This window comes from Polaromonas sp. Polasp52, from assembly GCF_059491565.1.
The window spans coordinates 3,958,066-4,067,908 of record NZ_CP168513.1; the positions used below are offsets into that span (position 1 = coordinate 3,958,066).

110 protein-coding genes and 2 riboswitches (2 of these 112 running past the window's edge) are annotated in these 109,843 nt (G+C 65.2%); of the genes, 60 read left to right on the forward strand and 50 right to left on the reverse strand.

Features of this window, described 5'->3' with window-relative positions:
• Positions 1-147: the 3' end of a pseudouridine synthase gene (locus ACEN9P_RS18535; protein ID WP_495620092.1), read on the forward strand. The gene continues 594 nt to the left of window position 1, outside the view; the window shows 147 of its 741 coding nt (coding positions 595-741); its start codon lies off the left edge, out of view; the stop codon is at positions 145-147.
• 28 nt (positions 148-175) lie between these two features.
• On the opposite strand, the gene ACEN9P_RS18540 is transcribed toward ACEN9P_RS18535, so the two are convergent.
• Entirely contained in the window at positions 176-853 is a 678-nt protein-coding gene (locus tag ACEN9P_RS18540; protein ID WP_495620093.1) for a hypothetical protein, read from the reverse strand.
• A 165-nt stretch (positions 854-1,018) separates the two neighbouring features.
• Between ACEN9P_RS18540 and ACEN9P_RS18545 the strand changes: the two genes are divergently transcribed.
• Positions 1,019-1,609 (forward strand): putative pterin-binding protein, encoded by a 591-nt coding sequence (locus tag ACEN9P_RS18545; protein ID WP_495620094.1) that lies wholly within the window; start codon positions 1,019-1,021, stop codon positions 1,607-1,609.
• A gap of 3 nt (positions 1,610-1,612) precedes the next feature.
• On the opposite strand, the gene ACEN9P_RS18550 is transcribed toward ACEN9P_RS18545, so the two are convergent.
• Positions 1,613-2,401, reverse strand: a complete 789-nt coding sequence (locus ACEN9P_RS18550; RefSeq protein WP_495620095.1) for an alpha/beta fold hydrolase — start codon at positions 2,399-2,401, stop codon at positions 1,613-1,615.
• Positions 2,402-2,531: 130 nt separating this feature from the next.
• Here ACEN9P_RS18550 and ACEN9P_RS18555 point away from each other — a divergent pair, with 130 nt between their 5' ends.
• The 9 genes from ACEN9P_RS18555 (at position 2,532) to ntrC (ending at position 12,228) form a co-directional block, all read left to right on the forward strand.
• Positions 2,532-3,545 (forward strand): YVTN family beta-propeller repeat protein, encoded by a 1,014-nt coding sequence (locus tag ACEN9P_RS18555; RefSeq protein ID WP_495620096.1) that lies wholly within the window; start codon positions 2,532-2,534, stop codon positions 3,543-3,545.
• A complete protein-coding gene (locus ACEN9P_RS18560; protein WP_495620097.1) occupies positions 3,511-4,371 on the forward strand; it encodes a polysaccharide deacetylase family protein in 861 nt (286 codons plus the stop codon). Before ACEN9P_RS18555 ends, ACEN9P_RS18560 begins: the two co-directional genes overlap by 35 nt.
• A 5-nt stretch (positions 4,372-4,376) precedes the next feature.
• A complete protein-coding gene (locus ACEN9P_RS18565) occupies positions 4,377-5,339 on the forward strand; it encodes a sterol desaturase family protein (protein ID WP_495620098.1) in 963 nt (320 codons plus the stop codon).
• A gap of 43 nt (positions 5,340-5,382) precedes the next feature.
• Complete coding sequence (locus ACEN9P_RS18570) at positions 5,383-6,312, forward strand: EI24 domain-containing protein (protein ID WP_495620099.1); 930 nt, start codon at positions 5,383-5,385, stop codon at positions 6,310-6,312.
• Between the two features lie 12 nt (positions 6,313-6,324).
• Positions 6,325-7,149: a competence/damage-inducible protein A gene (locus ACEN9P_RS18575; protein ID WP_495620100.1), complete on the forward strand. Its 825-nt coding sequence runs from the start codon at positions 6,325-6,327 to the stop codon at positions 7,147-7,149.
• A gap of 227 nt (positions 7,150-7,376) precedes the next feature.
• Positions 7,377-8,792 carry a type I glutamate--ammonia ligase gene (gene glnA, locus ACEN9P_RS18580; protein ID WP_007869429.1) on the forward strand — a complete coding sequence of 472 codons (1,416 nt, stop codon included), beginning with the start codon at positions 7,377-7,379 and terminating at the stop codon, positions 8,790-8,792.
• A gap of 169 nt (positions 8,793-8,961) precedes the next feature.
• The gene (locus tag ACEN9P_RS18585; protein ID WP_477660808.1) at positions 8,962-9,489 is read left to right on the forward strand and encodes a hypothetical protein; all 528 of its coding nucleotides are present in this window, start codon (positions 8,962-8,964) and stop codon (positions 9,487-9,489) included.
• A gap of 27 nt (positions 9,490-9,516) precedes the next feature.
• Entirely contained in the window at positions 9,517-10,623 is a 1,107-nt protein-coding gene (glnL, locus tag ACEN9P_RS18590) for a nitrogen regulation protein NR(II) (protein WP_074575549.1), read from the forward strand.
• A gap of 93 nt (positions 10,624-10,716) precedes the next feature.
• Positions 10,717-12,228: a nitrogen regulation protein NR(I) gene (gene ntrC / locus ACEN9P_RS18595; protein ID WP_477660809.1), complete on the forward strand. Its 1,512-nt coding sequence runs from the start codon at positions 10,717-10,719 to the stop codon at positions 12,226-12,228.
• Between the two features lie 357 nt (positions 12,229-12,585).
• Here the strand turns inward: ntrC and xth are convergent, their stop codons facing one another.
• The 7 genes from xth to ACEN9P_RS18630 all read right to left on the reverse strand — a co-directional run bounded on the left by xth (position 12,586) and on the right by ACEN9P_RS18630 (position 20,380).
• Entirely contained in the window at positions 12,586-13,362 is a 777-nt protein-coding gene (xth, locus tag ACEN9P_RS18600; RefSeq protein WP_495620101.1) for an exodeoxyribonuclease III, read from the reverse strand.
• 43 nt (positions 13,363-13,405) lie between these two features.
• Positions 13,406-13,999, reverse strand: a complete 594-nt coding sequence (locus tag ACEN9P_RS18605; RefSeq protein WP_477660811.1) for a DUF4337 domain-containing protein — start codon at positions 13,997-13,999, stop codon at positions 13,406-13,408.
• A 38-nt stretch (positions 14,000-14,037) separates the two neighbouring features.
• Positions 14,038-14,523 (reverse strand): dihydrofolate reductase, encoded by a 486-nt coding sequence (locus ACEN9P_RS18610; protein WP_477660812.1) that lies wholly within the window; start codon positions 14,521-14,523, stop codon positions 14,038-14,040.
• A gap of 14 nt (positions 14,524-14,537) precedes the next feature.
• Positions 14,538-15,374 carry a thymidylate synthase gene (locus ACEN9P_RS18615; RefSeq protein ID WP_477660813.1) on the reverse strand — a complete coding sequence of 279 codons (837 nt, stop codon included), beginning with the start codon at positions 15,372-15,374 and terminating at the stop codon, positions 14,538-14,540.
• A gap of 42 nt (positions 15,375-15,416) precedes the next feature.
• Positions 15,417-18,425, reverse strand: coding sequence for a hypothetical protein (locus tag ACEN9P_RS18620; protein ID WP_477660814.1), 3,009 nt, complete (start codon positions 18,423-18,425; stop codon positions 15,417-15,419).
• A gap of 140 nt (positions 18,426-18,565) precedes the next feature.
• Positions 18,566-19,990 (reverse strand): FAD-binding oxidoreductase, encoded by a 1,425-nt coding sequence (locus ACEN9P_RS18625; RefSeq protein ID WP_477660815.1) that lies wholly within the window; start codon positions 19,988-19,990, stop codon positions 18,566-18,568.
• A 15-nt stretch (positions 19,991-20,005) separates the two neighbouring features.
• On the reverse strand, positions 20,006-20,380 hold the full coding sequence (locus tag ACEN9P_RS18630; RefSeq protein WP_477660816.1) for a DUF2069 domain-containing protein: 375 nt from the start codon (positions 20,378-20,380) through the stop codon (positions 20,006-20,008).
• A gap of 33 nt (positions 20,381-20,413) precedes the next feature.
• On the opposite strand from ACEN9P_RS18630, the gene ACEN9P_RS18635 reads away from it, so the two are divergent.
• The 4 genes from ACEN9P_RS18635 to ACEN9P_RS18650 all read left to right on the forward strand — a co-directional run bounded on the left by ACEN9P_RS18635 (position 20,414) and on the right by ACEN9P_RS18650 (position 22,633).
• Positions 20,414-21,628: a YihY family inner membrane protein gene (locus ACEN9P_RS18635; protein ID WP_495620102.1), complete on the forward strand. Its 1,215-nt coding sequence runs from the start codon at positions 20,414-20,416 to the stop codon at positions 21,626-21,628.
• 106 nt (positions 21,629-21,734) lie between these two features.
• Complete coding sequence (locus ACEN9P_RS18640) at positions 21,735-21,974, forward strand: hypothetical protein (RefSeq protein ID WP_495620103.1); 240 nt, start codon at positions 21,735-21,737, stop codon at positions 21,972-21,974.
• 231 nt (positions 21,975-22,205) lie between these two features.
• Positions 22,206-22,394 carry a DUF3606 domain-containing protein gene (locus tag ACEN9P_RS18645; protein WP_477660819.1) on the forward strand — a complete coding sequence of 63 codons (189 nt, stop codon included), beginning with the start codon at positions 22,206-22,208 and terminating at the stop codon, positions 22,392-22,394.
• Positions 22,391-22,633: a hypothetical protein gene (locus ACEN9P_RS18650; RefSeq protein WP_477660820.1), complete on the forward strand. Its 243-nt coding sequence runs from the start codon at positions 22,391-22,393 to the stop codon at positions 22,631-22,633. Before ACEN9P_RS18645 ends, ACEN9P_RS18650 begins: the two co-directional genes overlap by 4 nt.
• 36 nt (positions 22,634-22,669) lie before the next feature.
• Here ACEN9P_RS18650 and ACEN9P_RS18655 read toward each other — a convergent pair whose 3' ends face one another.
• Positions 22,670-23,053 carry an Mpo1-like protein gene (locus tag ACEN9P_RS18655; protein ID WP_477660821.1) on the reverse strand — a complete coding sequence of 128 codons (384 nt, stop codon included), beginning with the start codon at positions 23,051-23,053 and terminating at the stop codon, positions 22,670-22,672.
• 101 nt (positions 23,054-23,154) lie between these two features.
• Here ACEN9P_RS18655 and ACEN9P_RS18660 point away from each other — a divergent pair, with 101 nt between their 5' ends.
• Positions 23,155-23,562: a thioredoxin family protein gene (locus ACEN9P_RS18660; RefSeq protein WP_495620104.1), complete on the forward strand. Its 408-nt coding sequence runs from the start codon at positions 23,155-23,157 to the stop codon at positions 23,560-23,562.
• Here the strand turns inward: ACEN9P_RS18660 and ACEN9P_RS18665 are convergent.
• Genes ACEN9P_RS18665 through ACEN9P_RS18680 form a run of 4 tightly spaced genes read right to left on the reverse strand, consistent with a single transcriptional unit; the run spans position 23,559 to position 29,156 of the window.
• Positions 23,559-24,854 (reverse strand): cytochrome P450, encoded by a 1,296-nt coding sequence (locus tag ACEN9P_RS18665; protein ID WP_495620105.1) that lies wholly within the window; start codon positions 24,852-24,854, stop codon positions 23,559-23,561. The two genes, ACEN9P_RS18660 and ACEN9P_RS18665, sit on opposite strands and share 4 nt — an antisense overlap.
• A gap of 11 nt (positions 24,855-24,865) precedes the next feature.
• The gene (locus ACEN9P_RS18670) at positions 24,866-27,016 is read right to left on the reverse strand and encodes an acetyl-CoA hydrolase/transferase C-terminal domain-containing protein (protein WP_495620106.1); all 2,151 of its coding nucleotides are present in this window, start codon (positions 27,014-27,016) and stop codon (positions 24,866-24,868) included.
• Between the two features lie 8 nt (positions 27,017-27,024).
• Positions 27,025-27,840: an alpha/beta fold hydrolase gene (locus ACEN9P_RS18675; RefSeq protein WP_495620107.1), complete on the reverse strand. Its 816-nt coding sequence runs from the start codon at positions 27,838-27,840 to the stop codon at positions 27,025-27,027.
• 2 nt (positions 27,841-27,842) lie between these two features.
• The gene (locus tag ACEN9P_RS18680) at positions 27,843-29,156 is read right to left on the reverse strand and encodes an O-acetylhomoserine aminocarboxypropyltransferase (protein WP_495620108.1); all 1,314 of its coding nucleotides are present in this window, start codon (positions 29,154-29,156) and stop codon (positions 27,843-27,845) included.
• A 154-nt stretch (positions 29,157-29,310) separates the two neighbouring features.
• On the opposite strand from ACEN9P_RS18680, the gene ACEN9P_RS18685 reads away from it, so the two are divergent.
• The 3 genes from ACEN9P_RS18685 (at position 29,311) to ACEN9P_RS18695 (ending at position 32,034) form a co-directional block, all read left to right on the forward strand.
• Positions 29,311-29,766 carry a CBS domain-containing protein gene (locus ACEN9P_RS18685; RefSeq protein WP_477660827.1) on the forward strand — a complete coding sequence of 152 codons (456 nt, stop codon included), beginning with the start codon at positions 29,311-29,313 and terminating at the stop codon, positions 29,764-29,766.
• 92 nt (positions 29,767-29,858) lie between these two features.
• Positions 29,859-31,046: an MFS transporter gene (locus tag ACEN9P_RS18690; protein ID WP_495620109.1), complete on the forward strand. Its 1,188-nt coding sequence runs from the start codon at positions 29,859-29,861 to the stop codon at positions 31,044-31,046.
• Positions 31,047-31,149: 103 nt separating this feature from the next.
• Positions 31,150-32,034, forward strand: a complete 885-nt coding sequence (locus ACEN9P_RS18695) for a DMT family transporter (protein WP_477660829.1) — start codon at positions 31,150-31,152, stop codon at positions 32,032-32,034.
• Between the two features lie 6 nt (positions 32,035-32,040).
• On the opposite strand, the gene aroC is transcribed toward ACEN9P_RS18695, so the two are convergent.
• From aroC to ACEN9P_RS18710, 3 genes are all read right to left on the reverse strand, one after another.
• Positions 32,041-33,141: a chorismate synthase gene (gene aroC / locus ACEN9P_RS18700; protein ID WP_477713104.1), complete on the reverse strand. Its 1,101-nt coding sequence runs from the start codon at positions 33,139-33,141 to the stop codon at positions 32,041-32,043.
• A 164-nt stretch (positions 33,142-33,305) separates the two neighbouring features.
• On the reverse strand, positions 33,306-34,082 hold the full coding sequence (locus ACEN9P_RS18705) for an FRG domain-containing protein (protein WP_495620110.1): 777 nt from the start codon (positions 34,080-34,082) through the stop codon (positions 33,306-33,308).
• A gap of 102 nt (positions 34,083-34,184) precedes the next feature.
• Complete coding sequence (locus ACEN9P_RS18710; protein ID WP_495620111.1) at positions 34,185-34,910, reverse strand: hypothetical protein; 726 nt, start codon at positions 34,908-34,910, stop codon at positions 34,185-34,187.
• Between the two features lie 364 nt (positions 34,911-35,274).
• Here ACEN9P_RS18710 and ACEN9P_RS18715 point away from each other — a divergent pair, with 364 nt between their 5' ends.
• Entirely contained in the window at positions 35,275-35,697 is a 423-nt protein-coding gene (locus ACEN9P_RS18715; protein WP_495620112.1) for a cupin domain-containing protein, read from the forward strand.
• A gap of 262 nt (positions 35,698-35,959) precedes the next feature.
• Here ACEN9P_RS18715 and ACEN9P_RS18720 read toward each other — a convergent pair whose 3' ends face one another.
• Positions 35,960-36,616 carry a glutathione S-transferase gene (locus ACEN9P_RS18720; protein ID WP_477660836.1) on the reverse strand — a complete coding sequence of 219 codons (657 nt, stop codon included), beginning with the start codon at positions 36,614-36,616 and terminating at the stop codon, positions 35,960-35,962.
• A gap of 160 nt (positions 36,617-36,776) precedes the next feature.
• On the opposite strand from ACEN9P_RS18720, the gene ACEN9P_RS18725 reads away from it, so the two are divergent.
• Complete coding sequence (locus ACEN9P_RS18725) at positions 36,777-37,997, forward strand: polyhydroxyalkanoate depolymerase (protein WP_495620113.1); 1,221 nt, start codon at positions 36,777-36,779, stop codon at positions 37,995-37,997.
• Between the two features lie 43 nt (positions 37,998-38,040).
• On the opposite strand, the gene ACEN9P_RS18730 is transcribed toward ACEN9P_RS18725, so the two are convergent.
• Entirely contained in the window at positions 38,041-38,853 is an 813-nt protein-coding gene (locus tag ACEN9P_RS18730; RefSeq protein WP_495620114.1) for an IclR family transcriptional regulator domain-containing protein, read from the reverse strand.
• Positions 38,854-39,020: 167 nt separating this feature from the next.
• Here ACEN9P_RS18730 and ACEN9P_RS18735 point away from each other — a divergent pair, with 167 nt between their 5' ends.
• From ACEN9P_RS18735 to arfB, 14 genes are all read left to right on the forward strand, one after another.
• Positions 39,021-39,983, forward strand: a complete 963-nt coding sequence (locus ACEN9P_RS18735; protein ID WP_495620115.1) for a shikimate dehydrogenase family protein — start codon at positions 39,021-39,023, stop codon at positions 39,981-39,983.
• Positions 39,984-40,028: 45 nt separating this feature from the next.
• Positions 40,029-41,261, forward strand: a complete 1,233-nt coding sequence (locus ACEN9P_RS18740) for an ABC transporter substrate-binding protein (protein ID WP_495620116.1) — start codon at positions 40,029-40,031, stop codon at positions 41,259-41,261.
• 113 nt (positions 41,262-41,374) lie between these two features.
• Entirely contained in the window at positions 41,375-42,250 is an 876-nt protein-coding gene (locus tag ACEN9P_RS18745; RefSeq protein WP_074575524.1) for a branched-chain amino acid ABC transporter permease, read from the forward strand.
• On the forward strand, positions 42,247-43,254 hold the full coding sequence (locus tag ACEN9P_RS18750; RefSeq protein ID WP_007870925.1) for a branched-chain amino acid ABC transporter permease: 1,008 nt from the start codon (positions 42,247-42,249) through the stop codon (positions 43,252-43,254). Before ACEN9P_RS18745 ends, ACEN9P_RS18750 begins: the two co-directional genes overlap by 4 nt.
• The gene (locus ACEN9P_RS18755; RefSeq protein ID WP_477660842.1) at positions 43,251-44,009 is read left to right on the forward strand and encodes an ABC transporter ATP-binding protein; all 759 of its coding nucleotides are present in this window, start codon (positions 43,251-43,253) and stop codon (positions 44,007-44,009) included. The genes ACEN9P_RS18750 and ACEN9P_RS18755 overlap by 4 nt, the downstream gene beginning before the upstream one ends.
• A gap of 131 nt (positions 44,010-44,140) precedes the next feature.
• The gene (locus tag ACEN9P_RS18760) at positions 44,141-44,890 is read left to right on the forward strand and encodes an ABC transporter ATP-binding protein (protein ID WP_477660843.1); all 750 of its coding nucleotides are present in this window, start codon (positions 44,141-44,143) and stop codon (positions 44,888-44,890) included.
• Positions 44,891-44,921: 31 nt separating this feature from the next.
• Positions 44,922-45,821 carry a 4-hydroxyphenylpyruvate dioxygenase gene (locus ACEN9P_RS18765; RefSeq protein ID WP_477660844.1) on the forward strand — a complete coding sequence of 300 codons (900 nt, stop codon included), beginning with the start codon at positions 44,922-44,924 and terminating at the stop codon, positions 45,819-45,821.
• Positions 45,822-45,837: 16 nt separating this feature from the next.
• Positions 45,838-46,731 carry a sugar phosphate isomerase/epimerase family protein gene (locus tag ACEN9P_RS18770; protein WP_477715641.1) on the forward strand — a complete coding sequence of 298 codons (894 nt, stop codon included), beginning with the start codon at positions 45,838-45,840 and terminating at the stop codon, positions 46,729-46,731.
• Positions 46,732-46,785: 54 nt separating this feature from the next.
• Positions 46,786-48,018, forward strand: a complete 1,233-nt coding sequence (gene pcaB / locus ACEN9P_RS18775; protein WP_495620117.1) for a 3-carboxy-cis,cis-muconate cycloisomerase — start codon at positions 46,786-46,788, stop codon at positions 48,016-48,018.
• Positions 48,015-48,428, forward strand: a complete 414-nt coding sequence (locus ACEN9P_RS18780; protein WP_495620118.1) for a carboxymuconolactone decarboxylase family protein — start codon at positions 48,015-48,017, stop codon at positions 48,426-48,428. The genes pcaB and ACEN9P_RS18780 overlap by 4 nt, the downstream gene beginning before the upstream one ends.
• On the forward strand, positions 48,425-49,207 hold the full coding sequence (locus ACEN9P_RS18785; protein WP_495620119.1) for an alpha/beta fold hydrolase: 783 nt from the start codon (positions 48,425-48,427) through the stop codon (positions 49,205-49,207). Before ACEN9P_RS18780 ends, ACEN9P_RS18785 begins: the two co-directional genes overlap by 4 nt.
• 1 nt (position 49,208) lies before the next feature.
• Entirely contained in the window at positions 49,209-50,312 is a 1,104-nt protein-coding gene (locus ACEN9P_RS18790) for a Gfo/Idh/MocA family protein (protein ID WP_477660849.1), read from the forward strand.
• A 21-nt stretch (positions 50,313-50,333) separates the two neighbouring features.
• Positions 50,334-50,783, forward strand: coding sequence for a type II 3-dehydroquinate dehydratase (gene aroQ, locus ACEN9P_RS18795; RefSeq protein ID WP_413329618.1), 450 nt, complete (start codon positions 50,334-50,336; stop codon positions 50,781-50,783).
• 22 nt (positions 50,784-50,805) lie between these two features.
• The gene (gene arfB / locus ACEN9P_RS18800; protein ID WP_477660850.1) at positions 50,806-51,222 is read left to right on the forward strand and encodes an alternative ribosome rescue aminoacyl-tRNA hydrolase ArfB; all 417 of its coding nucleotides are present in this window, start codon (positions 50,806-50,808) and stop codon (positions 51,220-51,222) included.
• Positions 51,223-51,227: 5 nt separating this feature from the next.
• Here the strand turns inward: arfB and ACEN9P_RS18805 are convergent, their stop codons facing one another.
• Together ACEN9P_RS18805 and ACEN9P_RS18810 are read right to left on the reverse strand one after the other, a co-directional pair.
• Positions 51,228-51,839, reverse strand: a complete 612-nt coding sequence (locus ACEN9P_RS18805; RefSeq protein WP_477660851.1) for a DUF6198 family protein — start codon at positions 51,837-51,839, stop codon at positions 51,228-51,230.
• 201 nt (positions 51,840-52,040) lie between these two features.
• Complete coding sequence (locus tag ACEN9P_RS18810; protein WP_477660852.1) at positions 52,041-53,030, reverse strand: LLM class flavin-dependent oxidoreductase; 990 nt, start codon at positions 53,028-53,030, stop codon at positions 52,041-52,043.
• Between the two features lie 95 nt (positions 53,031-53,125).
• Between ACEN9P_RS18810 and ACEN9P_RS18815 the strand changes: the two genes are divergently transcribed.
• The gene (locus ACEN9P_RS18815) at positions 53,126-53,995 is read left to right on the forward strand and encodes an alpha/beta fold hydrolase (protein ID WP_495620120.1); all 870 of its coding nucleotides are present in this window, start codon (positions 53,126-53,128) and stop codon (positions 53,993-53,995) included.
• 3 nt (positions 53,996-53,998) lie between these two features.
• Here the strand turns inward: ACEN9P_RS18815 and ACEN9P_RS18820 are convergent, their stop codons facing one another.
• On the reverse strand, positions 53,999-54,409 hold the full coding sequence (locus ACEN9P_RS18820; RefSeq protein WP_036839335.1) for an FKBP-type peptidyl-prolyl cis-trans isomerase: 411 nt from the start codon (positions 54,407-54,409) through the stop codon (positions 53,999-54,001).
• Between the two features lie 147 nt (positions 54,410-54,556).
• Between ACEN9P_RS18820 and sorA the strand changes: the two genes are divergently transcribed.
• The 11 genes from sorA (at position 54,557) to ACEN9P_RS18875 (ending at position 65,534) form a co-directional block, all read left to right on the forward strand.
• Positions 54,557-55,783 (forward strand): SorA family sulfite dehydrogenase catalytic subunit, encoded by a 1,227-nt coding sequence (sorA, locus tag ACEN9P_RS18825; RefSeq protein ID WP_495620121.1) that lies wholly within the window; start codon positions 54,557-54,559, stop codon positions 55,781-55,783.
• 9 nt (positions 55,784-55,792) lie between these two features.
• Positions 55,793-56,446 (forward strand): SorB family sulfite dehydrogenase c-type cytochrome subunit, encoded by a 654-nt coding sequence (sorB, locus tag ACEN9P_RS18830; protein ID WP_495620122.1) that lies wholly within the window; start codon positions 55,793-55,795, stop codon positions 56,444-56,446.
• Positions 56,447-56,576: 130 nt separating this feature from the next.
• A complete protein-coding gene (locus tag ACEN9P_RS18835; RefSeq protein ID WP_495620123.1) occupies positions 56,577-57,284 on the forward strand; it encodes a FadR/GntR family transcriptional regulator in 708 nt (235 codons plus the stop codon).
• A 225-nt stretch (positions 57,285-57,509) separates the two neighbouring features.
• Complete coding sequence (locus ACEN9P_RS18840) at positions 57,510-59,069, forward strand: sugar ABC transporter ATP-binding protein (protein ID WP_495620124.1); 1,560 nt, start codon at positions 57,510-57,512, stop codon at positions 59,067-59,069.
• A 39-nt stretch (positions 59,070-59,108) separates the two neighbouring features.
• Positions 59,109-60,092, forward strand: a complete 984-nt coding sequence (locus tag ACEN9P_RS18845; RefSeq protein WP_477660858.1) for an ABC transporter permease — start codon at positions 59,109-59,111, stop codon at positions 60,090-60,092.
• 65 nt (positions 60,093-60,157) lie between these two features.
• Positions 60,158-61,102, forward strand: a complete 945-nt coding sequence (locus ACEN9P_RS18850; RefSeq protein WP_495620125.1) for an ABC transporter substrate-binding protein — start codon at positions 60,158-60,160, stop codon at positions 61,100-61,102.
• Positions 61,103-61,204: 102 nt separating this feature from the next.
• Entirely contained in the window at positions 61,205-62,041 is an 837-nt protein-coding gene (locus ACEN9P_RS18855) for an amidohydrolase family protein (protein ID WP_495620126.1), read from the forward strand.
• A gap of 18 nt (positions 62,042-62,059) precedes the next feature.
• The gene (locus ACEN9P_RS18860) at positions 62,060-62,389 is read left to right on the forward strand and encodes an L-rhamnose mutarotase (RefSeq protein WP_495620127.1); all 330 of its coding nucleotides are present in this window, start codon (positions 62,060-62,062) and stop codon (positions 62,387-62,389) included.
• A 22-nt stretch (positions 62,390-62,411) separates the two neighbouring features.
• The gene (locus ACEN9P_RS18865) at positions 62,412-63,422 is read left to right on the forward strand and encodes a zinc-binding alcohol dehydrogenase family protein (protein WP_495620128.1); all 1,011 of its coding nucleotides are present in this window, start codon (positions 62,412-62,414) and stop codon (positions 63,420-63,422) included.
• Between the two features lie 13 nt (positions 63,423-63,435).
• Positions 63,436-64,575 (forward strand): mannitol dehydrogenase family protein, encoded by a 1,140-nt coding sequence (locus ACEN9P_RS18870; RefSeq protein ID WP_495620129.1) that lies wholly within the window; start codon positions 63,436-63,438, stop codon positions 64,573-64,575.
• A 161-nt stretch (positions 64,576-64,736) separates the two neighbouring features.
• The gene (locus ACEN9P_RS18875; RefSeq protein ID WP_495620130.1) at positions 64,737-65,534 is read left to right on the forward strand and encodes a transglutaminase-like domain-containing protein; all 798 of its coding nucleotides are present in this window, start codon (positions 64,737-64,739) and stop codon (positions 65,532-65,534) included.
• A gap of 18 nt (positions 65,535-65,552) precedes the next feature.
• Here ACEN9P_RS18875 and ACEN9P_RS18880 read toward each other — a convergent pair whose 3' ends face one another.
• The 10 genes from ACEN9P_RS18880 to ACEN9P_RS18925 all read right to left on the reverse strand — a co-directional run bounded on the left by ACEN9P_RS18880 (position 65,553) and on the right by ACEN9P_RS18925 (position 76,288).
• Positions 65,553-66,308: a sulfite exporter TauE/SafE family protein gene (locus tag ACEN9P_RS18880; protein WP_495620131.1), complete on the reverse strand. Its 756-nt coding sequence runs from the start codon at positions 66,306-66,308 to the stop codon at positions 65,553-65,555.
• A gap of 1 nt (position 66,309) precedes the next feature.
• Positions 66,310-69,204, reverse strand: a complete 2,895-nt coding sequence (gene gcvP / locus ACEN9P_RS18885; protein WP_495620132.1) for an aminomethyl-transferring glycine dehydrogenase — start codon at positions 69,202-69,204, stop codon at positions 66,310-66,312.
• 56 nt (positions 69,205-69,260) lie between these two features.
• Complete coding sequence (gene gcvH / locus ACEN9P_RS18890; protein ID WP_007868705.1) at positions 69,261-69,626, reverse strand: glycine cleavage system protein GcvH; 366 nt, start codon at positions 69,624-69,626, stop codon at positions 69,261-69,263.
• A gap of 59 nt (positions 69,627-69,685) precedes the next feature.
• Complete coding sequence (gene gcvT / locus ACEN9P_RS18895) at positions 69,686-70,759, reverse strand: glycine cleavage system aminomethyltransferase GcvT (RefSeq protein WP_495622196.1); 1,074 nt, start codon at positions 70,757-70,759, stop codon at positions 69,686-69,688.
• A gap of 128 nt (positions 70,760-70,887) precedes the next feature.
• Positions 70,888-70,989, reverse strand: a riboswitch (glycine riboswitch).
• A 19-nt stretch (positions 70,990-71,008) separates the two neighbouring features.
• Positions 71,009-71,114: riboswitch (glycine riboswitch) on the reverse strand.
• A gap of 35 nt (positions 71,115-71,149) precedes the next feature.
• A complete protein-coding gene (locus tag ACEN9P_RS18900; RefSeq protein WP_495620133.1) occupies positions 71,150-71,713 on the reverse strand; it encodes a hypothetical protein in 564 nt (187 codons plus the stop codon).
• A 75-nt stretch (positions 71,714-71,788) separates the two neighbouring features.
• A complete protein-coding gene (locus tag ACEN9P_RS18905) occupies positions 71,789-73,066 on the reverse strand; it encodes a TRAP transporter large permease (protein ID WP_495620134.1) in 1,278 nt (425 codons plus the stop codon).
• A complete protein-coding gene (locus tag ACEN9P_RS18910) occupies positions 73,063-73,557 on the reverse strand; it encodes a TRAP transporter small permease (RefSeq protein WP_477660870.1) in 495 nt (164 codons plus the stop codon). Before ACEN9P_RS18910 ends, ACEN9P_RS18905 begins: the two co-directional genes overlap by 4 nt.
• 118 nt (positions 73,558-73,675) lie before the next feature.
• A complete protein-coding gene (locus tag ACEN9P_RS18915; protein WP_477660871.1) occupies positions 73,676-74,647 on the reverse strand; it encodes a TRAP transporter substrate-binding protein in 972 nt (323 codons plus the stop codon).
• 73 nt (positions 74,648-74,720) lie between these two features.
• Positions 74,721-75,740, reverse strand: a complete 1,020-nt coding sequence (gene denD / locus ACEN9P_RS18920; RefSeq protein ID WP_477660872.1) for a D-erythronate dehydrogenase — start codon at positions 75,738-75,740, stop codon at positions 74,721-74,723.
• A gap of 50 nt (positions 75,741-75,790) precedes the next feature.
• The gene (locus ACEN9P_RS18925) at positions 75,791-76,288 is read right to left on the reverse strand and encodes a hypothetical protein (protein WP_495620135.1); all 498 of its coding nucleotides are present in this window, start codon (positions 76,286-76,288) and stop codon (positions 75,791-75,793) included.
• Positions 76,289-76,698: 410 nt separating this feature from the next.
• Here ACEN9P_RS18925 and ACEN9P_RS18930 point away from each other — a divergent pair, with 410 nt between their 5' ends.
• Positions 76,699-77,187 (forward strand): hypothetical protein, encoded by a 489-nt coding sequence (locus tag ACEN9P_RS18930; RefSeq protein WP_495620136.1) that lies wholly within the window; start codon positions 76,699-76,701, stop codon positions 77,185-77,187.
• Between the two features lie 191 nt (positions 77,188-77,378).
• Here ACEN9P_RS18930 and ACEN9P_RS18935 read toward each other — a convergent pair whose 3' ends face one another.
• The 3 genes from ACEN9P_RS18935 to ACEN9P_RS18945 all read right to left on the reverse strand — a co-directional run bounded on the left by ACEN9P_RS18935 (position 77,379) and on the right by ACEN9P_RS18945 (position 81,087).
• Complete coding sequence (locus ACEN9P_RS18935) at positions 77,379-78,677, reverse strand: TAXI family TRAP transporter solute-binding subunit (protein ID WP_495620137.1); 1,299 nt, start codon at positions 78,675-78,677, stop codon at positions 77,379-77,381.
• A gap of 5 nt (positions 78,678-78,682) precedes the next feature.
• Positions 78,683-79,990, reverse strand: a complete 1,308-nt coding sequence (locus ACEN9P_RS18940; RefSeq protein ID WP_495620138.1) for a TAXI family TRAP transporter solute-binding subunit — start codon at positions 79,988-79,990, stop codon at positions 78,683-78,685.
• 101 nt (positions 79,991-80,091) lie between these two features.
• Positions 80,092-81,087 (reverse strand): acyltransferase family protein, encoded by a 996-nt coding sequence (locus tag ACEN9P_RS18945; RefSeq protein WP_495620139.1) that lies wholly within the window; start codon positions 81,085-81,087, stop codon positions 80,092-80,094.
• A 435-nt stretch (positions 81,088-81,522) separates the two neighbouring features.
• On the opposite strand from ACEN9P_RS18945, the gene epsA reads away from it, so the two are divergent.
• The 6 genes from epsA (at position 81,523) to epsG (ending at position 88,360) form a co-directional block, all read left to right on the forward strand.
• A complete protein-coding gene (gene epsA, locus ACEN9P_RS18950; RefSeq protein WP_495620140.1) occupies positions 81,523-82,305 on the forward strand; it encodes an XrtB/PEP-CTERM-associated transcriptional regulator EpsA in 783 nt (260 codons plus the stop codon).
• Complete coding sequence (locus tag ACEN9P_RS18955; RefSeq protein WP_477660879.1) at positions 82,298-83,725, forward strand: undecaprenyl-phosphate glucose phosphotransferase; 1,428 nt, start codon at positions 82,298-82,300, stop codon at positions 83,723-83,725. The genes epsA and ACEN9P_RS18955 overlap by 8 nt, the downstream gene beginning before the upstream one ends.
• A gap of 129 nt (positions 83,726-83,854) precedes the next feature.
• A complete protein-coding gene (gene epsL, locus ACEN9P_RS18960) occupies positions 83,855-85,057 on the forward strand; it encodes an XrtB/PEP-CTERM-associated polysaccharide biosynthesis outer membrane protein EpsL (protein WP_477660880.1) in 1,203 nt (400 codons plus the stop codon).
• Between the two features lie 66 nt (positions 85,058-85,123).
• Positions 85,124-86,026 (forward strand): polysaccharide export protein EpsE, encoded by a 903-nt coding sequence (gene epsE / locus ACEN9P_RS18965; protein WP_495620141.1) that lies wholly within the window; start codon positions 85,124-85,126, stop codon positions 86,024-86,026.
• A gap of 19 nt (positions 86,027-86,045) precedes the next feature.
• A complete protein-coding gene (gene epsF / locus ACEN9P_RS18970) occupies positions 86,046-87,443 on the forward strand; it encodes a chain length determinant protein EpsF (RefSeq protein WP_495620142.1) in 1,398 nt (465 codons plus the stop codon).
• A gap of 2 nt (positions 87,444-87,445) precedes the next feature.
• The gene (gene epsG, locus ACEN9P_RS18975) at positions 87,446-88,360 is read left to right on the forward strand and encodes a chain length determinant protein tyrosine kinase EpsG (protein WP_477660883.1); all 915 of its coding nucleotides are present in this window, start codon (positions 87,446-87,448) and stop codon (positions 88,358-88,360) included.
• On the opposite strand, the gene ACEN9P_RS18980 is transcribed toward epsG, so the two are convergent.
• Positions 88,347-88,760, reverse strand: a complete 414-nt coding sequence (locus ACEN9P_RS18980) for a VanZ family protein (protein WP_495620143.1) — start codon at positions 88,758-88,760, stop codon at positions 88,347-88,349. The two genes, epsG and ACEN9P_RS18980, sit on opposite strands and share 14 nt — an antisense overlap.
• 44 nt (positions 88,761-88,804) lie before the next feature.
• On the opposite strand from ACEN9P_RS18980, the gene ACEN9P_RS18985 reads away from it, so the two are divergent.
• Positions 88,805-89,572: a WecB/TagA/CpsF family glycosyltransferase gene (locus tag ACEN9P_RS18985; protein WP_477660885.1), complete on the forward strand. Its 768-nt coding sequence runs from the start codon at positions 88,805-88,807 to the stop codon at positions 89,570-89,572.
• Here the strand turns inward: ACEN9P_RS18985 and ACEN9P_RS18990 are convergent.
• From ACEN9P_RS18990 to ACEN9P_RS19045, 12 genes are all read right to left on the reverse strand, one after another.
• Positions 89,559-90,203 carry a serine O-acetyltransferase gene (locus ACEN9P_RS18990; protein ID WP_477660886.1) on the reverse strand — a complete coding sequence of 215 codons (645 nt, stop codon included), beginning with the start codon at positions 90,201-90,203 and terminating at the stop codon, positions 89,559-89,561. The genes ACEN9P_RS18985 and ACEN9P_RS18990 overlap by 14 nt on opposite strands.
• Positions 90,191-91,198, reverse strand: a complete 1,008-nt coding sequence (locus tag ACEN9P_RS18995; protein WP_477660887.1) for an NAD-dependent epimerase/dehydratase family protein — start codon at positions 91,196-91,198, stop codon at positions 90,191-90,193. Before ACEN9P_RS18995 ends, ACEN9P_RS18990 begins: the two co-directional genes overlap by 13 nt.
• Positions 91,195-92,886 (reverse strand): FAD-dependent oxidoreductase, encoded by a 1,692-nt coding sequence (locus ACEN9P_RS19000; protein ID WP_477660888.1) that lies wholly within the window; start codon positions 92,884-92,886, stop codon positions 91,195-91,197. The genes ACEN9P_RS18995 and ACEN9P_RS19000 overlap by 4 nt, the downstream gene beginning before the upstream one ends.
• The gene (locus ACEN9P_RS19005) at positions 92,883-94,067 is read right to left on the reverse strand and encodes a glycosyltransferase family 4 protein (RefSeq protein ID WP_495620144.1); all 1,185 of its coding nucleotides are present in this window, start codon (positions 94,065-94,067) and stop codon (positions 92,883-92,885) included. Before ACEN9P_RS19005 ends, ACEN9P_RS19000 begins: the two co-directional genes overlap by 4 nt.
• A gap of 7 nt (positions 94,068-94,074) precedes the next feature.
• Positions 94,075-95,151, reverse strand: a complete 1,077-nt coding sequence (locus ACEN9P_RS19010) for an acyltransferase family protein (RefSeq protein WP_495620145.1) — start codon at positions 95,149-95,151, stop codon at positions 94,075-94,077.
• Complete coding sequence (locus ACEN9P_RS19015) at positions 95,148-96,236, reverse strand: glycosyltransferase family 2 protein (protein WP_495620146.1); 1,089 nt, start codon at positions 96,234-96,236, stop codon at positions 95,148-95,150. The genes ACEN9P_RS19010 and ACEN9P_RS19015 overlap by 4 nt, the downstream gene beginning before the upstream one ends.
• Before the next feature lie 3 nt (positions 96,237-96,239).
• A complete protein-coding gene (locus ACEN9P_RS19020; RefSeq protein ID WP_495620147.1) occupies positions 96,240-97,211 on the reverse strand; it encodes a glycosyltransferase family 2 protein in 972 nt (323 codons plus the stop codon).
• Between the two features lie 4 nt (positions 97,212-97,215).
• Positions 97,216-98,727 (reverse strand): O-antigen ligase family protein, encoded by a 1,512-nt coding sequence (locus ACEN9P_RS19025; RefSeq protein ID WP_495620148.1) that lies wholly within the window; start codon positions 98,725-98,727, stop codon positions 97,216-97,218.
• 17 nt (positions 98,728-98,744) lie between these two features.
• Positions 98,745-100,271 (reverse strand): lipopolysaccharide biosynthesis protein, encoded by a 1,527-nt coding sequence (locus ACEN9P_RS19030; RefSeq protein ID WP_495620149.1) that lies wholly within the window; start codon positions 100,269-100,271, stop codon positions 98,745-98,747.
• 2 nt (positions 100,272-100,273) lie between these two features.
• Positions 100,274-100,606: a hypothetical protein gene (locus ACEN9P_RS19035; protein ID WP_495620150.1), complete on the reverse strand. Its 333-nt coding sequence runs from the start codon at positions 100,604-100,606 to the stop codon at positions 100,274-100,276.
• 158 nt (positions 100,607-100,764) lie between these two features.
• Positions 100,765-101,880, reverse strand: a complete 1,116-nt coding sequence (galE, locus tag ACEN9P_RS19040) for a UDP-glucose 4-epimerase GalE (RefSeq protein ID WP_477660896.1) — start codon at positions 101,878-101,880, stop codon at positions 100,765-100,767.
• Between the two features lie 447 nt (positions 101,881-102,327).
• On the reverse strand, positions 102,328-104,013 hold the full coding sequence (locus tag ACEN9P_RS19045; RefSeq protein ID WP_495620151.1) for an electron transfer flavoprotein-ubiquinone oxidoreductase: 1,686 nt from the start codon (positions 104,011-104,013) through the stop codon (positions 102,328-102,330).
• A gap of 126 nt (positions 104,014-104,139) precedes the next feature.
• Here ACEN9P_RS19045 and ACEN9P_RS19050 point away from each other — a divergent pair, with 126 nt between their 5' ends.
• From ACEN9P_RS19050 to ACEN9P_RS19065, 4 genes are all read left to right on the forward strand, one after another.
• On the forward strand, positions 104,140-104,922 hold the full coding sequence (locus ACEN9P_RS19050; RefSeq protein ID WP_007868767.1) for an SDR family oxidoreductase: 783 nt from the start codon (positions 104,140-104,142) through the stop codon (positions 104,920-104,922).
• 177 nt (positions 104,923-105,099) lie between these two features.
• A complete protein-coding gene (locus ACEN9P_RS19055) occupies positions 105,100-105,750 on the forward strand; it encodes a LysE family translocator (protein WP_477660898.1) in 651 nt (216 codons plus the stop codon).
• Between the two features lie 3 nt (positions 105,751-105,753).
• The gene (locus ACEN9P_RS19060; RefSeq protein WP_495620152.1) at positions 105,754-106,656 is read left to right on the forward strand and encodes a DMT family transporter; all 903 of its coding nucleotides are present in this window, start codon (positions 105,754-105,756) and stop codon (positions 106,654-106,656) included.
• Between the two features lie 14 nt (positions 106,657-106,670).
• Positions 106,671-107,093 carry an acyl-CoA thioesterase gene (locus tag ACEN9P_RS19065; RefSeq protein ID WP_477660900.1) on the forward strand — a complete coding sequence of 141 codons (423 nt, stop codon included), beginning with the start codon at positions 106,671-106,673 and terminating at the stop codon, positions 107,091-107,093.
• 113 nt (positions 107,094-107,206) lie between these two features.
• On the opposite strand, the gene ACEN9P_RS19070 is transcribed toward ACEN9P_RS19065, so the two are convergent.
• Both ACEN9P_RS19070 and ACEN9P_RS19075 read right to left on the reverse strand, forming a co-directional pair.
• Positions 107,207-108,112, reverse strand: a complete 906-nt coding sequence (locus ACEN9P_RS19070) for a metal-dependent hydrolase (RefSeq protein ID WP_495620153.1) — start codon at positions 108,110-108,112, stop codon at positions 107,207-107,209.
• Positions 108,113-108,197: 85 nt separating this feature from the next.
• A complete protein-coding gene (locus ACEN9P_RS19075; protein ID WP_477660902.1) occupies positions 108,198-108,821 on the reverse strand; it encodes a peroxidase-related enzyme in 624 nt (207 codons plus the stop codon).
• Positions 108,822-109,016: 195 nt separating this feature from the next.
• Between ACEN9P_RS19075 and katG the strand changes: the two genes are divergently transcribed.
• Positions 109,017-109,843 carry the start of a catalase/peroxidase HPI gene (gene katG / locus ACEN9P_RS19080; RefSeq protein ID WP_495620154.1) on the forward strand. Its footprint extends 1,384 nt past the window's final position, so the window shows 827 of its 2,211 coding nt (coding positions 1-827); it begins with the start codon at positions 109,017-109,019; its stop codon lies beyond the right edge, outside the window.

Sequence of the window (109,843 nt, forward strand, 5' to 3'; positions counted from 1 at the left end):
CGCATGATTGCCGCCGTGGGCAACCGCGTGGAAGAGGTGGGCGGCCTGCACCGTTCGCGCATAGGCTCGCTGGACTTGCCGGCCGACCTCAAGGCGGGCGAATGGCGCTGGCTGACGGCGCAGGACCTGGCGCGCATCGCGGGCTGAGCATGGCCGGGCGCCTCGCCGGTCCCACTTATCGCAATTCGGCCGGGCGGGTGTTGGACTGTATGAGGAAGGAGTCGTGCCAGTGGCCGGGCATGCTGCTGGTGTGTTCCTGGTCCATGAGCGTGCGTATCTGGCGTTGTTGTGCCAGCGTGTGTTTCAGGCTGAGCCGTGCGGTTTCGAGGGCCGCCTCTTCACGTTTGAGGTGCCGGTTTTTGGTGGCTTCTTCGCCGAGGAATTCGTTGCGGAGTGCGTCTTGGTCCGGCAGCATGGAAGGGTTGAGCACCACATAACAAATGCCGCACTGGGCCAACAAATTGCTTTTCAGGTTTCTGGCTTTGCGGGACAGGCCGAAGGACTTGGGCACGTCGACGCAGCCGACCACATGGCCGTCGCTGGCGCAGACCGAAAACGTGCAGGTGGTGTTCTGAAGCATTTCATACCAGTACAGGCTGTTTTCATTGGCGTTGGGCCGGGTGAAGCGGGTCACCGGCATCTTGACCAGCACATGGTGGTCGTCAAAGGTGTTGATCATCCAGTGCCAGACCCGCAACTCTTCGCTGTTCATCAGAACCCGCGCATGCAGGGGCCAGTGTTGAGGAATGCGGCGTTTCCCCCGGTTTACCCAGCGTGACCACAGGCTGTACCATTCGGCGACGTGCTCCATGTGGGGCTGCTCCGCCGGCGACCATTCCGAGTTTCTGTACATGACGAACTCCTGGTTGTTACGGGTACTTACAATATGCGACTATTTGCCTACTTTGTCTTGAGGTTTATCACGGTGATTTGCTTTATTAGTGACTAAGTGTGAATTTTTAGACGAAAACTCCGTCGCCGGCAGTGTGTAGAACTTGCAAAAAAGGGAGAGAAATCCATGGACAAACGCAGATTTATGGGTGTGGCGGCCTTGGGCGCCGCCGCCCTGCCTGGAATGGCACAGGCCCAGCTGGCGCCCAAGGCGCAAAAAGGCCCGACGGTGCTGACCGTCAGCGGGCTGATAGGCGCGGGCAACCGCGGCGCCCTCGATCCGGCGCTGGACCAGATGATGGCCAAGCAGAAGATCAAATTCGACAAGGCGCAGGCCTTTGATTTCGCCACCCTGGCCGCGCTGCCGGCCGTCACCATCAAGCCCACGCTGGAATACGACAACAAGCCGCACACGCTCAAAGGCCCGCTGCTGGCTGATGTGCTCAAGGCCAGCGGCGTGAAGCTCACCGACAAGACCACGGTGTTTGTGCGCGCGGTGGACGGCTATGCGGCCCAGGTGACGGCCGCCGAGCTCGGCAAATACCGCTTTATCGTCGCCACCCACATGGACGGCCAGCCTTTGTCACTGGGCGGGCTGGGGCCGCTGTGGGCCGTGTATGACGCGGACCGTTTCCCCGAGATGGCGGCCAAGCCGATCTCCGCGCGTTTTGCCTGGTGCCCCTGGGCGACCTATCACATCGAGGTCAAAGAGGCCTGAGTTTCAGCGCGCGGCCTTCAGGAAGTCGGTGATCGCTTCCACGGTCTGGCCGGGCTGGTCGCGCTGGGGCGAATGCCCGCAGGCCGCCAGCCGCAGCTGCCGGGCATGGGGCGCCACCTGTGCGATTTCATCGAGCTGGCGCATCGTGCCGTACTCGTCGTCCAGGCCCTGGATCAGCAACAGCGGCGCCGTGATGCGGCTGCAGTCCTCGCGGATGTCGAAGCGGCGAAAGGCTTCGGACAGCCAGATGTCGTTCCATTGCCAGAAGGCCGTGTCGACATCGGCGTGGTAGCGTGCCAGGCGATCGCGCAATCCCCCTGACTCAAACGCCGTACGGGCTTGGGTGATGGCCTGCACGGCAATGTCTTCCACCAGCACATGCGGCGCCATGGCGATGCAGGCCGAGACCGGATGGCGGCTGGCGTGGAGCAGGGCGATGGTGGCGCCGTCGGAATGGCCCAGCAGCACAGGCCGGCTGATATCCAGGGCCCGCAGCAGGGCGGGCAGCACCTCCCAGGCTTCAGCGTGCATGTAGTCGGGCTGCAAGCGGCCGCTGCCGCGCACGTCGGGCACGGGCGCGGAATGACCGTAGCCGCGCCGCGAATACACGATGCCGGCCCGGCCTGTCGCCGCGCAGACGGCCTGCGGCCAGTCCAGCCCGCGCTGCGTCCACAAGGCGACCGAGCCCAGGCCTTCGTGCAGGAAAACAATCGGGGCCAGGTCGGGCTGACCGGTGATGCGCCTCAATTCCAGGCGCATACCGTTGATCTCCAGCATCTGCGTCATATCCATCGCCGCATCGTAAGGGATGGCGGCGATTCGGGAATGCCGGGTATTTAGCCACGCCGAGGCGGGCCTTTTAGGATGGGAACCTCGCCGGCGCCCGGTACACTAACCGGTTGCACCTAGAAAGACCGTTTTTGTGAATGTTCCCGCCCGTTTTGCAGCCGCCTGGCTGTGCGCCCTTGCCGCCCTGACGAGTTTCCCTGCCGCCGCCCAGACCGCGGCGCCGCCGGCGGCTTCCGGGATCACCACACCCGTCTTTGTGCTCAACTCGCTGGACGACAGCGTCAGCGTGATCAACCCGGCCACCTGGACCGAGACCCGGCGCATCGCCACCGGCAAGCAGCCGCACCACCTTTACCTCACGCCCGACGAAAAATCGGTGATCGTGGCCAATGCGCTGTCGGATTCGTTGACCTTTATCGACCCGAAAACCGCCGAAGTGCAGCGCACGGTGCGCGGCATCCTGGACCCCTACCAGCTGCGTTTTTCGCCTGACATGAAATGGTTCGTCACGGCGGCCAACCGCCTGAACCACATCGACATTTACAAATGGGACGGCAAGGACATCACGCTGGCCAAGCGCGTGCCCACCGGCAAGACGCCCAGCCATTTGTGGATAGACAGCAAAAGCACCACGATTTATTCGACGATGCAGGACAGCGACGAGCTGATCGCCATCGACCTGGCGACGCAGGCCGTCAAATGGCGCACCAAGACCGGCTCCATCCCGGCCGACGTCTACGGCACGGCCGACGACAAATTCATGCTGGTCGGTTTGACGGGCGGCGACGCGGTCGAGGTCTATGACGTGAGCGGTGCCCAGCCGCAGCGCACCAAATCCATCAAGACCGGCGCCGGTGCCCATGCCTTTCGGGCCTTCGGCGACAAGCGCCACATATTGGTCAGCAACCGCGTGGCCAACACCATCAGCCGTATCGACCTGCAAACCCTGGAAGTGGTCGACAGCTATCCCGCGCCGGGCGGCCCCGATTGCATCGACGTGAGCCGCGACGGCAAGCAGATCCTGGTGACTTCGCGCTGGGCGCGCAAGCTCACCGTGATCGATGTGGCGACCCGCAAGGTGGTGCGCCAGGTCAATGTTGGAAAGAGCCCGCATGGCGTCTGGACGCTTGATCACTCACCAAGGTAGGCCGGCCCTGGCGGCCGCGCTGCTTGCCGCTGCCCTGGCGGCGGTCGGCATGCAGCCCGCCCAGGCGGCCGCGCCCTGCAAACCCGTCTACCTGACGCTGGACACCGGCCACATGGCCGTCGCGCCGATGATGGCCGAGGTGCTGAACAAACACCAGGTCAAGGTCACGTTTTTTGCCGCCAACGAGCGCACGCAGACCGGCGACGGCAGCCTGGGCGCGGAGTGGGCTCCGTGGTGGAAGGCGCGGGCCGCCGAAGGCCATGAGTTCGCTTCCCACACCTGGGACCATGTGTACTGGCGCGGCGACCTGCCGGTGGCGGGCGCTGAGCCGCCCCGCTTCAAGATGCGGCCCTCGGCGGGCCCGTCGGAAGGCAAGGATTTGAACTGGACGGCCGCGCAGTACTGCGAGGAAATCGGCAAGTCGGCCAAACGCCTGGAAGCCGTCACCGGCAAAAAAACGCTGCCGCTTTTCAGGGCGCCGGGCGGCAAGACCTCGCCCGCGCTGCTGGCCGCCGCCAAGTCCTGCGGCTACGAGCATGTGGGCTGGTCGCCCGCGGGTTTTCTGGGCGACGAACTGGCCAGCGAAAAATACCCCAACGACTTTTTGCTGAAGAAAGCGCTGCGCGACGTGCGCTCCGGCGACATCCTGCTGGCGCACCTGGGCATCTGGTCGCGCAAGGACCCGTGGGCGCCCAAGGTGCTGGAGCCCTTGATCACCGGCCTGCAGTCGCGCGGCTTTTGTTTCAAGACCTTGCGCGAGCATCCCCAGTACAAGGACTGGATTGAGGCGCAGTCCGGCCCGGCCCCGGCCAAGCCTGCAAAATAAACCGCATGGACGGGTTCAGCGATCTTTTTTCGGCGGCGCAGCAGTGGCTGTTCGAGGCCGCCGTGCAGCCGGCCATGTTCGCGCTGGGTATGGGCAACGTGCTGGAAGACGGCTACGACGCCACCGCCTGGTTCATGGTGGGCGTGATCCAGGTGCTGATCCTGCTGGCCCTTGTCGGCCCGCTGCAGCGCTGGCGGCCGGTGGAGCCGGTCACTGACCGCGCCACCATACGCACCGACGTGCTGTACACGCTGATCCACCGGCTGGGCTTGTTCCGTATCGCGTTGTTCTTCACGCTGGACCCCTGGTTCGACGAAGCCTTCGGTGCGCTGCGCACGGCCGGCTACGGCACCTTCCACCTCGACCAGCTTTGGCCCGGCGTGACCGACCACGCGGTGGTCAGCCTGCTGATTTACCTGGTGGTGTTCGACTTCGTGGCTTACTGGACGCACCGCGGCCAGCACCAGGTCGAGTGGTGGTGGCGCCTGCATTCGCTGCACCATGCGCAGCGCCAGATGACCATGTGGAGCGACAACCGCAACCACCTGCTCGACGACATCCTGGTCGACTCCATCGTGGTGGTGGTGGCCCAGCTCATAGGCGTGCCGCCCGGCCAGTTCATCGCCATCGTGGCCTTCACCCAGCTCAGCGAAAGCTTCCAGCATGCCAATGTGCGCATCTGGTTCGGCCGCATCGGCGAGCGCCTGTGGGTGAGCCCGCGCTTTCACCGGCTGCACCACAGCATAGGCATAGGGCATGAGACCGTGAAGGCCCAGCGCACCGTCCTGGGCGGGCATAACTTCGGCGTGCTGCTGCCGTGGTGGGACGTGCTGTTCGGTACCGCCAATTTTGAGCAGCGTTACGACCCCACGGGTGTTCGCGACCAGGTCGAGGCCAACCGCGATTACGGCAAGGGTTTCTGGTCGCAGCAGTGGATGGGCCTGAAGCGCCTTTTCGGTAAAGCCTGAGCCTGCAATCTGCCCGACGCCTAGTCGGGGTATCCTTGCTTTTATGAGCAAACTTCTTGATGCTTTCTGGCGTGCCGCGATGTACTGCCTGCATCCGCGGGTCATTGCGCTGTCGATCCTGCCGCTGGTGATCATGGGCGTGCTTTCCCTGGCCTTGGCCCACTTCTTCTGGGACAGTGCGGCTGAAGCCATCCGCGTGCAACTCGGAAGTTTCGAGCTGGTGGGCATCATGACTCGCTGGCTGGAGGGCTTGGGCTTGAGCCAAATGCAGACCGTGCTGCCAAAGGTGCTGCTGCTGCTGTTGATTATTCCCGTCATCATCATTGTCTCGCTGCTGTTTGTGGCCATGCTGATGACGCCGGCCATGGTGTCGCTGGTGGCCGCGCGGCGCTTTCCGCAGCTCGAGCGCAAACTGGGCGGCTCCATGCTGGCCAGCCTGTTCTGGTCGCTGGGCTCGACACTGCTGGCGGTGGTTGCGCTGGTCGTGTCGATTCCGCTGTGGCTGATCCCGCCCCTGATCCTGGTGCTGCCGCCGCTGATCTGGGGCTGGCTGACCTACCGCGTGATGTCCTACGACGCCATGGTCGACCATGCGAGCAGCGAGGAGCGGCGGCAGATTTTCAAGGAACACCGCATGCCGCTGCTGGCCATAGGCGTGCTCAGCGGCTACCTGGGCGCCGCGCCCAGCCTGATCTGGGCTTCCGGCGCCATGTTCGTCGCCATGGCGCCCATCCTGGTGCCGGTGGCCATCTGGATCTACACCCTGGTGTTCGCCTTTTCCTCGCTCTGGTTTGCCCACTACACCTTGGCCGCGCTGGAGCAGCTTCGCAAACGAAACAATGCGCTGGCTCCCGACCCGCTGGTGCAGGCCGAGGTCGCAACAACGGCAGCTGAGCTGGCGCCCGAGGCCCTGCCCGGGCCGGCGCCCCGCTTCGGCTCGCTGGGCGGAAAGCCCGATTTACCCCTGCCTTGAACCCTTTACAACATGACCCCTCACTTCGGCCTGATCATCGTCGGCGATGAAATCCTCTCGGGCAAACGCGCCGACAAACACCTGCCCAAAACCATAGAGCTGCTGGGCGCGCGAGGCCTGCAACTGGCCTATGCGGACTATGTGGGTGACGACCCGGCGCGCATCACCGCCACGCTGGCGCGCGCTTTCGCGGCGGCCCGCGAAAGCGGCGACGTGGTGTTTTCCTGCGGCGGCATAGGCGCCACGCCCGACGACCACACCCGGCAGTGCGCGGCGAAGGCGCTGGGGGCCGAACTGGCCCTGCATTCCACGGCCAAAACCCTGATCCTCGAGCGCATGGCCGACGTGGCCAAAGAGCAGGGCACGCCCTATGAACCCGATCGCGACGACAACATCCATCGCCTGAACATGGGGGTGTTTCCGGTCGGCGCGGAGATCATTCCCAACCCCTACAACAAGATCCCCGGCTTTACCTGCCGCGCGGGGCAGGGGGCGGTCCACTTCGTGCCCGGGTTTCCGGTCATGGCCTGGCCGATGATCGAATGGGCGCTCGACACGCTGTATGCCCACCTGCACCAAAAGTCGCCTTACACCGAAAAATCGGTGATCATTTTTGGGTCCATGGAAGCCATGCTCACGCCGCTGATGCTCGCCATTGAGGCGGCGCATGCCGGCGTCAAAGTCTTCAGCCTGCCCAGCGTGGACCACCCCGAATACGGCCGCCATATCGAGCTGGGCGTCAAAGGCGCACCAGAAGCCGTCAACCTGGCCTACCCGGCCATGCTGGCCGGGCTGCACAAATTCGACCTCAAATTCGGCCCTGAATTGGTGCGCTGAGTTTTTGCACTAAATCAGTGCATTTATGATGATGCACTTAAATGGTGCTGGTGTTACCAGGCAGTGTTTTTTCTCTTTTCGGCTTCTGCGGGGCTGGAACCGAGGCCAGATGACGGCACAATCCGAGGCTTGGCAGGAAAGCGAACGGCCAATGGCTTTGGCACAAAAAGTGCATTCAATAGCCCGAAGACAATTTTTCAACCACCCATCCAGCACAGGAGATTTTGATGGCAAAGACCGTCGCAGACGTCATGAAAATGGTCAAGGAAAACGAAGTCAAGTTCGTTGACTTCCGTTTCACCGACACCCGGGGCAAAGAGCAGCACGTGACCGTGCCCGTGTCCCATTTTGACGAAGACAAATTCACGTCGGGCCACGCTTTCGACGGATCGTCCATCGCCGGTTGGAAGGGCATCGAGGCTTCGGACATGCAGCTCATGCCCGACCCGAACACCGCCAACATCGACCCCTTCTTCGAAGAAACCACGCTGTTCCTGCAGTGCGTCGTGGTCGAGCCCAGCGACGGCAAGGCCTATGACCGCGACCCGCGCTCCATCGCGCAGCGCGCCGAAGCCTACCTCAAGGCCTCCGGCCTGGGCGACACCGCCTACTTCGGTCCCGAACCCGAATTCTTCATCTTCGACGGCGTGCGCTGGAGCAACGAGCCCGGCAACGTCATGTTCGCCATCGACGAGTACGAAGCACCCTGGAACAGCGGCAAGCAGCTCGAAGGCGGCAACCGCGGCCACCGTCCCACCGTCAAGGGCGGCTACTTCCCCGTGCCCCCGGTCGACAGCACGCAGGACATGCGCGCCGAGATGGCCCTGATCCTCGAATCGCTGGGCATCCCGGTCGAAGTGTTCCACCACGAAGTGGCGGGCGCAGGCCAGAACGAAATCGGCACCAAGTTCAGCACGCTGGTCCAGCGCGCCGACTGGACGCAGGTCCTGAAGTACGTGGTCTGGAACGTGGCCAACGCCTACGGCAAGACCGCCACCTTCATGCCCAAGCCCTACGCCGGCGACAACGGCTCGGGCATGCACGTGCACCAGTCGATCTGGAAAGACGGCAAGAACCTGTTCGCCGGCGACGGCTACGCAGGCCTGTCCGACTTCGCGCTGCACTACATCGGCGGCATCATCAAGCACGCCCGCGCCCTGAACGCCATCACCAACCCCGGCACCAACAGCTACAAGCGCCTGGTGCCCGGCTTCGAAGCCCCGGTGAAGCTGGCTTACAGCTCGCGCAACCGCTCGGCCTCGATCCGCATTCCGTTCGTGGCGAACCCCAAGGGCCGCCGCATCGAGGCGCGTTTCCCCGATCCATCGGCCAACCCTTACCTGGCCTTCTCGGCCCTGATGATGGCCGGCCTGGACGGCGTGGAAAACAAGATCCATCCGGGCGAAGCCGCCACCAAGGACCTGTACCACCTGCCGCCGGAAGAGGACGCAAAAGTCCCAACCGTCTGCCACAGCCTGGACCAGGCGCTGGACTACCTGGACAAGGACCGCGGTTTCCTGACCAAGGGCGGTGTGTTCACCGACTCCATGCTCGACGCCTACATCGAGCTGAAGATGGGCGAAGTCACGCGTTTCCGCATGGCACCGCACCCGGTCGAGTACGACATGTACTACTCGCTGTAAGCAGCCAAGCCGCCTACTGTTTTTATTTACAGTCTGTGGCCAAAAAAGGACGGCATATGCCGTCCTTTTTTATTGCCCCCGGCACTTGTGGGTGTGCTGGCTTTGTGTTTTCCCCCCTTTGCCGCATACTGATAGACCGTCCTTGCCCTACCGGCATTGGGAGTTCTCCATGAAAAACACCTTTTTGCTTTCTGCCTTGTCCCTGCTGCTGGCCGGCGCGGGGAACCTCGCATGGGCGCAGCAGGTTTACCGCTGCGCCGGTGTCGGGGGCTCCACACCTGAATACATCAACAACGCCAAAGAGGCGCAGACGCGCAGCTGCAAGCTGGTCTCGGGCGGCAATGTCACGGTCGTGGCAAGCACGCCGGTGAGCACCACGCCCAAGCCCGCGGTCCGCGTGGCGGCTGCGGGCGGACCTCGCACCGATGGCAGTCCCGAGCAGCGTGCCCGCGACAGCGATTCGCGGGCCATCCTGGAAGCCGAGCTCAAGAAAGCCGAAGCCAAACTGGCCGAGCAGCAAAAAGAGTACAACAACGGCGAGCCCGAGAAGCAGGGCATTGAGGGCCGCAACTACCAGCGCTACCTGGACCGCGTGGCCGAACTCAAGGACAGCATTGCCCGTAACCAGAGCGACATTGCCGGCCTCAAGCGCGAGATATCCCGGCTCCCTTCGACCGCCGCTCCCGCCCTTAATTAAGCGCGCAAGGCCGGCTTCTGGGTGAAAATGGATGGCTTGAACAAGCCATCCATCCGCACCCCATCCTCCTCGGCCCCGGTTTCGGGGCTGCCCCGTTTCCAGGCTTTCGACCTGCTGGCCACGCTGGTGGCCGTCGTACGCACCGACGGCACCGTGGTGTTCGCCAATGCCGCGCTCGAAGACGCGCTGGGCACTTCCCGGCGAACCATCGAGGGCTCGCAGCTGCCCGACTGTTTCACCGAGCCGCTGATCCTGCAAAACGCGCTCGAAGGCGCCGGCAGCAATGAATTCGCCGCCCTGCGCTACGACGCCTGGCTAAGGCGCCTGAACCATGAGCCGCTGCCGGTCCACGTGGTGGTGGCGCAGACCGACACCCCGGGCGAGGCCATCGTGGAGCTGCTGCCGCTGGAGCAGCAGGCCAAGCAGGAGCGGGAAGAGCGCCTGATCGACCAGGCGCAGGCCAACAAGGAGCTGATACGCAACCTGGCCCATGAAATCAAGAACCCGCTGGGCGGGATTCGCGGCGCGGCCCAGCTGCTGCAGATGGAGATCGGCAAGGACCTGACCGAATACACCCAGGTCATCATCCATGAGGCGGACCGGCTGCAGACCCTGGTCGACCGCCTGCTGGCGCCGCACCGCCGCCCGCACTTGGTGGGCGACGTGAATATCCACGAGGTGTGTGAGCGCGTGCGCTCGCTGATTCTGGCGGAGTTTCCCAAAGGCCTGAAGGTCACGCGGGATTACGACATCTCCATCCCCGACTTCCGCGGCGACCGCGAGCAGCTGATCCAGGCGGTGCTGAACATCGCCCACAACGCCGCGCAGGCGCTCGCCGAGCTCATCGCGGCGGGCAAGGCGCAGATCACTTTCAGGACCAGAATCGCCAGGCAGGTAACTTTTGGCAAGCAGCGCTATCGCTTGGCACTGGAATTGCATGTTATCGACAATGGACCGGGCGTGCCGGACTCCATCAAAGACCGCATCTTCTATCCCCTGGTCTCGGGGCGCGAGGGCGGTTCGGGGCTGGGGCTGACATTGGCGCAAACCTTTGTGCAGCAACACCACGGTTTGATCGAGTGCGACAGTGTGCCGGGCCGTACGGATTTCAAGCTGCTCATACCGCTTCCTTGAAATCCGTCCGCCGTGATTGATACATAACGCGATCGGCGCGGAGGCTCCCCAGAAGGGCCACGCGCTGAAAGCACGACAAAAGGGACTGCATACATGAAACCGATCTGGATCGTTGATGATGACCAGTCCATCCGGTTTGTTCTGGAAAAGGCCCTGCTTCGCGAGGACCTTCCTACGCGCAGTTTCACCAGCCCCCGCGAAGTGCTTGCCGCGCTGGAGAACGCAACCGAAGAAGACGGCCCGCAAATCCTGGTGAGCGACATCCGCATGCCGGGCGGCTCCGGCCTGGACTTGCTGGAGAAGGTCAAGGAAAAGCTGCCCGGCCTGCCGGTCATCATCATGACGGCGTTTTCTGACCTGGACAGCGCGGTCTCGGCCTTCCAGGGCGGGGCCTTTGAATACCTGCCCAAGCCGTTTGACCTGCCCAAGGCGGTCGAGCTGATTCGCCGCGCGGTGGAGGAAAGCCAGCGCGAGGAGGTGGCCGAGGAGCGCATGGCCTCCGCGCCCGAAATGCTGGGCCAGGCGCCGGCCATGCAGGACGTGTTCCGCGCCATCGGGCGCCTGAGCCAGAGCATGGTGACGGTGATGATCACCGGCGAGTCGGGCTCGGGCAAAGAGCTGGTGGCGCGCGCGCTGCACAAACATTCGCCGCGCGCCAGCGGGCCTTTTGTCGCGATCAACACCGCGGCGATCCCGAAGGATCTGCTCGAGAGCGAACTTTTCGGCCATGAGCGCGGCGCCTTCACCGGTGCGCAGACCATGCGGCGCGGCCGCTTCGAGCAGGCCGAGGGCGGCACGCTGTTCCTCGATGAAATCGGCGACATGCCTTTTGACCTGCAGACGCGCCTGCTGCGCGTGCTCAGCGACGGCCATTTCTACCGCGTCGGCGGGCACAACGCCGTCAAGGCCAATGTGCGCGTCATCGCCGCCACCCACCAGGACCTGGAGCAGCGCGTCAAGGAAGGCGGTTTCCGCGAGGACTTGTTCCACCGCCTCAACGTGATCCGTTTGCGCCTGCCCGCGCTGCGCGAGCGGCGCGAAGACGTCTTCATGCTGACGCGCCACTTCCTGCAGCAAAGCGCCAAGCAGCTGGGCGTCGAGCCCAAGCGGATTTCCGACACCGCCTTGCAGCTGCTGAGCAATTTCGGTTTTCCCGGCAACGTGCGCCAGCTCGAGAACATCTGCCACTGGCTGACCGTCATGGCGCCGGCCCAGGTGATAGAGCCCAAGGACCTGCCGCCCGAAGTGCTGGGCATGATTCCCGAGCCGGGAAAATCCCCCGCCCCGGCTGAAAAATTGGATCCTGTCCGCACCGAATGGGCGGCAAGCAGCGACAAGGCTTTGCCGGGGCCCGCGCCCGAAGCGGTTTTACCGGCTGTGGCCGGCGTGGGGCAGAACTGGGAAAGCGGCCTTGAAGCCGAGGCCCTGGCCCTGCTGGCCACCGGGCGCAGCGATGTCTGGGACGTGCTCACGCGCCGCTTCGAATCCAAGCTGATCCAGACCGCGCTGGCCAATACCCGCGGGCGCCGCATCGAGGCCGCCCAGAAACTGGGCATAGGCCGCAATACCATCACGCGGAAGATTCAGGAGCTCCACCTGGAGTAGATGGCCCCCACGGTCGCTCACTGCGTGTAGCTCCCTGCCCCCCGAGGGGGCCGCCCGCCTGCGGCCCGGCAAAGCCGGTTCCACGGCTCATGCTGGCTTGAAGATTCAGGGCGTATGCAGAGGGGGTATTTCACCAGTGGGTGCCGCGGAACCGGCTTTGCCGGGCCGCAGGCACCGTCCCCTGCAAGGGGAAAAGGGCTACACGAAGTGAGCCCGATAGGGGTGTGCCAATTTTTCGGCTTCGCCGGCCCCAGGCGCCGCCCCCTTGAGGGGGGAACAAGCTACACGCAGTGAGCTTGGACAGGGGTGTGCCAATTTTTGGGGGAACAGGCTACACGAAGTGAGCCTGGACGGGGGTCAGCCGATTTCCACGGTCACCGGCGCATGGTCGCTCGGCTTTTCCCATTTGCGCGGCACGCGGTCTATGGTGCAGCCCAGGACCTGCGGCTTGAGCGCCTCGCTGACCAGGATGTGGTCTATGCGCAGGCCCCGGTTCTTCTGGTAGCCCAGCATGCGGTAGTCCCACCATGAATAGCTTTTGGGCGCCTGCTCGAACATGCGAAAGCTGTCGGTCAGGCCCAGCGCCAGCAGCTGGCGGAAGTGCTCGCGCTCTTCCCTGGTGTGGTGGATGGTGTCCCTGAGTCCTTCCGGGTCGTAGGAGTCCTGGTCTTCCGGCGCGATGTTGAAGTCGCCCAGCAGCACCAGTTGCGGGTGGGCCGCCATCTCGGCGCGCACATAGGCTTGCAGGCCGTCCAGCCAGCGCATCTTGTAGGCGAACTTTTCGCTGCCGGGCTCCTGGCCGTTGACGAAGTAGCCGTTCAGCACGCGGATGGGCCCCGCGGGGCCGTCCACCGTGGCGGCGATGACCCGCGAATGTTCGTCTTCAAAGCCGACGATGTTTTTCACCACCTCGCGCAGCGGCGTGCGCGACAGGATGGCCACGCCGTTATAGGTCTTCTGGCCGAAGGCGGCGGCTTCGTAACCCGCGGCCTTGAGCGCCTCCAGCGGGAACTTGTCGTCCGTCATCTTGAGTTCCTGCAGGCACAGCACGTCGACGGGATTGGCGGCCAGCCAGTCCAGCACGTGCTGCAGGCGAGCGGTGAGTGAGTTGACGTTCCAGGTTGAGATCTTCATGGTTTCATGCTCCAGCCCCGGAAAAGTGGGGGAATGCCCGCGGTCAGATATGCAGTACGGCCAGCACACCCACCACCAGGCCCACGCCGGCCACGGCGAACATGCCGTATTCCAGCCATTTTTTGCGTGTCAGCAGCGCGATGGCCGCCAGGGCAATCGCCACCTGCAGCACCGTGGTGGCCTGGGCCCAGCGGTGGTGCTGGTGGATTTGCTCGTCCGAGGACTTGTCCCAGACGGCGGATTCGGCTTCGAGCTTCTCGGCGATCACCTTGATCTCGTTCTTTTCTTTTTCGTAGCGGTCCACCTTGCCCTGGTAGCCGGCTTTTTTGTCTTCGGGCGCCAGGTCGCGGGCCAGCTCGGCCAGCGACTGCTTGGTGCTCTTGGCCTGGAAGTAATTCCACTGGTTGGAGGCCTCGGTCTTCTTGATGGCCGCGTTGTTTTTGTAGAGGCCCGCATTGGCCTGCGTGGCGCCGCCCATGTAGGCAAAGATGGCGCCTATGGTCGCGATGATGGCGGTGATCACCGCGATCTGCGCGATCATGCCGCCGCCGTTTTCATGGCCGCCGTGGCCGCCCTGGGCCGCGTGCTCAAGCTCATGGTCGTGGGGTCCGTGCACGTGAAATCCGCCTCCTGACATATCAATTCCCTCTCGTGTTGTTGTGGGTTGTGGGTGGTTTATTTTTCGTAGGTGATAAAGCTGAACTTCATCCCCGTGGCCGATACATGGTCCTCGCGCGCCGTCTGGCGCCATTCGGGGCCCAGCGTCGGCGCGAAGGCGTCGCCCTCGATATTCTCCGCAATCTCCGTGACTTCGATGCGGTGTGCCAGCGGCATCGCCTGCGCGTAAATTTGCGCGCCGCCCAGGATCCACACCTCTTCGGAAGCCGCGCACAGCGCCAGCGCATCGGGCAGGCTTGCCGCGGTCTCGGCGCCGGCGTCCTTCCAGCCGGCCTGGCGCGTGATGACGATGTTGGCCCGGCCCGGCAGGGGGCGGAATTTGGGCGGCAGCGAATCCCAGGTCTTGCGGCCCATGATGACCGGCCAGCCGGTGGTCAGGCGCTTGAGGCGCGCCATGTCTTCCGGCAGGCGCCAGGGGATGGTGTTGTCGCGGCCTATCACGCCGTTGGCGGCGCGGGCGAAGATCATGTGGATGCGTGTCATGCCTGGATCCCGAGCTAAACAGCCACCGGCGCTTTGATCGCCTCGTGGTGCTGATAGTCCAGGAACTCGAAGTCTTCAAACTGGTAGTCGAAGATCGATTCGGGCTTGCGCTTGATCTGCAGCGTCGGGTAGGGGAAGGGCTGGCGGCTCAGCTGCAGCGCGACCTGCTCATGGTGGTTGCTGTAGATGTGGCAGTCGCCGCCGGTCCAGATGAAGTCGCCCACGCCCAGGTCGCACTGCTGCGCCACCATGTGGGTCAGCAGGGCGTAGCTGGCGATGTTGAAGGGCACGCCCAGGAAGATGTCGGCGCTGCGCTGGTAGAGCTGGCAGCTCAGCTTGCCGGGCTGGCCCTGCACCTCGGAGGGCGCCACGTAGAACTGGAAAAACGCGTGGCAGGGCATCAGCGCCATCTTGGACAGGTCGGCCACATTCCAGGCGCTCACGATGATGCGGCGCGAATCGGGGTTGGTCTTGAGCGTCTTGATGACTTCGCTGATCTGGTCGATGTGGCCGCCGTCGGGTGTGGGCCAGCTGCGCCACTGCACGCCGTAGACCGGGCCCAGGTCGCCGTCAGGCCGCGCCCATTCGTCCCAGATGGTGACGCCGCGTTCCTTGAGCCAGTTGTTGTCGCTGGAGCCCTGCAAAAACCACAGCAGCTCGTGGACGATGGATTTCAGGTGCACCTTCTTGGTGGTCACCAGCGGAAAGCCCTCGTTCAGGTCAAAGCGCATCTGGTGGCCGAACACGCTTTTGGTGCCGGTGCCGGTGCGGTCGGCCTTGAAGACGCCGTGCGTGTCCACATGGCGCATGAAATCTTCGTATTGGGAGCGTATGGGGCGGGAGACGATCATGGGGAGTCCGGTGAGGCGTTACGGCGATTTTATTCGCTGCGCTCAGGGTCGGCCGCGCAGAGGCCAGTCCACTAGCAGTTCGCCCTTCAAGGCTTCATGGAAAGCGATCGCCAAGTTTATCAGCGTGCCGGTGTCGCCGCGGTCTAAAATGCCGGCGGTTTCTGTCGCGCGTCGCCGCAGATCGACCATCAGCAAGTTCTCTGCGGCGCGCGCTTGTTCCACTTGCCCTGCCTCACGCAGCCAATACGCGCATGCGCCGTACGGTTGGGGATCAAGCGGAAATGTCACCGGCCGCGGAGCGCGCATAGCTCGCGATGCTTCGTCGAACAATGCGGTGCTTCCGGCGTCACTTAAAGCGGTAGCGGCACTGCCTGCATCGCACAAGGCGCGTGCGCGCCAGGCAGAAGCTTCCAGGGACCTCGCCAGCGTCGTCAATTGCGCCAGCGCATCGGGGGCCCAAGGTGCGGCACGATGGGACCGCACCAGATGTGCAGCGTGCCCCAGCAGGGCGCGCCGCTCGGCACTTGTGGCTGCCGTCAGGAAGTATTGCTCCAGCAGCAGAAAGTCGGCAGCGGCAAGCTGTGTCACAGCCGACTTTTCTGCGGCGATATCGCCGATAGCGCGATCCAGTTCCGCCAGCGCCGCGAAACGAGCCGGGGATGGTCGCAGCGTTTTGATCTTCTGCAGCGCTTCTGTCGCGTTGCCCGCCCGAGCGTCGTGAAGCGCGATCTCCAGTTCAATCGCATCTATGTCGTTCGCCGATTGTGCTGGCCATGAGACCGCGAACGGCGCGCTGAGGATGGATAACGTTGCCTGAGCTTCCTCGGGGCTGCCGCACTGCGCGTAGCTCACCGCCAACTCGCCCAGCAGGTGATAGTGGGCGTTGCGTTCTATCGGAGCCAACTTGCCGGCGAGAGCTTGTACGAGTGTGGATCGTCCCAGTCCGAAAACGAAAAGTGCGTCCGTACACGCGTTGCGATTGGCATGCACACGGCCCAAGGCCATCAATGCCTCGGCTCTCGAGGTGCTTCGATCCAGACCGGTTGCCGTTCTCAACGCATCACGACTCGCTGTGGCAATGGCCTCGGTGCGGCCGCGCGCGACGGCGATTTCGAGTAGGGCCGTGGCCAGAGCAGCTGCAGGAGCTCCGTCGATGCCGCGTATGGCATCCAGGCTTGCCTGTGCTTGTTCCGGCTTTCCTTGGCGCGCTAGCCCGCCAGCGTAGGCAATTTTCGCCGATGTGGACAGTCCTGCAACGCTTCCGTCCTCAAGCAACTGAAGCTGACGGGCTTCGATCACCTTCAGCACTACCTCCTGCCGGGCTTTGCCCGGGAAGCCCCAGCACATGTCACCGCGGCAGACGGGCTCGGCGTCCGCGAGGCGCAGGGCCTCGCGCACGAGGGTGATCGCTCCCGCCGTGTCGTCACACTGCGCAAGACGGACACCGGCATCCGCCGCCGTGGAGAAGGTCAAAACCGTGGCGTCGCCCTCTCGCAACCGTTGTGCGCTTTCACGAGCCGCCGCGCACGCTGCAGCAGCAGGCTTTGCGTTGGGGCCAGCGCCAATGCGCACTATGGCGTCGTCGTAACTCCGTTTGCGTGCTGCAAACTCAAATTCCATTTCATCAGGCTGCTGCGTGAGGGGCGTGGTAGCCGTTGCGGGTGCGACCTGGGCGTGTCGACGCTGCTCGCCCGCCAAGGCGCGCGCTGGCGCAGAGGCGCCAGCACGCGCATACGCCAGGGCGACCGGCAGCAGTAGCGCCTCGGCGTGGCGCGCGTTACGTGCAAGCAATTGCAGACGGATGCGGTTGGCGTGTTCCACAAAGCCGTTTTCTGCCAGAACCTGGGCGGCCGATACCGTGCCGCGCAACAGATTCTCGCTTCGATACCCGGCTGGCGTTCCCCCGGCCTGCCATACGGCTTGCTCCGCAGATTGGAGCGCATCGGCTTCGCGACCCGACTGGCGTGCCGCGGCAGCGTTCAAGGCGGCCCACGGCGCCAGGTAGGGGTTGGGTTCCGAATAGTTTCCGGCAGTCGAACGCAGGTCTGCGAGGGCTTCCGATGCCCAATGGGGTTGCTTCATCGCGAGCGATGCGACCGCTAGTCCCACCAAGAAGGTGCCGCGATTCGAGTCTGCTTCGCGCGCCCGTTCCATCGCGAAGTCGAGCAAGCATTCGGCACTGGGCGATTCCAGGCAGCGCAGGTACGTCGTGCGCCGACTTGCGACGCGATCGGGGCCAGGACTAGACGGCACTGACGGAAAGGCGAAGCGAGAGTCGGTGGAGGCAAGCGACATCGCCTGAGAGATCCAGGGACATTGCAACACTTCACGCGTGTACGCGGGTACTGGTTCAGGCGCGGGTACTCCGTTCGCCTTGCGCACATAGAGTTCCCAGAATGGCTGGTATTCGAACGGTACGTTGACGAGTTCCGCAGTCGTTTGGGGGCGATTGGGATCCCGGACAGTGCCCTGCGGCCCCGGCGCAGTCCACGTACGAACGGCAGTGGCGGGATCAAGCAATCTCCAATGCTGGCCGAAGATGGTGTTGCCCCCGAACTCCACGCGTTGCCTGCCGGTCGTGGCCACGGTGAAGACCTCACGGAACTGTACAAACTGCTGCCACTGCTCCGTCTGCCGGTCTCGCGTCACGCGGTGACCTCCAGAGGGTTGAGTTTCGTGGCGGTAGTCGCTGTTCGTGTGGTCGGCTACGCCTGCCAGCTTTCCCGTGGCGTCGTAGTAGCTGTGGAAGCCCACGGCGAAACCGAAGCAGTGGTACTCGGTGAACAGCTTCTGGCCACGCGGCCCGAAAGCCTGCACCTCGCCGTGCTTGCGCAGGCTCCCTATGTTGTAGTGTTTTCCATAGGTCACCTCCGCGTGCAGTTTCCCTGTCTTCCGGTGGCGGGACTGCACGCGAATCTCGTCCTTTGACACCGCTACGCCTTCGTAGCGGAAGCTGGCCGATTCACACGAGAACGACGGTTCGCGGCTCTGCAGCAGGTGAGCCGCCAGCGCGCGGTGCACGGGCAGCGTGTCGGCAGCAAGGTGTTTCACGTCAGGCGCCGGTGTATCGATGCATTCACGTGGGCCTGGGGGCGGGGGCTGTGGTGGCGCCGGCGACGTGGCGCCCGCCATCCCGGCCAAGCTGCCGAGTGCGAGCAGGGCAAGGAGCGATCTATGCATCGGCGCGTGCCTTATTCTGTCTGCAGCACCCGTCCGGGGTTCATCAGGTTATGGGGATCCAGGCCCTGTTTGATGGCGCGCATCATGTCCAGCGCCACGGCTGATTTGTGCTTGGGCAGGGTGTCCACCTTGAGGCTGCCGACACCGTGTTCGGCCGAGATCGAGCCCCGGTAGCGGTCCACGGCTTCGTAGACCAGGGCATTCATGGGGCTCTCTTTTTCGTTGAGGAAGCGCGCCTGGTCTTCATTCTCCGGCGCCTGCACGTTGTAGTGCAGGTTGCCGTCGCCCAGGTGGCCGTAGACGACCATGCGCGCACCCGGAAAACGCTCCAGCAGCAGCGCATTGGTTTCAGCCACGAACTCCGGGATGCGCGACACATTGATCGAGATGTCGTGCTTGATGTTCAGGCCCTCTTCGGCCTGCGCCATCGGGATGCTTTCACGGATGTGCCACAGCGCGTGGGCCTGCGCCATGCTTTCGGCGACCACGGCGTCGGCCACGCAGCCGGCCTCCATGGCGGCCTCGAGCAGGCGCTCGAAACATTCACGCGCATGGGTTTCCGATTCGTTGTCCGAGTTCTCCAGCACCACGCACCAGGCGTGCTCCTGCCAGAAGGGCACGCGCTGCTGCGGGAAATGTTTGGCCACCAGGCCGAGCGCGAACTGGCCCATGACCTCAAAACCGGTCAGGCCCGAGCCCAGGTGTTCATGCGCCAGGCCCAGCAACTGCACGGCGGCCTCCAGCGAAGGCACGGCGGCAAAGGCGGTGAGCTGGGACTTGGGCATGGGGTACAGCTTCATGGTCGCGCCGGTGATCACGCCCAGCGTGCCTTCGCTGCCTATGAACAGGTGGCGCAGGTCGTAGCCGGTGTTGTCTTTGCGCAGGCCCGTGAGGCCGTCCCAGATCTCACCCTGCGCATTCACGACTTCCAGCCCCAGGCAGAGGTCACGCGTGTTGCCGTAGCGCACGACCTGGGTGCCGCCGGCGTTGGTACCCAGATTGCCGCCTATGGTGCAACTGCCCTCCGAGGCCAGGCTCAGGGGAAACAGGAAACCGGCTTTTTCACAGGCTTCCTGCAGGTTTTGCAGCACGCAGCCGGCATCGACCGTGATGGTCAGGTTGCCGGCGTCCAGCGTGCGCACCTTGTTCATGCGCGTCAGGCTCAGCACGACCTGCGTGCCGCTGGCGTCCGGTGTCGATCCCACCACCATGCCGGTATTGCCGCCTTGCGGCACGATGCTCACGCGGGCCGCGGCGCAGGCTTTCACCACGGCCGCGACTTCCTGCGTGGAGCCAGGACGCACCACGGCCAGGGCTTTGCCGGTTTCGCGCTTGCGCCAGTCCTGCACCCAGGGCGTCAGGTCGCCGTCGGTCAGGACATTGGCCACGCCTACGATCTGGCGCAGGGATTCAATCAGGGGGTTGTGCGTGCTCACGGTGTTGGTTTCAGGTTAGGGGGTTGAGGGGACCGGGGTATTTTTCAGGCGCACGCGCACATGCAGCGCGCAGGCGGCAAACAGCGTCAGGCACAGCAGGACTTCAATGAGGCCCAGGTAGTTGCCCGGCGCGCGGTCGCTCCAGGCTCGCACCACGCCCTCGGTGAAATACAGCCACACCAGCAGGCTGAGCCAGCGGTAGGTGTACATGCGGTTTTTCAGGATGCCGGCCAGGGGTATGCACAGCGGCAGCACCTTGAGCGCCAGCAGCGAGCCGCCCGGCCGCAGGGGCGCCAGCCACATTTCCCAGGCCAGGCCCAGCACGATGAGGCCCAGCAGGCTGGCCAGCGCCAGGCGGCGGGTAAGGTCTATTTGCTCTGTTTTGTTCATCTTCGTCCAAATCTCAATGGCATGATACCGGGGATGAAATTCCAGCAATACCTGCAGGACCTCCTGGCCGACCTGTCGCGCTTTCCGTGGCGCGGCACGGCGCTGACCCTGCGCGACCGTTTCCGCGAAGACCACATGGGCCTGACGGCCAGCAGCCTGACCTTTACCACCTCGATCGCGCTCGTGCCTTTTTTCACCGTGGCGCTGGCGATTTTTACGGCCTTCCCGATGTTTTCGAAGCTGCAGGGCGCGCTGCAGGCCTGGCTGGTGCAGAGCCTGATCCCCGACAACATCGCGCGCCAGGTGCTGGGCTACCTCACGCAGTTCAGCCGCCAGGCCAACAAGCTGGGCATTGCCGGCCTGGCCGTGCTGCTGGTCACGGCCATCGCGCTGATCCTCACCATAGACCGCACCCTGAACGGCATCTGGCGCGTCAAGAAGGCGCGCTCGCTGGCCCAGCGGGTACTGATCTATTGGGCCGCCATCACCTTGGGGCCGCTCTTGCTGGCGGCCAGCCTGGCGGTCACCTCCTATGTGCTGTCGGCCTCGGGCGGCCTGGTGGGCGCCTTGCCGGTCAGCCTGCGTTTCCTGCTCAGCGTCCTGCAGTTTTTCCTGGTGGCCGGCGGCATGGCGGCGATGTACCGCTATGTGCCCAACACCTTTGTGAAATGGTCGCACGCCTGGGCGGGGGGGCTGTTCGTCGCTGCCGGCATCGAGGTGGCCAAGCGCGCGCTCAGCCTTTACCTGGGCGCGGTGCCCACTTATTCGCTGGTCTATGGCGCCTTCGCGACTCTGCCTATCCTGCTGGTGTGGATTTACGTCTCCTGGGTCATCGTGCTGATGGGCGCGGTGATCGCCGCCTACCTGCCCAGCCTGCTGGCCGGCGTGGCGCGCCGCGGCAGCGCGCACGGCTGGTACTTCCAGCTCGCCATCGAAGTGCTGCAGCAACTGCACCAGGCGCTGTCGACGCCGCGAAAAGGCCTGAGCGCCTCGCAGCTGGCCGAGCGGCTCCAGGTGGACGGGCTGCAACTCGAGCCGGTGCTGGAAACCCTGGTGGCGTTGGACTGGGTGGGCCAGCTCAACGAGTCGGAAGGCGAGGACGAGGCCCGCTTCCTGCTGCTGGCCGACGCCGATGCCACGCCCCTGGAGCCGCTGATGCAGGAGCTGCTGCTCGACAAGGCCGAGGCGGTGCAGGGCCTGTGGCGAAAAGCCCGCTGGCCCGAGCTGCGGCTGCGCGACGCGCTGTAAGGCGCCGCTTCACCCCGGAAAAACCGATAAACCGCCAGGGGAATTCTTGTTCGCGACAAGGCGCCGTAACAAAATCAAACCCCCTTGTTTTTCAATGCACAGAAAGATGCCAGCAAAAACCAATGCCCGGGAAAAGCTTGACGGCGCCATCGCCCAGGAGCGGCAGGCGCAGCGCGATGCCAAGCAGATTTATGAAGAGCTGACCGCCAAGATGTGGGCCTACCAGACCGGCAGCGGCCCCGCGCCCACCAACGAAGACTTCGAGCAGTGGAGCCACGCCGTGGAGCAGCGCGTCAAGATCAAGCAGCTTGGCATACGTGTGGAAGGCGAGCCTGGCGGCGCGTAAGGTGGTGCAAAACTGCTTGAGGCTGTTCGCCCTGGTTCGGGCAGAAGCTCATAAGCTCAGGTTTTAAAAGCGTCAAGCTTTTGTCAAGGTTGTTAAGCCTTCGTCACCTCCGCCACGTTTCGTTGCTTTTGTTCGGCCGTGACTTCAAGCGGGCGGGTCGGATTCTTACAAGGCGCAGGCGCGGCACGGGCCAAGATTCTCCGCATCCCTCAACCCCAGCCGGAGAAAACCGTGACACCACCTGCTTATCTGATCGCCGATGCGTCCCTGAAAAACGAGCCTATCGACATCAACCAGGAAGCCTCCCTGAACTACTGGGTCGCTGCGCTGGCCTGCAGTGAACTGGAATTGCGCGTGGCCGTGGCCGAGGTCGGCCCCGCCGCCAAGGACGTGAGCAATGAGCTGGGGAGGACTTTATGAGCGCCATGCCCCCCATGCTTCCCCTGCAGCCCGGGCCGCTCGCGGTCCGTGTCAAGGAACCCTCGGCCGGCCTGTTTTATTGGGTGGTCACCCAGCTGTCCACCGATGAGCGCGGCGCCGATGTCCGTATCGAAGGCTCAGACCATCCCTATCCCACCCATGAAGCCGCGCTGCACGCCGGCGCGGCCTGCCTGAAGGCGCTCAAGGCCAGCATCTTCCAGCCCCAGGGCCCGCATTAGCCGCCGCCTTCACCCACGCCGCCTTTAAGTGCCTTTTTACGTGTTCTTCAGGCGCTTGAAGGCCTGTACCCACATATCGCGGTACATGACCCAGTCGCCCATAAAACTGTAAAGCGGCCGCTTGAAGGACGCGGGTTTGTTCTTTTCAAAGCCGAAGTGGCCTATCCAGGCGAAGCCGTAACCGCACAGCAGCCCGGCCAATAGCCACCACGGGTTGCGCGTGGCCACCAAGGCCGCCAGGCACAGCAGCGTGAGGCTGGAGCCCACAAAATGCAGGCGCCGGCAAATCGGGTTGCGGTGCTCGCCCAGGTAGAACGGGTAAAAGCTCGCGAAGGAGTCGAAGCTGCGCGGGTCGACGGGCGGGCTGAGGGATGTCGTGGACTGGCCGCCTTGCACGGCGTCGCTGGGCGTGGCATTCATGGTGGTGTGTCTCCTGCACCGGGCCACCGTCGTGATAGCCCCGTGCCGCTCACCATTTTGCGGGCCTGGCCATAATAGTCAATCCTTGCTTTCTCCCCCGCATGACCCTCCCTACAACGCCGCCAGCGGCGCCCTCCAGCTCGCCGGAGCTTCCCGTGAACTGGGTGGTCTGCCTGTGCGCTGACTGGTGCGGCCTGTGCCGCGACTACGCTGAAGTTTTCGCGCAGGTGGCGGCGCGGTATCCGGGCAGCCGCTTTGCCTGGCTGGACATCGAGGACGAGGCCGAACTGGTCGGCGACATCGACGTGGAGACCTTTCCCACACTGCTGGTCGCCGATGCGGGCGGCACGCGTTTTCTGGGGCCGCTGATGCCGCAAGCGCAAACCCTCGCGCGCCTGCTCGATTCACTGGCGCAGCCGGGCCAGCCCGCCACGCCCCATTCGCTTTCTACCCAGGCCTTGCTGCGGGGCCTGGCGGCGGCGCCCCGGCACTGGGTCAGGGCCGGCTAGGCGACGGAAAACGGCGCCTTGAGGAAGCCCCTGAAACGCGCACGGCCGCCGCGCGTGGGGCTGGCGCTTAACCGGTAATCCGGAAAACGCTGGAGAAAACGGCCAATCGCGATGCGGCCCTCGAGCCGCGCCAGGCTGAGCCCGGCGCACTGGTGAATGCCGAAGCCAAAGGCCAGGTGGCGGTTGTCCCGGCGCGCCAGGTCCAGCTCATCGGGCCGCGCAAACTGGGCCGGGTCGCGGTTCGCCGCGCCTATGCACAGCGTCAGCAGGCTGCCGGCAGGTAGCTCAACGCCGCCAATGGTCGCATCGGCCAGCGCGCGCCGGTTGCTGAACTGGTTGGACGACTCAAAACGCAGGAACTCATCGACGGCCGGCGCCAGCAGCGCCTCAAGCCCCTGCGCGTCATGCGCCAGTGCCTGCACGCGGGGCAGCAGGCCGGCCAGCGCCGCCGGCCGCTCCTGCAGCGCCACCAGCGCATTGCCTATCAGGTTGGTGGTGGTCTCGTGGCCGGCGTTGAGGATGAACACGCAGTTCTGCAGCAGCTCGGTTTCGCTGAGTTTGTCCGTGGCCGTCTCGCCGCCTATCAGCCGCGTCAGCACGTCGTGCTCGGGGTCGCCCGGGCGGCGGCGCCTGTCGGCCATCAGGTCCCGCAGGTAGGCCGTGAACTCGCGCACGCTGCGGTTGCCCAGGGCCTCCTGCTCCGGCGTGAGCCTGGGCTCCAGCGCGCCCAGTATCGCCAGCGACCAGCCGCGCAGCGGTGCGCGGTCGGCATGCGGCACGCCCAGCAGGTTGCCGATAATCTCCACCGGAATGGCCGAGGCGAAGTCTTCCACCAGGTCGCCGCCGCCCTTGGCCGCGATGCCATCGAGCAGGCCATCGACCAGCGTCACCAGGCCGGGCTCCATGTCGGCAATCGCACGCCGCGTCAGCGCGCCCATGATGAGCTTGCGCACGCGGGTGTGCAGCGGCGGGTCGTTGAATACCAGGCTGGTGGTGTGGTGCTCAAACAGCGCCGAGGCCGCGCCGTACTTGGGCTCGAACTCTACTTTTTTGTCGGAGCTGAAAATCTGCGCATCGCGGTAGACGGCCACCAGGTCGGCGTGGCGGGTCAGGAAGAAGGAGCCGTCGGGCATGCGGCGTATCGGCTCGTGTTCTCTCAGCGCTGCGTACACCGGGTAGGGGTTGGCATAGAAGTCCGCGGGCAGGGCGCGCAGGTCCAAGCCGGCCGCGATCTCCATCGCGCGGGCGGCTGGCATGGCCGGGGTGATGGCAAAGGGCAATGCGTCAGTCATGGTGAAACCCGTTAAAGGTTCCCGGCAAACAGTTTCCGCATCAGCATCTTGCGCAAGCTCGTGGCCTCGTCCAGGCCCAGCCGCTGCAGGTAGGCGGGCGGCGCTTCGCGGTCCGCCCACAGGCTTTTGGCCAGCATGGCCAGCAGCTCGGCCGGGTGCTGGCTGGCGTGCTGCATTTGCCTGAGCGCGCCGACGATGCGCAACTCGTCGGCCGTCAGGTCGGTGCCGAAGGGGAAGTCGGGCAGCAGCGCCGAACCGCTCCAGGGCTGCATCCGGGCGCGCAGCACCTCGGGCAGGTTCTGGCGATGCTGCGCTGGCACTTCGTAATCGGCGTCCAGCTTGCCGGCGGCCTTGGCCTGCGCGACAAGACCCTCCTGAAAGCGCGAGTCGGCAATCGCGATCAGCCGTTTGATGACTTCGCCGTCGGGCTGGGCGCGCAGGTCGGCCACGCCGTATTCGGTGATGACCACGTCGCGCAGGTGGCGCGGGATGGTTTCGTACGCATAGTTCCACACCAGGGTGCTGCGCACGCCGTCTTTGTGCTCGTAGGTGGCGCGCAGCATCAGGATGGAGCGCGCATCGGGCAGCGCGTGCGCCATGGCCACAAAGTTGTATTGCCCGCCCACGCCCGAGACAACCTGGCCCGACTCCAGTCCATCGGACACCGCCGCGCCCAGCAGCGTGACCATCATGGTGGTGTTCATGAAGCGGCCCTGGGTGCGCTGGGCCTGCTTGAGGCGGCTTTGGCCCTGGAGCTGGTTGATGAAAGCGATGCGCGTCATGTCGATCTTGGCCAGCGCCTCGGTGGGCATGGCGCGCAAGTGCTCGTAAAAATCGGTGGGGCCGAGGAAGAAGCCGCCATGCAGGACCACACCGCCCGCCAGGCGCGTGCCCAGCCCGCCGGCGTCTTGCAAGGCGATGCGCACGGCGGGGTCCCCGAGCCGGTTGTCTATGCGCGTGCCGGCCACGTCGAGCGCGCCGTCCTGGGCAAAGCGAATCTGCCCGTTGAGGACGCCAAAGCGCTGCAGGAATGCCAGGTCGTCGGCGCTCAGCGCGGAACCGATCCGCCCGGCATCGACCAAGGCGGCCAGCAGGTCGGTGCTGACCGCCAGGCCCGGCGCCCGGCCTTGGTTGACCAGGTTCTGCAAGGCCACGTCGTCAAACACCTCGCGCCGCACAATGCCGGCTTCAATCAGCCTGAGCAGCCCGTTGACGAACATCTCCGAGCAGGCATACAGGCCTTGCTCAAACCCGCCCAGCTCGCGGCCCTGCAGGCCGTCCGGGCACAAGGCCGCCATGATGCGGCGGTAGCCGTCGTTGTGGCGGTCCCGAACGATCAGCGCCTGGGCGATGGCGTCGCCCAGCGCGCCTATGCCGATCTGCAGCGTGCCGCCATCGGCCACCAGGCTGGCGGCATGCAGGCCGATGGCGTAGTCGGCCGTGCCGACCTTGTTGTTGGGCGGCGCAAACAGGGTGTGCGTGGCCTCCGCATCCGTCACCAGCACGTCAAAAAAGCCGGGCGGCGCCACCGCATGCTTGGGCATAAAGGGCATCTGGCGGTTGACCACACCGACCTTGAGCAGCGGCTTGCCTTGCGCGGCCTGGCGCTCGGCGAGCTCAAAAGTCACGTCGGGGTTGCTGCCCAGGGACAGCGCGGGTTCACCGTTGCTTTCGCCGTTGTTTTCATGTGCGGCGACAGCCTGCGCGATCACGTTCACGCCCAGCACCCCCATGTCGCGGGCGACAAAGGTGTAGTTGGTGGCGATGTAGGCCTGCTGCGCGCGGCCGTTGCCGAGGTAGTCGCCGGTCTTGAAGAAGAACTCGCAGACTTCGATGTGCGGCGGCAGCAAGCCCGCGCGCAGGTCTTTCACATAATCAAGATCGGGATAGTCCTTGAACACGCGCTCGACCAGCGGCGCGAGAAAGTTCTGCTCCAGCTCGCTTTTGCCTTCGGGTTTTTCCAGCGACAGCGCGGTGATGATCTTCAGGCGCCGGGGATTCGGCTCGCCGCCCATGGCCTTGATGCGGCGGTAGAGCAGGTTCACAAAGGGATTGGGCTTGCCTATGCCCAGCGGCAGCCCGAGCACGATGTCACCCTCCACCGTGGCGAGCACATGCTCCACCGCCTGCGCGAGTGTGGGGATGAGGAGGGGGCTTGCCATCCGTTGCGTCAGGCCGAAGGGGCCTGGAGGAAATCGCGGATCGCGAACAGCACCTCTTCGGGTGCCTCGGTCATCATCTGGTGGCCGGCTTGCAGCAGCACGGTTTTGCCATTTTTCGCCATGGCCTGCAGCGGTGCCGCCATTTTGGGCAAGGTCATGGAATCGCCTTTGCCGAGGATGAACAGCACCGGGCACTGCACCTTGTCCATGGCGGCTTCACCGGCCGTGTAGTCGTCGCAGGCTTTGAAGCCGCGGTGAAACAGGTTGACCTGGGTGTTGCTGGCCAGCACCCGCCGCATCAGGGCTTTGGAGCCTCCGTACAGCCAGGTGCCCGGGCCCAGCGCCGAGGGCGGCGGCGCCAGCATGGAATGCGAGAAGGTGTTCACCATATCGATGGCCTTCATCGGCTGGTTCAGCGCGCTGTCCAGCAACGCGGGTGAAACCTTCATCGGGGCGGCGGTGCCCAGCAAGGCCAGGCGCGCCACCCGCTGAGGCGCGATGGATGCCGCATGCAGGGCCGTGAGCGAGCCAAAGCTGTGGCCTGCCAGCGTGGCGGTTTTCACGCCGGCCGCGTCGAGCAGGCCGATGATGAAGGCAGCCGCTTCCTCCACCGACCGGGGCGGTTCGCCTTCGCTTTTGCAGTGGCCGGGCAGGTCCGGTGCCAGCACGTTGAACCCATGGTGCGCGAAATAGCGCGTTTGCAGAATCCAGATGCTGTGGTCATTGAGCACGCCGTGGATAAACACCACGGTCGGCTTGGCGGCCTCAAAAGGCTTGCCGCCGGTGTAGCAATAGGTTTTATGGCCCATGACGTCGAGGTACATGCTCAGGCCTCCGCTTTCGCTGCCGCTTTTTCGGCGGCCTTGAGGGCGCGCTTGAGGTCGTCGATCAGGTCGTCCGGGTCTTCCAGGCCTATGGACAGGCGTATCGTGCCCTGCGTGATGCCGCCGGCCGCCAGCGCCTCGTCGGTCATGCGAAAGTGGGTGGTGCTGGCCGGGTGGATGACCAGGCTGCGGCAGTCGCCGACATTGGCCAGGTGGCTGAAGACCTTGAGCGCCTCGATAAAGGCCTTGCCCTGGGCGCGGTTGCCCTTGATGTCGAAGCTGAACACCGAGCCCGCGCCGCGCGGCAGCAGTTTTTTGGCCAGCGCGTGGCTGGGATGGGTGTCGAGCAGGGGATGGCCTACACGCGACACCAGCGGGTGGCTGGCCAGGAATTCGACCACTTTTTCGGTATTGCCCATGTGCCGCGCCATGCGCAGCGGCAGGGTTTCTATGCCCTGCAGGATCAGCCAGGCCGTGTGCGGGCTCATGCAGGCGCCGAAGTCGCGCAGGCCTTCGCGCCGCGCGCGCAGCAAAAAGGCGCCCACCGTGCTTTCCTCGCTGAACACCATGTTGTGAAAGCCGTCGTAGGCTTCGGTCAGTTCGGCGAATTTTCCGGATTTTTCCCAGTCGAAGCTGCCGCCGTCCACCACGACGCCGCCTATGACGGTGCCGTGGCCGCTCAGGAACTTGGTGGCCGAGTGGTAGACCAGGTCGGCGCCGTGCTCAAAAGGCTTGACCAGCCAGGGCGAGGTCAGGGTGGAATCCACCAGCAGCGGCACGCCCGCCTCATGGGCCAGGGCCGACACTGCCGGGATGTCCAGCACGTCCAGCCCCGGGTTACCCACGGTTTCGCCGAAAAACAGCTTGGTGTTGGGCCGCACGGCCGCGCGCCAGCCGTCGATGTCGCCGGGCTTGACGAAGGTGGTGTCGATCCCGAAGCGGCGCATGGTGTAGTGCAGCAGGTTCTGGCTGCCGCCGTAGAGCGCCGTCGAGGCCACGATGTGGGAGCCGGCCCCCATCAGCGTGGCGATGGACAGGTGCAGCGCGGCCTGGCCGCTGGCGGTGGCGATCGCGCCTATGCCGCCTTCCAGCGCCGACACGCGCTGCTCCAGCACAGCGTTGGTCGGGTTGCTGATGCGCGAATAGACGTGGCCCGCGCGCTCCAGGTTAAACAGGCTGGCCGCGTGGTCGCTGGATTCGAAGACGAAGGAGGTGGTCAGGTGAATCGGCACGGCGCGCGCGCCGGTGGTCGGGTCGGGCGCGGCGCCCGCATGCAGCGCGAGGGTGTCGAAGCCGGGATCGGAATAACCGGGCATGGTTTGTCTCCAGTCAGAAAAAAAGGGGCGGTGCGCGGGGAAATTGTTGCAACCAGCCGTTTGATTGTGGGCTATATTTAAACTGAATTCCTCCTCCCGTCGCGCTGCGGTGGGACAATGAGGGCATGTTGGCAGCACAACCGAGGAGATCGCCATGAAGGTTCTAGACATACTGCGTGTCAAAGGCAACACGCTTTACACCGTCCAGCCCGACGAACCCCTGGCCAAGGCGGCGCAGGTCATGGCCGACAAAGACATAGGCTCGCTGGTGGTCATGGAGCACGGCGACCTGGTCGGCATGCTGACCTTTCGCGAGGTCATCGTCTACATCGTCAAGAACGGCGGCGAGATCGGTGCCACGCTGGTGCGCACCGCCATGGACGACCATCCGCTCACCTGCACCTCTGAAACCGAACTCGACGAAGTCCGCCGCATGATGCTGGAGCGCCACGCGCGCTACATGCCCGTGATGAACCAGAAAGTGCTGATGGGCGTGATCAGCCTTTACGACGTGGCCAAGGCCGTGGTCGACAGCCAGAATTTTGAAAACAAGATGCTCAAGGCCTATATCCGCGACTGGCCGGCCGAGGACGCCGCCGACCACAATTAAAAAGCCGGCACCCGGCAGCGTGCCGGGCCGCCAATTCCTGAAACAACAACGGCCCGGTGCGCAAGGCACGCAGGGCGCAAGCGAGGGCAGGGGTGAGCGACAAGCGTGACGCCGGCGGGCTGCTGTTTTATGCCTCGCTGTTTTTCTCCCGGCTGGCCGACCAGATCCTGCTGTTCCTCGTGCCCCTGGTGGTGTTCGAGACCACCGGCAGTGTCGCCTGGTCGGGCATCGCTTTCACCCTTGAGACCCTTCCGCGCTTTCTGGCCTTCCCGGTCTGCGGCGCGCTGTGCGACCGCGTCTCGCCGCTCAAGCTGCTGCGCATCAGCCAGCTGTACCGCGCGCTGGTGTGTATTGCTGGCGTCATCGCCTTCCAGTGGGCCGGCGGCGTCGGCTGGCTGATCGCGCTGTCGGCCGTCTGCGGCGTGCTGACCACCCAGGGCCTGATGGCCCGTGAGGTCATGCTGCCGCAAATCTTTCGCCAGCAGCGTTTTGAAAAAGTGCTGGCCCATGCGCAGCTCGCCGACCAGCTCGGCATGGTGCTGGGTCCTTTGCTGGCTTCGCTGCTGCTGCGCTGGATGCCCTGGCCCATGGTGGTCGGGGCGACCGCGGTATTTTTCCTCATCGCCGACGGCGCCGTGACCTGGTGGCAGCGCCAAAGCGCCGTCACCCTGGCCGCGCCCGAGCCGGCCCCCGGCCACTGGACCGCGCCCATACGCATCGCCCTGTCGCAGGTGCTGCATCTGCCGGGCTTGAAGCAGGTGATTGCCCTGGCGGCGGGCGTCAACCTGGTGATAGGCGTCACCCTCGCCACCTCGGCCGCCATGGTGACCGGCCTGCTGCAGCGCTCGGCCGGCGATTATGCCGTGCTGCAAACCGCAGGCGCCGTGGCCACCGTGATCATCCTGCTGGTGATTGCCCGCACCGTGCTGCCGCTGCGCACTCTGGGCCTGGTGTCCTACACCGTGATGCTGGCCGGCGGGCTGCTGACGGGGCTGGCCGGCAACTTCTGGGTTTACACCGCCGGGTTTTTGCTGGTGATCGGCTTTGACAAGATGTTCAACGTCTACATCCGCAGCCTGCGGCAAAAGCTCATCCCGCCCAAGGACCTGGGCAAGACCACCGGCGTGATCGTGATGTTCAACAACCTGTCGCAGCCCTTGGCCGGGATGCTGGTGGGAGTGTTTGCCGGGGTAATGGAGGGACGGGGGGTGATTTTGGGCTTGGTGTTGGTGATGGGGGTGATTGGGGGATTGGTGGCGTGGAGCAGGAAGGGACGGTAAGCCGGAGCAACATCCGGCCCCATCTGCAATTTCCACCCGAATCTTGCACAATTAACCAAACCCCTCCACAACGCCGCCTCCATTGCCGCCCGTGCGGCGTTTCATGCAAACCCGACACTTTCTCCAGCTCATCGCGATGTCCGCCCTCTGGGGCGCATCATTTCCCCTTCTTCGTATTGCGAGCCCGGCCCTGGGCCCCTGGGTGGTGGCGGCCACCCGCTGCACTTTGGCGGCCATTGTGCTCAGCCTGCTGATGAGCACGCTGCGCGACCGCTGGCCGCCGCGCAGTGCCTGGCCGCAGCTGACGCTGGTGGGCCTGTTGTCGGTGGTGATTCCGTTTGTGCTGTTCAACTGGGCGGCGCTGATCATTCCTTCGGGTTACTCGGCGGTGCTCAATGCCACGGCGCCGCTTTTCGGCGTGATGGCGGCTGCGCTGGCTGGGGAAGAGAAGCTCACGCGGGTGCGCCTCCTGGGTTGCGCTGTCGGTTTTGCGGGCGTGGCGCTGCTGGTGCAGCTGGGGCCTGTGGCGGTGACACCCACGGTGATTCTGGCGGCACTGGCTTGTGTAGTGGCTTCGGCCAGCTACGGTTTTGGCGCCATCCAGATGAAACGCGCGACCATGGCCTATTCGCCGCTGCCTTCGTCGGCGGTGGTACATGTCACCGGGGCGCTGATCCTGATCGTGCCGGGCGGCATTGCCGCGCCTGCGGCCGTCCTGACGCCCGGCGCGGTGGCGGCGGTCACGGTGCTGGGTACGCTGACCTCGGGCTTTATGTACTGGATCAGCATGCGGCTGATGCGCGAAATCCCGGCGAGCGCCACCACTTCGGCGGCCTTCATGATCCCGCTGTTCGGCGTGACCTGGGGCGGGCTGTTCCTCGGGGAGCCGGTCACGGCCAGCATGCTGCCCGGCTGCATTCTTGTGCTGTCGGCCACCGCGCTGATCACGGGCTTTAACCCGTTCCGCTCGGCGCCGCCTGAGCCTTAAAAAAGGCTAGCTCGGTTTTGCCCGGCTGATGTTGGGCGTCGTGACAACAACATCGGCGTTTTGCGCCCGCTGGCGCAGCGCATGTTCCATCACCACCAGCGCCAGCAGCGCTTCGGCAATCGGCGTGGCGCGTATGCCCACGCAGGGGTCGTGGCGGCCCTTGGTCACCACCTCGGCCGGGTTGCCGGCCGTGTCGATTGACTGGCGCGGCGTGATGATGGAGCTGGTGGGCTTGATCGCGATCGACACTTCCAGGTCCTGGCCGGTGCTGATGCCGCCCAGCACGCCGCCGGCGTTGTTGGACAGAAAGCCTTCGGGCGTCAGCGAATCGCCGTGCGTGGTGCCGCGCTGCGTGACGCTCGCGAAACCCGCGCCGATTTCCACGCCCTTGACCGCATTGATTCCCATCATGGCAAAGGCGATGTCGGCGTCCAGCTTGTCATACAGCGGCTCGCCCAGGCCCACCGGCACACCCGAGGCCGTCACGCGTATGCGCGCGCCGCAGGAGTCGCCGGCCTTGCGCAAGGCGTCCATATAGTCTTCCAGTTTCGAGACGTCGGCCACAGGCGCAAAGAAAGGGTTGTTGGGCACATGCTCCCAGGATTCAAAGGGGATAACCTCATCACCGACCTGCGTCATGCAGCCGCGAAACACCGTGCCGTACTTTTCGGCCAGCCATTTTTTGGCGACGGCGCCGGCCGCCACCGTGGGCGCCGTCAGCCGGGCCGACGAGCGGCCGCCGCCGCGCGGGTCGCGCAGGCCGTATTTGTGCAGGTAGCTGTAGTCGGCATGGCCGGGGCGGAAGGTTTCCAGGATGTTGCTGTAGTCCTTGCTGCGCTGGTCGGTGTTGCGTATCAGCAGGCAGATCGGCGTGCCGGTGGTTTTGCCCTGGTAGACGCCGGAGAGGATCTCGACGGCATCGGGCTCGTTGCGCTGCGTCACGTGGCGGCTGGTGCCGGGGCGGCGGCGATCCAGGTCGGCCTGGATGTCGGCCTCGCTCAATTCCATGCCCGGCGGGCAGCCGTCAATCACGCAGCCAATGGCCGGGCCGTGGGATTCACCGAAATTGGTGACTGCGAATAGGGTTCCTAGGGTATTTCCGCTCATGGGGGGATTATCCCAGAGGGGGCTGAGGGGTTGCCAATAGATTAAGCCGGCTCGTGACTGAGCAAAGTTCTGGCATAGCCGAGGATATGGAGATACTGGGTTTCTAACGTTCGACTTAAGCGGACCGCCGTTGGCAGGTCCACTTGAAAGGAGGGTTAGGCCTGTCACCATCGGTCGTTGTAGAACTCATTCTTCTCGTGACTATTTGCCAGTCCGAAGCCGTCGAAATCTGGAAATAGTGTCAGGTGTCTTATGTCAAAAGCCTCCTGCAATATCCTCAAGAAACTCTCCTTTAGCTCGGGCGTGATGGCAAAGAAAGTGGTCACGTCCGGTTCAGTGGGCAAGGACAAACTACCCCACTTGTCATCTTTGACTTCGCTGTATAAAAATTGAGAGTGCTGGGCTGCGATACGAGCCGTGATTGAAGGTGGTTCCCATGTCATGGGGTAGGACATGCCCTCCAAGCCTTTCACTACCTCTTTGTAAGAACGGTCTTCAGTCTCTCCTTCGTAGCCACCAAGGTGGTTGGTGTGTACCCCGATGAGTACGCCGGTTTCCCTTGGCTCAGAGACGCAGCAAAACCAAAGCGCGACAAGGGCGTTTCTACTGGCGTCAATCAGCCTGGTTGCAGCGCCATGGTGTTGCAATCTGGCAAGTAGCTCCATATCGGTTAGCTCACGCCCGTTCAGGAATCGATAGCCCTTGTGGGTGGCTTGCTTCAGTAAGCGGTCCTCATATGCGGCCAGTGCTCGATCATTTTTAGGTAGGACTCTCCTATAGCCCGAACTATGCACCTGCCAGTTGATATTTCCCTGACCTCGCCACATCCTGGTTATGAAACTGCTGTTGGCAAGAGATCCCTGGCTTATGGCTTTAACCAGATCATCAAAACTATTCGGTTGTCTAACCGTACCAAAGACAGCTGAGGCTACAAGTTTCATTATTGGTGCGAGAAGTCTTCCTGCCTAACGTTCGACACAAGCGGCACGTGGAGGCAAGTGAAGCTTGCTGAAAGGCATTCACTCGATGAAAAGGTTAGGTTCTCAGTCCCCGTCAAAGTAAATTCCTTCAATCTCCGGGGACTCGCGGTTACCTGCGGTCTTAAACCATCCAGCCAGCCCGAAGTTTGTTTTGATGAGTAGCCAGTCCTCATCACTAATAACTACCGTGAGGCGCTCACCCTTCGGGACTGAGGCAACAACGTCGGAGCCCCCCTTAGAGCTGGTGAGCACAATTGAAGCATTGGCTTTTGATTCAAGCCCCACGTAGAGGAATGGCTGCTTGACCTCGACAACCTTGGCGTCTCGTATAGCGAACTTGCGGCGCTCGATATGCAGTTTGTTCGTACGCCCCATTGCGTAGATGAAGCCGTTGCCAGGCAGCAGCAGGTGATCGGCGTCTACAACACCGAGCGGCTTGCTTGTCGTGTTATCGACAATGACAAACGTCGGATCATTGCTTGCTCCAGGGTCAAAGCAAACTATGTACCTCGTCTGGGAGGTCCTATCGAGGCGTACGCTAAGCAGCCGAGAGATGTCGATGCCACCGATGCCCTGCGTGTTGTATTTGAAATCGCAAGATCCCGTGAGCAATTGCGCGAGCGCTGGGTCGTACGAGATCTGTTGAGTTGCTTGGCCTGTGTTCTCTTGAATGACTTGGGTGCGTAAGCCGGGAAACGGATTGGGTAACTGCTTCGAGGGCTCAGTTGCCGTGACTGGGGCCGCATAGAGACTGATAGCGACGAGGGCGAAGAAGAGGCGGAGTTTCATCCTGGACCTAACTTAATACATGCCGCAAAACCCGCGGCATAACTCGGCAACCGCAATCTAATCTGGCCATCAAAAAATTCCTGTAAGTCGCTTGCATGTTGGGTTTCAAGGCAATGAGCTGCAAATTCATACAGTGATAAAACTCTGCGATCCCGCACCTGACTTTGCGGTCCCCCTGCTTTTTGAGTCGAACGGGTACAGGGTTTAGCCTTGTTGGACTATAGCTTCACACCAAGCCATCATCTTTACGAGCCTGCCTTTTCAGCCAGGGTTGTGGCGCCTGCCGCACACAGTCTGGAACACTTCCTGCTTGCTGCATTGCACCAATCCCGAGTTGGATGTCTTGGTGGAACAGGAGCACCCCATGCTTGACCGCAGCGCGACCAAGTTTTCCCATGTCAAGCCCGGCGACACGCAGTTTGTCTCCGGCGGTTTGCGCGACTTCTTTCTGTACCGCGACCTCGGCATTGCCGACGCCACCGACGGCCGGGTGATCGCGCACCTTGTCAAGGCGAACATGGCACCGGAAACGGGCACGGGCTGGCACCGTCATGAGGCGGATTTCCAGATCGTCATCATGGTCAAGGGCTGGGCGCGCTTTATGTACGAAGACAAGGAAACCCTGGTCGAGGCCGGTGACGTGGTGCACCAGCGCCCGGGCATCAAACACTTCCTGTTCGACTATTCACCCGACATGGAATACCTGGAAATCGTCGGGCCGGCGGATTTCAAGTCGATTGATGTCGACCCAGTCTGCGAAATCCCGCCCCCCACTCCATGGAAATAAAGGCCCCCACGGTCGCTCACTGCGTGTAGCTCCCTGCCCCCCGAGGGGGCCGCCCGCCTGTGGCCCGGCAAAGCCGGTTCCACGGCTCATGCTGGGTTTAAGAGTTCAGTTCGCAGAATCCGAGGGAGATATTTCACGAGCAGGGGCCGCGGGACTGGCTTTGCCAGACCGCAGGCGCCGCCCCCTTGAGGGGGGAACAAGCTACACGCAGTGAGCTTGGACGGGGGGAGCTTAACTAAGCAGTGAGCCTGGACGGGGGTGTTCAAAACTCCGCATCGAGTTCATCAATGTCGTCAGGCTCCTTCTTCGCCTCGGCCACCCACTCCTTCATCGCCGGCAGCTCCATGATGCGCTTGCAATAGGCCGTGCAGGCCTTGTCCAGCGCCACGTCATAAGTCAAAAACCGCGTGACCACCGGCGCGTACATGGCGTCAGCCACCGACAGTTGCTTGCCGAACAGGTAGGGGCCGCCATAGGAGCCCAGGCATTCCTTCCAGATCTCCAGCACGCGGTCTATGTCGGCCTGTGCGCGGGACCAGACCTTGAAGTTCGGGAAATGGGCCTTGAGGTTCATGGGCAGCGCGGCGCGCAGCGAGGCAAAGCCCGAATGCATTTCGCCGCAGACCGCCCGGCAGTGCGCGCGCAGCTTGATGTCCGCCGGCAGCAGCTGCGCCTTGGGCTTGATTTCATTGAGGTATTCGGCAATCGCCAGCGTGTCCCAGACCTTGACGCCGTTGTGCTGCAGCGAGGGCACCAGCATGCTGGACGAGAGCAGCAGCATCTCGGCCTTCATGGCCGGATCGTCAGGCGGGATCACTTTTTCGGTAAATTCCAGCCCGGCAAATTTCGCCAGCAGCCAGCCGCGCAGCGCCCAGGCGCCGTAGTTTTTGCTGCTGATCGTCAGGACGGCCTTGGCCATGAGATTGCTCCTTGAACCGCAAAGTTGGCCCCCACTGCCCGGGGCCGGCAACACTCCGCAAGCCCTGTGCCAGCGCGCGGGGCCTGCGGCGGCGACTGGCCCGTAACTTGCCTGCATGCCGGCTACCTGGGCCACAAGCCCGAACCCCGCCAGGAAACCCATGCTTTACCAGGCCTACCAGCTCCAGTCCGACCTGCTGTCCCCGCTTCGCCTGCTGGCGCAGGGTGGCAGCGCGGCCCTCTGGCTGGGCAAAACCGAAGGCAGCCTGCTGCGCAAGCTGTCGGCGTCCATGGAGGTGTTTTCGCGGCTGCGCCTGACGCATTCACGCCCGGCTTACGGCATCAGCTCGGTGAAGGTGGGTGAGCGCGAACTTGCCGTCACCGAGGAGGCCGTGCTCAGCATGCCTTTCGGCACCCTGCTGCGCTTTAAAAAAGAGGCGCCGGCCGATTTGCCTTACCAGCCGCCGGTGCTGCTGGTGGCCCCGCTGTCGGGCCACTTCGCGACGCTGCTGCGCGAGACCGTGCGCACGCTGCTGCAGGACCACGACGTCTACATCACCGACTGGCACAACGCGCGCGACGTCGCCCTACGCCACGGGCCCTTCGCGCTGGACGACTACATCGACCACATGATCCGCTTCACCCAGGCCATAGGCCCCGGCACCCACGTGGTGGCGGTGTGCCAGCCCTGCGTGGCGGCGCTGGCGGCCGCGGCCATCATGGCCGAAGACGACGACCCGGCCCAGCCGCGCAGCCTGACCCTGATGGCCGGGCCGGTGGATTGCCGCGTGAACCCGACCGGCGTCAACACGCTCGCCACCAGCAAGCCGATTGAGTGGTTCGAGAAAAATCTGATCAGCCACGTGCCGCTGCCGCACGCCGGCTATATGCGGCGCGTCTACCCGGGCTTTGTGCAGCTCAGCGCCTTCCTGAGCATGAACCTGGACCGCCACAAAAAATCTTTCCAGGACATGTACCAGCACCTGCTGGACGGCGACGTGGAAAAAGCCAACATCATCCGCGTGTTCTACGACGAATACCTGGCCGTCAACGACCTGCCCGCCGAGTTCTACCTGGAGACCGTCGAGAAGGTGTTCCAGACCTACGACCTGCCGCTGGGCAAGCTCAGCTACCGCGGCCGCCTCGTCAAACCCGCCGCGATCCGGCGCACCGCGCTGATGACGGTCGAAGGCGAGCGCGACGACATCTGCTCAGTCGGGCAGACGGTGGCGGCGCAGGACCTTTGCACCGGCATACGGCCTTATATGAAGACGCACCATGTGCAGACGGGCGTGGGGCATTACGGCGTGTTCAGCGGCCGCAAATGGAACCAGCAGATTTATCCCAGGGTCAGGGAGATGATTCATTCGAGTCTGGGATAGGACCCGACCAAAGACAATCCCATCCCGACCAGCGACCGGAAAGCTAAATCAGATTCCTCATGGCCTGCGCCGTCTCGCGCAAGACAGACAAAACCCTCCCCACCGCCTCCTCACTCGACTCATGCCCCATGGGCATGGTCACGCTGAGCGCGCCCGCCACGTCGCCGTGCCGGTCGCGCAGCGGCACCGCGATACCGCGGTAATTCAACTCCAGCTGCTGCTCGGAAATCGCCCAGCCCTGGGCGCGCACGCGGGCCAGTTCTATGCGCAGGCGGTCCTTGCTGGCGATGGTGTAGGAGGTGTAGGCCTTGAGTTCGTGGCTGTCCAGCCATTTTTCCAGCCAGGCGGGCTCGCGCATGGACAGCATCAGCAAACCCGCCGCCGTGACCTGGGCCTGCACGCGCGAGCCCAGCACATAGCCGGTGTTCATCGCGCGGCTGGAGCCGTTGCGCGCGATGTAGACGATGTCGTCGCCGTCCATCACGCTGACATACGCGCTTTCCTGGGTGCCGGCGGTCACGCGCTGCAAAAAGGGCTGGACGATGCGCGGCAGCCGGGCTGATTCGAGGTAGGACTGGCCCAGCCTGAGCACGCGCGGCGTGAGCCAGAACAGCTTGCCGTCGCCGGCCACATAACCCAGGTGTTCCAGCGTCAGCAGGTAGCGGCGCGCCGCGGTGCGTGTCATGCCGCAGCGCACGCCGGCCTGGCTGGCCGTCAGGCGGGGGTTGGCATCGTCGAAACATTCAATAATGCCCAGGCCTTTTTCCAGGCCGGCGATCCAGTCGCGCTTGTCGAGCGCGGGTGGGTTGGGCGCCTGCAGGGCTTCGGACTGCGGGGAGGCATTGGGGGTGGTCATAGGTCAAACCCTTGTTTCGGTCGATTGTCGATCATTATTGATCGATGATCGCTCAAATATCAAGGATATTCCTTTGAAGTAGCCCTATCGGTCTATAAAGTTCAGGCCATCAAGCGCTGATTAATCGATCATCGAACAATCGGCGAATTAACAAGGCGAACTTCGACATGCTTCCAACCGTCCAGGGCAATACCGATGTCTACCTGATTCCCGGCGATCCGGTGGAGCAGGTCCGGGCACCGGATGTCTTCAACCTGATCTTCAGAACCCTGGGCATCAATGCCGTGCTGGTGCCCGTGCATGTGGCGGCCGGCGACATCGAGACTTTTGTGCGCTCGGCCTTTCTGGCAAAGAACATCAAGGGCATGTTCCTGGCCATTCCCCACAAGTCGCTGGTCATGGGCCTGCTGTCGCACTGCAATGACTACGGCCGCGTGGCCGGCGCCGTCAACGGCATACGCCGCAACCCGGACGGCAAACTCGAAGGCGGGCTGTTCGACGGCAAGGGTTTTGTCTCTTCGCTCGACTACTTCGGCGTGGCCTACACCGGCAAGCGCGTGCTGGTGCTGGGCGCCGGCGGCGGCGCTTCGGCGATTGCCGCCTCGCTGGCGATTGCCGGCAGCCGCGCCCCGGCCGAGATCGCGCTCTACGACCCGGTGCCGGGCAAGGCCCTGGCGATCGCGTCGCGCATCGCCTCGGCGCCACAGGCCGCGGGCACGCTGATGCTGGCTGCCGCCGGCAGCGATCCTTCGGGCTACGACCTGGTCGTCAATGCTTCGCCGCTGGGCCTGCAGGCCGCCGACCCGCTGCCCTGCGATGTGTCGCGCCTGGCGCCGCATGCGGCCGTGGTCGACATCCTCATGAAAAACCAGCCCACACCGCTGGTGCGCGCGGTGCGCGGCCGCGGGCTGGTGGCCCAGCCCGGCTTTGAAATGCTGATCCAGCAGGCGCCGGACTACCTGGAGTTTTTCGGCTATGCCGAGGCCGCCGAGGCGGTGCGACGCGACGCGACTTTTATCCGCGAGCATTTGTACCCGGCCGCGCTGGCGGGTGAAATCCGGCGTATCCCGGCGGGCGGCCGGGCGACGGTTTCCGGGGCGCACGCCAGTGCGCCGCAGGCCGCCCAGTGATGGCTTTTTTTGGACTGCATTGATTTTTAACCAGAGGAGACAAGCATGCAAAAACGATTCGCCCTTCAATTGATCGCGGCTTGCGCGCTGGCCATGGGCAGCACGGCCGGCTTCGCGCAAGATGTGATCAAGATCGCCAACATCGTGGAACTGTCCGGCGGCGGCGCCACGGCGGGTACCAACTTCAAGAACGGCGTGGAGCTCGCCGTCAAGGAAATCAATGCCGGCGGCGGCATCCTGGGCAAAAAAATCCAGACCAGCACCGCCGACACCCAAAGCAATCCCGGCGTGGCCAAGGGCCTGACGCAAAAAGCCATTGACGACAATGTGTTCGCCATCTTCGGCCCGGTGTTCTCCGGCTCCATCATGGTCAGCATGGCCGAGTCGCGGCGCGCCGAAGTGCCCAACTTCACCGGCGGGGAGGCGGCCAGCATCACCGAGCAGGGCAACCCCTACGTGTTCCGCACCAGCTTCACGCAGTCCACCGCCATGCCCAAGGTGGGGCGCTACATCAGCGACCAGGCCAAGCTCAAGAGCATTGCCGTCATCTACGTGAACAACGACTTCGGCAAGGGCGGCATGGACGCTATCCGCAAAGCCCTGGCCAACTCGCCGACCAAGATCCTCGCTGAAATTTCCACCGAACCCGGCCAGGTCGACTTCTCGGCCGCTGTGCTGCGCGCCAAACAAAGCAATGCCGACGGCGTGTTCGCCTATTCCAATGAGGAAGAGTCGGCGCGCCTGCTGCGCGAGCTGCGCAAGCAGGGCTGGACCAAGCCCATCATCGGCGAGACCACGCTGACCGGCCAGAAGGTCATCGAGCTGGCCGGCGAGGCCGCCAACGGCGCGATCGCCCACGTGGGCCTGACGGTGGACGCCCCGGTGCCCGCCATCCGTGCCTTCAAGGCCAAGTTCGAGAAAGAATACAAATACATCTCCGACCACAACGGCATGAAGGGCTACTCCGGTGTCTATGTGCTCAAGGCCGCGATTGAAAGAGCCGGCAAGCTGGACCGCAAGGCCGTGGCCGAAGCCATGAAGGGCTTGAAGGTCAACACCGACAAATACCCCGGCGCGCTGATGTACACCGAGTTCGACAACAAGGGCGACCTGGACCGCATGAGCTTTATGGTGGAAGTCAAAAACGGCAAGCAGGAAGTCATCGACATGGTGCCGCCCCTGGGCCTGGCCACCCGCGACGTGAGCAAGGCCCTTCCCCTGGCGTCGGCCGCACCCGCACCCAAACCGGCCGCCTCCAAGCCGGCCGCCAAGAAGTGATGTAAACCCAGGCCGGCCGCGCGGGGCCGGCCGCCGGCGGGGCAGGGCGCAAGCCCCGTCCCACCGGAACCTCCGCTGACGACAACCGGCTTTCTCCACCATCGGACTTCTCCATGACGGACTTTCTCCAACTCTTTTTTTCGGGCCTGGCCACCGGCAGCATATATGCGCTGGCGGCACTGGGCTTCACCCTGCTGTGGCAGGCCTCGGGAACGATCAACTTCGCCCAGGGCGAATTTGTCATGTTGCCGGCCTTCATGATGCTGGCCTTCATCTCGCTGGGCGCACCCATGCTGGTGAGCTTTGTGATGGCGACGCTGCTGGCCGTGCTGCTGCTGGGCTGGGTCTTCAAGCGCGGCGTGGTGGACCCGCTCTTCAAATACGGCATGATGCCCATCGTCGTGGCGACCATAGGCCTTTCGATTGCGCTGCGCAACGGCGTGCGCGCCGGCTACAGCGCTGAAGCCCATCCTTTCCCCAGTCTCTTCGCCGACAAGCTGTTCAACATCGCCGGGGTCACGATCACCCTGCAGGACGTGGGCACCTTCGCGCTGGCGCTGGTGGTGGTGATGGCGACGCAGGCCTTCCTGGCCAAAACCGTGACGGGCCGCGCCATGCAGGCCGTCGCGCAAAACACCGAGAGCGCCTCGGTGCTGGGCATCAATGTGCCGCGCATGATTTTTTACACCTTCGCCATCAACGCCGTGCTGGCGGTGGTGGCCGCCTTGCTGGTGACGCCCACCTACCTTGCCAAGTTCGACATGGGCGAGGGCCTGGGCACCAAGGCATTTTTTGCCGCCATCATCGGCGGGTTCAACAACTCGCGCGGCGCGCTGCTGGGCGGCCTGATCGTGGGGGTGGCCGAAAACCTCGCCTCGGCCTACATCTCGCCCGCCTACAAGGACGCGGTGGCGCTGGTGATTTTTATGGTGGTGATTCTCTTCAAGCCACAAGGACTGCTGGGTAAAAAAGAGGAGCGCAAGGTATGAAGCTCGCCAACAACAAATTCGCCCTGGTGCTGACGGTCCTGGCGGCCCTGCTGGTGCTGGTGGTGCCGCAGTTCCTCAAGAACTACGGCATCTACCTGCTGACCTACTGGCTGGTCTTCATCGTCGCCACCATGGGCTTGAATCTCACGGTCGGCTATGCGGGCCAGAAGTCGCTGGGCCATGCGGCCTTCTTCGGCATAGGCGCGTACACCGTGGCCATACTCATGAAGGCGGGGGTCAGTTTCTGGCTGGGCCTGCCGGCCGCCGCGCTGATCTGCTTTGCCGTCGGCCTGGTCCTGGGCTTTCCGGCGCTGCGCGTGCAGGCGATTTACCTGGCCTTCGCCACGCTGGGCTTTAACACCGCGATCTGGCTGGTGATGCGCAACGAGGAGTGGCTCACGGGGGGCACCTTCGGCATCAACAACATCGCGCGGCCCTCGCTGTTCGGCTACTCGCTCGAAGGCAACCTGGCCTACTACTACTTCGTGCTGGCGGTCACCTTGCTGCTGGCGGGCCTGCTGTGGGGCCTGCTGCGCTCGCCCTGGGGCAAGGCCTTCACGGCGCTGCGCGACAACCCGATACGCGCCGAAAGCCTGGGCGTGAACATCCGCAACTACACGCTGCTGAGCTTTGCCATAGGCGCGGTCTATGCGGGCATTGCCGGCGCGCTGTTCGCCTCGCTGGTGCAATTCATCGAGCCCGGGCCTTTCGCCGTGGCCGCGTCCATCATGCTGTACCTGATGGTGGTGGTCGGCGGCGCCGGTTACTTCCTCGGGCCTGTCGTCGGCGCCGCCGTGGGTGTGGTGCTGCCGGAATGGCTGCGCGACGTGCCCCTGGTGTCCAACTGGTATTTGCCGATGTTTGGCGCCGCGGTGGTGATTTTGATGGTCTGGCTGCCCGACGGATTGCTCAGCATTCCCGACCGCATACGCAGCAAGCGCGCGGCGCGCGAGGCATCCCAGGCACGCGCTGCGGCCGCCGGCCGGATCGGAGCGACGTCATGAGCAATGCATTGTTAAAAGTCACCGGACTCAAAAAGGCTTACGGCGCCATCCAGGCCGTGGGCGGTGTGTCCTTCGAAGTCATGCCGGGCGAGATCTTCGGCGTCATCGGCCCCAATGGTTCGGGCAAGACCACCATGTTCAACAGCGTGCTGGGCCAGATCACACCCAATGAGGGAGCTATCGAACTCAACGGCCAGAACATCACCGGCCTGTCGCCGCTGGAACTGAGCCGGCGCGGCGTGGGCCGCACCTTCCAGACCCTGCAGGTCTTCGGCAAGATGACGGTGCGCGACAACCTCATCGTGGCCGCGCAGGAGCACAAGGGCAGCATGTTCAGCCGCATGTTCGCGCCCGGCGATTCAGGCCTGGGCGACAAGGCCGACGCGCTGATCGACCAGTTCCGCATACGCCACGTGGCCGACAAGCTGGCCGGCACCCTGAGCTACGGCCAGCAGAAGCTGGTGGACATCGCCATGGCCTTTATGGCCGAGCCCGACCTGGTGCTGCTCGACGAGCCCTGCGCCGGCGTGAACCCCAGCCTGGTGGGCGGCATCTCCTCGCTGCTCAAGGAGCTCAACCAGAACCCCAAGTTCGGCCGCAAGAGCTCTTTTGTCGTGATCGAGCACAACATGGATTTTGTGATGGACCTGTGCCACCGCATCATGGTGATGGTGGAGGGCAAGGTCATGGCCATCGGCACACCGGCGGAAATCCGGTCGAACAAAGAAGTGCTCGACGCGTATCTTGGGAACTAGCCCCCTGTCTCGGCTCACTTCGTGTAGCCGGAATCCCCCTCAGGGGGACAACCGCTGCGGCCCGGCAAAGCCGGTTCCGCGCCGTTACTGGGAAAAGCGATAGACAGGTGCTTCGTAGAGATTGGATTGATATGACAAGCGATATTTGCATTGAATTCGACGACGTGGTGGCGGGTTACAAGGATTTCATGATCCTGAACAACCTGTCCTTCAAGGTCAGGCGCGGCTCCATCACCCTGCTGCTGGGGCCCAACGGCGCGGGCAAGTCCACCGTGCTCAAAACCCTGTTCGGCCTGCTCAAGCCGCGCCAGGGCCACATCCTGCTGGACGGCGAGGAGATCTCGGGCGCCAGCCAGAAAGAGCTGCTGGCCAAGGGCATTGCCTTTGTGCCGCAGGGCCGCAACCTGTTCGGGCAGCTGACCGTGTTCCAGAACCTGGAACTGGGCGGCATCACCCTGGGCACCAAGACCACGCATGAGCGCATTCCCGAAGTATTGGAATTTTTCCCGCGCGTGAAGGAGCGTTTGCATTCCCAGGCCTCGGCGCTGTCGGGCGGCGAGCAAAAGCAGCTCGAGATCGGCCGCGCGCTGCTGCTGCGCCCCAAGGTGCTGCTGATCGACGAGCCCTCCATAGGCCTGTCGCCCATGGTGGTGCAGGACGTGTTCAAGTTGCTGCAAAAGCTGGCGGCCCAGGGCACGACGGTGCTGATGGTCGAGCAGAACGTCAAGAGCGCGCTCAAAATATCGGACGACGCCATCGCGCTGGAGTCGGGCCAACTGGTGTTGCACAAAAAAGCGTCCGAACTGCTGGCTGACCCGAACATCGAGCGCCTGTTCCTGGGCGGCGGCCATGTGCCGGGCGCGACCGTGAAGGCCGCCTGATCTGTCTGGAACACCTGACCGGGAGAACACCATGAGCACCGCCACACAAGCCCCCACCGACCGCGAAGCCATCCCCGAAGTCGCCAACCCGCTGGGCATGGACGGCATCGAGTTCATCGAATACACCACCTCCAAGCCGCAGGCCCTGGGCCAGGTGCTGGAGATGATGGGCTTCAGGCCGGTGGCGCGGCACCGCTCGCGCGAGGTCATGCTGTACCGGCAGGGCGGCATGAACGTCATCGTCAACGCCCACATTCCCGCCATGCCCGACGGCGCGGCCCCCACCGACAAGCCGGTGATCGCCGCCGTCGCGCTGCGCGTGCGCGACGCGGCCGAGGCCTACCGCCGCGCCCTGGCGCGCGGCGCCTGGGCCGTGCCTTCGCGTGTCGAGGTGATGGAGCTCAACATCCCGGCCATCCACGGCGTGGGCAAGAGCCGCATTTATTTTGTCGATCGCTACGAGACTTTCTCGATCTACGACGTGGACTTCGTGCCCATCCCGACCGTGGACCCGCGCCCGCCGGCCGTGGCGGGCCTGCATTTTTTCGGCGTCGTGCAGTACATCGGCAACGACCGCACCGAGGACTGGGCCGAGTTCTACCGCGAGCTTTTTGGCTTCACCGACCTGCCCGACGACCAGCGATTCGGCATACTGCCCAAGGGCCGCATCCTGCGCAGCCCCTGCCCGGCGGCCTCGCGTTTTTACCTGCAACTGATAGAACCCGAAGCCAGCGTGCTGGACGTGGAGGGCGACGAAGCCCTGCAGCGCGTGGGCCTGGGCAGCCCCGACGTGCTGGCCTCGGTGGCCGAACTCACCAAGCGCGGCGTGGAGTTTGTCGAATCGCGCGGCGTGCACACCGAGGACCGCGGCGCGCTGACCCGCACCTGGATGGGCAGCGTGAGCTTCGAGCTGGTCCACAACGAGCGCTGAACGGGCGGCACACACCATGAGCCACTACAGCGGAAACATTGACGACTTCGGGATGGACACCATCTCGCTCGCGGGGCCGCTGGAGGCCAAGCTCAAGGCCGTGCGCGAAGCCGGCTTCACGCAGATCATGCTGGCCGCCAGGGACATCGTCGGCCATCCCGAGGGCATGCAGGCCGCCGTCGCGGCGGTGCGCGCCAGCGGCCTGCGCGTCACGGGCTTTCAGGTGCTGCGCGACTTCGAGGGCCTGTCGGGCCACCTGCACGACTACAAGATGGACATCGCCAAGTCCATGCTGGACATGTGCCATGCGCTGGACTGCCGGTTGCTGCTGGTCTGCTCCTCGACCTCGGTGCATGCCACGGGCGAGACCGACGCGCTGGTGAAAGACCTGCGCAAGCTGGCCATGCTGGCGATCCCGATGAACATCAAGATCGCCTACGAGGCCCTGTCCTGGGGCCGTGTGGTCAACGAATTTCCGCAGGCCTGGGAGATCATCTGCCAGGCCGACATGCCCAACCTGGGCCTGGGCTTTGACTCCTACCATATGTTCGCCACGAACACCTCGCTGGAGGAGCTCGACATCCTGGACCCGGACAAGATCTTCCTGGTGCAGCTGGCGGACTTCATGTGGACCGAGATCAAGTCGGTCGAGGAGCGCATCGCCACCGCCCGGCATTTCCGCGTGTTTCCGGGCGAGGGTGTGCACAGCGAGGCGCTGGCCACGCTGGTGACCCGGCTGCACGGCCTGGGCTACCGCGGCGACTACAGCTTTGAGGTGTTCAACGACGACTACCAGCAGATGCCCTTGCCCTCGGTGGCGGAGCGCGCCTGGCGCTCGGCCCTGTGGCTGGGTGAAGACGTGCTGCGCCGTTCAGTCCCCTTGCCCAACCAGATGCGTTTAAAGCGGTAAACGATAAGCGGTGAGGCCTTATGCCGGGTTTGATTATTTTGAGAGTCGCATGGAATGAGCAGTATTTTTGAAGGTTTCCTCTCCACGCCCGAAGTCCTGGATGCATTCAGCGAGCGCAACTTCATTGATGCGATGCTGCGCTTTGAGGCTTCGCTGGCGCGCGCCCAGGCCGGCGCCGGCCTGATTCCCGAGGCGGCCGCCCAGTCCATCATCGGCACCTGCAAGGTCGAGCTTTTCGACGTCGCCAAGATCGTGCGGGAAAGCGGGCGCGCCGGCAGCATTGCGATCCCGCTGGTCAAAAGTCTCAAGGAAACCGTGGCGCTCTTTAACAAGGAGGCCGCCGCTTATGTGCATTTCGGCTCCACCTCGCAGGACGTCATAGACACCGCGCTGGCGCTGGTGACGCGCAATGCGCTGAACCTGGTCGAGGCCGACATCCGCAAGGCGGTGGCGGCCCTGCTGGTGCTGGCGCGCCGCCACGCAGCCGACCCGGTGATGGCCCGCACCCTGATGCAGCCGGCTTCGGTCACGAGTTTTGGTTTTAAATGCGCGGGCTGGGCCGCGCCGCTGGCGCGCAGCCTGCTGCGCCTGCGTGTCGCCGGCGACAACGCGCTGGCCGTGCAGCTGGGCGGCGCCGTGGGCACGCTGGCGCAAATGCAGGGCAAGGGCCCGCAAATCATCGCCCACATGGCCGTCGACTTGAAGCTCAAGGCCAGCGCCTTTCCCTGGCACACCCAGCGCGACGAATGGGTGGCGCTGGGCTGCGAGCTGGGCTTGCTGGTGGGCAGCCTGGGCAAGGTCGCCAAGGACATTTCGCTGATGGGCCAGTACGAGATCGGCGAGCTGGCCGAACCCACCGAGCCCGGGCGCGGCGGTTCCTCGGCCATGCCGCACAAGCGCAACCCGGTGGCCTGCATGGTGGCGCTGGCCGCCAGCGTGCGCGCGCCGCAGCGCGTGGCCGCCTTGCTGGCCGCCATGCCGCAGGAACACGAGCGCGCGCTGGGCAACTGGCAGGCCGAGCTGGCCGAATGGCCGGGCCTGCTGATGTCGGCGCATGGCTCGGTGCGCGCCATGGCCCATGCACTGCCCGGCCTGCAGGTGGACACCCAGCGCATGCGCGCCAACCTCGATGCATTGCGCGCTGAGCTGCCGCCGGACGCGGCTGAGGAATGGTTTAACCCCGAACTGGCCAAGCAGGCCGCGGCCCAGGCCCACGCCCAGGCCGATGCGCTGCAGGCCCTGGTTTTGCAACCCGACGACAACAAACGCAGCAAGGTGAGTTCATGAGCAACGCGAAAAGTGACAACGAAAAAGGCATGGTCAACCGCCGGCGCGTGCTCGGCGACGCCTGGGTGGACAAGTCCATCGCCAAAAGCAATGCCTTCAACAGCGAGTTCCAGGACCTGATCACGCGTTATGCCTGGAACGAGATCTGGGGCCGGCCGGCGCTGGGCGACAAGACGCGCCGCCTCATGGTGCTGTCGACCATGATCGCGCTCAAGGCCTATGAGGAGTTCGCGCTGCATGTGCGCGCCGCGCTGGACGGCCCGCCCGAATCGCGGCTCACGCCCGACGAGATCAAGGAAGTCATCTTGCAGGCCGCGATTTATTGCGGCGTGCCCGCCGCCAACCATGCGTTTGCGCTGGCCGGCGAGATCCTGCGCGAAAAAGGCCTGCTGCCGGAAAGCCAAGCATGAAAAAACCTTATCTGCACTGGGCCCGGGAGGGCAGCGGACCGGTGGTGGTGCTCAGCCATGCGCTGGGCTGCGAACTCGGCATGTGGGACGGCGTGGCGGCTGCGCTCAAGTCGCGCTACACCGTGCTGCGCTACGACCACCGCGGCCACGGCCGCTCGGAAGCCGTGCCCGGCCCCTACAGCATGGCGATGCTGGCCGATGACGCGGCGGGCTTTATCGCGGCGCAGGGCGGCGGCCCCGTGCATTTTGTGGGCCTGAGCATGGGCGGCATGACGGCGCAGGCGCTGGCTGCGGAATATCCCCAGCTGGTCAAAAGCATCACGGTCGCCAATGCCGCGATGTATTACGACGAAGCGGCGCGCGCCATGTGGGCGGCGCGTGTGCAGACGGTGCTGGCCCAGGGCATGGAAGCGATTGCCGACGGCGCGCTGCAGCGCTGGTTCACGCCCGAGTTCCGCGCCGATGAAACAGGCGGCGGCAAGCAGCGTGTGGCCGCCTTGCGCGAACGGCTGGTGGGCACCGACGCGACGGCCTATGCCGCGAGCTGCAAGGCGGTGGCCGGCATAGACTTTCGCGCCAGCAATGGCGGCATCCAGTGCCCGGCCCTGGTGATTGCCGGCACGCGCGACGAGGCCACGCCCGTGGCCATGTCCGAGGCGATCTGCAAGAGCATTCCGGGCGCCCAGCTTGAAACCTTGCCGGCCGCGCACCTGAGCGCGGTCGAGCAGCCGGCTGCCTTTGCCGCATTGCTGGAGCGCTTTTTCGAAAGCCAGGGCTGAGATGGCGCAGCCAGCCGCTGTGGTGCGGGGCATTGCGGTCGCGGGCGCCGGCGTCATAGGCCGGCGGCATATCGAGCTCATACAGGCCAGCCCGCGCACCCGCTTGTGCGCCGTGGTGGATCCGCAGCCGGCCTCGCGGGACTTTGCCGCGGGCCTGGGCGTGCCGCATTTTGAAAGCCTGGAGGCCTTGTTCGCAGGGCCGGCCGCAGCCCGCCCCCAGGGGGTGATCCTGGCCACGCCCAACCATTTGCATGTGCCCGGTGCGCTGGCCTGCGCGCGCCAGGGCGTGCCGGCGCTGATTGAAAAACCCGTGGCCGATTCCCTGGAGGCCGGTCTGCAATTGGCCGAGGCGCTGGCCAAGCAATCCACACCCATGCTGGTGGGCCACCACAGGCGGCACAGCGGCACGTTGCAGGCGGCGCGGCACGCCATCCGGTCTGGCCTGCTGGGCCGTGTGGTCACGGTGGCGGGCAGCGCGCAGTTCTACAAGCCGGCCAGCTATTTTGCGCAGGGCGCCTGGCGCGCGCAGGCCGGCGGCGGCCCCATCCTGATCAACCTGATCCACGAGATGGACAACCTGCGCTACCTGTGCGGCGAGCTGGAATCCGTCCACGCCCTCGCATCCAACGCGGTGCGGCAGTTCGCGGTGGAAGACACGGCCGTGATGACACTGAAATTCGCCAGCGGCGTGCTGGGCACGTTTACGCTCTCGGACACCGTGGCCTCACCGCGCAGCTGGGAGCAGACCTCGGGCGAGAACACGGCGTATGCACGCTATGCCTCGCAGGACTGCTATTTCATCGCCGGCACACAGGGCTCGCTGGCCGTGCCCACCCTGCAGGCCTGGACCCATGGCCCCGACAGCCGCGGCGAGCCCGGCTGGATGACGCCTTTCACCGAACAGACCCTGGCCCTGGAGGCAGTGGACCCGCTGCAGGCGCAGCTGGACCATTTCTGCGATTTGATGGACGGCAAGGCAGAGCCGATAATCACGGTCGCGGATGCCTTGCAAAGCCTGCTGGCCGTGGAGGCCGTGCGGCGCTCGATCGCCACCGGCGAAACCGTCGCGCTGCGGGACCTCGCAGCCAACCCTCGTCAACCCTGAACCCCTGGAAAGACTTGCTTCATGAAAACAGCCCTGGTCCTCAACGGCCCCAACCTCAACCTGCTGGGCACGCGCGAACCGGCCGTGTACGGCTCGCAGACTTTGGCCGACGTCGAGGCGCTGTGCGTCCAGGCCTGCAAGGCCCACGGCTTCAAGCTGGACTTCCGGCAAAGCAACCACGAAGGCGCGCTGATAGACGCAATCCATGAGGCGGGCCGCGCGCAGGCCGCCGGCACCCTGGCCGGCGTGGTGCTCAATGCGGGCGCTTACACCCATACCAGCGTGGCCCTGCACGACGCCATCAAGGGCGCGGGCGTGACGCTGATCGAGCTGCACATCAGCAATGTGCATGCGCGCGAGGCCTTCCGCCACCACTCCTACATCTCGCCGGCCGCCAAGGCCGTCATGGCCGGCTTCGGCGTCAAGGGCTACGCCCTGGCCATCGCAGGCCTGGCCGAACTGGCCGGCTGAAGCGGCCCGGGCGCCGACTGGCATGGCCGCGCCGCCTAAATTTCCGGTTGACGAACGCGAGGTCGAGTTCAGCGCCATACGCGCCCAAGGCGCGGGCGGGCAGAACGTCAACAAGGTTTCCAGCGCCATTCATTTGCGCTTTGACATCGCTGCATCATCCTTGCCCGATGCCGTCAAGGAACGCCTGCTTGCCAGCAGCGACAGCCGCATCACGCAGGAGGGGGTGTTGGTGCTCAAGGCGCAGCAGCACCGAACGCAGGAAATGAACCGCGCCGACGCGCTGGCGCGGCTGCAGGAGGTGGTCGATGGGGTTTCCACACCGCCCAAGGCGCGGCGGGCGACCAAACCGACTTATGGGTCCAAGCAGCGGCGGCTGGCGGGCAAAAGCCGGCGCTCGGACATCAAGTCGTCACGAGGCAAGGTGGGCGGAGGCGATTGAGCCGCTCAAGTCACCGTATAGCGGCCAGGCTTGTGATTGACCCACAGGAACAGGCTCATCAGCACGGCGGCCATCACGGAATAGCTGACGCGTTCGGGCGGCACCACCAGCAAGGCCAGCAGCACCACGATGGCGTCAATGGCCATCTGCACCTTGCCTGCGCGCCAGCCGTGCTTTTCCTGCAGGTAAAGCGTCACGATGGTGGCGCCGCCCAGGCTGGCCCGGTGCCGGGCCAGGAAGAGGCAGCCGCTTCCCAGCAGCAGGCCGCCCACCAGCGCGGCATACAGCGGATGGATGTCCGCGATATCAAGCACCCTGGGCGACCAGTCCGCCAGCAGCGACAGCAAGGCAATCGACAGGAATGTCTTGAGGGTGAACTCGCGCCCCATGCGGGTCCATGAGAACCAGTAAAAGGGCAGGTTGACCAGAAAGAACAGCTTGCCGAAACTGATGCCGGTGGCGTAGTGCAGCACAAAGGCCATGCCGGCCGTGCCGCCCGTCAACAGCCCTGCCTGGTTGAAGATCACCATTGCCAGCGACACAAACAAGGTCCCCGTGAAGATGCCCTGCGCATCGTCAAAGAGGGTGTGGCGTTCAGGGACTGAGGATTGGGCCATATCGGAAACTGGAAGAGCGCCGGCGGACGGCACTTCAGGCTCAGCATGATCCATGCCAAATGGCGCCCACCCGCCAGGCCTGTCCGGCCGCCGGATCGTAGCCAAGGGCGTTACAGGGGTCTAGCCCAATGAAATTGGGTCCAAGTAGCTATAAAAACAATAGCGATTTGCCTTGATGGGCACTGCGGCGGGCGTGAAGGCCTAAAGCCTGTCCCGCACCTGCGCGGTGATCTCCAGCGAGCGCCGGGCAACCGCCGGGTCGTAAATATGTGTGGTCACCATCAACTCATCCGCCTGGGTCTCGGCGATAAAAGAACGCAAACCCTCCTGGACAGTGGCCGGAGACCCCGCCACCGCATATTTCAACATCCGCTGCGCCCCCACCCGCTCGGCCGGCGACCAGTAGGCGTCAATGTCATCGATGGGCGGCGGCATGGGGCCGGGGGTGCCGCGCAACAGGTTGGTCATGGCCTGCTGGACCGAGGTGAGCTGGTAGCGCGCTGCTTCGTCGCTGTCGGCGGCCACTACATTGGCGGCGACCATGGCGTAGGGCTTGTCCAGCTGCGCCGAGGGTTCGAAGCGGTTACGGTAGGTCTCGAGGGCCTGCATCAACATGTCTGGCGCGAAGTGCGAGGCAAAGGCAAAGGGCAGGCCCAGCGCGGCGGCCAGCTGGGCGCCGAAGAGGCTGGAGCCGAGTATCCAGAGCGGCACCTTCAGGCCGGCGCCCGGCACGGCGCGGATCCTCTGGCCGGGCTCTATGTCTTCAAAGTAGTAGCGCAGTTCCTGCACGTCCTGAGGAAAGGTGTCGGCATTGTTCTGGTGGTCGCGGCGCAGCGCGCGGGCGGTCAGCTGGTCGGTGCCGGGCGCGCGGCCCAGGCCCAAATCAATGCGGCCGGGATAGAGCGAAGCCAGCGTGCCGAACTGCTCGGCGATCACCAATGGCGAATGGTTGGGCAGCATCACACCGCCCGATCCCACGCGGATCGTGCTGGTGCCGCCGGCCACATGGCCTATCACCACCGCGGTGGCGGCGCTCGCGATGCCGGGGTTGTTGTGGTGCTCGGCCAGCCAGAAGCGCTTGAAGCCCAGCTGCTCGGCATGCCGGGCCAGGGCCAGTGTGTTGCGAAAAGCGTCGGCGGCGGTGGCGCCTTTGACGATGGGGGACAGGTCAAGGACTGAAAAGGGAATCATGAAAATCTGGGGGGGGGGCGCCTCGTGAGTGAAGCGCGACGGGCCAGTTTAGGAGCTTCGCGATGGCCGCACGGGTGGCAGGGTATAAACCCTGCATGAGCGATCTCCCGGACATTCATTTACCTCATGAGGCGCACGCGCTGCTGCGCACGGCCAGCCGTTTTGAAACCCCTTGCGGCGACGGGGCCATGGTCTGGCACAGCTGGGGCCATGCCACGCGCCGGCCCGGGCTCGCGCCGCTGGTGCTCCTGCATGGCGGCAGCGGCAGCTGGATGCACTGGCTGCGCAACATCCCCGCGCTGGCCGCGTCGGGCCGCTGGCTGCTGGTGCCCGACTTGCCCGGCTTTGGCGATTCAGCGGCGCCGCCGCGCGGCACCGATGCCGACGTATTGCCCGAGCCGGTGGAGCAGGGGCTGGCCATGCTGGTGGGCGATGCGGCCTGCGACCTGGTGGGGTTTTCGTTTGGCGGCATGGTGGCCGGCTTCCTGGCCGAGCGCTTCCCGGCCCGGGCCGCGCGTGTGGTGCTGGTGGGCGCGCCCGGCCTCGGCGTGGCGCCGGAAAAAGCCATTCGCCTGCGCGCCTGGCGGCACCTGCCCGATGCGGCCGAGCGCGACGCGATACACCGGCACAACCTCGCGGCACTGATGCTGCACCACGAAGAAGCCATCGATGAACTGGCCCTGCGCCTGCACATCGCCAATGTGCTGCGCGACCGCATGAAGGGCCGCAGCCTGGCGCGCACCGATGCGCTGGCACAGTCGCTGGCGCGGCTGCGCTGCCCGGTGTGGGCGATTTATGGGCGTGAGGATGCGCTGTACCGCGGCAAACTGGATGCGCTGCGGGAGGCCCTGGCGCGGGCCGCGGATTTCAGGGGCCTGGCGCTGGTGGTGGACGCCGGCCACTGGCTGCAGTTTGAGCGGGCCGCTGCTTTCGACAAAGCACTGCTGGCCGCGCTGGATGCCTAGCGCTTATTTTTCGATCGCGAGCAGCTCGATGTCGAAGGTCAGCGTGGCATTGGGCGGCACCACGCCGCCGGCACCGCGCTCGCCATACGCCGTGGCGGGCGGGCAGGTCAGCGTGGCCTTGCCGCCGACCTTGATTTTTTGCACGCCTTCGGTCCAGCAGGGCACAACACGGTTCAGCGGAAAGCTGGCGGGCGCGCCGCGTTTGTAGGAGCTGTCGAATTCCTTGCCGTCGGCCAGCGTGCCGCGGTAGTGCACCTTGACGGTATCAGTCGCCTTGGGCTGCGGGCCTGTGCCGTCGGCCGTGTGCACGACCTTGACGCCGCTGGGCAGGGTTTCGGCCGGGGCGGCGGCAAGGGCGGCGGTGGACACCGCGAAAGAGGCGAGGCAGGCCAGTGCGGCGGTCAATGTTTTCATGGGAATCATGGCTTTCATGGTTTTCACGGATAAGGGGACTGCGGGGAGTGCTGCGCGGATTATCGCCGCGGCGCCGGCTGGCCTATCATGGGCGTGTCGGCAGCCGCCCCTGCGGCAGACCTTGAATCCCACCAGGAGGATGCGCCCATGAACCATCGCGATGAGCACGATGCCCGCAGGCGAGCTTTTTTGCAGCGCGCCGGCCTTGGGGCCGCGGCCATGGGGTCTTTGCCGCTCCAGGCCTTTGCGGCCGGGCATGAAACGCTGCCCTTCGGCAATGGCGAACGCGAGCTGGTGACCTACCCGGGCAAGCGCCCGCTGCTGCGCGTCACCACGCGGCCGCCGCACCTGGAAACACCGTTCAGCGCCTTCGGTGAAGGGGTGATCACGCCCAACAATGCCTTCTTCGTGCGCTACCACCTGGCCAATATTCCCAAACGCATAGATGCCGGGGCTTACCGGCTGCGCGTGGGCGGCCATGTCAAGCAGTCACTGTCACTCTCGCTGGCCGAACTCAAGGCCCTGGCCGCGCCGGTCGAGGTGGTGGCCGTCAACCAGTGCTCGGGCAACAGCCGTGGGTTCTTTGAGCCGCGTGTCTTCGGCGCCCAGCTGGGCAACGGCTCCATGGGCAATGCGCGCTGGGTCGGCGTGCCGTTGCGCGCCGTGCTCGAAAAAGCCGGCGTGCTGCCCGGCGCCAAGCAGGTGGCGTTCAACGGCCTGGACACGCCGGTGCTGCCCAAGACGCCGGACTTCATCAAGGCCCTGAACATAGACCTGGCGCTCAGCGCCGAGCCCATCGTGGCCTGGTCCATGAACGGCGCCGACATTCCTTTCCTCAACGGCTACCCGATCAAGCTCATCGTGCCCGGCTACTTCGGCACCTACTGGGTCAAGCACCTGAGCGAGGTTGTTGTGATGGACCACGGCTTTGACGGTTTTTTCATGTCCACGGCCTACCGCGTGCCCGACAACGCCTGCCAGTGCGTGCCGGCCGGCACGGCGCCCACGGCGACGCGGCCCATCACCACGCTGCCGGTGCGCTCCTTCATCACCAGCGTGGCGGGCGGCGCGCGTGTGCCGGCGGGCAAGCCGCTGCAGCTCAAGGGTATTGCCTTTGACGGCGGCAGCGGCATACGCAAGGTCGAGGTGTCGGAAGACGGGCAGCAGTGGCGCGAGGCCGTGCTGGGCAAGGACCTGGGGCGCTTCTCGTTCCGCGAATGGAGTTTCGGCATGGCGGCTCCGCGCAAGGGCGAACTCAAGCTCATGGTGCGCGCCACCAATATGCAGGGCGATGTGCAGCCCGCCATGGCCAGCTGGAACCCGGGCGGTTATGCGCGCAACGTTGTTGAAACCACGCGCCTGCTGGCGGTCTAGGAGATCGCCATGAACATCTTCAACCTGATTGCCGTGCGTGCCCTGTCCGTGGCCGCTTTGGCCCTGGGCTGCGGCGCCGTATGGGCGCAAGCCGTGCAGAGCGTGACCCTGCCGCTGGAAACCGCCAGGCTCAAGCCTTCCAAGCTGGCCGGTTACCAGCTCGCGCTGCAGAAATGCGGCATCTGCCATTCGGCCGATTACATCAGCCAGCAACCGCCGGCCATGACGGCCGCGCAGTGGACCGCCGAGGTGCGCAAGATGGAGCATGCCTATGCCGCGCCGCTCAGCGACGGCGACGTGGCACAGATCGGCGAATACCTGGCCGTGACCTATGGCGGCGCCAAACCCACGCTGGGGCCGGTGGGGGCGGCAACGCCGGCTCCTGCCGCAGCTCCCGGCACCCCGGCCGCGGCCGTCGATGTGCAGGCCGTGCTCAAGGCCAATGCCTGCCTGGGCTGCCATGCGGTGGCGCAGAAAATCGTCGGGCCGGCCTACCACGACGTCGCGGCCCGGTACAAAAGCGACCCACAGGCCCAGGCCAGGCTGGAAGCCAGCATCAAGGCGGGCGGTTCGGGCAAATGGGGGCCGGTGGTGATGCCGCCGTTTGCCAACCTGAGCCCGCAGGAGCTCAAGGCCCTGGCGGCCTTTGTGCTGAAACAATAGGCCTGCTTTGGCTCCAAAGCCCTAAAATTGGTAAGGCCAACGTGCCTGGAATTGAATTGGCCTTACCTTTCGGGCCATCACCCATGGCAAAACCCGCCGTCGCATAAACTGCACGTCACGCAGAGGACTCATGCTGGACCAACTCAAACAGGTCGACAACCGTCGGCTCTACCAACAAATCGCCGACCAGATTCGCGCCTTCATTGACAAGGGCAACTACGCCGCGGGTGCGCGGCTGCCGCCGGAGCGCGATCTGGCCCAGCAGCTGGGCGTCTCGCGCCCCTCGGTGCGAGAGGCGCTGATAGCGCTGGAAATCGAGGGCAGCGTGGAAGTGCGCATGGGCGCCGGCGTGTATGTCTGCAGCGCGGCCCAGCGCAAGCCGCAGGCCCTGGCCGCCATGGGTGAAAGCCCGATCGAGCTGATGCAGGCGCGCGCCGCCGTCGAGGGAACCATCGTGCTGCAGGCCTGCGCCAAAGCCACGCCCGAAGCACTGTCGGCGCTGCGCCAGATTCTGGACAACATGCTGTCCGCCATGGCGCAAAACCGCTCGCCCCTGGCCTTTGACCGGCAGTTTCACCAGACGATTGCGGCCATGACAGGCAACTCCGTACTGGAGCGGCTGGTAGGCGAGTTATTCGACGAGCGCCACAGCCCGATTGCCGCGCGCCTGAGCGCGCATTCCGAATCCGGCCAAAGCTGGGCCACTGCACTGCAGGAGCACGAGGCTATCTTGCGCGCCCTGGAGAGTCGCGACGTACTGGCCGCGCAGACCGCCATGCGCGCGCACCTGCAGGCCTCCGAGCAGCGCTGGGTCGAGAGCCGCCGCGAATGGTCATGAGCCAGGCTCCGCGCCCTTAAGCTCCCTTGGTCAGGCCTGTGCAATTGCGCAGGCTTTTTTTCGTCTTTTCACACCGGTTGTGACCCTGAGGCCACGGGTAAGCACCAATACACACGCACCCCTTGGTAAGGCCAAATACGCCAAATTGTGTCAGGTGGCCTTACCAATTTGCAAAGCTGCAAATTCATTCCTTCCGTCCCCCTGATCCGCCCAGAGGAGTTCGCATTGCTGTCATCCGTGTCCGATCCCGTCCGTCCCGAGGCGCCCAGCCCCGCCGAGGCTGGCGTGCTGTTGCGCCTGGAAGGGATTACCAAACGCTTCCCAGGGGTGCTGGCACTGGACGGCGTGAGTTTTGAGGTGCGAAGTGGCGAGGTCCACGCGGTGTGCGGCGAAAACGGCGCAGGCAAATCGACGCTGATGAAGGTGATCAGCGGCCAGTACCAGCCCGATGCGGGGGCCCTGCACTACCGCGGCGAGGTCCGCCAGTTCCAATCCCCCGCCGAATCCGAGGCTGTCGGCATAGCCATCATTCACCAGGAACTGAACCTGGCGCCGCACCTCACGGTGGCCGAAAACATTTACTTGGCCCGCGAACCACGCAAAGGCTGGCTGATTGACCGGGCGGCGCTGCGCCGCCAGGCACAGCAGTGCCTGGACCGGCTGGGACTGGACATCGCACCGGACGCGCTGGTCAAAACCCTGTCGGTGGCCCAGCAGCAGATGGTGGAAATTGCCAAGGCGCTGTCGCTCAACGCCCAGGTGCTCATCATGGACGAGCCCACGTCCTCCCTCACGGAGTCGGAGACCGAGACGCTGTTTGCCATCATCCACGAGCTCAAGCGCACGGGGGTGGGTATTGTCTACATCTCCCACCGCCTCGACGAGCTGGCGCTCATCGTGGACCGGGTCACCGTCTTGCGCGACGGGCGCTACGTGTCCACCGAACAGCTGGCCGACACCAGCGTGGAAGAGATCGTGGCCAAGATGGTGGGGCGCCCGCTGGACGATGTATTCCCCAAGAGAACATCCGTGCCCACCAGTGAGGTGTTGTTGCGCGTGCAGGGCCTGACGCGCCAAGGCGTGTTTCACGACGTGAACTTTGAGCTGCGCCGCGGCGAAATCCTGGGCTTTGCGGGGCTCATGGGGGCTGGCCGCACCGAAGTGGCCCGCGCCATTTTTGGTGCCGACCCCATCGACGCCGGCGAGGTGTTTCTGGGCGGGCAGCGCCTGGCCATTCGCTCGCCGCGGGATGCCGTGCGCCAGGGGCTGGCCTACCTGTCGGAGGACCGCAAGCACGACGGGCTGGCATTGAAGATGACCGTGGCACAGAACATCACGCTGGCCCATATGGAGGCCGTGTCCAACCGTGCGGGCATGATCCAGTTTGCCAAAGAGCAGGATGCCGCACGCCACTACATCGGCGCGCTCGACATCCGCACGCCCGGCAGCAGCCAGATCGTGCGCCTGCTCTCGGGCGGCAACCAGCAAAAACTCGTGATCAGCAAATGGCTGTTCCGTGAATCACGCGTGCTGTTCTTTGACGAACCCACACGCGGCATTGATGTGGGCGCCAAGTACGCGATCTACCAGTTGCTGGACCAGCTCGCCGGCCAGGGTATCGGCGTCGTGTTGATCAGCTCCGAGCTGCCCGAAATCATGGGGATGACCGACCGTGTCGCGGTCTTCCATGAAGGCCGCCTGGTCACCATACGCCCCACCCGCGAGACTCATCAGGAGGAAGTCATGCACTACGCCTCCGGCCGCAGCGTGCCCTCTGCCAACTGAGCAGCTGAGCCCTCCAAGACCCTTTCCCCGGACCCCACCATGACCGAACAACAACAAGACCTGTTTCAAAAATTTGCCGCGCTGGCCAGCCTGCTGGGACTCATCGCCATCTTCTCGTTCACCAGCAACGCCTTTTTCAGCGTGGGCAACGGCATGACCGTGGCGCTCCAGGTGACGTCCATTGCCTACCTCGGCATCGCGGCGACCTGCGTGATCATCACCGGCGGTATTGACCTCTCGGTAGGCGCCATCCTGGCGCTGGCCGGCGTCGTGGCGGCCATGCTGGTCAAGGCGGGCGCGCCCGTGCCGCTGGGCATGTTTGCCGGCCTGCTGGTCGGCGGGCTGTGCGGGCTGATCAACGGCCTGTGCGTGACGGTGCTCAAGCTGCCGCCCTTTATTGCCACCTTGGGAATGATGCTGGTGGCACGCGGCGTGGCCTTGCAGCTGACCGACGCCCGCGCGATCAGCGGCCTGGGCGACAGCTTTGCGGCACTGGGCAACGGAGCCTTGTTCCGCATCGTCAATATCGGTGCGGACGGTTTCCCTGACGTGGTGTTCGTCGGCATTCCCTATCCCGTGGTGCTCATGGTCGCGCTGGCGCTGGCCGTCTCCATCCTGCTGAACCGCGCCACGCTGGGGCGCCATCTGTACGCCATCGGCTCCAACCTGGAAGCCGCCCGGCTTTCGGGCGTGAACGTCAAGGGCGTGACGCTGTTTGCCTACGTGCTTTCCGGCCTGCTGGCCGGGCTGACCGGCTGCGTGCTGATGTCACGCCTGGTCACGGCCCAGCCCAGTGAGGGCCTGATGTACGAATTGGATGCCATTGCCGCCGCGGTGATAGGCGGCACCTCGCTCACGGGCGGTGTGGGCACGGTGTCGGGCACCGTCATTGGCGCGTTCGTGATCGGCATCCTGCGCAACGGTTTGAACATGAGCGGCGTGTCCGCTTTCACCCAGCAAATTCTGATTGGCGTCGTCATCCTCCTGGCCGTCTGGATCGACCAGATGCGCCATCGCAAGTGATCCCTACCGGCAGGGCTTACCGGGACTTCGAGAGACAACCTCTACAACCACCCATGAGGAAAGAAATGAAAAAATTTATCCACACCCTGATCGCAGCCGCCCTGGTGGCTGCGTCGTCGATGGCCCTGGCCGCCGACAAGGAAATCGCCGTCATCGTGAAGACCGCCAACTCGGACTTCTGGCAAAACGTGAAAAAAGGCTCCAACGCCGCCGTAGGCGGCCTCAAGGGCTACACCGCCACCTTCCAGGGCGCGGCATCCGACACCGACCTGGCCGGGCAGGTATCCCTGGTGGAAAACGCCGTGAACCGCAAGGTCGCCGGCATTGTGCTGGCGCCTTCGGATCCGGATGCCCTGATCCCCGCCATCAAAAAGGCCTGGGAAGCCAAGATCCCGGTTGTGTTGATTGACTCCGCCGCATCGGATGCCGGCAAGCCTTATTACCAGTCCTTCCTGGCCACCGACAACAAGGCCGCCGGAGAAATGTCCGCCAAGACGCTGATCGACAAGATCGGCACCACCGGCAAGATTGCCATCATGTCCTACACCGCGGGCTCGGGCTCTGAAATCGGCCGCGTGGGAGGCTTCACCGACTACATCAAGAAGCACTCCAAGCTGCAGATCGTGGGTCCCTTCTATTCCAACTCGCAGATGGGTACCGCACTGAACCAGACCACCGACGTGCTGGCGGCCAATCCCGACCTCAAGGGCATCTTCGGCGCCAACGAGCCCACCGCCATCGGCATGGGCCGCGCACTGGTTCAAGCGGGCAAAGCCGGCAAAGTGGTCGCCATCGGCTTTGACGGCAACTCCGACCTGCAAGGCTTTGTGAAAGACGGCACCATCGAGGCGATTGCCGTGCAAAGCGCCTTCGAGATGGGCAACCTGGGCGTAAAGACCGTGGCGGAAATTGTGGAAGGCAAGAAAGTGCCGGCCTTCCGCGATACCGGCGTGTTGATGGTGAACAAGAAAAACATCGACACACCCGCCGCCAAGAACGTTCTCTACTGAACCAGCCGAACCCAAGGATACCTCCGGCACCGGCTGCCGGAGGAGGGCCTATGCACACCACGGATTTGAAACACCTTTCCCGCCCAGCCTGAAGAAAATCCCATGCTGATCGACGCGCACCAGCATTTCTGGAACCTGGCGGACCGCAACGGCCACTGGCCGCCGGCCGACCTGACCGCCATCTACCGCGACTTTGGCCCCGCCGACTTGCGCCCCGAACTGGAGCGATGCGAGGTGGGCGCTACCGTGCTGGTCCAGTCGCTGCCCACCATCGCCGACACCCACTACCTGCTGGAGATAGCGCAGCGCAATCCCTTCGTGCTGGGTGTCGTGGGCTGGGTAGACCTGCTCGCCGCGGATGCCGCCGCGCACATCGCAGCGCTGGCGCGTCACCCCAAGCTCAAGGGGCTGCGCCCCATGCTGCAGGACCTGCCCGATACCGATTGGATCAGCAAGCCCGCATTGGACCCGGCCCTGCGCGCCATGCAAGCCCACGGACTGGTGTTCGATGCCCTGGTGCTGCCCCGGCATCTGCCGGCGCTGCAGGCCATGGCCCGGCGCCATCCCTCGCTGTCCATCGTCATCGACCACGCGGCCAAGCCCGAAATCGCCCTGGGGCGGCTGGAGCCCTGGCGCGCCCACATGGAAACGCTGGCTAGCCTGCCCCAGGTGCACTGCAAGCTCTCCGGGTTGCTCACCGAGGCCGGTGCCCAGCCCACCGCGCAGGCGCTGGGCCCGTATGTGGACCATGTCCTGAAGGTCTTCGGCGTGCGCCGGCTGATCTGGGGCAGTGACTGGCCGGTACTGGAGCTGGCAGCCGACTACCCCGGCTGGCTGGCCATGGCCCGCGCCCTGTGCCGCGCCCACCCGGGCATGGACGACGCCGGCATGGCGGCCATCTTTGGCGGCAATGCGCGCCGCCTGTACCACCTTGACTGACATTTATACGGAGATTGCATGCAACGAATGGGATGGGTCATTGGTATCGACCCCCAACACATCGCCGAATACAAGCGCCTGCACGCGGCCGTCTGGCCCGCTGTGCTGCAGCGCATTCACCAGTCACAGGTGCGCAACTACAGCATCTTTCTGCGGGAGCCGGAAAACCTGCTGTTCGGCTACTGGGAATACCACGGCCAGGACTTTGACGCGGATATGGCGGCTATCGCCGCCGATGCGCAAACGCAGCGTTGGTGGGCCCTGTGCGGCCCCTGCCAGCGCCCCCTTGAAACCCGCGGCCCGGGCGAGCACTGGGCCGCCATGGAATCCGTATTCCACATCGACTAACCACTTCCACCCGAGGACATCTATGCTCACAGTCATTTGCGAAACTCCCGGCGTGCTGCGCACGGTCGACGCGGCCATGCCCATCCGCGATGAAGGCGATGTGCTGCTGCGCATCCGCCGTGTGGGGGTGTGCGGCACCGATCTGCACATCTTCACCGGCACACAACCCTTCCTGGCCTATCCACGCGTCATGGGCCACGAAGTCGCGGGTACCGTGGAGGAGGCTCCGGCGGGCAGTTCCCTCCAGCCCGGCGACACGGTCTTTGTCATGCCTTACCTGTCCTGCGGCCGCTGTGTTGCCTGCCGCCAGGGCAAGACCAACTGCTGCGTCCATATCCAGGTGCTGGGCGTGCACCGCGACGGCGCCTTCACCGAGTATCTGAACGTACCCGCGCAGTTTGTGCGCAAGGCGGAAGGTGTCTCGCTGGACCAGGCCGCCATGCTGGAATTCCTGGCCATTGGTGCCCACGCCGTGCGCCGCGCCGACGTGCAGCCCGGCCAGCGCGTGCTGGTAGTGGGGACGGGCCCCATCGGCATGGCCGTCCTGCTGTTCGCCGGCCTGCGTGGCGGCCAGGTCACGGCGCTGGACACGCGAAAGGAGAGGGTGGACTTCTGCAAACAACAGCTGGGTGCGCATGCGGGTGTCTTGATCGCCGACAACGACGTGGACGAATTGCGTGCGCTCACTGATGGAGATTTTTACGACGTCGTTTTTGACGCCACGGGCAACGCAAAGGCCATGGAGCGCGGCTTCCAGTTCATTGCCCATGGCGGCAAGTATGTGCTGGTGTCGATCGTACGGGACAACATCACGTTCGCCGATCCGGAATTTCACAAACGCGAGGCCACGCTGCTGGGCAGCCGCAATGCCACCATGGAAGACTTTGAAACGGTGCTGGAGGCGATGCGCGGCGGCAAAATCCCCACCGCGGCACTCAACACTCACCGCATGGCCCTGGCCGATGTACCCGCCCAATTCGCCACCTTGCTGGACCCCACGCAGGGTGTGGTCAAGGCGCTGATCGAATGCTGACAGGGATTTGCACGTGAGCACGCCCATCCTCCAGTTCGGCACCGGGCGCTTTCTGCAGGCGCATGCGGACCTGTTTGTGTCCCAGGCCCTGGCCCAAGGTCAGGCGCTGGGCGGCATTACCGTCGTGCAGAGCACGGACAGCCCGCAGAGCAGTGCGCGCGCCGCGGCACTGGCACATGGCTACCGCGTGGAACTGCGCGGCATGCAACAGGGCCGGCGTATCGAAGAAACCGTGCAGGTGAACGCGGTACAAGCCGTCTGGCATGCCCGCCGCGACTGGGCACAATTGCGCGATGCCATGGCCACCACCGTGCAGGTCGTCATCTCCAACACGGCGGATATGGGCTATGTGCTGGACGACTCCGACACCGCGGCGCTGCTGCACAGCCCCGCGACGGCGCCGCGCAGCTACCCGGCCAAGCTGGTGGCGCTTTTGCACCACCGCTGGCAGCAGCAGCCGCAGGCTCCCCTGACGCTATACCCCTGCGAACTGGTCAGCCGCAACGGCGACACGCTGCGCAAGCTGGTAGCCACGCTGGCGCAGGGCTGGGGCCTTGCACCCGACTTCCTTCGCTACGTGCGGGAGCACTGCGTGTGGGTCAATTCACTGGTGGACCGCATCGTCTCGTCCCCGCTGGAACCCGCCGGCGCGGTCGCCGAGCCCTATGCGCTGTGGGCCATCGAGCGCCAGCCGCGCATGGTGCTTCCTTGCAGCCATCCGGCCGTGGTGGTGACGGATGCACTGGCCCCCTTTGAGCAACGCAAGCTCTGGCTGCTGAACCTGGGCCACACGATACTGGCCGAACGCTGGCAGCTGCTGGGCGGCGCCGCCGACATGACCGTGGTGCAGGCCATGCACACCCCGGCGCTGCGCACTCTGCTGGAAGCCGTGTGGGCCGACGAGGTGCTGCCGGTATTTGACGCCGAGGGCTCAGGCCACGAGGCCCGCGCCTACCTGGTGGAATTGCGCGACCGCCTGCTCAACCCGTTTCTGGAACACCGCCTGGCCGACATTGCCAAAGACCATGCGCAAAAGAAGCTGCGCCGCCTGGCACCCGTGGTGGAGCGCGCCGTGGCGCTGCAACTGCCCATTGCACAGACCCAGCTGCGCAATGCGCTGGCCGATACCGGAGGCACCCCGTGCGCTCCCTGAAGCGCCGGCAGGCCACCCGCTTTTGATGGCATGCTGCGATGCAACATCCCACGCCGCGGGCCCTGTTGTCTGCCTTCTCCCCGAGGAAGAAGGAGCCAGACCCCCAGGGCCCTGGCGTGGAACCGAAATTCTCCGCAATTGCGCCTGCGGGGTTACCATGCGTGAACGATTCACTCCGTGGTGATCCCATGGTGGCACTTGCCGCACAATTCGATCCGCCGCGCCGGCTGTATAAAAAAGTCAGCGACCGGCCGCAGGACTGGCTCGGCACGACGCCGCTGCTGGACCTGGACGACACCAAGCTGCGCCTGAAGGCTCGCGCACTGGTCCAGCTGTGCCGCACCGATCGCGACAAGGCGCTGGCCATCTACCGCTTCGTCAAGCACCTGCCTTATACCAAGCGGGTCAAGCTCCAATACCCGACGGCCCGTGACGTGCTCGAGGCGCGCGGAGGCGACGGCGACGACAAGGTGACCCTGCTGATCGCGCTGATGCGCTCCGCCGGCATCCCGGCGCGGGTGCGCTACATGGAGATGAACGGCGAAATGCTGCGCGGCCTGATTCCCAGGGCCACGCCGGCGGCGCGCCCGCTGGCGGAGATCTGGCTGGGCCGCTGGGTGCGCACCGACACATTTATCTTCGATGCCGAATACGTGGCTGCCGCCCTTGAACACCTGAAGGCGAACGGCTGGGAATGCGGCTGGGGCATTCACGTCAACGCCCAGCTTCTGTGGGACGGGAAGAACGACGCCTTCCTGGGCGGCAAGCCCAGCGAGCAGGACCCCATGATCAAGCGGCTTCTGTGCGTGGTGAGCGATCCTCTGGAACTGGTGTCGGCTGCCCTGGGGGGCAGCGGGCTGCGTTACCGCCGGTCGCTGCGGGCCTTGCACTGGAATATGCTGGCGCCCACCATGATCAAAGCCATTCGCGAGTTGCGGGCCAGTTCCCGTTCCACTTGAGACGAAATGCGCTAGGGCCTAGCCGATTCGCCGCAGCAACTCCGGCACCGATGAGACCAGCATGGCCAGGCCGGAGCAGGTCAGCAGGCTCAGCACCAGCCTGCGAAAGGCCAGGTCGCTGATGCCGGTGTAAACCCGCCCGCCCAGCCAGGCGCAGATGAGCGCGGCAGGCGCGACGATGGCCAGCATGGGCAGCGTCTCGCGGGTGACCAGGCCGGCGGCCGCGTAGCTGGCCATGGTAACGGTCAGCACGGCCAGGTTGAAGTTTTGGATGACGGCACGCTGGTCCGCTTTCTCGTAGCCCCGCAGGGTGCACCACAGCGTCGGAATGACGCCGCTGAACCCGCCCAGGGCACCCATGAAGCCGCCGGCAACGCCTGCCGCGCCGTCGGCGATGCGCCCTCCGTGGTGGATGCGCGGAAGCTTGCCCGAAAACAGCATGGCCGGGCACCATGCCGCCAGCAACACGCCGAGGAACAGCTTGAACAGCTGGACATCAAGCCGGGGCAACAGCAGCAAGCCCAGTGGCAGCCCCAGCAGGCCGCCTGCCAGAAACGGCAGCAGGCGCTTCCAGTCGGTGTTGCGGCTGACCGTGAAGGCCGCCATGAGCTGGCCCGTCAGCCCGCCGAACACCGCCATCACAGCCGCCAGCTTCGGGTCTATGGCCCAGGCCCAGAACGACATGGCGACCAGGCTGAAGCCAAAGCCCGACAGGCCCTGGACAAAGCCCGCCGCCGCCGCGCCCGCGACGATCAGGACAATCTGCGCGTCCAACTCAGGCGTAATCGCTCACGGGCACGCAGCTGCAGAACAGGTTGCGGTCGCCGTAGACGTTGTCGACCCGGCCCACGGGCGGCCAGTACTTGGCCTGCTTGAGCGAGGCCAGCGGGAAGCCGCCGGTTTCGCGCGAGTAGGGCCTGTCCCAGTCGGCGCCCAGCAGGCTGGCCGCGGTATGCGGCGCATGCTTGAGCGGGTTGTTGTCCTGCGGCCATTGGCCGGCTTCGACTTTGCGGATCTCGTCGCGTATCGCGATCATCGCGTCAATGAAACGGTCCAGCTCGGCCAGGGTTTCGCTTTCGGTGGGCTCCACCATCAGCGTGCCGGGCACGGGAAAGCTCAGCGTGGGCGCATGGAAGCCGTAGTCCATCAGGCGCTTGGCCACGTCCTCGGCGCTGACGCCGCTGGTTTCTTTCAGCGGGCGCAGGTCCAGGATGCACTCGTGGGCCACATGGCCGTTTTCGCTGGCGTACAGCGTCGGGTAGTGGTCTTTGAGGCGCGAGCTGATGTAGTTGGCGCTCAGGATGGCGACCTCGGTCGCCTGTGTCAGGCCCTCGGGGCCCATCATGCGGCAGTACATCCAGCTGATGGGCAGCACCGCGGCATTGCCCAGGGGCGCCGCCGAGACGGCGCCCACGCCGTTGCCGGGAATGCCCGCCGTCGCATGGCCGGGCAGGTAGGGCACCAGGTCGGCCACCACGCAGACCGGGCCCACGCCCGGGCCGCCGCCGCCGTGCGGGATGCAGAAGGTCTTGTGCAGGTTCAGGTGGCTCACGTCGCCGCCGAACTCGCCGGGCGCGGCCACGCCGACCAGCGCGTTCATGTTGGCGCCGTCCACGTAGACACGGCCGCCGTGGCTGTGCACCATGGCGCAGAGTTCTTTGACCTGGGTTTCAAACACGCCGTGCGTGCTCGGGTAGGTGATCATCACGCAGGCCAGCTTGTCGCTGTGCTGTTCGCATTTGGCCTGGAGGTCGGCCATGTCCACGTTGCCGCGCGCGTCGCAGGCGGTCACGACCACGCTCATGCCCACCATCTGCGCGCTGGCCGGGTTGGTGCCGTGGGCCGAGGATGGGATCAGGCAGATGTTGCGGTGGCCCTGGCCCTTGGCTTCATGGAAGGCCTTGATGGCCAGCAGGCCGGCGTACTCGCCCTGCGAGCCGGCGTTGGGCTGCAAGCTGATGCCGGCATAGCCGGTGGCCTGGCACAGCCAGTCGCGCAACTGCTTGTCGAGCTCGGCATAGCCTTGCAGCTGATCGGCGGGCGCGAAGGGATGGATGTTGGCGAACTCGGGCCAGGTGATGGGAATCATCTCGCTGGTCGCGTTGAGCTTCATGGTGCAGCTGCCCAGCGGGATCATGCTGCGGTCCAGCGCCAGGTCCTTGTCGCTGAGCATGCGGATGTAGCGCAGCATGCCGGTTTCGGAATGGTGGGTGTTGAACACCGGGTGCGCGAGGAAAGGCGTGGCGCGGCGCAGCTCGGCGGGGATCAGCGATTCCACGCCTTTTTCGAAGGCGCTGACCACGGGAATCGTCTGGCCGGGTTTGGCGAAGAAGGACCAGAGCAGTTCGATGTCCTTGCGGCTGGTGGTTTCGTCCAGCGACACGCCCAGGTGGTTGTTCAGGCGAAAGCGCAGGTTGGCGCCGGCCTGGCGCGCGCGCTCGGCGATCGCGGTGGTCGCGTCGCCGGTCTTCACGGTCACGGAATCGAAGGCGCCGGTGTTGGTGATTTCGTAGCCCAGCTCCTGCAGGCCGCGCACAAATACGGCGGTGTAGGCCGCCACGCGCTCGGCGATGCGCTTGAGGCCCTGCGGGCCGTGGTAGACGGCGTACATGCTGGCGATGACGGCCGGCAGCACCTGCGCGGTGCAGATGTTGGAAGTGGCTTTTTCGCGGCGTATGTGCTGCTCGCGCGTCTGCAGCGCCAGGCGGTAGGTCGGGTTGCCGTGGCTGTCGACGCTGACGCCGACCAGGCGGCCCGGCAGCGAGCGCTTGAACTCGTCGCGGCAGGCCAGGTAAGCGGCGTGCGGGCCGCCGTTGCCCATGGGCATGCCGAAGCGCTGGGTGTTGCCCAGCACGATGTCGGCGTCCCATTCGCCGGGCGGGGCGAGCAGCGTGAGCGCCAGCAGGTCGGCCGCGACGCACAGGGCCGCGCCGTCGACGTGGGCCTGGCCCGCGAGCGGGCGCAGGTCGTGGATGCTGCCGGTGGTGGCCGGGTACTGGGCCAGCACGCCGAAGTAGTCGCCCTCGGCCATCAGCTGCGGCACCGTGACGGCCGCCGTGCTGACCTTGACCGTGATGCCCAGCGGTTTGGCCCGGGTCTGTATCACTTCGATGGTTTGCGGATGGCAGTCGCCCGCCACGATGAAGACGTTGCTTTTGCTTTTGACGCTGCGCTTGGCCAGGGTCATGGCCTCGGCGGCGGCCGTGGCCTCGTCGAGCATGGAGGCGTTGGCAATCGGCATGCCGGTCAGGTCGCAGACCATGGTCTGGAAATTGATCAGCGCTTCCATGCGGCCCTGCGAGATTTCGGCCTGGTAAGGCGTGTAGGCGGTGTACCAGGCGGGGTTCTCGAGGATGTTGCGCAGGATCACGCCCGGCGTGTAAGTGCCGTAGTAGCCCTGGCCTATGAAGTTCTTGAACACCTTGTTCTTGGCCGCGATGGCCTTGAGCTGCTTGAGCGCGGCGGCTTCCGTGACCGGGGCCGGGATGGCCATGGGCGTGCTGCGCGCGATGGAGCGCGGAACAATGCCTTCGACCAGCTCGCGGCGCGAGGCCGAGCCCACGACGCTGAGCATGTGGACTTCGTCGGTTTCGTCGATGCCGATGTGGCGGGCGATGAATTCGGAAGGGTTTTCAAGGTCGCCCAGGGGCTTGGCGGTTTGCATCAACATGTCGGGTTCCGTGTCAGGCTTGGCAGCAGGAAGTCAAGAAAGTAAAGGCCGGGAAATCAGGCGGCGAAGGCGGTGTAGCGGGTTTCGTCCATCAGTGCGTCAAGCTGCGAAGGGTCGGACAGCTTGATCTTGAAGAACCAGCCGGCGCCCATGGGGTCGCTGTTGGCCAGGGACGGGTCGTCCTTCAGCGCTTCGTTGATGGCGGTCACTTCGCCGCTCACGGGCATGTAGACGTCGGCGGCGGCTTTGACCGACTCGACCACGCCGGCGGTTTCCTTTTGCGCGAAGCTCGTGCCCACGGCGGGCAGGTCCACAAACACCACGTCGCCCAGCGCGTCCTGCGCATGCACGGTGATGCCGACGGTGGCGGTGTCACCTTCAATCTTGAGCCATTCGTGGTCTTCGGTGTATTTGACGGTCATGAGAATCTCCGGAGGGTTGAGGGGTGGGGAAAGAAGGTTTTAGCCGCGCTTAACCACGGTTAACCACGGTAGTAGCGGGTGGGAACAAAAGGCATGGCCGCGACTTCCATGGGCACGGCCTTGCCGCGCACGATGGCATTCACGCGTGTGCCCAGGGCGGCGAATTCGGGTTTCACATAGCCCATGGCCACCGGCTGGTTGATGGTCGGGCCCAGCAGGCCGCTGGTGACTTCGCCGATGCTTGTGCCGTCGGTGGCTTGCAGCTCTGTATGGTCGCGCACGGGAACGCGCTCCAGCGCCACCAGGCCCACGCGCTTGCGCGCCAGCGTGGCGGGGTCGGCCAGCTGGGCCAGGATTTTGTCCGCGCCGGGGAAACCGCCCGCGCGCGCGCCGCCCGTGCGCCGCACTTTTTGCATGGCCCAGTTGAGGCTGGCTTCCACCGGCGTGGTCGTGGTGTCAATGTCGTTGCCGTAGAGGCACAGGCCCGCTTCCAGGCGCAGCGAGTTGCGCGCGCCCAAGCCTACGGGCTTGACCTCGGGCTGGGCGAGCAGCGCGCGCGCCAGCGCCTCGGCCTGCGAACCATGGACGGAAATTTCAAAGCCGTCTTCACCGGTGTAGCCGCTGCGCGTGAGGAAACAGTCGCAGCCGGCCACCGTGAAGCGCCCGCCGGTCATGAACACCAGCTTTTCGACGCCGGGCGCCAGGCGCTGCAGCGCCGTGACGGCCTGCGGGCCCTGCAGCGCCAGCAGCGCCATCTCGGGCATGGGGATGACTTGGCAGCGCGCGCCTATCTTGGCCTGGATGTGCGCGATGTCGCCGACCTTGCAGGCGCCGTTGACGATGACGAACAGGTCGCCGCCATGGGCGTAGTCGCGGTTGAAGAACATCAGGTCGTCGATGATGCCGCCCTCGTCATTGAGCAGCAGGCCGTAGCGCTGCTTGCCGGCGGGCAGGTCGATGACGTCGACCGGGATCAGCGATTCCAGCGCCGCCGCGGCGTCGGCGCCCACCAGGCGCAGCTGGCCCATATGGGACACATCAAAGAGGCCGGCGGCCTGGCGTGTGTGGTGGTGCTCGGCCATCAGGCCCGCGGGGTATTGCACCGGCATGGAATAGCCCGCGAAAGGCACCATGCGCGCGCCCAGCTCCAGGTGCAGCGCGTGCAGCGGCGTTTTCAGCAGGCTTTCGGGGGCGGCGGAAGAGGTGGACGAATCGGACAAGGCATTCTCCGGGGAGGGGCAAACAGGTTCTGGATCCATGAGTTGCCCCTGCTGTCCACTTTACCTGAGAGATTCGCCCGGCGATGCGGGTTTGCTCCTTCGGTGGGCCGTCCTGGCGACGGCCTCTCTCCAGTAGGGAACGCCTTGCCGCGTGGTGCGCCGCAGGGCGGTTGCCAGTCCTTTTGCCTGAGCGTTCAGTGCACCAAAAGGGGGTGTACGTGCGCCTTCGGCGGTTTTCGCGGGGAAAACTCTCTCCTGACCCGGCAAGTGTAACGGAAGCGGCTGCCGGGCCGGCCGGATGGATCAGGCCGCCTGGTGATGCGGCAGCAGCATGGCGATGCGCTCGCTGATGGAGTCGGCGCGCTCGTGGCCCGCGATTTTTTCGATTTCCTCGATCATGTCGCGTGAAGCCGTGAGCATGCTCTCGCGGTCCTTGGCATTGCGCAGGGCTTCGCGAAAGCGCTCGGCCATGACCGGGTCGCGGCGGGCGAACATGCGTTCGCAGATGTCGAACAGGAACATGCGCGTCGTAGCGAGCGAGCGCTTGCCTTCAAACTGGTCGGCCGACACCTGGATGGCCTGGGTGGTCTCGGGGCTGGGAAAGTTCTGCAACTGCGCGGGTGTGGGTGCCGGCGCGGGTGCGGGCGCTGCGGCCGATGTGGAGGTCTTGCCCGGATGCGCCTCCAGAAAGCCTTCGCGCAGCAGGCGCAGGGCGATGGCCTCGCCGTCACCGTCGAACAGCGGTCGGAAATCCTGGGCGGATTTGCTGCCGTCGGCCATCAGCAGCAGGGTGCGCTCGCGCTGGCCAAGCGTTCTCACGCCGGGCCTGAGCTCGGCGCGGGCGCGGTCGGTTTTGTGGAGCTGCATGGATTTCATCCTCAAATGAAAGCCTGAGCATCGGGCCCCCAGATGACAAGCGCGTGAAACCCCTGCCCGAAAAAGCTATTTGGCGTAGACCAGGTCGCGCAAGCCCAATGACAGCTGCGGTACGTAAGTGATCACCATCAGGCAGGCCAGGATGACCACTACAAAGGGAACCAGGTGGGTGACGATGCGGTCCAGCGATATCCTGGCGACGGTGCAGGCCGCGAACAGGTTCACGCCAAAAGGCGGTGTGATCATGCCCAGCGCGAGGTTGACCACCATCACCAGCCCGAAGTGCACCGGGTCTATGCCGAAATGCACCGCTACCGGCGCCAGGATGGGCGCCAGCACGATGATGGCGGCGCTGGTCTCGATGAACATGCCGATGACGAACAGCGCCGCGTTGACGCCCAGCAGGAAGATGGCGGGTGACTGCAGCACGGCTTCCAGCCAGTGGCCGATGGCATCCGGCACGCCGGCCCGGGTGATCAAAAAGGCGAACAGCCCGGCGTTGGCGATGATGAACATGATCACGGCGCTGGAGAGCACCGACTTGCGCAGGATGGCGTAGAGGTCGGCCAGCTTGATTTCGCGGTAGATCACGACGCCGACGACCAGTGCGTAGAACACCGCCACGGCGGACGCCTCGGTCGGCGTGAAAATCCCGCCGTAAATGCCGCCCAGGATGATCACGGGCATCAGCAGCGCCCAGCCTGCCTGCCAGGCCGCCTTACCGAAGCTCAGCCTGCCGTCGCCATCGTGCTTGCCCCAGCCCTTCCAGCGGCAGTACAGATGCACGAACAGCATGAGCGCGAAGCCGATCAGCAAGCCCGGGCCGAAGCCGGCGATAAAGAGCTCGCCGATGGAGACCTCGGCGCTGACGCCATAAAGAATCATGGGGATGGACGGCGGGATGATCACGCCCAGTTCCGCGCTGGTGGCCTGCAGGGCCGCGGCGTAGGCGGTGGGGTAGCCATGCTTGATGAGCGCCGGTATCAGGATGGCGCCTATGGCAAAGGTCGTGGCGACCGACGAGCCGGACACGGCCGCGAAAATCATGCAGGTCAGCACGCAGGTCATGGGCAGGCCGCCCTGGATGCCGCCCACGATGCTTTTGGCAAATTCGACCAGGCGGCGCGAGATGCCGCCGGTTTCCATCAGGTTGCCGGCCAGGATGAAGAAGGGAATGGCTGCCAGGGGAAACTTGTTGATGGAAGAGAACATCTCCTTGACGGAGATCAGCATGTTGGCGTTGGACGCCTGGATGCCGAAGATCGACGCCAGGCCTATGGACACGGCTACCGAAACGGTGAGCGCAAAGCACAGCACCATGGTGGAAATCATGACCGCGGTCATTGCGCCGTCTCCAGTTCGTTGCGCTGCGGATCGATCAGGTTGCCGATGAGGCCGATCACGCAGAACATGCCGCCGACCGGCATGGCCACATAGCCCCAGAACATCGAGACGGATTCCAGGCCCGCCATGGACTGCACGCGGCCGCGCAGTGAATAGTCCCAGCCCCACCAGACGATCACCGCGATCAACGCCAGGGCGGCCAGGCAGACCAGCCAGTCCAGCAGGCGCCGCACGCGCGGCGGGCTCCAGCGGTAGAGCACGTCCACGCTGACCATGGCACCTTGCCGGAAGGCCATGGGGATGCCCATGAACACCATCCAGATCAGGCTCAGGCGGATCAGGATTTCGCTCCACTCGGCGGGTTGCTCAAGGACGAAGCGCGTGACGATCTGGAACATCCCGAGCATCGCCGCGATGACGAGCATCAGGCAGGCCACCAGCATGGAAAAGCCGGTGGTCCATCGCTCAAGTTTGAGGAAAGCTTGTTTCATGAGAGGGCCGGTGGAGAGGGGAAGGTGGATGGAAAACGCCCGCCAGTACGATGCCTGCGGGCGTATTCAGCGACGCCGGCTGCGGCAAACCGTGGCAAAAACCGCAGCCTGCGCGCCCTTACTTGTAGTTGCGGATCGCGTCGATATTGGCCTTGCCGAACTGCTTCTCGAATTCGGCATTGACGGGCGCCAGCGTGGCCACGAACTTCGCTTTGTCGACGTTCTCGATCACGGTCATGCCCTTGGCGCGCAGGTCGGCCACGCCGTTGGCGTCGTCCTGGTCGACGCGGGCGCGGTTGGCTTTGGTCGCCTCCTTGGCCGCGTCGATGAAGGCCGTCTTGTCGGCGGCGCTGAGCTTGTCGAAGGAGGCCTTGTTCATCAGGAAAATGCAGGGCGAATACACATGGCCGGTCAGCGTCAGGTGCTTTTGCACCTGGTCGAACTTGGCGGACATGATCACGGACAGCGGGTTCTCCTGGCCGTCGACGGTGCCCTGCTGCAGCGCGGTGAATACCTCAGGAAAGGCCATGGGCGTGGTGATGATGCCCAGGCCCTTGTAGGCCGCGATGTGCACCGGGTTCTCCATGGTGCGCATCTTCAGCCCCTTCAGGTCTTCCGGCAGCTTCACATCGCGCTTGCTGTTGGTCATGTGGCGAAAGCCGTTCTCGGCCCAGGCCAGCGCCTTGAAGCCCTTGGCGTCGAATTTGGTCAGGAGATCCTGGCCGATGGGGCCGTCCAGCACGGCGCGCGCATGCGCCTTGTCGCGAAACAGAAAGGGCACGTCGAGGATTTTGGTCTCGGGCACAAAATTGGGCACCGGTCCGGTGGACGAGAAGGCCAGTTCCTGGGTGCCCAGTTGCACGGCCTCGATGGATTCGCGTTCGCCGCCCAGTGCGCCGTTATAGAAGGTCTGGATCTTGTAGCGGCCGGCCGTGCGTTTTTCGACTTCCCTGGCGAAGGTGTCGATGGCAACACCCTGGTGCGAGTTCTGGGCGGTGGAAATGCTGATGCGCATGGTGCTTTGCGCGCTCACCGATGCGATGAATCCCAGGCCCAAAGCCATGCCGACCAGCAGTTTTGAAATTTTCATGGTGTCTCCAAATAGTCGTTGTTCAGAAAAATTCGCGACGACGGCGTACAGCAAGCCGTATGCACACCTATTATTACGTCGGCTTCCGAGGGGGCGTGCGCGGGTTTTCGCTTAAGTACGCGGCGATGATGCTGTCAAAGTCCCTGTCGGGCAAGAGGCCCAAGGCGCGGGCCCGCGCCGTGTCTATGGTGGCCGGCCAGCTGGTCACGATGTTGGCGATGGCCGGGTCGGGTGTCCAGTCAATCATGGCCGCGGTTTGTTTGCCGGCCGCGCGTTCCAGCGCGGCGGCCATTTCGCCCACGGTGGTCTTGAGCGCCGGCAGGTTGACAGCCGTGCGCGCGCCCCATTCGGCATCGCCGGCCTCGGCCGCGCGCACCAGCCCTTCAATGGTTCGCGCGGGAGACGACAGGGCCACGGCGGTTTCGGGCGGCACCGGGCAGGCCGCGCGCAGGCCCGCCAGCGGCTCGCGGATCATGCCGCTCAAAAAGCTGGAAGCCGCGCCGTTGGGCTTGCCGGGCCGCACGCTGACCGTCATCAGCCGCACATTGCGCCCGCGGATGAAACCCTTGCGCGCATAGTCGGCCACCAGCTGCTCGCCGATGAATTTCTGGATGCCGTAGCTGTTCTGCGGCGTGGGCAGGGTGCGGTCGTCTATCACCGGCGGCAGGGGCTGCGCCGGTGAATTGCCGAACACCGCGAGCGAGCTCGCGAACACCACGGTGGGCGAGCTTCCCAGCTGGCGGCAGGCCTGCAGCAACGCACGCGTGGCGTCGACATTGCTGCGCATGCCGAGGTCGAAGTCGGCCTCGCATTCGCCGCTGACGGCTGCGGCCAGATGGAACACCAGCGCGTCTTCGGCGCGCACCACCTGCGAAGCGGCGCCGCTTGCTAGCAGTTCGTTCAGGTCGCCGACCACGGCGCGAATCCTCGAATCCGCCGTCAGCGCCGAGGGCGGTGCAATTCGATCGACCAGTGTGATGGTCTGGATGGTTTGTGGCGTACCACCCGCAAGGGACAGTTTTCCCTTTTCGAGCAGCTGCCGTGCCAGCCTGGCGCCCAGGAATCCGGCGCCGCCGGTGATGACGATATTCATTTGTGTTTTGTCTCCGTTATGACTGTTCTTGGTCTCCGCCACTCATGTTCCTAGTAGCGCACCACTTTTACGCGAAACTGCGTTCTGCCAGCGACGTTTGTAGCTTCCAGAACTTTTGCCTTGGTCCCTAGCTTGTTCGTCGTCGACACAAGAACATCGCAGTCGACCTTGCGCGTCTGGAACTCGATCGAATAGCTCTCGTCCTTCTCGGGCGTGAGTGGCAGGACAAATCCGCACGAGGTGAAGCCTCCGAAATTGCTCTCAATAGTACTTACCCAGAGGGTGTACTCCACGCCCTGGTCTAACTTGAACTCGCTGGAGAGCTTCTCGGGGGTGAGCGTGATCGCGCCCAGGCCAACTCCCTCGAGTTGAGGTTGCTTACCGAGAAAGACACGGACTAGTAGCTTGTCATCAGGGTACGCCGGATGCGGATGTAGGCCAGACGCCTTGACGAACACTTGGGAGTTCGAGTCGGAACGAGGACCGGGATATTGGGTCGCACATCCACTAAGGATGACGAGGATCGGGATTAGGATTTTCTTCAGCATAGTCCTGCAAATAATAACGACGAAGGGTATTGTGCTTTGCGCTTCTACGGATCAGCTTTTTTAGGTTGGGTCAGGCCGCCGCCTGGCTCCGGCAAGACGGCAGATCACACGATCTCCAGCGGGGACCTGGAGCGGATTAGCTATAAGTGGAAAGCACTCACGGACTGCGCGGCTTGGCTGCAGTGGAAAGACAAGATGAGGCGCTGACTTGTGACAGTCCGCAGATCACTGTGGGTTTGCAAAGAACTTCGACGGCACCCACGTCCCCCCAAGTTAGGGGATAGTCATTGTGCAACTTCTAGGATGCAACGAGATATCTGGGCCGAAGTAATTGCTGGTTTCGTTTTCGCATGCGAAACTCGTAGCCTTAAATTCCACATCCGTTCATAACAAACACAGGGAGGAGCGAAATGAAAAGCAACTATGTGCCGATTGCCTTGATGTTGAGCCTGAATGCTCTTGCAGCTATAGCGGCACCCGAGTTGGTTGCTTGTGACCTCATGAATGCAACGGAAGCGGAGAGAGTGCTCGGCGAGAAACTTAAGCAGCACAACCCAAATCGCAATGTTCAGGTATACGAGGGGGACAAGATTTCCTCGTGCGTGTTTTTCGCAAACCGGAGCAGTCTGATCGTGCAGCTAGTGCAGGCGCCAAACGCAGCGATGGCGCAAAAGAAATTTTCTGAAGCCACAAAGAGTACTGCTGACATAACCTTTACCCTCGCGGCCGATATGGGTGAAAAAGCATATTGGTGGAATATCCAGAAGGAAGCGTACGGAGTAACGGTATTGAAAGGTGACCGAACCCTGATGATCACTACTCGCTGGGGTGATGGAAGTCCGGGTGATGTGAAGTCTCGTTTGGCAGGTTTTGCTAAGGCTGGAGCGCGAAAGCTTTAGCTTTCTCAGGGTTGATCGACGATCCATTTACCGCCGAACCAGTACACCTTGCTTTTCGCCGGCCTGTTTAGCGCCTTTGCGGCGGGCCCAAAAGAGGACGGCGAGCAAGTAGACAGGAGTAAGCACCACTAGGCCCGCAGGGCCGAGATCACCATCCGAAGGGGCGAAAATAAACATGGCAGTAACAGGCACTACCGCGACCTCAACTTGAGCAGACGGTCGCTCGCCGCCGCCAGGTGCTCGCGCAAGGTGTACCAGCGCTCGGAAAATTCATCGGGCAGGTCCAGCGACACCACCTGGCGTTCGATGTTGTCCAGCCGCTCCAGCAGCCGGCGCAGCGCCACGGGGTCGTCGGCGGAGACCTCATCGATCTCGCTTTCGAGGAATTTGAGGTCGCCGTAAAAATGGTTCAAAGCGGAGCTGATGCGCCAGTCGAACAGCCTGGGGATCCAGGCCAGCATCAGCAGCGCGATGCCCAGCAGCGGCAGGATGGCGTAGAAGACCAGCTCCGCGTACTGGGCCGTGCGGTAGGGCAGCAGGGTTTCCATCCAGGGGCGCGCGCCCAGGCTGTAGCCGCGCGCCGCGGCCGAGAGCGGGAAGTCGCTGCCGCGAAAACTCGGGAACTGGCCGTGGCGCTGCAAGAAGTTCGGTATCTCGTGGATTTCAATGGCCGCGTCCAGCAGGGCGCGCTGCAGGGCCGGGTGCACGTCCTGCCTCACCAGCAAATGGGTTTGCAGGCTCATCAGCGTGAGGTCTTTGGGCGGAATGTCGCCGCGCAGCTCGATCGCGCCCTGCGGCAGCAGCAGCGGCTGCAGGCGCGGGTTCTGGGCGGCCAGTGCGCCGGCGTGCTCGACGCCCAGCAGCTGGATGCCGCTGCTGCGCGTCAGCAGCTGCACGGCCTGCGAGTCGTCACCGGCGACATGAAACACCAGATCGACCTTGCCGTCGATCAGTGCATTGGCGGCCGCCACGCCGGCGCTGCTGTCGAACTGCACGTCCGCGGGCCGCACGCCGGCGTGCGCCAGCATCAGCATGGCCGCCATGAAGGAGGAGGACGAGGCCGGCCCCGCCGCGATGCGCAAGCCCCGGGCCTGCGCCAGCGACAAAGGCCCGCCCGTGGTGGAGAAAATCCACACCGGTTCCTGGCCCACCACGGCCAGCGCCTGCACCCCGGTGTCGGTACTGGCGTAAATGCCCTGGGCAAAACCTATGCTGGTGGCGTCGCCCGGCCGGCCCAGCCTGTCCAGCGAGCCTTTTTGCGTGTCCGAATACACCAGCTCGGCGCGCACGCCCATGCGCTCGAGCTGCTCGGCATAACGCTGCGCCAGCATGGAGTAGCCGTCCTGCGGCGAGCCCGCGCCTATGAGCACCTCGCTGGGCGGCAGCACTTTCCATTGGGTCGCCGACCACCACAGGGCCAGGGCCGTGCACAGCAGCACCGGCAGGTAGAACAGCCACCAGCGCCGGCGGTAAAGCAGCAGCAGTTTCATCGCCCCTATCGCCCCCTCATCCGGTACAGCCGCTGGCGCACAAACTCGATGTGCTGGTGCAGCGTGTAGCAGCGCGCCATCAGGTCGCGGGGCGTGGCAAAAGCCATCATGGCCTTGTCGATGCCGTTCAGGCGTATCAGGAAGCGTGTCAGGTCCAGCCCCGAGAGCGATTCCTGGCCCAGGTCGTTTTCAATGAACTTGAGCTCGCCGTACCAGCGGTTCACCCGGCTTTCCAGCACCCAGCGCAGGTAGGCCGGCACCAGCCGCATCAGCCACAGTGCCAGCAGCACCACCGGCAGCACGATCAGCAGGATGCGCTCGGCGACCTGGGCCCACCAGAAGGGCAGCACGCGCTCCAGCCAGGGCAGGCCGTGCGTCAGGGTTTCGCGCGCCTGCGGTGCGGTGGGAAAGTCGATGCGCCGCAGCGAGGGGAAATCGCCCGCGCGGTGGAACAGCCCGCCGCCGGCGTGGACGTCCATGGCCACCGCGATGGCCAGGCGCTTGAGGGCGGGGTGCAGGCCCTCGCGCGCCACCAGGCTGGCCGAGGTGGTCAGCAGCGTGATGTCGCGCGGCGGCAGCCGCGCATCCAGCGTGCCCTGCGCCAGCAGGCGCGACTCGAGGTAGGGGTTGCGCTCGGTGATGGCGGCGGACTTGCGGATGTTCGCCATGTGGATGCCCGGCAGGCTCAGCATGTTTTGCACCACGAAGGACTCGGGCGCCGCCACGATGAAGACGACGTCGACCGTTCCCTGCCGCAGGGCCTGGACGGCGGGGCTGCTGGTCAGCGGGGAGAGCGTCAGGTCCCCGGCCTCAATCCTCGCCTGCTCCAGCAGCTTGAGCGCCACCTTGCGGGTTCCGCTGCCTTCGGGGCCTACGGCCACGCGCAGGCCCTGCAGCTGGTTGAGCGAATCGATTTCGCGGCCGCGTGTGAAAACCCACACCGGTTCCACATCCACATTGGCCAGGGTTTCGACGCGGCTGCGGTCGCGTCTTTCGAGCGAGCTGCCCAGGTAGCCGAAGCCGCCCTGCATCAGGGCAAGGTCCGAGGGATTCACGGCCTGGCGAAGGCGCTCCAGGTTTTGCTGCGAACCGGCCGAGGTCTGGATTTCGAGCGTGATGCCGTGCTCCGCGAATTTTTCGGCGTAGCGCTGGGCGTGCAGGTAGTAGGCGCCGTCCGCGCCGGCCGTGGTGATGCTCAGCTGCGCGGGCGGCATGGGATAGACGAACAGCCACAGGCCCGTGGCCGTGGCTGCGGCGGCAAGCGCCATGGGCAACCGGATCCACAGCCACTTGCGTTGGTACAACTTCGCCATGCGCACAGGGGATAGTCCTGTAAAAGGTTGTTACCCTTATAGCGCAAAGGTGTTACCGCTGTCAGGCGGACTAACGCGAAGACGTCAACCAGGTGGCTGTCTCAGGCCGGCGCTGCTTTTGCTTTGGTTTTGGGCCCGCCGCCGGTTGTGCCCAGCAGCCAGAGATTGAGGCTGGGGGAGCGGCTGATGAGCAGCGCCGACACAATCGGCCCGGCCAGGCCTGCGGCCAGGCCCGCCACCATCAGCACATAGATATCCGTGACGCCCATCTTCTTCAGGGCAATGCGGCTTGCCGCGGTGAAGAACACATGCAGCAGGTAGATCGCGAACGAATAGGAGCCGACATAGGCGAGGCGAGGTGAGCTCCAGCCGCTGCGCAGAAGCAAAAAGGCGCTGCACACACCGAGTCCCAGCGCGGCCAGGGAGTTGCCTTGTTCTGAATACTGCGGCAGCAGCATGGCCGCGGTCGCGGCGCAGATGAAGACGGCCGCCGCGATGCCGCGCGCGGCCGGGCCGCTGATCTCGAAGCGTTTGCAGGCCAGCCCCGCGAGGAAAAAAGGCAGCAGGTAGACGGCGCCCTGGGCGGCAAAATAATTCGGCGGGCTGAAGTAGTCGAACAGCACCGCGCTCAGCGCCCACACCAGCGCGAAGCCGGCCGGCGTCGACAGTGCCTTCAGGTGCTCCAGCAAGACCACCACCAGGAAGACGATGAACAGCGCTTCCAGGAACCAGAAGTGCCCCACCGGCACGATGTGCAGCAGCCACCAGCGGTCCACGGCGTTGTTGGCGCCCGGCGTGAGCGCCTGCACGACGGCAAAAATGGTCCCGACCGTGATCAGCGGGAGCAGCAGCCTGCGCACCTTGCCCTTGATAAAACCCGGGGCATTGCCCTGGTAGGGGCGAAAACCGTAGACATAGCCCGAGATAAAAGAGAACAGCGGCATGCGGATATAGGCCAGCGCTTCATTGAAGACCTGCAGCCAGTGGCCTTCCGGAATCCTCAATCCGACGCTGGGGGTGTCCCCCACCACATGAAACAGGACCAGCAGGACACAGGCAATGCCCCTCAAGGTGTCCACCTCAAGACTGCGTTTCATTTTTTGGCCGGTCATCGGATGCGGGTTCCTTTATTCATGCTGCATGAGATCCCGCCACCCGGGTCGCGGGCCGCGCGTGCGCGTTGAAGCGTCGAATGACGAATAGATCAATGAGATCAATGCGGGGAGATGCTTGGAGCGTAATCAAGCAAGGCTGCAACTTCGGGTCCGCAAAAAAGCAAACTGTTGCAAGCAGTATCGTTTTGCGCGGCATCCAACATCCAGCGCACAGCTGTTACGTTGTTGCAACGAATGCGCAGCTCTTCTGTCAAATGAATCAACCGGGAAAACCCTAAACTGGGTTTATCTCCTACATCAACTGTCTCGCTTGGCGCATGGCGTCTCCCGCAGATGTGTTCGATCCTCAATCAGCTGTTTCCGCAGCGCCGTCACTTGGCGATTTCGCGGGACAAACACAGGAAGTGACATCCGGAAATGAATTTTCACACTCCGCTTTCAAGCGAAGATTCCGCGCGCTATGCGGCACTGCTCGTGCAAGGCACGGCCGTCACGCGGCATGCTGAACTGCTGGCCTGGCTTCAGGGCGACATGCAGCAATGCCTCCCCCACGACATCCTGCTCGCGGGCTGGGGCGATTTCCAGCAGGGTGTCCTGCAACACGACGTCGTCTCCAGCCTGCCAGGTGCGCGCTCCTATGCCGCGGGCACGGACGGGCTGCCCTTTCTATTAGGCAAGTTCCATGAGCGCTGGCTGGCCGCCGAGCGCCAGCCCTGCCGGCTGGACTTCAGCGAATTTGAATACCTGCTGGGCCAGGCGAGCTTGCCGGGCTCCTTCCCGGGCAGCCTGCGCGGCATGCGCTCGGTGCTGATCCACGGCCTGCAGGACGAAAGGGCGCAGCAGGAGTGCCTCTATGTGTTCATGAGCGCGGATGACATCCCGGCCGAGCCTTGCAGCACGGCCCTGCGCGTGCTGATGCCCGGCGTGGATGCCGCCTTGCGCCAGATGGCACCGCTGCCGCAGCAGCGCCGCCTTGCCGCCATGCGCGGCCCGGCCGAGGACGCCAGCGGCCTCAGCGAGCGCGAGACCCAGATCATGGCCTGGGTGGCCATGGGCAAAACCAATTCCGAGATAGGCGCCATTCTGAACATCAGCGGCTTCACCGTGAAGAACCACATGCAGCGCATCTTCCAGAAGCTCAACGTCTTCAACCGCGCGCAGGCGGTTTCCAAAGTGACAAGGGTAGGCATATATGGCTGAGGCAAACCAGCTCAATTCCGCGTCCGCCTGGCTCAACCAGCGCGAACCCCGTTCCATGGGGCTGGGCCGCAGCCATTTGTTCACCGCCGTCGAAGCCGGGCTGGACCCGCTGGTACTGGTGTTTTCGCTGTGGGCGCTGGCGTTTTATTTCGAGGGCTCGGTGCGGCCCGCCTACCTGATCCTGTCCGTCATCGTGTTCTCGCTGACCTTTCCGGGCAGCTCGCAGCTGCGCCTGCCGGTGTGGAAGGTGTTCTCGAAAATCGCCTTTCACTGGATATGGATAGCCGGCCTGCTGCTGCTGACCGGCTATGTGACGGAGTACTTCCACAAGTTTTCCATGACCGTGCTGAGCCACTGGCTGTGGGTCGCGCCCGCGGCCCAGGCCGGCGCGCACCTGGCCCTCAGGGCGGCGGCGCCGCAGCTGCTGAAACTGCAGGGGCCGCCGCGCGGCGCGGTGATCGTCGGCATGAACGAGCAGGGCGTTTCATTGGCCCGCAACATCGCCGGTTCGGCCTACTCGGGCATAGAGCTCAAAGGCTTTTTCGACGACCGCGGCGAAGACCGCAGGGAAGCGCAGGACGAACACCGGCTGGTCGGAAAGATCGACGACCTGCCGGCCTACGTCAAACAGCACCGCATCCAGTTCATCTACCTGTCGCTGCCCATGGCCTCGCGCCCGCGCATCCTGCAGGTTCTGGACGGGCTCAAGGACACCACCGCCTCGATCTATTTTGTGCCCGACATGTTCATCACCGACCTGATCCAGGGCCGCAGCGACACGGTGTGCGGCGTCACGGTGATCTCGGTCTGCGACACGCCGTTTCGCGGCGTCCACGGTTTCCTCAAGCGCGCCAGCGATGTTGTGCTGTCGCTGCTGATCCTGCTGCTGATCTTCCCCGTCATGCTGGTCATTGCCCTGCTGGTGAAGCTGGACTCGCCGGGGCCGGTGATTTTCAAGCAGCGCCGCTACGGCCTGGACGGCGAGCAGATCCTGGTCTACAAATTCCGCTCCATGGCCGTCACCGAGGACGGCGGAACCATACGCCAGGCCAGCAAGAACGACATGCGGGTCACCCGCCTGGGCGCTATCCTGCGCAAGACCTCGCTTGACGAGCTGCCGCAGTTCATCAACGTGCTGCAAGGCCGCATGAGCATCGTCGGCCCGCGCCCGCACGCCGTGGCGCACAACGAGATGTACCGCTCGCTCATCAAGGGCTATATGGTGCGCCACAAGGTCAGGCCCGGCATCACGGGCTGGGCCCAGGTCAACGGCCAGCGCGGCGAAACCGACACGCTGGACAAGATGCAGTCGCGCATCGACTGCGACCTGGACTACCTGCGCAACTGGTCGCTGCAGCTGGACTTTTTCATCATCCTGAAAACCATTCGCCTGGTCTTCAAGGATGGCGCGGCTTATTAAGAATGAAAGGAGATGGCATCCACCCGTTCATCAGGCTGCCTATGCAGTGCTGCCATTAGGGCAAACGGACTATCGCCACCCAAGCATGTACTCAGTATCTTTTTTTCATCCTTCCGCGGAGACCCGCCCTTGAAGCACCCTCAAAAACTCCTCCCGATTCCCTTGTTGCTGCTGGGCCTGTTTCCCCTGGCCGCGCAGGCTGACGACCTGGACACGCTGCAGTTCCGGCTGGGGCAAAGCGTGACGCATGACAGCAATGTGTTCCGGCTGCCCGATTCCGCCAACACGCAGGCCGTGCTCGGCAGGCCTGAGCGCGACGACAACGTGGCGGTGACCACGGCGGGCTTCAAGATCAACAAGCCCTACGGGCTGCAGCGTTTCGAGTTCGACGCGAATATCGAGGACCACCGCTACAGCCGTTTTTCCTACCTGGACTTCACGGCGGTCAACTACGCGGCCGCCTGGCGCTGGAGCTTCACGCCGGCCCTGCACGGCAACCTGACCAGCGACAGGCGCGAGTATGTCGACACCTATGCCGACGTGCAGGGCGCGGGGCAGATCAACCGCCGCACCAACCGCTCCACCATATTTGATGCCGAGTACGAACTCGACGGCGCCTGGCGCGTGGTGGGCGGCCTGTTCGAGCGCACCAGCTCCAACAGCCAGCCCAACACCTTCGAGGCCGATTCCAAAATCCACGGTGCCGAGGCCGGCGTGCGTTATGTCTACCCGTCGGGCACCTCCATGGCCTACCGCTTCCGGGAAGGCAAGGGCGAGTACCCGGGCCGCTTCCTGGCGCCGGGGATCGCCGGCAACTTCACCGACCGCGAGCATGAGTTCCGCCTTGACTGGGCACCCAGTGCCAAGACCACGCTGCGCGCCAAGGTCGCGTACCTGGATCGCGAGCACGACGGCGTGGGGGCGCGGGACTTTTCCGGCGTGACCGGCCAGCTTGACGCGGCCTGGGCCATCACGCCCAAGAGCACGCTGGCCGGCGGCCTGGTGCGTGAACTGGCCAGTTACCAGACCAACACATCGAGTTACTACGAAGGCTGGCGCTTCTTTGTCGCACCGACCTGGAAGCCCACCGAAAAAACCGCGGTGCGCCTGCGTTACGACCACGGCGCGCGCGACTTCAAGGGGCCGCTGCCGGGCTTTGCCGCCAGCGGCCGCCGCGACACCACCGACCTGGTGTCCCTGGCCCTCGAATGGCAGGCCATGCGCGCGCTCAAGCTGACGGCGTCGGTGCAAAGCGACAGGCGCAAGTCCAACGAGCCGGGCTTTGACTACAAGAGCAATTCCTTCGGCCTGTCGGCCGACGCGAGCTTTTGAGCAGGCCTTACCTGAATCCCTGCTTTCCCTAAAGGCGACAAGATGAACCTGCTGAATTTGAAACCCATGACCCGATATTTCCTGGCAACGCTTTTGTGCCTGGCCACCGCGCCGCTGTGGGCGCAAACCCCGCCGGCCCAGACGACCGCACAGCCGTCCGCTCCTCCTTCGGTGCAGGCCGCTGCAACGACGGCGCCGGTCGCGCCCGCTTCGGTGGCGGCCACGGCCGCCTTGCCGAGCAGCCAGGACTACCGGCTGGGCGCCGGCGACGCCATCGGCGTGCAGGTCTACCAGAGTCCCGATTTGTCCATCGACGCGCGCGTTTCCGAAAGCGGCGTGATCAGCTACCCGCTGGTGGGCAGCGTGCAGCTCGGCGGGCTGACGATTGCCGAGGCTGAAAAGAAGATCGCCGATGCGCTGCGTAGCGGCGGCTTCGTCAAGGTGCCGCAGGTCAACATCGTGCTGCGCCAGGTGCGCGGCAACCAGGTGGCGGTGCTGGGCCAGGTGAGCCGGCCCGGCCGTTTCCCGCTGGAGACCTTCAACACCCGCGTCAGCGACATGCTGGCCGCCGCCGGCGGCACCACCCCGACCGGCGACGACGAACTGATCGTCACCGGCCAGCGCGACGGCAAGCCGTTTCGCAAGGTGATAGACATCCCGGCGCTGTTCCTCAACGCGAAATCCGACGATGACATCGTGCTGGCGGGCGGGGACACCCTGTACGTCAACAAGGCGCCCATGTTCTACATCTACGGCGAGGCGCAGCGCCCCGGCCCCTACCGCATCGAGCGCGGCATGACGGTCATGCAGGCGCTGGCCCAGGGCGGCGGCCCGACCGTGCGCGGCAGCCAAAACCGCCTGAAGCTGCACCGCCGCGACGCCTCGGGCAAGGTCGTGGAAACCACGCCCAACCTCAACGACCTGGTTCGCCCCGAGGACGTGATCTACGTCCGCGAAAGCCTTTTCTAACAGCCATGACTGGAAAGCCATGACACTCCATCAATTTTTACTGATACTGCGCGCCCGCTACAAGGTGGCGCTGCTGATCATCCTGCTGGCGATCTCCGCGGCGCTGGCGGTCAGCCTGGTGCTGCCGAAAAAATACACGGCGCAGACCGCCGTGCTGGTCGACGTGCGCTCGCCCGACCCGGTGGCCGGGGCCGGCAGCGCGCCCATACAGGGTCTGGTGGCGCCCAGCTACATGGCCACGCAGGTCGACATCATTGGCGGCGACCGCGTGGCCCAGCGCGTGGTGAAGATGCTCAAGCTCGACGAAAACCCGCGCACCAAGGAGCGCTGGATGGAGGCGACGGAAGGCCGCGGCACGCTGGAAGGCTGGCTCGCCGATTCGCTGCAAAAGCGCCTGGACGTGCGGCCCGCGCGCGAAAGCAATGTGATCAACATCACCTACAAAGGCAGCGACGCCGAAGAAGCCGCGAGCGTGGCCAACGCCTTTGCCCAGGCCTACCTGGACATCAACCTGGCGCTGAAGACCGAACCCGCGCGCATTTACGCGGAATGGTTTGACGAGCAGACCAAGGCCTCGCGCGCCAAGCTGGAGGAAGCCCAGGCGCGCCTGTCCGACTACCAGCAGAAAGCCGGCATCGTCAGCAGCGACGAGCGGGTGGACTATGAAACCACCAAGCTGGCGGAGATATCGTCCCAGCTCACCACGGTGCAGGGCGACACCACCGACAGCCAGAGCAAGCGCGGCTCGCGCGGCGACACCGTCGCCGAGGTGATGCAAAGCCCGCTGATCAACGGCCTGAAGGCCGACGTGGCGCGGCAGGAGGCCAAGGTGCAGGAAATCAGCGTGCGCCTGGGCGAGAACCATCCCGAGCGCCAGCGCGCCGAATCCGAGCTGGCCGCCCTCAAGAGCCGGCTGGCCAGCGAGACCGCGCGCATCAATGCCTCCATCGAAACTACCTACCGCGTCGGCAAGGACCGTGAACGCGAACTGCAGGGCGCGGTCAGCGCGCAGAAAGCGCGTGTGCTGGCCCTGAACAAGCAGCGCGACGAACTCAACGTCTACCGCCGCGACGTCGAGTCGGCCCAGCGCGCTTATGAAACCGTGAGCCAGAGCGCTTCGCAGACGCGCCTGCAGAGTTTGACCAACCAGACCAATGTGGTGCGCCTCAACGTCGCGACGGCGCCCGTCAACCCGTCCAGCCCGAGGCTGCTGGTCAACCTGCTGATTGCTGCTTTCGGCGGCACCCTGCTGGGTATCGCCTGCGCCTTGCTGCTGGAGCTCGCCAACCGCCGCGTGCGCTCCGCCGAGGACCTGGTGCAGATGCTGGAGCTGCCGGTGCTGGCCAGCATTTCTTCGAGCACGGGCAACACCCGGCTCAGCGGTCCGCGCCGGCTGGCGCTCGGTTTGGGAGGATGAGCATGAGCATCAACATGAACAGAAACGGCAACCAGGCGGTGGTGCGCCCCGTTCCCCTGACCGTGCCCAGCAAGCCGGCCACCGGCTCGGGCCGGTCCATAGGCGCCATCCTGGTCGATGCCGGGCGGCTCTCGCCGCTGGACGCCGAGCGCATCGTGCATTTCCAGAAGGACCGCGGCGCGCGCTTCGGTGATTCCGGCAAGGCGCTGGGGCTGCTGACCGATGACGATGTGCGCTACGCGCTGTCGGTGCAGTTCGACTATCCCTACCTGGCCCGCGAAAGCAATTTAAGCCGTGAACTGGTGGCGGCCCACCATCCCAACAGCCAGCCGGTAGAGCAGCTGCGGGCGCTGCGCAGCCAGCTGATGCTGCGCTGGTTCGACACCGGCCCGGACCGCCGCGGCCTGGCCATCGTGAGCGCCGGCTCCCGGGAAGGGCGCAGCTATATCTCGGCCAACCTGGCGATTGTGTTTTCGCAACTGGGCCTGCGCACCCTGCTGGTCGATGCCGACATGCGGGCGCCGCGCCAGCACCTGCTGTTCAACCTCGGCAAGGGCGCGGGCCTGTCGGACATGCTGGCCGGCCGTGCCGGGCTGGAGGCCGTGGTCAGCGTCGCGGCGCTGCAGGATCTGTCGGTGCTGCCGGCCGGTGTGATTCCGCCGAATCCGCAGGAGCTGCTGGGCCGGCAGGAGTTTTCCAGGCTGCTGCAGGCGCTGGGCCAGGACTTCGACATCATCATCATCGACACGCCCCCCGCCAGCGAATGCGCCGACGCCCATACGGTGGCGGTGCGCGCGGGCGCCGCATTGGTGGTGGCGCGGCAGAACACCAGCTCGCTGCCGCAGATGACGCGCTTCACGCACAGCCTGCGTGAATTCGGCGTGGCCCTGGTGGGCTCGGTGCTTAACGATGCTTGAGGCGATGCGTAAGGTGGCCGCCCGAGAGGCGGTGCAGCACGGCCAGCACCGCCGCACCCAGCAATCCGCCCGCCGCATCGGCGGCCAGGTCGGCCCAGCTCGCGGAGCGGCCCGGCAAGTACATCTGGTGCACCTCGTCCATGCCGCCGACCAGCAGTGCGCCCGCGAGGCAACAGATGGCCATGTGCCAGCCGCGCATGCCGCCGGCCAGGCCCGCGGCCATGCCGACCACGGCAAAAGTCAGCAAATGCGCCAGCTTGTCCCAGGGCGCGGGAAACAAGCCCACGGCCACCGGCTGGGCGCCGCCCACATAGAGCACCGCGGCACTCATGGCGAGCGCCAGCGTCGCGGCGATGCGGATGCCGCGCTGGAAATTCTCAAGGGACATTGCTTTGGCCATGGGCCCGATTTTCTCATGCCGCAGTCCCGAAAGCGGGGAAACCCATGCTGAATCCCTCCACCGGCAATCCCGCCGACTGGCGCCTGCGCTGGGCGCTGCTGCTGGCGAAAATCGAGCGCGTGCAAAGCCCGGACCAAGGCCAGGCCTTGCTGTCCGAGCTGAGCCAGCCCCGCGTGCCAACGGTGCTGGCTTTCGCGAATGCGCACGCGATGAATTCCATGGCGGTGTCGACGCCGTTTTTTGAGGCCATGCGCTCGGCCGACAGGGTGCTCAGGGACGGCTCGGGCATGGCGACGCTGTTCAAGCTGCTGCGCATGGAGCCCGGCCTCAACCTCAACGGCACCGACCTGATCCCCCGGCTGGTGCGCGCTTTTGACGGCCGCGGCATCGCGCTTTTCGGCACGCGCGAGCCCTGGCTCGAAAAAGCCGCGCAGCGCGTGCGCGAGGAGCTCGCGCCGCACAGCACGCTCACACGCGCCAACGGCTTTCTCGACGCGGGCACCTATTGCCTGCTGGCGGCCACGCACCGGCCGGCGCTGATCGTGCTGGGCATGGGCATGCCGCGGCAGGAAGAGGTCGCGGCCCAGCTGCGCCAGGTGCTGGACTTTCCCTGTCTCATCGTCTGCGGCGGCGCCATCATCGATTTCCTGGGCGGCAAGACACCGCGCGCGCCGCTGTGGATGCGCAAGGCCGGGGTGGAATGGCTGTATCGCCTGGCGCTGGAGCCGCGCCGGCTGTTCCAGCGTTATGTGATCGGCAACCCGCTGTTTCTCACGCGGGCGTTGCGGCTGGCTTCTCTCAACCGGCGTTGATGCCGGTGTCGGCGGCGGTTGCCGCCGAATGGCTGGCCTGCGCCGCAGGAGTGTCTTCCTCGCAGTAGCGGTTCTGCACATCGGGCGTGCAGTCGCGCCTGACGATCTGCCCCGGGTTGCCCAGCACCACGCAATAAGGCGGCACGTCCTCGAAGACGTAGGCGCCGCCGGCAATGCGGCTGCCCTTGCCTACGGTGACGCCGCCCACGATGATGGCATGCGGCCCTATCCAGACCTCGTCCTCTATCACCGGGTACAGCGTGTGCCGGCGGCCCTGCGCGTCGATATGGTCGCGCTGGCCCAGCGTGACGCCGTGGAACAGCGTGACGTTGCGGCCTATGCGCGCCCCGGCGTTGACGACGATGCCGCGCCCATGCGTGAGCGCCAGCCCCGGTGCGATCTGCGTGCGCCAGGGGATCTCCATGCCGGCCAGCTGGCTCACCAGCCGGTAGAGCAGGCGCGCGGGCCACACGGCCAGCCCGCGCCAAGGGGGCGCAAGCTTGTCGGCGGCCTGGCACAGGCGCAGGCACACGAGCACACGAAACGCCGGGTCCGGCAGCGCGCCTTTGAGCGCGAGGCGGGGGGCGGTGTACCCAAACTTTCGGTGGGTGTCGGCTTTCAGGGCGTGCATATGATTTTGTCCAGGGTGGCTTGGCCGGCGCCGGCGGGCGCCGTAAACCATGCGGCCGAATCGCGCAGCCCGTCGGCATAAGGTGTCCACTGCACACCGAGCCGGTGGCTGGCCGCCTGGGTGTCCAGGTGTATTTGCTGCGACCACAGGCCCAGCAGGCCGGGCGGCAGGGCATCGGGCAGCTTTATGCCGGGGCTGCCCAGCAGTTTCAGCGCCCGCTCGGCGGCCTTGAGCGGCGGGCCGCAAAGCCAGGCGTCCAGCTGGAGCCGGCGGCTGCCCAGGCGGCGCACGGGTGTGGCCTGGATCGCCAGGGCCAGGTCCACAAAATAATCGTTCCAGCGCGGGCTGTCGGGCGCCGCCAGGTTGAACACCGGTATCTTGCCCTGGGCCGCGGGCAGCCGCAGCGCCAGCAGCAGGGCCTGGCAGACATCGTCGACATGGACCAGGTTGGCCCATCCGTCGCCCGCGATGCCCAGGTCGCCCAGGCGCCCGGCCTGCAGCCAGCGGCCTATGCGGCCGACCCACAGCTGGCTGCCGGGGCCGTAAACGCAGCCGGGCCGCAGCATCACGGCCTCGCCGCCGTGCCGCACAAAGTCGTGCATGGCGGCCTCGGCCTCGCATTTGGCCTGGCCGTACCAGCCCAGAGTCGGATCCAGCGGCGCGTCTTCGCGCACAAGGCCCTCGGCGGGGCCGTAGACCGACATGGTGCTCAGGTGCACGATGCGCGGGCAGTCGGCCTGCAGCGCGGCCTGCACCAGAGCGCGCGCGCCGTCGGCAATCGAGGCCGCATCGCCTGCCACGCAGTTGACCACGGCATCAAAGCCTTTCAAGGCCTGGACCAGCTGGCGCGGGTCGCGGCTGTCGAGTTCCAGCCAGCTCGCGGTGTTTTTCATGCGCCTGGATGCGCCCGTGGCCGCGGCCCAGTGAGTGGCCTGCAGCATCTCGAGCAGGCGCGCGCCTATGTGGCCGGAAGCGCCCAGTACCAGCACTTTCATGCGGCCTCCTTCATTTGCAGGGGAGAGCGCTCGGCGCGCAGCTGCCGCGACAGGAAGTCGCCCAGCCGCAGCGACAGCGCGATCAGCGTCAGCGTCGGGTTGGCCTGGCTGGAGGTCGGGAACACCGCGCTGCCGGCGACAAACAGGTTGCGCACCGAATGCACGCGGCAGTCGGCGTCGACCACGCTGCTGCGCGGGTCCGTGCCCATGCGCGCCGTGCCGATGTGGTGGCCGCCGTAGGCGCCGAAACGCATCAGGTCCTCTTCCAGGGTGTGGGGCTTGTAGTCGAAGCGGGCCTTGCCGCTGCGCGCGAACTCCTCGGCCATCACGTCCAGGCTGGCGCCCAGGGAGTCGATGTCGGCGCGGCTGTAGCGCCAGTCGACCTTCAGGCGCGGCATGCCCAGCGCATCGACGCCGCTGGCCAGCGTGATCCGGCTGTGGGCCTGGGGGATCTGTTCGCCATGCACTTCCAGGCTGAAGCGGTTGCTGCGGTTGCGCAGGATCACCGAGGGGAATTTGCGCTCGGCCAGGGTGCGCTTCATCAACCAGTGCGACAGGAAGGCTGTGGTGTCCAGCGGGTCGGCCATGACGTTGAGCAGGTGGCGCGCGTAGACACCGGCCGTCGGCGGCGCGCCGTCTTTCAGGCGCTTGCTGTATTCGTAGCTGATCAGCTTGCGCGCCAGGAACAGCCCCGACAGCACGCCGCTGCGGTGCGCCGGGTCGGTGATGCGCGGAAAGTGCAGGCGCGCCACCGCATTGGCCAGGCCCAGGCGCCGCTGCTCGCCGGCGGCGACCGAGAGGCGACGCCGGCAGTAAATGCCTTCGGGCGAGATTTCATAGCCGTGGCGCACGTCGCTGGTGGGGCCGTGCACCGTCAGCGTGCCGACATTGCCGGCGATGTGGCACATGTAATAGCGCCCCACCACGTCATGCGCATTGCCCACGCCTTGCGGCGCCACGTCGCGCGAGGCCAGCAGCAGGCGCGCGGTTTCCAGCCCGCCCGCGGCCAGCACCGTGTTTTTCGCGGCGACGGTGAACTGTGTGCCGGCCAGCGTGCGTACCTCGAGCTCGCGCAATGCCTGGCCGTCGGCCTGCAGCCGCAATGCGGTGCAATTGGCGCCCAGCAGCACCTCGAGTGTGGGCGCCAGCGCCAGCCGCCTGGCATAGCGGCTGCCGAAGTGTGTGGGGCAGGAAAAACGCTCCAGCCCGTTGCTCAGCACGCGCTCACTGTCGAAGCCGGCAATCAGCGGGCCGGTCCCCGGCTCCAAGGCCTGGGCCGCGTCATAGAGAAAGCGCCCGGCCTCGGCCAGTGCGTTGGCGCGCGGGTACCAGGGCAGCAGGTCTTCATACGAGATCGGCCAGCCGCTGTGCGGGATGTGGGCGCGGGTTTCAAAGTCGATCGGGTCGAAAGGCATGCAGCGCCCGCCCCAGATCGCCGAGGAGCCGCCCAGCCGCCGCTGCCGGTATTTGCCGGGCGGGCTGTGCAGCTGTTCGTCGGCCACTTCGCCTTCATAGAGGTCTTGCGTGGGCGCATGCGCCTGCAGCCGGCCGGACTCCAGCAGCAGCACGGCATGCCCCTGGTCGCTCAGCGAAAGCGCCAGCGCGATGCCGGCCGGGCCGCCGCCGACCACGCAGACATCGGCCTCCAGCCGGCTGCCGTTGGGAATGCTGTCGGCGTCCCGGATCATGCTTTGCCGTCCTGTGAAACCGCGGCGGCGCGCAGCGGCCGGCCGGCCACGCCGAAATCGCGCTGGTGGATATGCGCCACGCTGCTGAAAAAATGCGCGATGGAAAACTGCTGTTCATAAAGCGCCCGGCCGTTTCGCTCCAGCGCCGCGCGCAATTCGCCGTCCCGCAGCACATGCTGCAGGCCGGCCGCGATGCCGGCCACATCGCCGGGCTGTACAAATGAGGCATTGACGCCGTCGCTGAGCACCGAGGGTATTTCACCGACGGGGCTGCACACCACCGCGACGCCGTTGGCCAGCGCTTCCAGGATCACCAGCGGCAGGCCTTCGTCGTAAGAGGGCAGGACCAGCACGTCGGTGCGCGCCATCATCCTGGCTGCCTGTTGCTGGTCCGACCACCCGGCAAAACGTACAAAGCCGTTGATGCCCAGCTCCCTGGATTTGGTTTCGTAGCCGTGCACGTCGCCGCCGCCGGCCAGGGTCACCTCGAGGCGGGCCGTGTCAAAGCCGGGCAGGGCCAGCGCCTGCATCAGGTCGGACACGCCCTTGCGCTCCGACAGGTTCCCCAGGAAGAGCACGCGCTGCGTGGCGCTTTCGCTGGCGGCGCGGCGCGCATGGGTGGGTTCGGGCACGCCGTTGATGACGATGTCCACGCGGTCCGGCGCCACGCCCAGCTCTTCGATGACAAAGCGCCGCGCGGTCGAGCCCAGCACCACAACGCTGGCCGGCAGCGAGAACACCCAGCGCGTCAGCGCCCGCAGCGGGCGCGGCAGCGAATGGTAGAAATGGTGCAGTTGCGCGGCGTGCAGGTGCAGCACCACCGGCACGCCCAGGGCGCGGCAGGCGGCGATGACGGCGCCCTTGCGGAACAGGCTTAAACGCTCGGCCATGTTGACATGCACGCCGGCCAGCCGGCCGCTGAAGCGGCCGCGCGCGATGCGCGCCAGCGCGGTGGCCAGCACCCAGAAGGAGTACAAGGCGTTGGCGCCGCCGCGCGTGTCCAGCGGCCGGAGTTCGGCCGCGTCGGCCGAGGCGATGGCGGCCGAGGAAGCCTGGGCCTGTATCAGGTAATCGGCCACCTTGAACATGCCGCCGCCCAGCGGCGTCCAGGGACAGGCGATGTAGATGTAGCGGCCTTCGCGTTCGCGTATGGCGCTGCGCGGCAGCGATTCACTTCGCATGGGAGGGTTACTTTCCGGGAGTTTGGTAAGAGAGCTTGGGCGCGCCGAACAGGGCGCGCTTGAAGAAGGAGGTCATGGGCCGTTCCAGCCAGACGTAGGAGAGGCAGCCCGCCACCACCACGGCCAGGCCCACGGCCAGCACGACGGCCAGGCTGTCCTGCACGCCCAGGCGCTTGAGGGCCTGCACGCCGGCCGGCACCACAAAGGTGTGCGACAGGTAAATCGAATACGAGGCATCACCCAGGAAGGACAGGCGCGAAGCCAGCGGCGCGCGCACCGTCCAGGGTTCCAGCCAGACGGCGCCCAGCACGATGAGTGCGGCGCCGCAGCCCCAGGTGGCGAAGCGGTCGGCCGAGTGGCCCCAGTCGGGCGCGAACATGTACAGCGCGCCCGCCGCCATCACCACCAGGCCGGCTATCGGCCCCGGGCGCCGGAAATGCAAATAGGCGTGGGCGATGCAGACGCCGAGGATGAACTCGAACACCAGGGTCTGCGCATAAAAATTGAGCGCCACCGAGTCCGGCAGCAGGTAGCCCGCTGCGAACACCAGCCCAAAGGCCGCCAGGCAAAAGCGTATGCGCGGCGCACCCAGGGCAATGGCCACGGCGAACACCGCATAAAACAGCATTTCAAAATTCAGCGTCCAGCCGACCGGCAGTGTGGGCTGCACCAGGCCCCAGGGGCTCATGGTGGGGATGAACAGCAGTGAGGCCGCGAGGTGGCCGGGCTCCACCGAGGAACGCGCGGCCAACGCCGGCATGGCCAGCAGCAGGGCCACCTTGAGCAGGGTGTAAAACCAGTAGAGCGGCGCGATCCGGATGAGGCGCCTGCGCATGAACACCCAGGCCGCACTGATACGTGCGGGCCCGTCCGACGGCAGCGAAGCGGTCGACATGGCCATCACGAAGCCGCTGATCACAAAAAAGATGTCCACCCCGGCGGAGCCGGCCTCCCAGTAGTGGCGCGGCCCGGTGCCGCTGATGTGCATGGAAATCGCCTGGGTGATGTGCATCACCACGACCAGCATGGCCGCGGCAAAGCGCAGCACCTGCACGCCGGTGAATTGCCGTGTCTCGCCCTTCAAGGGATGGCCTCCTGCGCCGGTTCCTTGAGCACGCGGCTGGCGATGGCCTCGCGCGCGGGGCGCTGGGGCCGCAGCAGGCCGCGCAGCAGGCCGGCGGCGTTAAAGCACCAGGACACCACGGCATATATCGCCTTGGTGGCCGAACGCTTGCGCCAGGTCATCAGCAGCACGGGCGCGCTGGCAATGGCGCAGAACAATGCCAGGCGCACGCTGGCCGGCAGCGGCCACAGCGGGGTGCTGGCCAGCACCGCCCACCAGCCCAGCACCGCGAGGTAGAGGCGCAGCTCGCGCAGGCCCTGCAGCGCCAGCGGCAGGCGCGGCTGGCCGGCCGCGGCACGCACCAGCTCGCCCAGCCCGCAGATGTAGCGCGTACGCCAGCGCCGCACCAGCAGGCGGTAGGGCGGCGCATCGTGGCCCCAATGGTTGGCCGCGTCGACCGGCAGGCGCCACAGGCGCCAACCCAGCGCGCGCAGCCGTATCGCCAGGTCGAACTCTTCATAGCTGTGCAGGTTGCGGTCGGAAAAATAGCCGGCCGCCTCGATGCCGCTGCGCCGGTACAGCCCGCCGCCGTCCAGCCTGTCCACCGGGCCGGGCTGCAGGTGCGGCGACGCGCGCTCGCCGCGCGCCATGTACTCAAGGCTCTCGGTGTTCTGCTCCACCACGCGGCCGCCCACGCCGGCCACGTCGGCATGCGCATCCAGGAAGGCCAGGGCCTGCTCGAGAAAGCCTTCGCGCATCTGCATGTCGCCGTCCAGGATGTAGACGAACTCGCCGCGCGAATGCTGGTAGCCCAGCTGCGGCCCCGCGCCGCAGCAGCGCTCCTCGGGGTTGGCCAGCTGGACGATGCGTATCGGGTAGGCGCTGGCCAGCTCCACCGTGCGGTCGCTGGAGTACGAGTCCGCGAGGATCACCTCGCCGCCCACAGCCGCGACCGCGCGCAGCGCGCTTTCCACGGTCGCCTCTATGCGCTGCTCCTCATTGAGCGCCTTGATGATCACGGAGACACGGCAGGGGCGCGCAGCGGGTGGGGGCGGCGGCGCCGGCCGCGGCGCTTCGGGCGTCTTGCCAAACGGTATCGGGTTCATGGTTTATCCCGCCTCCATGGGGCTGGCCGCGTGCACGGTGCGGCGCACACGCCAGCGCTGCCAGTTCCTGACCAGCGGGCCCGGCATGAAAAGCGCCATGGCGGCCGTCAGCCACCAGCGTTTTCCGCCGGCCGCGCGGCGCGCCTTCAGCAGCCAGGCCCAGCCTTCGCGGCGGCTGCCGGCGGCCAGGGCCTGGCGCGCCAGCGTGAGCTGGTACTGGGCCACCAGCCACAGCGCGGACCCGCGCCGCGCGGGCGGCATGGCGCCGGCCAGCGCGCGCTGCTCCATGCGCTGCAGGAAGGGCGGCATGGCCAGCGGCGCATGGCCGCTGCTGAGGCTGCCTTCGACGGCCAGCCGGTAGGCCATCAGCGGCGCGTGGACCAGCGCGACCGGCGCCTGCTCGGCCAGGCGGAACCACAGGTCCAGGTCCTCGCCATGCGACTCGCCGGGCGGAAAGCAGGGCTGCATGCGCAGCAGCCGCGCGCGCCGCACCGAGACGGCGCTGGTGCACAGCGTGGGCGAGGCCATCCAGCGCCGCGGCAGGTCGGTGATCCGCTCGATGACGGGCGCGCGCGGCATCTCGGGCCAGCGCGGCGGCCACATGTCCAGGGTGTCGGGCACCGGCAGGTAGTCGCTGGCCACGGTGTCGGCGCCGGGGCAGCGCGCCTGCACCCATGCCAGTGTCTCGAGGTAGTCCGGGTGGTGCCAGTCGTCGGCATCGAGAAAGGCCACCCATTCGCCGCGCGCCAGCGCGATGCCGTGGTTGCGCGCCGCCGAGACGCCGGCATTGGCCTGGCGCACCAGGCGCACGCGCGGGTCGGTGATAAAGCTCACGAGCTCGGCGCCGCCGTCGGTGGAGCCGTCGTCGACCACGATGGCTTCAAAGTCGGTGAAGGTCTGCGCCAGCACCGATGCGAGGGTGCCGCTGATATAGGGCGCCTTGTTGTAAAGCGGAATGACGATGGAAAATTTCATGGTGTCAGGGATGGAGCCGCGCGGCGGCCAGGGGATTTTTGGGGTCTCTGGGGTTTCTGCGGTCCCGGGCAAAGGTCGGCTCGACGCGGGGCATGGCCGTCGGCGCCTTGGCCAGGCTGCGTTTGCGTTCGCGGGCCTCGCGCCCGGCGGCGGCCAGCGCCATCAGCAGCAGCACGTGGGCGATGAGTTCGGGGCCGTAGCCGAAAAGCAGCAGCGGTACTTCGCTGATGGCGCGCAGCGCCAGCGCCACGAACAAGGCCAGCGTGAGGCCGCCGCTGGCGCGGGCATAACGCAGCGACAGCACCAGCAGCACCAGTGCGTACAGCAGCAGCGCCGCCGCGCCCACGCTTCCCGAGCGCGACAGCGTGTCCATGAACTGGTTGTGCGCGTGGGTCGCGTTGGGCATGCCTATGGCTTCGCGAAAGCTCGCGTCCCACAGGGTCGGCCCATAGCCGAACACCGGGTTGCGCTGCCATTCGTCATAGGCAATGGCCCAGATCTGGTCGCGCCCCGTCATGGATGCCAGCTGCGCGCCCTGGGCGCTGTCGAAGAAGCTGCTCAGGCGCGCGTCGACCTCGCCGAACATCAGCAGGGCGGCCAGGCCCACGACGGCGGCCATAAAGGCCAGCAGCGCGACGATGCCGAACTCGGGCCGTACCGGGTCGCCCACGCGGCGCATGAAGCGCGGCCCCTGGCGCACGGCCAGGATGCAGGCCGAGCACAGCACAAACGAAATCCACGCCGTCTTGGACTGCGCGAGAAAGAGCACGCCCAGGCCCATGGTCCAGGCCGCGCGATTGAGCCAGGCGCGCTGCAAGGGGCGCGCGAGCAGGCACAAGAGGCCCAGCTGCGCCAGCATGCCCAGCGACACGGCGTGCGGTGCCAGGCCCGCCAGCCGCGGCACGCCGGGCAGCAGGCCCTGGGTGTAGGAAGCGTCCAGCACCAGGCTGGGCTTGAAGGGCAGCAGCAGCAGGCCGGCGGTGATGAAGAGCAGCAGGGCATTGCGCGCCGCGCCGAAGGCCAGGTCGCGTTCGGTGGCGGTGGCCAGCACTGCCGCGAAGCCTATGACCAGCGGGTACACATAGTCGTGCGACAGCTGCGGGTGCGCGCCCAGCAGGGCCGGCGCGGCCACGGTACAGAGCCAGAAGGTCAGGAAGGCCACCGGCAGCGCGGCAGGTGCCTGCGCGGATTTGTCGCGGCGTATCCAGTGTGTGATCAGGCGTTCGCCGGCCAGCGTGAGCAGCAGCAGTGAGGCCAGGGGCTGCATCAGCGAGACCAGCGGATGGCGCACCACCACGACGACTTCGTCGAACTTCATGTTGCTGCTGGAAAGGTCGCGGCCCGAGACCAGGTTGGCCAGGGCCACCATCAGCAGGATGGCGTAGAAGATGAGGTGCATGTAGCCGTGCGCGCGGCGCGAGGTCACGTGGACCGCGCCCGCCATGCCCAGCGCCGCCGTGAGCGCCGCCAGGATGGCGCCGGCGACGAGGACTGCAATGACGACGGGTTGGTCCATGTGAGGGTGTTCCTTCGTCAGGGGCGCTGTTCGCCCAGCGCCACGGGCAGGGCGGAAGCCGGCGCGGCCGCGGGGCGGCGCAGGAAATTCGCGAGGCCGGGCACGAAGCGGATCACCATGTCGGAGGCGTCTGGTCCCAGCAGTTGCGGCCGCAGCAGCAGCAAGAGCCCTGGCAGCAGGCCGGCTGCCAGCGCGCCGGCCGCCAGCGACAGCAGGGCCATGTCAAACCTCGCCACGGCATGCTGCGCGCCCAGCGCCCCCGCGGCGCAGAGCGCGCTCAGCAGCAGGCCGCGCAAGGCGTCCGGCAGCAGGGCCGTGGCGCGCAGGTCCAGCGCGCGAAAGGCTGCCGTGGCGACAAGGGCCGCGCGCAGCACCAGCAGCCCGCCGGCCACGGCCGCGGCCACGTGGATGCCCTGGCCGGCCAGCAGGTAAAAGCCCAGCGCGCCGATGGCCAGCAGCGGCAACTGCAGCAGGAACTCGTAGTGCTTGCGCCCGGTGTTCCAGAGCACCGGCGTCGACAAACCCCAGATGACATAGGCCGGCATGCACAGGAACAGCGTGCCCAGCACCCAGGCCGCGTCGCTCCAGGCCGGCCCGTAAAGCACGCGCACGATGTCGCGCGAGACAAAGGCCAGCGCCACAAAGGCCGGCAGGCCCAGCACCACGATGGTGGCCAGCATCTGCAGGTAGGCGCGGCCCAGGCGGGGTTTGTCGTTTTGCAGGCGCGCGCCCGCCGCGAGGAAAGCCGGCTGCAGCGCGCCCAGCAACAAGGTGTTGGGCATGGTGGCCAGGTTGTAGGCCACGTTGTACAGGCCCAGGGCCTGCGCGTTGAGCAGGCGCCCTATCAGCACGCGGTCCAGGTTGTTGAGCACCCAGTTGACGATGTTGGTGAAGAACACGGTGTGCCCGGTGCCTACGGCTGCGCGCGCATCGGCATACCAGAGCAGCGGACGCACCGCATGGGGTTTGAGCGCGTAGCTGGCCGCCAGCTGTACGGCCACCTGGACCAGCCAGGCCGCCACCAGCGAGGCTTCGCCGTGGCCCATCAGTGCCATCGGCAGGCCGACCGCGATATAACCGGCCGCATAGCTGCCCACCTGCACCAGGCCCACCGCGCGGAAGTTGAGGTCGCGCTGCAGCAAATAGGTGGCCGGCTGGGCGGCGGCGCCCAGCAGGCAGGCCAGCGACAGCCATTCAATGACGGCCTGCGCGCGCGGCTCGCGGAAATAGGCGGCCAGCAAGGGCGCCAGCAGGTAGACGGCCAGCGTGGTCGCCAGGCCCACGATGAGCTGCCAGGTCCAGGCAAAGCGCACGTCCTCGTCGCTGAGGGTCTCGCGCTGCAGCAGGCTCCAGCTGAAACCGAAGCCGGACACAAAGGTGGCGAAGGTCAGCACCACCATGCCGATGGCGAAGATACCGAAGATCTCCGGGCCCAGCGTGCGCGCCAGGACGACCTGGGCCATCAGCTGCAGCGCGAAGCGCGCGACCGTGGAGGCCGCACTCCATTTGACCGCCGCGACGCCGGGCCGGCCGAGTCCGCTCATGCTCAGGGCCTTCCCGCCTTGTAGCGCCGCACGGCGATCACGGCCATCAACACCAGCGTCGCCAGCAGCATGCCGTAGGAGCGCCAGCCGGACTCGCCCACGCCGGCCTCATCGTCGGCCGCGAAAGCCTGCGGCGGATTCGGGCGTATGTCGGGGCTATAGACCGCGCGCACCTTGACCGTGTCGGCGCCGGCCTGCAGTTTCATGGGCGTGTTTTTCGCGGCGCCGGCCTTGCCGGCAAGAGTTTGTTGCGGTGGCTGGTCGGAAGAGTCGGAGTAGGCCGATGCGGAGGCCATCCAGGCGGCCAGAACGGCGGTCATCAGAGCTTTGAACATTGAATTTCCTCTCTGTCAAAAGCAGAAAATTGGCAGAGGATGAGTGTGTTGTGCAGTGCAGCAATCGGCAATAGTCCGAACGGCCCATGGCCTGGTTTGTGCTGGTGAAAGCAGATGTGTCTTGTCCTCATTCGGTGCCGGTTTTGTGTCAAGACGAATCAGGCGCTGACCACTGGTCGCAGGGGGCCGTTCGGGCTATTGCGCGCAGGCGTTGGCATATGCATGGCTGTGCTGTCCGGCGCCTGGGTCCGGTAGCCGTCGGGGTTGCGCTGCTGCCAGTGCCACGCGTCGCGGCACATCTCTTCAATGCCGCGCGTGGCGCGCCAGCCCAGGACGCCGCGGGCCAGCGACACGTCGGCGAAATATTGCGCCACGTCGCCCGCGCGCCGCGGCGCGAATTCAAACGGGATGGGCCGGCCGCTGGCGCGCTCGAAGGCGCGCACCACACCCAGCACGCTGGTGCCCTGGCCGGTGCCCAGGTTGAGGGTGAAGCTTTCGCCTGTGGCCAGCAGGGCCTGCACGGCGGCCACATGGCCGTCGGCCAGGTCGCACACATGCAGGTAGTCGCGCACGCCGGTGCCGTCGGGGGTCGGATAGTCGCTGCCGAAGACCTGCAGCCGCGCGCGTTTGCCTACGGCGACCTGGGTCACAAAGGGCATCAGGTTGTTGGGAATGCCGCTGGGGTCTTCGCCGATCAGGCCGCTGGGGTGCGCGCCCACCGGGTTGAAGTAGCGCAGCACGCCGGTGCGCCATGAAGGGTCCGAGGCGCGCAGCGAGGCCAGGATGTTTTCACACATCAGCTTGCTCTGGGCATACGGGCTTTCGGGCGCGCAGGGAAAACCTTCATCAATCGGCACACTGGCCGGGTTGCCGTAGACCGTGGCGCTGGAAGAAAACACCACGGACCGGCAGGCGGCGGTGCCGGCCATGGCCTCGAGCAGGCTCACGAGGCCGCTCACGTTGTTGCGGTAGTACATGAGGGGCTGCTGCACGCTTTCACCGACGGCCTTGACGCCGGCGAAGTGCACGGCGGCAACGCAGTGGTGGCGCCGCAGCACCTCCGCCACAAAAGCGGTGTCCAGCACATTGCCTTTTTCACAAGGCACACGCCGGCCCGTCAGCTGCGCCAGCCGGTGCAGCACCGCGGGGTGGCTGTTCGAGAAATCGTCAAGGATGACCGGTTGGTAGCCGGCCTCCACCAGGGCCACAAAAGTGTGGCTTCCGATATAACCGGCGCCGCCGGTCAGCAGCACGCTGGGGGTGTTTTCTGTCATGGATCAATGGGCTAAGAAGCTGCCGGGCAGCGGGCGGATGCGGCAAAAAAAGCTGGAACACGGCGGCGTGGCGGCCGGTGAAGGGGCGCGGCCACGTCCCGGACTCAAGGACAGTTCCAGTGTCTTTGCGGCAAGGGGCGAAAGCGTGTCAGCGTAAGCCGCGAGCCTGCGTCGGAGGGTGTGAGACAGGCCTCAAAGCGTGTCGAATCGTTCGGTAAGCACTTGTGAGTGAAACGCGAAAAACGCCTGCCAGCGGGGTGTGCACCAGGCATGCACGGTAGCTGCCGGCGTAGCGGGCCGGACAGAAAGTCACAAAGCTTGCCAAGGCTTGCGCCGTGTATATGTGGCGCGCTTGCGACTGAATGACAAAGGCCGCGTGCGCGATGCGGCGCGGCCATAAAAAAAGCCCGGAAGCATCCGGGCTTTTTGTGAGAGGGTGTGCGGCGCTTACATGCCCGCGTAGTTGGGCCCGCCGCCGCCTTCGGGCGTGACCCAGACGATGTTTTGCGTCGGATCCTTGATGTCGCAGGTCTTGCAGTGCACGCAGTTCTGCGCGTTGATCTGCAGGCGGTCGCTGTTGTCGGGGTTCTTCACGAACTCATAGACACCGGCCGGGCAGTAGCGGCTTTCGGGGCCGGCGTATTTGGCCAGGTTGATGTTGACCGGCACGCTGGCGTCTTTCAGCGTCAGGTGCGCGGGCTGGTGCTCTTCGTGGTTGGTGTTGGAGACAAACACCGAGCTCAGGCGGTCGAAGGTGATCTTGTTGTCGGGCTTGGGGTACACGATGGGCGTGCACTCGGCGGCCGGCTTGAGCTTGGCGTAGTCGGGAATGCTGTTGTGGATGGTCCAGGGCGGCGACTTGAAGCCCAGTTTGGGCAGCAGCCAGTGCTCGATGCCGGTCATGAAGGCGCCGACGTAAAGGCCCTTCTTGAACCAGGACTTGAAGTTGCGCGACTGGTTCAGTTCCTGCGCGAGCCAGCTCTTGGCATAGGCCTCGGGGTAGGCGGCCAGCTCGTCGTGCTGGCGGCCGGCGGTGACGGCCTCATAGGCGGCTTCGGCGGCCAGCATGCCGCTCTTGATGGCCGCGTGGCTGCCCTTGATGCGTGCCGCGTTGAGGTAGCCGGCGTCGCAGCCTATCAGCGCGCCGCCCGGGAACACGGTCTTGGGCAGGCTCAAAGCGCCGCCCGCCGTGATGGCACGCGCGCCGTAGCTGATGCGCTTGCCGCCTTCGAGGTAGGCCTTGATGCTGGGATGCGTCTTCCAGCGCTGCATCTCTTCAAAGGGGCTCAGGTAAGGGTTGCTGTAGTCCAGGCCGGTGACCATGCCCAGCGTGACCTTGTTGTCCTCCAGGTGGTACATAAAACCGCCGCCGTAGGTCTGGCTGTCCATGGGCCAGCCGGCGGTGTGGATGACCAGGCCGGGCTTGTGTTTGGCCGGGTCGATCTCCCACAGCTCTTTCACGCCGAGCGCATAGCCCTGCGGGTCGCGGCCTTCGTCGAGTTTGAAGCGGCTGATCAGCTGGCGGCCCAGGTGGCCGCGCGCGCCTTCGGCGAACACGGTGTACTTGCCATGCAGCTCCATGCCGAGCTGGAAGTTGTCGGTGGGCTGGCCGTCCTTGCCGATGCCGAGGTTGCCGGTGGCCACGCCCTTGACGGAGCCGTCGTCGTTGTAGAGGACTTCAGCGGCCGCGAAGCCCGGGAAGATTTCAACGCCCAGGCCCTCGGCCTGCTGCGCCAGCCAGCGCACCACATTGCCCAGGCTGATGACGTAGTTGCCTTCGTTGTGAAAGCAGTCCGGCACAAAGAAGGCCGGTGTCTTGACCGCGCTTTTTTCGCTGAGGAACAGCACCTCGTCGGCGGTGACGGGCTGGTTCAGCGGCGCGCCCTGGGCTTTCCAGTCGGGCAGCAGCTCGGTCAGCGCTTTCGGGTCCATCACCGCGCCCGAGAGGATGTGGGCGCCGGGCTCCGAGCCTTTTTCGAGCACCACGACGGAAATGTCCTTGCCTTTTTCGGCCGCGAGTTGCTTCAGGCGAATGGCGGTGGCGAGGCCGCCGGGGCCGCCGCCCACCACGACCACGTCGTATTCCATCGCCTCACGGGGGCCGAACTGGGCCAGAATTTCTTGGGTATTCATCGGGGACTCGCTGATAATGATTTTTCAGGAAGGATTGTCGGTCTCGCGTTGGATTTTATGTCGCGAATGCAGCGATGCGAACGGTCGTTCTCTTTTGTGTGCTTTAAATTGAGAGAGGAGCCTCTAATGGCTTACAGCATTGACCTGACAGGGCGTGTCGCCCTCGTGACCGGCGCTTCCGGTGGACTGGGTGCCCAGTTCGCCACGACCTTGAGCCGCGCCGGCGCGGCCGTGGTGCTGGCCAGCCGCAGGCTGGACAAGCTCAAGGACCTGCGCGCGCAGATCGAGGCGGCCGGCGGCGACGCGCATGTGGTCGAGCTCGACGTGACCGACCATGCCAGCATCAAGGCCGGCGTGGCCCATGCCGAAACCGAGGTCGGCCCCATAGACATCCTGGTCAACAACTCGGGCGTGAGCACCACGCAGCGCATCCAGGATGTGGGCGAGGAAGACTACGACTTCATTTTCAACACCAATGTGAAGGGCGCTTTTTTTGTGGCGCAGGAAGTCGGCAAGCGCATGCTGGCGCGCTCGCGCGGCGCCGGGCCCGGCAACTATGCCGGCGGGCGCATCATCAACATCGCCTCCATGGCCGGGCTGCGTGTGCTGCCGCAGATCGGCGTGTACTGCATGAGCAAGGCCGCCGTGGTGCAGATGACCAAAGCCATGGCGCTGGAGTGGGGCAAGTTCGGCATCAACGTCAATGCGATCTGCCCCGGCTATATTGACACCGAGATCAACCACCACCACTGGGAGACCGAGCAGGGCAAAAAGCTGGTGCAGATGCTGCCGCGCAAGCGCATCGGCAAGCCGCAGGACCTGGACGCGCTGCTGGTGATGCTGGCCAGCGGCGAGAGCCATTTTGTCAACGGTGCGGTGATCGCGGCGGATGACGGCTTCGGCGTCTGAGAGTCGCCCACAAAACCCTCCTGGCGTTGTTGCAGTCGCCTTGCCGTGCTGGTGCACTGTCTGCGGCGACGCGCCTAGCCAGGACCGCTTCGCTGGGTTTTGTGAGCGACTCTCAGCCGGTTTACGACACACACGCAACCTGATATTCACAACATCAATCAAATCCTGGAGAACAACATGATGGATTCCGTAGTGCCTTACCTCGGCCCCATAGGCCTGATCTTCCTGGCCTTGCTCGCGGGCGTAGTCAGCCCCGGCCCGAGTTTTGTGCAGGTTGCGCGCATCGCGGTGTCGCGCTCGCGCGCCGACGGCCTGGCCGCGGCGCTGGGCATGGGCCTGGGCGCGCTGGTGTTTGCCGCGCTGGCGCTGGCCGGGCTGCAGGCCTTGCTGGCCGCCTTGCCCGGCGTCTACACGGCACTCAAGGTCGTGGGCGGCCTGTACCTGATGTGGATTGCCATCCAGATTTGGCGCGGCGCGCGCCAGCCGCTGGAGATGGCCGGCCAGGACAAGGGCGCGGCGCGCCGCACGGTGCTGCAGTCGTTTCGCCAGGGGCTGGTCACGCAGCTGAGCAATCCCAAGATTGTGGTGGTCTACAGCAGCGTGTTCGCGGCCCTGCTGCCTGCGCAGTTTCCCTTGCCGGCCGCCATGCTGGTGCTGGCCGGTGTGCTGGTGATGGAGACCGGCTGGTATGCCGTGGTGGCGCTGGTGCTGTCGTCGTCGGTGCCGCGTGCCGCCTACCTGCGCAGCAAGGCCGTGGTGGACCGCACGGCCGCCGGCGCCATGGGTTTGCTCGGCCTGCGCCTGGTCGCCACCGCGCACACCGCCTGATAGATGCTGGCCGGCATTCTGGCCGGGCTCGCGGCGGGTGCGCTGTGGGGCCTGGTGTTTGTGGCGCCGCGCATGCTCGAGATGGGCGCGGGCGGCTATTCTTCGATAGACCTCACGGCCGGGCGCTTTGCCGTTTACGGTGTGGTCGCCGTGCTGGTGATGCTGGCCGGGCTGCGCAGCCGCCGCCTGCCCACGCTGCGCCAGGCCGGCACCGCGCTGCTCATGAGCATCCTGGGCTTTAGCGGCTATTACCTGCTGCTGGTGCTGGCCATACGCGATGCGGGCACCGAAGTGCCTTCGCTGGTCATAGGCACCATCCCGATCTGGGTCATGCTGCTGGGCAAACCGCAGGGCCTGCGCTGGGCCGCACTGCTGCCGGGGCTGGCGCTCACGCTGGCCGGGCTGGTGCTCATGATGGGGTCCACGCACGAGGGGGTCCAAGGCGCGGCCACCCATTTCTGGCGCGGCATGCTGTTTGTGGCGGGCTCGCTGGTGTGCTGGACGGTTTTTGCAATCCTCAACTCCGCCTGGCTCAAGCGGCATCCGGAAGTCAACGCCACCGACTGGGCCAACTGGCTGGGCGTGGCCACCGGACTGGGCGCGCTGCTGATGTGGGGGGCCGCCGGATCCGATGCTGGCCTGCTGGCCGCGCGCGCGGACCGCGGAACCTTTGTGCTGCTGTGCGTGGTGGCCGGCGTGGGCTCGACCTGGCTGGCCACGATTTTGTGGAACATGGCCAGCCAGCGGCTCAGCGCCAGCCTGTGCGGGCAGCTCATCGTCAGTGAAACGATTTTTGCGCTGCTGTATTCCTTTGCCTGGGACGGCCGCTGGCCCACCCTGGTGCAGCTCACCGCCTGCGTGCTGTTCACGCTGGGCATTCTTGCCTCCATCAGGGCGCACCGTTAGGTGCGGTGTTCACCATGAAGATTGAAATCCCCGAGAAGAAAAAGCTGGTCCATGAGATGCTCATTCCGATACGCTGGGGCGACATGGACGCCATGGGCCACCTCAACAACGGCAGCTACTTCCGTTACCTGGAAACCATACGCATTGACTGGATGTACGCGATTGGCTGCCGGCCCGACCCGCGCGGCGAGGGCCCGGTCATCGTCAACGCCTTCTGCAATTTCTACAAGCAGCTCGAATACCCGGGCGATGTGCTCATGAAGATGTATGTCAGCGACCCAGGCCGCAGCACCTTTGAGAGCTGGGCCACCATGGAGCGCAGTGATGCGCCGGGCGTGGTTTGCGCTGCCGGCGGGGCCACCACCATCTGGGTGGATTTCCCCGCGCAGAAGTCGCGGCCACTGCCGGACTGGATGCGCAAGATCGTCGAGGACTGAGAGAAAGAGAGAGCCGCTCACAAACCCAGCGAAGCGGTCCTGGCTAGGCGCGCCGCCGTAGACAGTGCACCAGGCAAGGCGGCGCAACAACGCCAGGAGGGTTTTTGAGCGGCTCAGCGGACTACGCGAAAACTGTCGGCATTTTCCTTGAACCAGCGCCTGGCCAGGCCGCGCGTCTGCTGCTCGGGCTTGGCAAACGCTTCCTGGTCCGGATGGAAATCGCGCCTGAAGTAGGCCAGCAGCGGACCTAGGGTGTACCACATCGCGCCCTTGCGGCCCCAGAAAAATTGGGCCGCGCTCCACCAGGTGCCGGGCTTGAACAGCGTGCCGTCGCGCCACAGGTTAAGCACCGTCTGCCGCCCTGAATCAAAGGTGAAGACCAGTATCGCGTAGATGTACCAGCGTATGCGCCAGGCGTAGTTGCCTCGCACCGCGTGGTAGAGGTCGTAGGCGACGGCGCGGTGTTCGGTCTCCTCGGCCGCGTGCCAGCGCCAGAGGGTCTGCATCCGCGGGTCGGCGCTGTCCAGCGTGTTGTTGTGGCGCAGCAGGTAGTCGGCCAGCACCGCGGTGAGGTGCTCGTACGCGGCGGTCACGGCGAGGAAGTGCAGGGGCAGCGCGCCTCTTTTTTTCGCATAGTCAATACGCTCCGTGGCCCAGTGCTGCCAGCGGTTGACCAGGCCCTGGGTTTCCAGGTGCGCGTTGTAGAGCGCGTGGATGTGGCGGTGCGTGGCCTCCTGGCCTATGAACTGCGTCACCGCGTCGTGCAGCAGGGCGTGTTCGGGTGTTTGGGGCAGCAGCCTGGCGCAGTCGCGCACCGCATCGATAAAGGACTGCTCGCCGACCGGAAAGCTCATGGACAGGGCGTTGTGGTACTGGCTCAGGAAGGCGTCGCCGCCATACCAGTGGCGGTCAAAGCCCTGGCTCAGGTCGATCTCGAGCTTGCGCACGGTCAGTCCGGACGGGTTGGCCGATGCCGGGTTGGGTGTGGCCGGGGCGAGGGGAGTGGCGGTTGGGGTCATGAAATCCTGGTTCGAATCAAGCCATGCGCGAACGCGGGGCCATGCGCATTATTGAGCTTTGCCGGAGGCCTTTCAACCCGCCCTGTCAGGCCGGCTTGGGCGGTTTGGGCACGCGGCCCATCAGGTAGAACTCGGTATTGGGCTGCATGTTGCTGAAGCTGGCCATGCGGTTGGAGAGGCCGAAAAAGGCCGTGATCGCCGCGATGTCCCAGGCGTCTTCGTCGTCAAAGCCGTGGCCGTACAGCGCCTCGAAGTCGGCGTCTTCAATCCGGTCGGCCTGCAGGCAGACTTTCATCGCGAAGTCCAGCATGGCGCGCTGGCGCGGCGTGATGTCGGCCTTGCGGTAGTTGACCGCCACCTGGTCGGCGACCAGCGGCTTCTTTTCATAAATCCGCAGGATGGCGCCATGCGCCACCACGCAATACAGGCAGTTGTTGGCCGCGCTGGTGGCGGTGACAATCATCTCGCGCTCGCCCTTGGTCAAAGTTCCGTTGGGGTTGGAACCTTCTTCCTTGAGCATCAGGGCATCGTGGTAGGCAAAGAAGGCGCGCCACTCGGCGGGGCGGCGCGCCAGCGCCAGGAACACATTGGGCACAAAGCCGGCTTTTTCCTGCACTTCCAGGACCTTGGCCTTGATGTCCTCGGGCAGGTCCTTGAGTTCGGGGGCGGGGTAGCGGGGGGCTGCGCCTGGCGTTGCGGGCTTGGTCATGAGGGTTTCCTTCAAAGGCTTTATAAGTGACTCGGCTCAAGCGTAACGGCAAGACGGCCCATACGGCCACATGGGCCTGGCGTAAAACGCGTGCAATTAATAAAAACTATTAAATGAATATTTTTAATTGTCTTTGCATATTTTGCTGCGAAACCTAGACTGCGTTTCATCCCATACACATTGAAGGAGTTCATCATGGCTGATCACACGACGCAAGGCGAAAGCGCCTGCCCGTTCTCGGGCGGCGCCCGCAAACACGCACTGGCCGGCGCCGCAGGCAACGCCAGCTGGTGGCCCAATCAGCTCAACCTCAAGATTCTTCACCAGAACTCCCCCAAGGCCGATCCCATGGGCGAGGCCTTCAACTACGCCGAGGAGTTCAAGACTCTGGACCTGCATGCCGTCGTCAAGGATCTCCATGCGCTGATGACCGATTCGCAGGACTGGTGGCCTGCGGATTACGGCCATTACGGCCCCTTCTTCATCCGCATGGCCTGGCACAGCGCGGGCACCTACCGTGTCGCCGACGGCCGCGGCGGCGCGGGTTCGGGCATGCAGCGCTTCGCGCCGCTGAACAGCTGGCCCGACAACGGCAACCTCGACAAGGCGCGCCGCCTGCTGTGGCCTATCAAGCAGAAGTACGGCCGAAAAATCTCCTGGGCCGACCTGATGGTGCTGGCCGGCACCGTGGCCATGGACTCCATGGGGCTGAAGACCTTTGGTTTTGCCGGCGGGCGCCCGGACGCCTGGGAACCCGAAGAAGTGTATTGGGGACCCGAAGCCGAGTGGATGGGCGACAAGCGCTACAGCGGTGACCGCGAACTCGAAAACCCCCTGGGCGCCGTCCAGATGGGCCTGATCTATGTGAACCCCGAAGGCCCGAACGGCAACCCGGACCCCTTGGGCTCAGCGCGCGACATCCGCGAGACCTTCGCCCGCATGGCCATGAACGACGAAGAAACCGTCGCACTGACCGCCGGCGGCCATACCTTCGGCAAAGCCCATGGCGCCGCCGAGCCGGG

Excerpts from the sequence above, each read along its gene's own strand:
- ACEN9P_RS18540 (WP_495620093.1), bottom strand. The coding sequence starts at position 853 with ATGTACAGAAACTCGGAATGGTCGCCGGCGGAGCAGCCCCACATGGAG.
- ACEN9P_RS18545 (WP_495620094.1), top strand. The coding sequence starts at position 1,019 with ATGGACAAACGCAGATTTATGGGTGTGGCGGCCTTGGGCGCCGCCGCC.
- ACEN9P_RS18550 (WP_495620095.1), bottom strand. The coding sequence starts at position 2,401 with ATGGATATGACGCAGATGCTGGAGATCAACGGTATGCGCCTGGAATTG.
- ACEN9P_RS18560 (WP_495620097.1), top strand. The coding sequence starts at position 3,511 with ATGGCGTCTGGACGCTTGATCACTCACCAAGGTAGGCCGGCCCTGGCG.
- ACEN9P_RS18565 (WP_495620098.1), top strand. The coding sequence starts at position 4,377 with ATGGACGGGTTCAGCGATCTTTTTTCGGCGGCGCAGCAGTGGCTGTTC.
- ACEN9P_RS18570 (WP_495620099.1), top strand. The coding sequence starts at position 5,383 with ATGAGCAAACTTCTTGATGCTTTCTGGCGTGCCGCGATGTACTGCCTG.
- ACEN9P_RS18575 (WP_495620100.1), top strand. The coding sequence starts at position 6,325 with ATGACCCCTCACTTCGGCCTGATCATCGTCGGCGATGAAATCCTCTCG.
- glnA (WP_007869429.1), top strand. The coding sequence starts at position 7,377 with ATGGCAAAGACCGTCGCAGACGTCATGAAAATGGTCAAGGAAAACGAA.
- ACEN9P_RS18585 (WP_477660808.1), top strand. The coding sequence starts at position 8,962 with ATGAAAAACACCTTTTTGCTTTCTGCCTTGTCCCTGCTGCTGGCCGGC.
- glnL (WP_074575549.1), top strand. The coding sequence starts at position 9,517 with ATGGATGGCTTGAACAAGCCATCCATCCGCACCCCATCCTCCTCGGCC.
- ntrC (WP_477660809.1), top strand. The coding sequence starts at position 10,717 with ATGAAACCGATCTGGATCGTTGATGATGACCAGTCCATCCGGTTTGTT.
- xth (WP_495620101.1), bottom strand. The coding sequence starts at position 13,362 with ATGAAGATCTCAACCTGGAACGTCAACTCACTCACCGCTCGCCTGCAG.
- ACEN9P_RS18605 (WP_477660811.1), bottom strand. The coding sequence starts at position 13,999 with ATGTCAGGAGGCGGATTTCACGTGCACGGACCCCACGACCATGAGCTT.
- ACEN9P_RS18610 (WP_477660812.1), bottom strand. The coding sequence starts at position 14,523 with ATGACACGCATCCACATGATCTTCGCCCGCGCCGCCAACGGCGTGATA.
- ACEN9P_RS18615 (WP_477660813.1), bottom strand. The coding sequence starts at position 15,374 with ATGATCGTCTCCCGCCCCATACGCTCCCAATACGAAGATTTCATGCGC.
- ACEN9P_RS18630 (WP_477660816.1), bottom strand. The coding sequence starts at position 20,380 with ATGAACAAAACAGAGCAAATAGACCTTACCCGCCGCCTGGCGCTGGCC.
- ACEN9P_RS18635 (WP_495620102.1), top strand. The coding sequence starts at position 20,414 with ATGAAATTCCAGCAATACCTGCAGGACCTCCTGGCCGACCTGTCGCGC.
- ACEN9P_RS18640 (WP_495620103.1), top strand. The coding sequence starts at position 21,735 with ATGCCAGCAAAAACCAATGCCCGGGAAAAGCTTGACGGCGCCATCGCC.
- ACEN9P_RS18650 (WP_477660820.1), top strand. The coding sequence starts at position 22,391 with ATGAGCGCCATGCCCCCCATGCTTCCCCTGCAGCCCGGGCCGCTCGCG.
- ACEN9P_RS18655 (WP_477660821.1), bottom strand. The coding sequence starts at position 23,053 with ATGAATGCCACGCCCAGCGACGCCGTGCAAGGCGGCCAGTCCACGACA.
- ACEN9P_RS18660 (WP_495620104.1), top strand. The coding sequence starts at position 23,155 with ATGACCCTCCCTACAACGCCGCCAGCGGCGCCCTCCAGCTCGCCGGAG.
- ACEN9P_RS18665 (WP_495620105.1), bottom strand. The coding sequence starts at position 24,854 with ATGACTGACGCATTGCCCTTTGCCATCACCCCGGCCATGCCAGCCGCC.
- ACEN9P_RS18670 (WP_495620106.1), bottom strand. The coding sequence starts at position 27,016 with ATGGCAAGCCCCCTCCTCATCCCCACACTCGCGCAGGCGGTGGAGCAT.
- ACEN9P_RS18675 (WP_495620107.1), bottom strand. The coding sequence starts at position 27,840 with ATGTACCTCGACGTCATGGGCCATAAAACCTATTGCTACACCGGCGGC.
- ACEN9P_RS18680 (WP_495620108.1), bottom strand. The coding sequence starts at position 29,156 with ATGCCCGGTTATTCCGATCCCGGCTTCGACACCCTCGCGCTGCATGCG.
- ACEN9P_RS18685 (WP_477660827.1), top strand. The coding sequence starts at position 29,311 with ATGAAGGTTCTAGACATACTGCGTGTCAAAGGCAACACGCTTTACACC.
- ACEN9P_RS18695 (WP_477660829.1), top strand. The coding sequence starts at position 31,150 with ATGCAAACCCGACACTTTCTCCAGCTCATCGCGATGTCCGCCCTCTGG.
- aroC (WP_477713104.1), bottom strand. The coding sequence starts at position 33,141 with ATGAGCGGAAATACCCTAGGAACCCTATTCGCAGTCACCAATTTCGGT.
- ACEN9P_RS18705 (WP_495620110.1), bottom strand. The coding sequence starts at position 34,082 with ATGAAACTTGTAGCCTCAGCTGTCTTTGGTACGGTTAGACAACCGAAT.
- ACEN9P_RS18710 (WP_495620111.1), bottom strand. The coding sequence starts at position 34,910 with ATGAAACTCCGCCTCTTCTTCGCCCTCGTCGCTATCAGTCTCTATGCG.
- ACEN9P_RS18715 (WP_495620112.1), top strand. The coding sequence starts at position 35,275 with ATGCTTGACCGCAGCGCGACCAAGTTTTCCCATGTCAAGCCCGGCGAC.
- ACEN9P_RS18720 (WP_477660836.1), bottom strand. The coding sequence starts at position 36,616 with ATGGCCAAGGCCGTCCTGACGATCAGCAGCAAAAACTACGGCGCCTGG.
- ACEN9P_RS18725 (WP_495620113.1), top strand. The coding sequence starts at position 36,777 with ATGCTTTACCAGGCCTACCAGCTCCAGTCCGACCTGCTGTCCCCGCTT.
- ACEN9P_RS18730 (WP_495620114.1), bottom strand. The coding sequence starts at position 38,853 with ATGACCACCCCCAATGCCTCCCCGCAGTCCGAAGCCCTGCAGGCGCCC.
- ACEN9P_RS18735 (WP_495620115.1), top strand. The coding sequence starts at position 39,021 with ATGCTTCCAACCGTCCAGGGCAATACCGATGTCTACCTGATTCCCGGC.
- ACEN9P_RS18740 (WP_495620116.1), top strand. The coding sequence starts at position 40,029 with ATGCAAAAACGATTCGCCCTTCAATTGATCGCGGCTTGCGCGCTGGCC.
- ACEN9P_RS18745 (WP_074575524.1), top strand. The coding sequence starts at position 41,375 with ATGACGGACTTTCTCCAACTCTTTTTTTCGGGCCTGGCCACCGGCAGC.
- ACEN9P_RS18750 (WP_007870925.1), top strand. The coding sequence starts at position 42,247 with ATGAAGCTCGCCAACAACAAATTCGCCCTGGTGCTGACGGTCCTGGCG.
- ACEN9P_RS18755 (WP_477660842.1), top strand. The coding sequence starts at position 43,251 with ATGAGCAATGCATTGTTAAAAGTCACCGGACTCAAAAAGGCTTACGGC.
- ACEN9P_RS18760 (WP_477660843.1), top strand. The coding sequence starts at position 44,141 with ATGACAAGCGATATTTGCATTGAATTCGACGACGTGGTGGCGGGTTAC.
- ACEN9P_RS18765 (WP_477660844.1), top strand. The coding sequence starts at position 44,922 with ATGAGCACCGCCACACAAGCCCCCACCGACCGCGAAGCCATCCCCGAA.
- ACEN9P_RS18770 (WP_477715641.1), top strand. The coding sequence starts at position 45,838 with ATGAGCCACTACAGCGGAAACATTGACGACTTCGGGATGGACACCATC.
- pcaB (WP_495620117.1), top strand. The coding sequence starts at position 46,786 with ATGAGCAGTATTTTTGAAGGTTTCCTCTCCACGCCCGAAGTCCTGGAT.
- ACEN9P_RS18780 (WP_495620118.1), top strand. The coding sequence starts at position 48,015 with ATGAGCAACGCGAAAAGTGACAACGAAAAAGGCATGGTCAACCGCCGG.
- ACEN9P_RS18785 (WP_495620119.1), top strand. The coding sequence starts at position 48,425 with ATGAAAAAACCTTATCTGCACTGGGCCCGGGAGGGCAGCGGACCGGTG.
- ACEN9P_RS18790 (WP_477660849.1), top strand. The coding sequence starts at position 49,209 with ATGGCGCAGCCAGCCGCTGTGGTGCGGGGCATTGCGGTCGCGGGCGCC.
- aroQ (WP_413329618.1), top strand. The coding sequence starts at position 50,334 with ATGAAAACAGCCCTGGTCCTCAACGGCCCCAACCTCAACCTGCTGGGC.
- arfB (WP_477660850.1), top strand. The coding sequence starts at position 50,806 with ATGGCCGCGCCGCCTAAATTTCCGGTTGACGAACGCGAGGTCGAGTTC.
- ACEN9P_RS18805 (WP_477660851.1), bottom strand. The coding sequence starts at position 51,839 with ATGGCCCAATCCTCAGTCCCTGAACGCCACACCCTCTTTGACGATGCG.
- ACEN9P_RS18810 (WP_477660852.1), bottom strand. The coding sequence starts at position 53,030 with ATGATTCCCTTTTCAGTCCTTGACCTGTCCCCCATCGTCAAAGGCGCC.
- ACEN9P_RS18815 (WP_495620120.1), top strand. The coding sequence starts at position 53,126 with ATGAGCGATCTCCCGGACATTCATTTACCTCATGAGGCGCACGCGCTG.
- ACEN9P_RS18820 (WP_036839335.1), bottom strand. The coding sequence starts at position 54,409 with ATGAAAACATTGACCGCCGCACTGGCCTGCCTCGCCTCTTTCGCGGTG.
- sorA (WP_495620121.1), top strand. The coding sequence starts at position 54,557 with ATGAACCATCGCGATGAGCACGATGCCCGCAGGCGAGCTTTTTTGCAG.
- sorB (WP_495620122.1), top strand. The coding sequence starts at position 55,793 with ATGAACATCTTCAACCTGATTGCCGTGCGTGCCCTGTCCGTGGCCGCT.
- ACEN9P_RS18835 (WP_495620123.1), top strand. The coding sequence starts at position 56,577 with ATGCTGGACCAACTCAAACAGGTCGACAACCGTCGGCTCTACCAACAA.
- ACEN9P_RS18845 (WP_477660858.1), top strand. The coding sequence starts at position 59,109 with ATGACCGAACAACAACAAGACCTGTTTCAAAAATTTGCCGCGCTGGCC.
- ACEN9P_RS18850 (WP_495620125.1), top strand. The coding sequence starts at position 60,158 with ATGAAAAAATTTATCCACACCCTGATCGCAGCCGCCCTGGTGGCTGCG.
- ACEN9P_RS18855 (WP_495620126.1), top strand. The coding sequence starts at position 61,205 with ATGCTGATCGACGCGCACCAGCATTTCTGGAACCTGGCGGACCGCAAC.
- ACEN9P_RS18860 (WP_495620127.1), top strand. The coding sequence starts at position 62,060 with ATGCAACGAATGGGATGGGTCATTGGTATCGACCCCCAACACATCGCC.
- ACEN9P_RS18865 (WP_495620128.1), top strand. The coding sequence starts at position 62,412 with ATGCTCACAGTCATTTGCGAAACTCCCGGCGTGCTGCGCACGGTCGAC.
- gcvP (WP_495620132.1), bottom strand. The coding sequence starts at position 69,204 with ATGTTGATGCAAACCGCCAAGCCCCTGGGCGACCTTGAAAACCCTTCC.
- gcvH (WP_007868705.1), bottom strand. The coding sequence starts at position 69,626 with ATGACCGTCAAATACACCGAAGACCACGAATGGCTCAAGATTGAAGGT.
- gcvT (WP_495622196.1), bottom strand. The coding sequence starts at position 70,759 with ATGGTGCCTTTCGCGGGCTATTCCATGCCGGTGCAATACCCCGCGGGC.
- ACEN9P_RS18900 (WP_495620133.1), bottom strand. The coding sequence starts at position 71,713 with ATGCAGCTCCACAAAACCGACCGCGCCCGCGCCGAGCTCAGGCCCGGC.
- ACEN9P_RS18905 (WP_495620134.1), bottom strand. The coding sequence starts at position 73,066 with ATGACCGCGGTCATGATTTCCACCATGGTGCTGTGCTTTGCGCTCACC.
- ACEN9P_RS18910 (WP_477660870.1), bottom strand. The coding sequence starts at position 73,557 with ATGAAACAAGCTTTCCTCAAACTTGAGCGATGGACCACCGGCTTTTCC.
- ACEN9P_RS18915 (WP_477660871.1), bottom strand. The coding sequence starts at position 74,647 with ATGAAAATTTCAAAACTGCTGGTCGGCATGGCTTTGGGCCTGGGATTC.
- denD (WP_477660872.1), bottom strand. The coding sequence starts at position 75,740 with ATGAATATCGTCATCACCGGCGGCGCCGGATTCCTGGGCGCCAGGCTG.
- ACEN9P_RS18925 (WP_495620135.1), bottom strand. The coding sequence starts at position 76,288 with ATGCTGAAGAAAATCCTAATCCCGATCCTCGTCATCCTTAGTGGATGT.
- ACEN9P_RS18930 (WP_495620136.1), top strand. The coding sequence starts at position 76,699 with ATGAAAAGCAACTATGTGCCGATTGCCTTGATGTTGAGCCTGAATGCT.
- ACEN9P_RS18935 (WP_495620137.1), bottom strand. The coding sequence starts at position 78,677 with ATGAAACTGCTGCTGCTTTACCGCCGGCGCTGGTGGCTGTTCTACCTG.
- ACEN9P_RS18940 (WP_495620138.1), bottom strand. The coding sequence starts at position 79,990 with ATGGCGAAGTTGTACCAACGCAAGTGGCTGTGGATCCGGTTGCCCATG.
- ACEN9P_RS18945 (WP_495620139.1), bottom strand. The coding sequence starts at position 81,087 with ATGAAACGCAGTCTTGAGGTGGACACCTTGAGGGGCATTGCCTGTGTC.
- epsA (WP_495620140.1), top strand. The coding sequence starts at position 81,523 with ATGAATTTTCACACTCCGCTTTCAAGCGAAGATTCCGCGCGCTATGCG.
- ACEN9P_RS18955 (WP_477660879.1), top strand. The coding sequence starts at position 82,298 with ATGGCTGAGGCAAACCAGCTCAATTCCGCGTCCGCCTGGCTCAACCAG.
- epsE (WP_495620141.1), top strand. The coding sequence starts at position 85,124 with ATGACCCGATATTTCCTGGCAACGCTTTTGTGCCTGGCCACCGCGCCG.
- epsF (WP_495620142.1), top strand. The coding sequence starts at position 86,046 with ATGACACTCCATCAATTTTTACTGATACTGCGCGCCCGCTACAAGGTG.
- epsG (WP_477660883.1), top strand. The coding sequence starts at position 87,446 with ATGAGCATCAACATGAACAGAAACGGCAACCAGGCGGTGGTGCGCCCC.
- ACEN9P_RS18980 (WP_495620143.1), bottom strand. The coding sequence starts at position 88,760 with ATGGCCAAAGCAATGTCCCTTGAGAATTTCCAGCGCGGCATCCGCATC.
- ACEN9P_RS18985 (WP_477660885.1), top strand. The coding sequence starts at position 88,805 with ATGCTGAATCCCTCCACCGGCAATCCCGCCGACTGGCGCCTGCGCTGG.
- ACEN9P_RS18990 (WP_477660886.1), bottom strand. The coding sequence starts at position 90,203 with ATGCACGCCCTGAAAGCCGACACCCACCGAAAGTTTGGGTACACCGCC.
- ACEN9P_RS18995 (WP_477660887.1), bottom strand. The coding sequence starts at position 91,198 with ATGAAAGTGCTGGTACTGGGCGCTTCCGGCCACATAGGCGCGCGCCTG.
- ACEN9P_RS19000 (WP_477660888.1), bottom strand. The coding sequence starts at position 92,886 with ATGATCCGGGACGCCGACAGCATTCCCAACGGCAGCCGGCTGGAGGCC.
- ACEN9P_RS19005 (WP_495620144.1), bottom strand. The coding sequence starts at position 94,067 with ATGCGAAGTGAATCGCTGCCGCGCAGCGCCATACGCGAACGCGAAGGC.
- ACEN9P_RS19015 (WP_495620146.1), bottom strand. The coding sequence starts at position 96,236 with ATGAACCCGATACCGTTTGGCAAGACGCCCGAAGCGCCGCGGCCGGCG.
- ACEN9P_RS19020 (WP_495620147.1), bottom strand. The coding sequence starts at position 97,211 with ATGAAATTTTCCATCGTCATTCCGCTTTACAACAAGGCGCCCTATATC.
- ACEN9P_RS19025 (WP_495620148.1), bottom strand. The coding sequence starts at position 98,727 with ATGGACCAACCCGTCGTCATTGCAGTCCTCGTCGCCGGCGCCATCCTG.
- ACEN9P_RS19030 (WP_495620149.1), bottom strand. The coding sequence starts at position 100,271 with ATGAGCGGACTCGGCCGGCCCGGCGTCGCGGCGGTCAAATGGAGTGCG.
- ACEN9P_RS19035 (WP_495620150.1), bottom strand. The coding sequence starts at position 100,606 with ATGTTCAAAGCTCTGATGACCGCCGTTCTGGCCGCCTGGATGGCCTCC.
- galE (WP_477660896.1), bottom strand. The coding sequence starts at position 101,880 with ATGACAGAAAACACCCCCAGCGTGCTGCTGACCGGCGGCGCCGGTTAT.
- ACEN9P_RS19045 (WP_495620151.1), bottom strand. The coding sequence starts at position 104,013 with ATGAATACCCAAGAAATTCTGGCCCAGTTCGGCCCCCGTGAGGCGATG.
- ACEN9P_RS19050 (WP_007868767.1), top strand. The coding sequence starts at position 104,140 with ATGGCTTACAGCATTGACCTGACAGGGCGTGTCGCCCTCGTGACCGGC.
- ACEN9P_RS19055 (WP_477660898.1), top strand. The coding sequence starts at position 105,100 with ATGATGGATTCCGTAGTGCCTTACCTCGGCCCCATAGGCCTGATCTTC.
- ACEN9P_RS19060 (WP_495620152.1), top strand. The coding sequence starts at position 105,754 with ATGCTGGCCGGCATTCTGGCCGGGCTCGCGGCGGGTGCGCTGTGGGGC.
- ACEN9P_RS19065 (WP_477660900.1), top strand. The coding sequence starts at position 106,671 with ATGAAGATTGAAATCCCCGAGAAGAAAAAGCTGGTCCATGAGATGCTC.
- ACEN9P_RS19070 (WP_495620153.1), bottom strand. The coding sequence starts at position 108,112 with ATGACCCCAACCGCCACTCCCCTCGCCCCGGCCACACCCAACCCGGCA.
- ACEN9P_RS19075 (WP_477660902.1), bottom strand. The coding sequence starts at position 108,821 with ATGACCAAGCCCGCAACGCCAGGCGCAGCCCCCCGCTACCCCGCCCCC.